Raw genomic sequence first — 112,325 nt, forward strand, 5'->3', positions numbered from 1 at the left:
TGGAGCGGCACCGTCACCCGTCTACCATCGTGTGTAGTAGTGGCCGCGCCGCAGCCGCGCGCTGCTCGTTCCAATGCCGGATGCGAAGCACAGCGTGCGAGGAGAAACAGTGCGGATCGGTAACCAGCCGGGTAGTAGCGGTGCGCACGATTCCTCGACGGCTCTCGCCGATCGTCTGGCGGGCGACAGCGTGTTCGCCCGGGTCGTGCGTAAGCCGCTGGCCTACATCGCGCTCACCAAACCGCGAGTCATCGAGCTCCTGCTCGTCGCGACCATCCCGACCATGCTCCTGGCCGACCGGGGCAATGTCGACATCCGGCTGATCCTGGTCACCCTGTTCGGTGGCTGGATGGGCGCGGCAAGCGCCAACACCCTCAACTGTGTCGCGGACGCCGACATCGACAAGGTGATGAAGCGGACCGCGCGCCGCCCGCTGGCCCGCGACGCGGTGCCCACCTCGCACGCGCTGGTCTTCGGCCTGGCGCTCGGCGCGATCTCCTTCGCCTGGCTGTGGTGGCAGGCCAACCTGCTCAGCGGTGTGCTCGTGGTCGCGACCATCCTGTTCTACGTTTTCGTCTACACCAAGGGCCTCAAGCGTCGGACCTCGCAGAATGTGGTGTGGGGTGGCGCGGCCGGCTGTATGCCCGCGCTGGTCGGCTGGTCGGCGGTCACCGGGAACATCGGCTGGCCTGCGATCGTGCTGTTCGCGGTCATCTTCTTCTGGACGCCGCCGCACACCTGGGCCCTGGCCATGCGCTACAAGGAGGACTACCGCGCGGCGGGCGTGCCGATGCTGCCGGTGGTCGCCACCGAGCAGGTCGTCACCAAGCAGATCGTCATCTACACCTGGCTGACGGTGCTGGCCACCCTCGCCCTCGTCCCCGCGACCGGTGTCATCTACGCGGCCGTCGCGCTGGTCGCCGGTGCCTGGTTCCTGCTCATGGCGCACCAGCTGTACGCGGGTGTGCGCCGGGGTGAATCGGTGAAGCCGCTGCGACTGTTCCTGCAGTCCAACAACTATCTGGCCGTGGTGTTCTGCGGTCTGGCCGTGGACTCGGTGCTCGGCTGGACGACGCTGGGCAGCATCGTCGGTCTGTAACTTTTCGCGCGAACTCGAACCGGCGGCCGGGCAGTGATTGCCCGGCCGCCGGTTTCGCGTCTACGGCAGCAGGACGATCGAACCGGTGGTCTTGCGGGCCGCGAGGTCGCGGTGGGCGTCGGCGGCGTCGGCGAGCGGATAGGTGGCGCCGATGCGCAGGTTCAGCGTGCCCGCCGCGATGGCGTCGAAGATATCGGTTGCGCGCCAGAGGAATTCGGCACGATCGCGGGTGTAGGCGCCCAGCGATGGGCGGGTCAGCCACAGCGAACCGGCCGGGTTGAGGCGCTGCGGGTCCAACGGCGGTACCGGACCGCTGGCCGCGCCGAACAGGGCGAGAGTCCCGCGCACCCGCAACGAGGCGAGGCTCGCCTCGAAGGTGCTCGCGCCGACGCCGTCGTAGACCGCCGCCACGCCGTGGCCGTCGGTGAGTTCGCGGACGCGGGCGGCGAGGTCGTCGTCGTAGCGCAGGACCTCGGCGGCACCGGCTTCGCGGGAGAGCTTCTCCTTGGCATCGGTGGATACCGTGGTGATCACGCGCGCGCCCTTGGCGGCGGCCAGCTGAGTGAGCAGCAGACCCACCCCGCCCGCGCCCGCGTGGACGAGGACCGGGTCGCCGGGTTCGGGGGTGAACACCGATTCGACCAGGTAGTGCGCGGTCATACCCTGCAGCAGGGCCGCCGCGGCGACGGCCGGTTCCACGCCTTCGGGCACCTTCACCGCCACCGCCTCGTCGACGGCCACCTTCTCCGCGTAGCTGCCCGGCGCCGCCGCCCACGCCACCCGGTCGCCGACGGCGAACTCGGTGACCTCGGCGCCGATCTCGGCGACGACACCGGTGCCCTCGGAGCCCGGGATATAGGGTGTGGCCTGCGGATACAGGCCGGTGCGGAAGTAGATGTCGATGTAATTGACACCCACGCCCTGGGTGTCGACCAGCAGTTGTTTCGGGCCGATCCGCGGGTCGTCCACCTCCACCGACCGCAGGACTTCGGGACCGCCGTGCTCGGAAACCTGAATCGCGCGCATGAGTCCCCTTTGTACACCCCGTGTTCGGTGTCACTCGGGGGTGGACGCGAAACTACCGACCGGTAAACTCTCGCCCATGAGTACAACCGCCGCGCCCGAGGCCGTGAAGGTGCCCGCCGAGGTCGAGAAGTCCATCGCGAAGTTCGTCGCCGAGCACGGCGGTTCGGGCACGGCCGTGCTGCAGTACATCGGCGAGCAGGGTGTGCGCATCACGCTCGTCGGCGAGGACGGCGTCCTCGGGGACCGTGTGGTGGCCGATCTGGCGACCGCCAAGGCCGTCGTCGAGCGCGTCGACGGGCTCACCGAGACCGAAGAGTGGGACCGCGAGCTGGTCTCCAAGGTCACCCCCGCCAAGGGGCACTGGGCCAAGATGGCGGGCTGGGTCGCTCGCTCGACCAAGTTCCCCAAGGCCCGCAACGCGAACGTCTTCCCGGGAGCCTGATCCCGGACCGCCGCGATCCAAGCTGTCAGCCGGTCGCCGCAGCACTCACGATGTGAGGGTGCGGCGACCGGGTGCTTTTCGGGAGCCGGTCGTCAGTGCGTCGCCGCTGCGGAGACGGCGGGGGCGTCGACGGTCTCTCTGATGCGCAGGGATGCCCACAGGGCCGCGGTGGCGGCGGTGCAGGCCGCGGCGCCACCGACGTGGATGGCGACAAGGGCGGCGGGGACGTCGGTGAAGTACTGGACGACACCGACCAGAGCCTGGGACAGGACGATCCCGAGCAGCACGAACAGGCGCTTGCGGATCGCGGGGGTGATGCCGACGGCGTAGAGGCCGAAGGCCAGGCCGATGAGCAGGGCCAGGTACCCGATGAGCAACTGCGAGTGCAGGTGCACCAGGGTGACGATCTCCACCTCGAGGCGTGCGACCGGCCGATCGATGCTCTTGTCACCGGCATGCGGTCCGGCGGCGGTGACCAGCGTGCCCGCGATCAGCACACCCGCCAGCGCCACGCCACTGAGCGCGGTGAGCCAGCGCAGGGGAGCGGGCACCTGCACGGTGTCGATGCCGTCGTCGGGCTGACCGATCTTCGCGTACAGCACCACCGCCAGCCACACCATCACCATCGAGGCGAGCAGGTGCACGGCCACGGTCCACCACAGCAGGCCGGTGCGCACGGTGATGCCGCCGATGATCGCCTGCACGACGGTGCCGCCGGGCATCAGCCAGGCGTAGACGAGGACTTCCTTGCGACGGCGGGCCCGGACGACGGCCAGCACGATCAGCGCCGCGCACAGCGTCACCACGAAGGTGAGCAGTCGGTTGCCGAATTCGACGGTCTGATGCAGCACCGGCACTTCCGACACCCCGACGGGGGTGAAGCTGCCGGGGAAGCACTGCGGCCAGGTGGGGCAGCCGAGACCGGACGCGGTGACGCGCACGATCGCGCCGGTCACCGAGATCCCGGCCTGGCTCAGAATCACCGCGAGGGCGATGAGCCGCTGGGTCCGCAGCGAGGGGAGTGGCAGCCGGTCGACGAGGCCGATGAAGGCGCGATACAGCACGTCACGATGGTACTGGCAGGCGTTTCCCGCTCGATACCCGGGCTACTACAGTGCGTCGTTGGTCACGTCAGTGGAAGCGGAACAGCCGGGTGGCCAGTGACCCGCACACCACGCCCCACACCGCGAGTACCGCGACGCCGAACCAGTCGATCGACCCGGCCAGTGCCGCTTCCAGTGCGTAGGCCAGTGCGCCGGAGGGAACCAGGCGCGCGATCACCGTCAGCGCGGCGGGCACGGTGTCGACCAGTACGAGACTGGCGATACCGAGCATGACGAACCACAGAATATTCGCCAGGGCGAGGACGATCTCGGCCTTGAGCGTGCCGCCGAGCAGCAGACCCATCGCCGCGAAGGTCGCCGTGCCGAGTGCGATCACCAGCGCGCCGAGGGCCAGGCCGCCCGCACCGGGACGCCATCCGAGCGCCATCCCGATCGCCCCGAGCAGCACCGCCTGCAACACCACCACGATCAGCACTGCGGCGCATTTGCCCGCGATCACACCCCAGCGTGGCAACGGGGTGGCGCCGAGCCGTTTGAGGGCGCCGTAGCGGCGGTCGAAGCCCACCGCGATGGCCTGACCGGTGAACGCGGTCGACATCACCGCCGTCATCATCACCATCGGCACGACCCGGTTCACGCGGTCCGCGCCCAGATCACCGAACGGCAGCAGGGTGAGCCCGATCAGCAGGGTGATCGGGATGAACATGGTGAGCAGCAGCTGTTCGCCGTTGCGCAGCAACAGTTTCAGCTCGAGCGTGGTCTGCGCGACGAGCATCGCGGCGCGCGAGGCGGGGCGCGGGTCGGGGGTGAAGGTGCCGGGCTGGAACCGGCTCACGGTCTCGGTCATCCGCGCAGGTCCCGTCCGGTGAGTTCGAGGAAGACGTCCTCGAGGCGTCGCTGATCGATGCGGATGTCGGTGGCGAGCACGTCCATCCGTGCGCACCATGCGGTCACCGTCGCCAGTACTTGCGGGGTGATCTCGCCTTCGACCAGGTAGGTGCCAGGCGTGGTCTCGTGCGGCGAGAACCCTTCGGGCAGGGCCGATTTCAGCAGCTCGATATCGAGTTTCGGTGGGGCGCAGAACCTCAGCTGACCGGCGGCGCCGTGCGCGGTGACCTCGGCCGGGGTGCCCTGGGCGACGATCTCACCGTGGTCGATGATGACGAGCTGGTCGGCGAGCTGTTCGGCCTCGTCCATCATGTGCGTGGTGAGCACGACGCTCACCCCGTCGCGGCGCAGGGCGTCGATCAGTTCCCACACGATCAGCCTGGCCTGGGCGTCCAGACCGGCGGTCGGCTCGTCGAGGAACACGATCTCCGGCCTGCCGACCAGGGCGCAGGCGAGGGCGAGGCGTTGTTGCTGACCGCCCGAGAGGCGCCGGTAGGGGGTGCGCCGGTTGTCCTGCAGCCCGAGGGTGCGCAGCAGCCAGTCGGGGTCGATGGGGTCGGCGGAATAGGCGGCGACCAGGTCGAGCATCTCGCCCGCGCGGGCACCGGGGTAGGCGCCACCGCCCTGCAACATCACGCCGATGCGTGGCCGCAGCAGTTCGGAGTCGGCGATCGGGTCGAGGCCGAGCACGCGGACCGTGCCCGCGTCCGGGCGCACGAAGCCCTCGCACATCTCGACGGTGGTGGTCTTGCCCGCGCCGTTGGGGCCTAGCAGCGCGAAAACCTGCGCCTGCTCCACGTCGAAACGCAGGCCGTCGACCGCGGTGGTGTCGCCGTAGCGCTTGACCACGCCGTCGACGCTAACGGCGGGTCCCGGGCTTCTCGTCACGATGTGACACGGTAAGCCGTGGCCTCCTGTGACGGAGCCGACACCCCCGCCTGGGCCCGCCACGGCAGGGTGTGCCGGGTGAGGACGTAGAACAGCGCGAAGCACACCGCGGCCGCCAGGGCGGCGCCGATGATCTGGAAGACCTGGAATTCGGCACCACGCGGCATGACGAGCATCGACACCACCGCCGAGAACGCCACGGCGGGCACGCGGAAAACCGGTTGCGTGGCCCAGGCGGCGAGCGGGACGATCGCCCACAGCAGGTACCAGGGCTGGACCACGGGGAAGAGCAGCACGATCGCGCCGAGGGACACACCGAGCGCACCCACCGGATGCAGGCGGCCGGTGCCGGTCGCCACCAGCATCCGCACCGTCACATAGCCCGCGACCAGTCCCGCGATGGGCCGGGTGATCGACAGCAGTGCCGTGGTGTGGTCGCCGAGCCCGAGCAGCACCCCGCCGAAACCGGTGATGACGCCGATCACCGTCGGCAGCGACATCCAGCTGCGCACCGCGTTGGCGACGCTGAGGGTGAACACCCACCCGAAGCCGAGTCCGCTGGCCCAGCTCACGAAAAGCGTTGTCGCCCCGGCGATCACCCCGAGCAGGGCGGCGGCCTTGACGACGGCGAGCAGGCTGCCGCCCCAGCGCCGTGCCAGCGCCATCCCGACGAAGCCGAGCGCGATGATGGAGGTGAACTTGATCGATGACGACAGCGTGATCACCACCGCGCCGGCGATCAGTAGGGCGTAACCGCGTGCGTCCAGCGGTGGCAGGTGGCCGTTGAGGGTGTCGCGCCTGCCGCCGTCGCCGTAGATGGCGCGCAGCGTGAGCTCCATGCCCGCCAGCATCAGACCGATCATCAGCGCGTCGTTGTGCACACCGCCGACCAGGTGGAACAGCACGAGCGGGTTGGCCGCGCCGAGCCACAGCGCGCTCACCGGCGCCACCCCGCAGCGCACCGAGAGCCGGGGCAGCGCCCACACGATCAAGGCGACGCCCGCGAGTGCGAGCAGCCGGTGCACCCACACGCCTGCGATGATGTTGTCGCCGGTCAGCTCGGCGATACCGCGACCGATCCACAGGAACAGCGGGCCGTAGGGCGCCGGTGTGTCACGCCAGATGGTCGGCACATTGTTGGTGAGGACATTGTCGATCCCGAGCCCGGCGACGGGCCCTTCGGCGTACGGGTCGATGCCGCGCGCGGCGATCTCGCTCTGGGCCAGGTAGGAGTAGACATCGTTGCTGAACATCGGCGGTGCCACCGACAGCGGGATGATCCACAGCAGCAACGTCCGGTCGAGCTGGGACCGGGTGAGCCGGTGCAGTGGCGATCCGGCCAGCCCGCCGATCGCGAAGCGGCCCAACAGCAACCATGCCCCGATCACCAGCACGGTGCCGAACATGCACATCGCCAGCGACCCCGTGTGCGCGCGGGCGAAGATCCCGAGCACCCGCACACCGGAGACCGGATTCTGGTGCACGGGCTGTGCGCCGATGCCGAGCGCGGCGATGGCCATCAGCACGGCGCCGGTGGCACCCATCAACCGGATGCGGTCCAGCTGGGCGCGTTCGCGTTTGTCGAGGCCGGGGACCTCGGTCTCGTCGCGGTGCAGGGCCGCGACGGTGTGATCGGGCGCGGGCACGTCGAACCCGAGGGCTCGCCGCCCGAACGCCAGTGTCTTGCGCGCCGCGCCCTCCAGTACCGCCACGGGGTCGAAGCCTAGTTGCCCCGGCCGCGATCGTTGTGTCACCGGTCGGCGCAACGCCCCGACCAGCGCGAATCAGGCGGGCGTGCTGAGTGCCGCGGGAACGACGAACACCGGTTGCGTGCGCAACCAGAGGGCGGCGGCGACGATGACGGCCAGGCAGAGCACCGTGACGACGCCCATCGCGATCCATCCGATGCGCTGCGCCGACCGCAGATCCCGCGCCGACAGCCAGCCGGGGACGAACAGGATGCCCAGCGCGCTGAGCGTGCCGGCCGCGAGCCCGCCGAGGTGACCCCACAGCGAGATCCCCGGCAGCGAGAAGCTGATCAGCACGTTGACGCCGATCACCACCAGCATCGGGGTCGGGCTCTGCCGCAACCGGATCAGCGTCACCGTCACAGCGCCGAACAGGCCGTACACCGCGCCCGACGCGCCCGCGGTCATGGTGTAGGCATCCGAGAGCGCCATCACCGCCGCCGAACCACCCAGCAACGAGACCAGATACAGGCATGCATAGGTGACCCGGCCGAGCACCTGCTCGAGATCGCGGCCGACGACGTAGAGCGCGAACATGTTGACCAACAGATGGATCGCGCCGTAGTGCAGGAACCCCGAACCGAGCACCCGCCACCATTCACCGTCGGCGACCAGCAGCGGCACCAGCACGAACTCGCCGAACACCGACGAGCCCCGATGGTTCTGCATCGGGTTGCCCGCCTGCGCCGCGGTCACCAGGTAGACCAGGACATTGATCGCGATCAGCCCGTAGGTCACCATCGGCACCGGCGAGGCACCCGCCCGCGCGCCCGCGACGGTGCGCACCGGCCGCACGTCGCGCTGACCCTGCCGGACGCAGTCCACACAGTGCTGGCCGACGGCGGCCGGCCGCAGGCATTCGGGGCAGGCGGGCCGCCCGCAGCGGGTGCAGGCGAGGCCGGTTTGGCGATCGGGGTGGCGGACGCACGTCTGTGCGGGCGGGTGTGACACATGGTCATCGTGCCATGAGTCACCGACACGAGCCGGGCTGTGCGAACGTCGTCGGTCGGCGGCTCACCACGTTCCCCGGCGACGGCAGACGATCTGCACCTCGGCGAGGCGCACGGGTCGGCCGAGTGGTGCGGCGGTCCGGTTGGCGTGTCCGGTTTCGACCGGCCAGGCCGGGCTATGCGCTCCTCATGACGTCTCTGTGGTTGAACAACGCCGAAGTCCCCGCCCGGTTACGGCTGACCCCCGGTTCGCGCTTCGACACCGTCGTCCTCGGCGCGGGGATCGTCGGGTTGACGACCGCGCTGCTGCTGGCCCAGCGTGGCCGCGAGGTGGCGGTGATCGAGGCGAAACGAGTCGGCGCGGGCACCACGGCCGCGTCGACGGCGAAAGTCTCGCTCCTGCAAGGCACCCGGGCCCAGACCATCGCCCGTAGGCACGGCATCGCGACCCTCTCGCGCTACGTCGCCGCCAATCTCGACGGTTTCGACTGGCTGCTGGATTTCTGCGCCGGACGCGACCTCGCCGTCGAGCGCGTGGCCGCCTACACCTATGCCCAGAACGAATCCGAGATGTCCGCTGTCCGGGCGGAATTCGAGGCGACGCGGTCGGCCGGCTTGCCCACCGACCTGGTCGACGACGTCGATGTTCCGTTCCCCCTCCACGGCGCCGTGCGGCTGCGCGAGCAGGCCCAGCTCAACCCGATGGCCTTTCTGGCCGCCCTCGCCGCCGAAGTCGAGACCCAGGGCGGGTCGATCTTCGAATCGACGCGCGCACAACGGCTTCGTCACCACGACGGCCGGGTGGTGATAGACACCGAACACGGCGAGGTGGATGCGAACAACGTCGTCGTCGCGACCGGAACGCCGATTTTCGACCGGGGTGGCTACTTCGCCCGCGTCACCGCCCAGCGCTCCTATCTGGCTGCGTTCAAGGTGCCCGGGCCGGTGCCGGAGGAGATGTACATCAGTGCGGGACAACCGATCCGGTCGCTGCGCCGCTACCCGGCCGACGACGTGCTCCTGGTCGGCGGCAGCGGTCACGAGGTGGGTCGCGAGGATTCCGCGGAGGCCCACGTGCGGGACCTGCTCGACTGGACCGGTCGGTGGTTCCCCGGCGCGGAACTGCTGCACCGCTGGTCGGCGCAGGACTACCACCCCGTCGGCGAACTTCCCTACGTCGGCCCGCTCGTTCCGGGCCGCGAGGAGGTTCTCGTCGCCACCGGGTTCGCCAAGTGGGGTTTCACCAACGGCGCCGCCGCCGCGCTCGCCCTCGCGGGGCGCATCACCGGCGACGCTCCGAAATGGGCCGACACTCTCTCCGCCTGGCGGCTCGGCGAAGTCGCCTCCCTCCCGGCGGGCGCCCGCGCCAACGCGACTGTCGCCCGGTACCTGTCCACCGGCTGGCTGCACCTGCTCGGCGCCGACGAGCACACGATCCCGCCGGAAGGCTGCGGCCGCGTCGAGCGCCACGGGCTGCATCCCACCGCGGTCTCCACCGTCGACGGCGTCACCACCGAGATCTCCGCGATCTGCCCCCACCTGGGCGGCATCCTGCATTGGAACGACGCCGAACGTACCTGGGACTGCCCTCTGCACGGCTCCCGCTTCGAGCCCGACGGCGCCGTTATCGAAGGCCCGGCCACCCACCCTCTCTCTCCCCGCTGAGCTGGAGTCCGTGCTGCTCTCGGGGTTGCTCGCCGGGTCGTGAGGAGATCGGCCCGGGTGTGCGATGAGTCACCCCGTGGTGGGCGAGAGGGTCGGAAGGTGTGGGCTGCACCTGGGGTTTTGCGGAGGCGCAGCGGTGGTGTGATGTCTTCGTCGCAGGTCAGGGTGCCCTTGGCAAGGTGACCCTTATTAGATTTAGGGAAGTAATTCCGCCACACTGGTGTTGTGAAAACCGTGGGTTTGCGGACAGGCGTGGAAGGGACCGGTCGTAAGACGACCGGCACCCGGTCGTCTGCTGTGCCCGCGCACGAAGGGCAGACCCGGGCGGCCATCGTCCAGTTGCTGCTCGAGCAGGGTCCCATCACCGCCACCGCCATCAGTGCCGAACTCGGGCTCGCCCCCGCGGGGGTGCGCAGGCACCTCGACGCGCTGATCGACGCAGGTCAGGCGCGCGCGAGCCGGTCGGCGCCGTGGCAGCAGAAGGGCCGCGGCAGGCCCGCCAAGCAATACCAGCTCACCGCCGCCGGGCGTGGCAACCTCGGCCATGCCTACGACGACCTGGCCGGTGCCGCCATCCGTCAGCTCGGTGAGATCGGTGGCGACGAGGCGATCAGCGAGTTCGCCCGCAAACGGGTGCGCACTATCGTCGACGGCATCGAGCCGGTCGCCGAGCACAGTGCCCCCGTGATCGAGGCCAAGGTCGAGGAGATCGCCGAGGCGTTCGCCGACGCCGGTTTCGCCGCGACCACCCGCCAGGTGGGTGCCGGTGTGCAGATCTGCCAGCATCATTGCCCGGTGGCCCACGTGGCCGAGGAGTTCCCGCAGCTGTGCGCCGCCGAACTGGACGCTTTCCGCGACCTGCTCGGCACCCACGTGCAGCGACTTGCGACGATCGCCAACGGCGATTGCGCCTGCACCACCCATGTGCCGCTGGTCGCGGTGCCGAAAATCCCATCCGCCGCACAGCCCGCGGCGGAACGAAGCAACGACTCCGGAAGGAGTGCCGAATGACGACAACCACCGACCAGGTGCAACCGCTGACCCAGGACGAAACCATTGCCTCGCTGGGCAACTACGGTTACGGCTGGTCCGATTCGGATGTCGCGGGCGCCAGTGCGCAACGCGGCCTGTCGGAGGCTGTCGTTCGCGACATCTCGGCCAAGAAGAGCGAGCCCGAGTGGATGCTCGACATCCGCCTCAAGGCGCTGCGCATCTTCGACCGCAAGCCCATGCCGAACTGGGGCTCCAACCTCGACGGCATCGACTTCGACAACATCAAGTACTTCGTTCGCTCGTCGGAGAAGCAGGCCGAGAGCTGGGAAGACCTGCCCGAGGACATCAAGAACACCTACGACAAGCTGGGCATCCCCGAGGCCGAGAAGCAGCGCCTCGTGTCCGGTGTCGCCGCGCAGTACGAGTCCGAGGTCGTCTACCACTCCATCCGCGAGGACCTGGAGAAGCAGGGCGTCATCTTCCTCGACACCGACACCGCGCTCAAGGAGCACCCGGAGATCTTCCAGGAGTACTTCGGCTCGGTGATCCCCGCCGGTGACAACAAGTTCTCCGCGCTCAACACCGCCGTGTGGTCGGGTGGCTCGTTCATCTACGTGCCGCCGGGCGTGCACGTCGACATCCCGCTGCAGGCCTACTTCCGGATCAACACCGAGAACATGGGCCAGTTCGAGCGGACGCTGATCATCGTCGACGAGGACGCCTACGTCCACTACGTCGAGGGCTGCACCGCGCCGATCTACAAGTCCGACTCGCTGCACTCCGCGGTCGTCGAGATCATCGTGAAGAAGGGCGGCCGCTGCCGCTACACGACCATCCAGAACTGGTCCAACAACGTCTACAACCTGGTCACCAAGCGGGCCAAGGCGGAGGCGGGCGCCACCATGGAGTGGGTCGACGGCAACATCGGCTCCAAGGTCACCATGAAGTACCCGGCGGTCTGGATGACCGGTGAGCACGCGCACGGCGAGGTCCTGTCCGTCGCGTTCGCCGGCCCCGGCCAGCACCAGGACACCGGCGCCAAGATGCTGCACCTGGCCCCGCACACCTCCTCGACCATCGTGTCGAAGTCGGTGGCGCGTGGCGGCGGTCGCGCGTCGTACCGCGGCCTGGTCCAGGTCAACAAGGGCGCCTACGGCTCCAAGTCGACGGTGAAGTGTGACGCGCTGCTGGTCGACACGATCAGTCGCTCCGACACCTACCCCTACGTCGACATCCGCGAGGACGATGTGACCATGGGCCATGAGGCCACGGTCTCCAAGGTGTCCGAGGATCAGCTGTTCTACCTGATGAGCCGCGGTCTCACCGAGGACGAGGCGATGGCCATGGTGGTGCGCGGCTTCGTGGAGCCCATCGCCAAGGAACTGCCGATGGAATACGCACTGGAACTGAACCGGCTCATCGAGCTGCAGATGGAAGGGGCCGTGGGCTGATGTCGACGCTCGAGACGCCGACCCAGAACCCGGGCGCGGGCGCCGCGGTCAACAAGGGCGAGGTCTTCACCTCGTTCGACGTGGACGCATTCGAGATCCCGTCGGGTCGCGACGAGGCGTGGCGGTTCACCCCGCTGCGTCGGCTGCGCGGCCTGCACGACGGTACGGCCGTGCGTGACGGTCAGGCCACCGTCGAGGTGAGCGAGGTCGCCGGTGTCACCGTGGAAACGGTCGACCGCACCGACGCCCGCCTCGGCCAGGCCGGTACCCCCGCCGATCGTGTTGCCGCCCAGGCCTACTCGGGCTTCGAGACGGCCACGGTCATCACCGTCGGCAAGGAGACCGAGGTTTCCGACCCCGTCACCGTGACCATCACCGGTCCGGGCGAGGGCAAAACCGCCTACGGCCACCTGCAGATCCGGCTGGACAACTTCGCCGTCGCCACGATCGTGCTCGATCAGCGCGGCAGCGGAACCTACGCCGAGAACGTCGAATTCGTGCTCGGTGACAGCGCCAAGCTCACCGTCGTCGCCGTCCAGGAATGGGCCGACGACGCCGTGCACGTCACCGCGCATCACCTGAAGCTGGGTCGCGACGCGAACCTGCGGCACGTGTCGGCGACCCTCGGCGGCGACCTGGTCCGCCTGTCGGGCACCGTGCGCTACGCCGGTCCCGGCGGCGAGGCCGAGCTGTTCGGTCTGTACTTCGCCGACGCGGGCCAGCATTTCGAGCAGCGGCTGCTGGTCGATCACGCCGAGCCCAACTGCAAGTCCAACGTGCTGTACAAGGGTGCGCTGCAGGGTGACCCGTCCTCGCCGAAGGGCGACGCCCGCACGGTCTGGATCGGCGACGTGCTGATCCGCGCCGCGGCCGAGGGCACCGACACCTACGAGGCGAACCGCAACCTGGTGCTCACCGACGGCGCCCGCGCCGATTCGGTGCCGAACCTGGAGATCGAGACCGGTGAGATCGCCGGTGCCGGACACGCCAGTGCCACCGGCCGCTTCGACGACGAGCAGCTGTTCTACCTGCGCGCTCGTGGCATCCCCGAGGACGTCGCCCGCCGCCTGGTCGTGCGTGGCTTCTTCTTCGAGATCATCCAGAAGGTCACGGTCCCCGAGGTCCGGGAGCGGCTCGAGGCGGCCATCGAGGCCGAACTCGCCACTGTCGGTATCTGACACCCACTTACTGCAACGAAGGATTCGAATTCGATGACCACCTTGGAAATCAAGGACCTGCACGCGGAGATCACCACCCCCGAGGGTGAGTCCAAGCAGATCCTCAACGGTGTGAACCTCACGGTGAAGTCCGGCGAGACGCACGCCATCATGGGCCCCAACGGCTCGGGCAAGTCCACGCTGTCCTACGTGATCGCCGGACACCCCAAGTACACCGTCACCCAGGGCACCATCACCCTCGACGGCGAGAACGTCCTGGACATGTCGGTCGACGAGCGTGCCCGCGCGGGCCTGTTCCTGGCCATGCAGTACCCGGTCGAGGTCCCCGGTGTCTCGATGTCGAACTTCCTGCGCACCGCCGCCACCGCCGTGCGCGGTGAGGCGCCGAAGCTGCGCACCTGGGTCAAGGAGGTGAAGGAGTCGATGAAGGAGCTCGACATCGACTCGGCCTTCGCCGACCGCTCGGTGAACGAGGGCTTCTCCGGTGGCGAGAAGAAGCGCCACGAGGTGCTGCAGCTCGGCCTGCTCAAGCCGAAGATCGCGATCCTCGACGAGACCGACTCCGGCCTCGACGTCGACGCGCTGCGCATCGTCTCCGACGGCGTGAACCGCTACAAGGATCGCGAGGACGGCGGCGTCCTGCTGATCACGCACTACACCCGCATCCTGCGCTACATCAAGCCCGACTTCGTGCACGTGTTCGTCAACGGCCGCATCGTCGCCGAAGGCGGCTCCGAGCTGGCCGAGGAACTCGACGCGAACGGCTACGTGCGCTTCACGTCCGCGACCACTGGAGCCTGACGACCATGACCGCTGTGTCCGTCTCGGGGTCGGCCCTCGACGTGGCCCGCATCCGGGCCGACTTCCCCATCCTGCACCGCACGGTGCGGGACGGGAAACCGTTGGTGTACCTGGATTCCGGTGCCACCTCGCAGCGTCCGCTGCAGGTGCTCGACGCCGAGCGTGACTTCCTGCTCACCCGCAACTCGGCGGTGCACCGCGGTGCGCATCAGCTCGCCGAGGAGGCCACCGACTCCTATGAGGACGCGCGGGAGGTCATCGCGCGCTTCGTCGGTGCCGACGCGGGCGAGATCGTGTTCACCAAGAACGCGACCGAGTCGCTGAACCTGGTGGCCAACGCCTTCGGTGACGACCGGTTCCCGTACAAGGTCGGACCCGGCGACGAGATCGTCATCACCGAACTCGAACACCACGCGAATCTCGTTCCGTGGCAGGAACTCGCGCGTCGTACCGGTGCCACCCTCAAGTGGTACGGGGTGACCGACGACGGACGCATCGATCTGGATTCGCTCGAACTGTCCTCCGCGACAAAGGTTCTCGCGTTCACCCACCAGTCGAACGTGACGGGTGCGGTGGCGCCGGTGGCCGAATTGGTCCGGCGGGCAAAGGAAGTCGGCGCGCTGGTCGTGCTCGACGCCTGCCAGTCGGTGCCGCACACGGCGGTGAACTTCCGTGAACTCGGTGTCGATTTCGCCGCGTTCTCCGGGCACAAGATGCTCGGCCCGATGGGTGTGGGCGGCCTGTACGGCCGTCGCGCGCTGCTCGAGGAGACCCCGCCGTTCATCACGGGCGGGTCGATGATCGAGACCGTCACGATGGAGAAGACCACCTACGCGCCGCCGCCGCAGCGCTTCGAGGCGGGCACCCCGATGACCTCGCAGGTCGTCGGACTCGCCGCCGCGGTGCGGTATCTCGAGAACCTCGGCATGGACGCGATCGCCGCCCACGAGCACGCGCTCACCGGTGCCGCGCTCGAAGGCCTCGGCGCGATCGATGGCGTGCGGATCATCGGACCCACCGAGAACGTGGATCGCGGTGGCGCGGTGTCGTTCGTCGTCGACGGGGTACACGCCCACGACGTGGGCCAGATCCTCGACGACCAGGGTGTCGCCATCCGGGTCGGGCACCACTGCGCGTGGCCGCTGCACCGCCGCTTCGGGGTCGCCGCGACCGCGCGGGCGTCCTTCGCCGTCTACAACACTCTCGACGAGGTCGACGCACTGGTCGCGGCCGTGCGGAAGGCTCAGACGTTCTTCGGAGTTGCATAAGACATGCGCATGGAGCAGATGTACCAGGAAGTGATCCTGGACCACTACAAGCACCCGCACCACCGCGGGCTGCGGGAACCGTTCGGTGCCCAGGTGCACCACGTGAACCCCACCTGCGGTGACGAGGTGACCCTGCGCGTGCACATCGACGACGCGGGCGAGGTCGCCGATGTCTCCTACGACGGCCAGGGCTGCTCGATCAGCCAGGCGGCCACCTCGATCCTCACCGACCAGGTGATCGGATTGCCGGTGCAGCAGGCGCTGAAGGTGGTCGACTCCTACAGTGAGATGATCTCGAGCCGAGGCACCGTCGAGGGCGACGAGGACATGATCGGCGACGGTATCGCCCTCGCCGGTGTCGCCAAGTACCCCGCGCGCGTGAAGTGCGCACTGCTGGGGTGGATGGCGTTCAAGGACGCCGTCGTGCAGATCGCCTCGGCCGAAGATGCCAAACCTGCCATGGGAAATGGGGATGCGTGATGAGTGAGACCAAGGCTGACGAAGCCACGACCGAAACCGCCGCGCCCACTCCCGAAGCGGAGTTGACGCCCGAACAGATCCAGCACATCGCGGATCTGGAAGAGGCCATGCGTGATGTGGTCGACCCCGAACTCGGGATCAACGTCGTGGACCTCGGCCTCGTCTACGGCATGTCCGTCGACGACGCCAACATCTGCACCCTCGACATGACACTCACCTCGGCGGCCTGCCCGCTGACCGACGTCATCGAGGACCAGTCCCGCAACGCCCTGGTGCGCAGCGGCCTGGTCGAAGACCTGAAGATCAACTGGGTCTGGATGCCGCCGTGGGGCCCCGACAAGATCACCGACGACGGCCGCGAACAGTTGCGCGCCCTCGGCTTCACGGTCTAGACAACACTTTTCGCCGCAGGCCCGGACCCCGCGTGGGTGCCGGGCCTGCGGCGTTTCCGTGGCCGTGTCGAAACGTGAAGTGCGTCACTACGATTGGCGGGCGGTGGTCCGAGGATGGTCCACTTGTCGGTTCCGCGATCGCGGAACTGTTTGTCAGAGGAGAACTTTCGAATGAGTTTCATGGGTAAGGCCGGCTTCGCCGTCGCGGCGCTCGGTCTTGCGGCCGGTTCGGTGTTCGGCGCCGGTGCCGCGAACGCGCAGAGCATGTTCGGCGCGATCGCTTTCAGCACGACCGATTGGACCTACGGGTCGAGCAGCAGCTGGCCGAGCGAGCAAGAGGCGCGCGAGCAGGCGATCGCGAGCTGCGGCACCAACGGCGCCGCCGACTGCAAGGTCATGATCTCGTGGGCGAACGGCTGCGGCACACTGGTCGTCAGCGACGACGGCGTCGCGGCGGCCTCGGGGCGCACCGCGGCCGAGGCCACGCGCGCTGCGTTCGAACGGCTCTCCGAGCTCACCCCGACCGCCCAGCTCGCGAACTTCGGGTCCTCGGACCTGAGTGGCGCCAAGGTCGCCCGCGTGGTCTGCACCGCGAACGCGCGCTGATCGACCGCACGACGCGGGCCCGGATCCTCTCGCAGGATCCGGGCCTGTCGTGTTTTCCGTCGGTGATGTGCCGACGTCGGTGATGTGAGATTTCGCGTTTCGGTTGGCCTTTCGCGCGAATTGCATGATGATCTGGAAAGTTCCGGACTTCCGGAACAGTTTCCAGAGGAGAACATTCGAATGAGTTTCACGAGTAAGGCCGGCTTCGCCGTTGTGGCACTCGGCCTTGCGGCCGGGTCGGTGTTCGGGGCGGGTTCGGCGAGTGCGGCGGGCGACCAGTGGGGCGCCATGGCCGTGGACGCCGACTGGTCGAACTACGGCCGTTCGGTCGACTACCCCACCCGCGCCGAGGCCGAGGCGGCGGCGCTGGAGCAGTGCGGCGCGGACGGCTGCGCTGTCGAGGTGTCGTGGGTGAACGGCTGCCTGGCCCTGGTGGAGAACGAGCAGTACGTGGCCTGGGGCAAGGGCGCCAACCGCGCCGAGGCCGAGCGGGAGGCCTACCTCGCGCTCACCGAGGGCACCCCGCAGAACCTGCTCGTCAACCTCGGCTCGTCGCAGATGGCAGGCGGCACCGTGATCGAAACGGTGTGCACCACCAACGCGAGCTGAACGCGAGAGCAATCGGACCCGGATCTCGAGCGGATCCGGGTTCTTTTGCATCGGTACCTTTACCTCTGGAGTTGGCTATTACCGAACTTTCGATGATGATCTGGAAGGTTCCGGACTTCCGGAACAGTTTCCAGAGGAGAACATTCGAATGAGTTTCATGAGTAAGGCCGGCTTCGCCGTTGTGGCACTCGGCCTTGCGGCCGGGTCGGTGCTGGGTGCCGGTTCGGCGAGCGCGGCGGGTGACCAGTGGGCGTCGGTCGCGCTGAGCGACAACGAGGCCATCTACGGCATCAGCGTGAACGAGGGCAGCGCCGAGGCCGCCATCGCCGCGGCGATCGCCGACTGCCACCTGGCCGACTGCAACGAGGTCATGACCTGGGCCAACGGCTGCGGCGTTCTGGTCCAGAGCAACGACGGCCTCGCGTGGGCGTCCGGTCCGACCCGGGCCGATGCCGAGCGCACGGCTTACGAGAGCCTGACCGAGCTGACCCCGACCGCCATGCTGGCCAACACCGGTTCGGCGAACCTGAGCGGCGCCCACGTCGTCGACGCGATCTGCACCGCCAACGCGCGCTGATCGTCACCACCTGATCGGGCCCGGATCCTTTCGCAGGATCCGGGCCTGCCGCATCACCGGGCCGTTTCGGCCTCGAGCGCCGAGGCGATCCAGGCGCCGATCATGTCGGCGGTCTGGTCGATCACCACATCGCGGTCCAGACCCTCGTCTTCCATTTCCACCGAACGCAGCGCCGTGGCGAAACCGGCGTTGAGCACCACGAACGCCATCGTGTCGATATCGATGGTCTTGGTCGGGCCGAGCAAGTGGATCAGATACAGCTTGATGATCATGCGCAGCCGCGGCTCGAATTCGGGGATACCGCTGCCGTAGAAGTGCAGGTCGGCGACGAGGGCGCGGACCAGGGGCCCGTTGGCGACGAGGATCTGCACGGCGGTGCGGATCACCTCGGCCACCGAATCGCGCGGTGTCTTGTCCGCGGCGACGGTGAGAAACTTGCTGTATCGGTCCTCCACCTGCAGAAACAGGCTGTCGGTCAGCTCTTTGACGATCTCGTCGCGGTCGTTGAAATACCGGTAGAGCGTGCCGATGCTGATGCCCGCCTCGCTCGCGATCCGGTTGGTCGAGGTATTGCCGATGCCGCGGGTGCCGAAAAGGTGAGCGGATACCTCCAGAATGCGTGCCCGCGTCTCCCTCGCCCGATCCTGTTTCGGACGTTTGCGCTGCTTATCGGCTTGTGGGGGCATCGGTGCACCTCGCGGGAAAGAGGAGTAGAAGGTGAGCGGTTACTCACCCTACAGTCATGTCACGAAGAAGGCCTCGGTGTCGGCCATCACGTTGGGACAGGTACCGGGGAAGCAGCACCGAACGGTGTGAACGAGGAGGAGTCGACGATGACGATCCCAGTGGACAGGGGGCTGACATCCACGCTGGTCACCCATTTCGTGAACAACGTGGCGACCTGCCGGACGTTGCCCGGTGACGCGATCTCCGGCGAGGTGACTTCGGTGACCAGGATGTGCCTCGAGATCTGCGCCGGGTTGCTCGACGGGCGTGACGAGGAGGCCAAGCTGCACCGGCTCGCGGTCGCGGCGGCCGGGTGGGCGCGCGAGGGCGTGCCCATCGACACGATCCTGCATGCGCTGCACGAGGGCTTCCGGATCGGTTTCGATGCCGCGTGCGCCGGGATGAGCCTGCCCGACGAGTTCCGTCGGCTGATCGCCATCTCGGATGTCCTGTGCACCACTGTGACTCGCGCCTACATCCGCGAGCACCGCGAGATCGCCGGTGAGCACCACACCGCCGTGCACACGCTCACCTCCGCCCTGCTCGCCGGGCAGCCGACCATCACGATGGCCCGCGAGTGCGGGATCGCGGTGGCCGAATCGTATGCGGTACTGGCCCTTTCGATCGGCGAGCACCCCGACGAGCACGATGCCCGCCTGAACTCCTCGGTGGTCGCGCGACGCAAGTTGCGCCGGGTGCAGGCCGCGCTGGCGCACCGGTGCGGGGAGCAGGCGCTGTCGCTGTTGTCGGTCGACGGTGGGACGCTGCTCATTCCGGCCGACCTGCTCGCCGACGATCAGCTCGACGGCCTCGTCGAAGCCCTGTCGCGGGCCGCCCGCGTGGACGTGACGGCGGCGCTGGTGACCTCGCCTGCGGCCGAGATCCCCGACGCGGCACAGCGCGCTCACGAACTGCTCGACATGGTGGAGCGGCTCGATTGCGAACCCGGCCTGTACCGCTTCGGCGATCTGGCGCTGGAATACCAGCTCACCCGCCCCGGTCCCGGCCGTGCCCGGCTCGGGGAACTGCTCGCCCCGCTGGACAAGCACCCCGAGCTGTACGAGACGCTGCGCGTGCACATCGCCAACAACATGAACCGGCAGCGAACGGCCCGCCTGCTGCACATCCACACCAACACCGTCGACTACCGGCTGCGGCGCGTCGCCCAGCTCACCGGGCTCGACCCGGCGCAGGCCTCGGGGCTGTGGCAGTTGCGGTCGGCGATGATCGCCCGCAGTTTCCACACCGGCCCGCGAGTGCCCGCCGAGCAGGTGGCCTCGACCGGCTTCGGTGGCGCGATGGGTACCAGCGGTCCGCGCCGGGCCCGGGCGGACGCCGAGGTCTGTCCCACACCGGGACTCGGCGGCGTCCGCTCGGCCTAGCTCGGCTCACCGGGTGATTCAGCGGCGCAACACCTTCCGGGCCAGCCAGTTGCCGAGGAACTGGACGGCCTGGACGCCGGCGATGATGATCAGGACGGCGACGAGGGTGACCTCCCATCGGAACTGCTGGTAGCCGTAGACGATGGCGAAGTCGCCCAGACCGCCGCCACCGACGGTGCCCGCCATGGCGGAGATGTCGACGATCGAGATCACCACGAAGGTGTAGCCGAGGATCAGCGGGCCGAGCGCCTCCGGGATCAGCAGCGTGAGGATGATGCGCAGCGGACCCGCGCCCACCGCGCGGGCCGCTTCGATCACCCCGGGGTCGACGGTGACCAGGTTCTGTTCCACGATGCGGGCGATGCCGAACGAGGCGGCGACGATCATCACGAACAGTGCCGCCTCGGAGCCGATGGTCGTGCCGACCACCTCGAGGGTGACCGGGCCGAGCGCGGCCAGCAGGATGATGAACGGAATCGGGCGCACCACGTTCACGATCACATTGAGCACCAGATAGATCGGTGTGCTGGCGAGCAGGCCGCCCTTGCGGGTGGTGTAGAGCGCGGTGCCGAGTACCAGGCCGATCAGGCCCGCGACGACGAATGTCACGCCGACCAGGTAGACGGTCGTCCCGATGGACTCGAACAGGGTGGGGCGCAGTTTCTCCCAGTCGGTGTCCATCTCAGCCCTTCCGTTCCAGATCGGCGACGACGCGGTCCACCGCGTCGTCGGGTCCGTGCAAGGCCAGGGTGATGCTGCCGAAGGTCTTGTCCTGCAGCGTGCTCACACCGCCGTAGACGATCTCGAAGCGCACGTCGGCGGCGGCCACGGCGGCCAGCGCCGCACCGATGCCGCTGTGGTCGTCGACGTCGACGGTGACCAGCCTGCCGCCGTGCAGCTCCCGCAGCCGGTCCAGTTCGCGGGCATCGGGCCGGTTGTGCAGCACGGTGCCGACGAACGATCGGGTCGACTCGGCCCGCGGTGCCGCGAAAACGTCGAAGGTGGGCGCCAATTCGACGATCCGGCCCTCGGCGAGCACCGCGACCCGGTCGGCGACCGCGCGGATCACATCCATCTCGTGGGTGATCACCACGATGGTCACCCCGAGTTCGGCATTGACCTTCTTCAGCAGCCGTAGCACCTCACCGGTGGTTTCCGGGTCGAGCGCGGAGGTCGCCTCGTCGGCGAGCAGCAGCGACGGGGACGTGGCCAGTGCCCTGGCGATTCCCACGCGCTGCTTCTGCCCACCCGAGAGCTGATCGGGATAGGCACGGGCCTTGTCGGTGAGACCGACGAATTCGAGCAGTTCGGCCACCCGCGCCTTGCGTTCGGCGCGCTTCCAGCCCGCCACCTTCAGCGGATACTCCACATTCCCCGCCGCCGTGCGGGATCGGAAAAGGTTGAACTGCTGGAACACCATGCCGATATCACGGCGCAGCGTGCGCACGGCCGACTCCGGCACCCCGGTGATGGGGGTGCCCGAGATCGTGACGGTGCCCGACGTGGGCTTCTCCAGGGCATTGATCAAGCGCACCAGGGTGGACTTGCCTGCCCCGGAATAGCCGATCACCCCGAAGATCTCACCGTGCTCGATGCGCAGATCGATACCGTCGAGCGCGACGTGCTCGTCCGCGCCGCTGCCGAACACCTTGGTGACCGAACGGAATTCGACAGCGGCGGCGGATCTCACTTGTTCGCCCGGATGCCCTGCTGCACCCGGTCGAGGATCTGTTCGAGCTCGGCGCCCGGGCGCGTCACGGCGACCGCGGTGTTCTTGGTGACCTCGGCATGCGCGGCGGCCACGGCCGGGTCCTTCCAGATCTCCACCAGCTTCAGATAGGTCGGGTTGGTCTTGTCCTCGGCGCGGGTGACGATCACGTTGATGTAGGGCTCGGCGGCCGGATTCTTCGGATCGTCCTTGTACAGCGCCGAATGCGGGTCGATGCCGGAACGCTCGAGGAAGGTGTTGTTGATCACCGAACCGTCCACCGAGGCCAGCGAGAGCGCGGTCTGCGCGGCATCGACCGGGGTCACCTTCACCTTGGACGCGCCCTTGTCGATGTCGGCCGGTGTGGGCTGGGCCGAGGTGCCGCTGAGTTTCAGCAACCCGGCGGCCTGCAGTACGAACAGGGCACGGGCCTGGTTGGTGGGATCGTTGGGGATCGCGATCTCGCCGCCGGGCGGGATGTCGGCCACCGCCTTGTGCTTCTTGGAGTACAGGCCGAGCGGCACGATGTAGGTCGAACCGATCGGGGTCAGCGTGTCCGAGCTCGCCACGTTGTACTGGCCGAGGAACTGCAGGTGCTGGAAGAGATTGACGTCGATCTGCTTCTGCGACAGCGCCGCGTTGGGCTGCTGGTAGTCGGAGAAGTTGGTGATCTTCAGCGTGATGCCCTGCTCCTTGGCCTTCTCCTCGAACACATCCCAGGCCTTGTCCTTGTCGGTGGTGCCGATCCGGACAACGGTGCCCGATTCCGCGTCGTCCGAGCCGCACGCCGTGAGGGTCAGGGCAGCGGTTGCCATGAGGACCGGGATCGCCAGTACCCGACGGAATTTCACTTGTACTCCCGAATTGCTCGCCATTGATGAACTCGGTCATCCAAGCCGCGCCCACCCCTGCCCGACAACGGTTCGAATTGCCTCGAGCCAAACCCTCACCAATAGTTGGACGCCCGTCTAACTTGCGGGCCTTGCAAGGCATGGGTCTCCTGCTCGGCGCGCTCGGTGCCGCCACGAAAAGCCCTTGGCGCGTAGCTCGTGCCGCATATATAGTTCATATGACCAAAACTAGAGACCGGGGTGGGCCGTGCGATCGGTCGAAGAACTGTGTGCGGCTGTCGAGCAGGGGGCTGTGCCGAAATACCTGCTGTTCTGGGGGCATCGGCCGCGTGCGGGCGGGACGCTCGGTTCGGGCTGCCTGAGTCAGTGGTGGCCCGCGCCCTTCTCGGTCGACGGGGAGCGGCTCGCCACCGCCCGAGCACTACATGATGTGGCGCAAGGCGCTGCTGTTCGGTGATTCCGAGGCGGCCGGGCGAGTGCTCGAGGTCGCCCATCCCGCCGAGGCGAAAAAGATGGGCAGGCTGGTTCGGGGGTTCGACCAAAGTATTTGGGAGGAAGCGCGATTCGACATCGTCGTGGCGGGCAGTGTGGCGAAATTCGGATCGGATGCGGGGTTGCGGTCGTATTTGGCGGGCACGGCGGGGCGGGTGCTCGTGGAGGCGAGTCCGCTGGATCGGGTGTGGGGGATCGGGCTGTCGGCGACGGACGAGCGGGCGGGTGATCCCGCGCGATGGCGGGGACTGAATCTGCTGGGGTTCGCCTTGATGCGGGCGCGTGCCGAACTCGGTGGGTAGAGCTATTCGGGAAAGGTATTTCTCGGTGGGGCTGTGGGCGTTCATGATTGGGGGTGGTCCCGGTCTGGGACCGAACTTTCGATGGGGAGAATTCTGATGTCTGTTGTGGGCAAGTACGCCCTCGGTGTGGCCGCCGTGTCCGCGGTGGCCGCCTTCACGGTGGTCGCCGCGGGTCCGGCCGCCGCCGGTGCCAGCGGTGTGGCGATCGCCGAAGCACCCGGTTACACCGCCGTGTCACGTGATGGCGGATTCCAGGCCGCCGCCGGTGACCTCTACGGCGCGCTCGCGCTGTCGTCGGACGAGGCCGTGGTCGCGTCCGCGGTGAACTACGGCAGCTGGGCAGATGCCCAGCATGCCGCGCTCGCCGAGTGCGGTGTATGGGACTGCCAGGTGGTCGTCTCGTTCCGCAATGCCTGCGGTGCGGTGGCCCAGGGCGCCGACTACCGGTTCGGCTGGTCGTGGGACCACTCGCTGGCCGCCGCCGAGCGGTCGGCGGTGGATGTGCTCGGTTTGAGCGCCCCGCCGTTCCCCGACCTGGGTTCGGCGTCGCCGCGTCCGGCGCGGGTCATTCTGTCCGCCTGCACGGCGAACGTCTGACGCATTTCTCGACAAGGGGCGCGAACCGAAGGGTTCGTGCCCCTTTTTCATCGTCGCGGGTGGTCGAGCGACAGACGGCCACGCCGGACGAGATCGTGTTTGGCGATCGGCGGCAGCGGGTCGTCGCCCGGCGTCTCGGGGTTGGTACGAACCAGCAGGGTGACGGTCGCGGCTGGCACGAAACCGCTGCGCCGCATCAGTGCCGCCGAGGCACCGTTGCGTTCCTCCACGTCGGTGACGATGTGCTGGGCACCACGCGCGAACAACGCCTCCGAGCAGACGTCGACCAACCGCCGGGCGATGCCGTGCCCCTGCATATCCGGCGCCACCGCGATCCACTCGAGGTAGGCCCAGTCGTCACGGTGCTCGAACTCCATCGAACCGAGCACGAAGCCGACCACCCGATCGGAGTCCAGGGCCACCCAGCAGGCGTTGTCGGGACTGTCCAGATGCTCGGCGACGGCCGTCAGCGACCAGGACGTATACGGCTTGGTCGTCGTGTCGAAAACCTGATGCCCGAGGTCGAGAACCTGACGCAGATGCCCCAGACCCATCGGTACGACGGCGATCGCTTGGTCCATGGGCCCAGTGTGCCCTAGGCCCCCTTGCGGGCCGTGGACTTGCTCGCCGTGGATTTGCTCGCCGACTTGCGCGGTGCCGCCTTCTTGGCCGCGGCCTTCTTCGCCGGCTTCTTCTTCGGGGCGGCCGACTCGCCTTCGCGCCGCCCGCTCGCCTCGAGGCTGCGCTGCAAGGCGGCCACCAGATCGACCACCTCGGCATCGGGCTGTTCGGCCGGTTCGGCGGCGGTCGATTCGACCTTGCCGGTGCCGCTGGCAATCGCCTCGTCCAGCAATTTCTGCAATTCGATCTGGTATTCGTCGGTGTATTCGCCCGGATCGAAATCACCCGACATCGACTCGACCAGCGTTTCGGCCATCTTCAATTCCTGGGGGCGCGGGGTCGGCGCGTCCTCGAGCGACGGGAAGTCGACCGCGCGCACCTCGTCGGGCCACAGCAATGTCTGCAGCACCAGCACGCCCTCACGCACGCGCAGCGCCGCCAACCGGGTCTTCTGCCGCAACGTGAAATGCACGAGTGCCGTCTTGTCGATCCGTTCGAGTGTCGCGGCCAGCAGTTGATACGCCTTCGGTGTCGCCGAATCGGGTTCCAGGTAATAACTCTTGTCGAACAGCACGGGGTCGATCTGATCCGACGGCACGAATTCCAGCACCGGGATCTCGTGCTTCTCCGCGGCGGGCAATTTGGCGAAGTCCTCGTCGGTGAGCACTACCTGCTCGCCGTCCGGCGACACATATGCCTTGTCGATATCGGAGAACTGCACCGATTTGCCGCACACCTGGCAGACCCGGTCGTATTTGATCCGGCCCCCGTCCTTGGCGTGGACCTGATGAAACCGGATGTCATGGTCCTCGGTCGCGGTGTAGACCTTGACCGGGACGTTGACCAGCCCGAAAGCGATCGAGCCCTTCCAGATCGACCTCATAGACCCCATCATGATCGATCCGTGCTCCGGGGGCGAGCGGGCGATGCACAACCGGTGCCCCGTCGTAATGCGCCGGCGCTTGATTCGATGAAGGGTCTGGTCAAATTGTCGGCGTGCGCGTTGAGTTGATCGTTTGTGGGTTGGGGCCCGCGGGCAGGGCCGTGGCCCACCGGGCGGCCGTGCGGGGTTTGTCGGTGGTGGCGATCGATCCTCGTCCGGAGCGGACGTGGACGGCGACCTATGCGGCGTGGGCGGACGAGGTCCCGGAGTGGGTGGGTGACGAGGTCTTCGCCGGAGACGGCGTGGAACCGACGGTGTGGGCGACAGGGGAGCACCGGATCGGGCGGGGGTACCGGGTATTCGATACGCCGCGGTTGCAGAACGCCCTGGCGGTGGACGGAGTGCGGGTGATCGCGGACCGGGTCACCCAGGTGGACGCGCGGGCGGGCTCGGTGCGGACGGCAGGTGGGCACGTGTTCCACGGCCGGGTGATCGATGCGCGGGGAGTCGGACGCGCGGCGCAGCGGGCTGAGCAGACCGCCTACGGGGTGATGATCGAAGCGGACGAGCCCTGCGTGTTCATGGACTGGCGGCTCGACAACGGTGCCGGACCCGACGAACCACGGTCGTTCCTCTACACGGTGCCGGTGGCGAAGGGCCGGATGCTGTTCGAGGAGACATGTCTGGCCGGGCGCCCAGCACTGACCCCCGAGCTGTTGCGCACGCGACTGGAATTCCGGCTCCGGCAGCGCGGCATCGAACTCGACGGCACGGAACCCGTTGAGCGCGTGCGGTTCCCGGTGGAGGGCGGCAAGCCCGGTGACGGCCGGTTCGGAGCCGCGGGCGGCCTGATCCACCCCGCCACCGGATACAGCGTCGCGGCCTCACTCGCCGCCGCCGACACCGTCGTCGAGGGCAACCGGCTGTGGACCGCACGCGCACGCGCGGTCGCGGCCCTGCGCCGGGCCGGACTACGGTCCCTGCTCGCCCTCCCGCCCCGCGATATACCGGTCTTCTTCGAGGCGTTCTTCGAACTCCCAGCGGCCCAGCAGCGCTCGTATCTGTCCGGCCACGACGACCTGACCGGCACTCTCGCCGCGATGACGACCCTGTTCGTCGGCCTCCCGCGCCGGGTGCGCCGGACCGTCGCCACCTCCTCACTCGGACTCGGCTGAGCGGCAGCGGTAACGGGGATATCGGAGCGACGGCGCGAACGTCGCGGGGTTGCTAACATCGCCGGGCGAACGCGCCGACCCGCCAGCAGGATCGGGCCGACGAGGCGGGCCGACCGGGTGACACCGAATACCGCACGTCGAGATGCGTGCCGCAGTGTTGCTCGACGAGACAGGGGTATACCGGTGTTCGAATTCACCAAGCGGCGTGGCTGCTGGGTGCTCGGTGTTTTCGCGGTGCTCGCGCTGGTGCTCGGAGCACTCGGCGCGACGCTGTTCGACCGGGTGGAGGGCGGCGGTTACACCGACAGCGGCAGCGAGTCCAGCCGGGCGCTCGACGTGCTACGCGACGAATTCGGCCAGGGCCCACCGAATCTGGTGCTGCTGGTGGAAACCGAGGACTCGGTCGACGACCCCGAGTCCACCGCCGCCGCGACAGCGCTCGTCGCCAACCTGCAGGAACGCGCCGGTATCACCGACGTGTTGTCCTACTGGACCACCCACCAGCCCGCGCTGCGCAGCCTCGACAACAAACAGGGCCTGATCGTGGCCACGGTCCTCGGCAGCGAACGTGAGATCGACGAACGGGTCGCCGCTGTCGCCGACGACCTCGCGGGCACCCAGGGCGAACTGCGGGTCCGCGTGGGCGGTTTCGCGATGCTCATGCACGAGACCGTCGAACAGAGCAAGACCGACATCGTCAAGGGCGAGGCCATCGCGTTCCCGCTCACGCTGCTTGCGCTGCTGTTCGTGTTCGGTGGGCTGGTCGCGGCGAGCCTGCCGCTGCTGGTCGCCGTGGTCACCGTGCTGATGACGATGGGCACGCTGTGGTTGCTCGCCGTGTTCACCCCGCTCGCGGTCACCGCGACCAACGTGGCGACTCTGCTCGGGCTCGGCCTGGCCATCGACTACAGCCTGCTGATCGTCAACCGCTACCGCGACGAACTCACCGAGGGCCGCACCCCGGCCGATGCCGTGCGCGCCACCCTGCGCACGGCGGGCCGCACCGTCGCGTTCTCCGCGCTCACCGTCGCGGTGGCGCTGGCGGGTCTGGTGTTCTTCCCGCTGCTGGCCATCCGGTCGATGGGGTACGCGGGCGTGATCGTCGCGGGCCTCGCCGCCCTGGTCTCTCTGACCGTGCTGCCCGCGATCCTGCTGCTGCTCGGCACCAACATCGACCGTGGTCAGCTCGGCTGGTGGTTCCTGCGCGCGCCACGGCCCGCACCGGGCGAGGGCGCCTGGCACAAACTGGCCACCGCCGTCATGGGCAAACCGATCCCGATCGGGCTCGCCGTCGCCGCGGTGCTGTTGCTGCTGGGCACCCCCTTCCTCGGGGTGAAACTCGGCTTCCCGGACGAACGGGTGCTGCCCCCGTCGATGAATTCGCGACAGGTCGCCGAGACCGTGCAGCGCGACTTCGGCGACAGCGACCAGGACACCCTCGTCGCGGTCCTGCCCGACAGTGCCTACAGCGCCGAGGGATTGGACGCCATCGCGCGCACGATGTCGGACCTGGACAATGTGCGCCGTGTCGACACCGCCACCGGCAGCTACGCCCAGGGCGGGCGGCTGGCCGAGCCGACCGCGCTCAACGCCCGCTTCCGGGCCGAACGGGCCGCCTACCTGTCGATCGTCCCGTCCACCGGTGACAGCCACGAACTCGGCGCCCTGGTGGAACAGCTTCGCGCCCAGGACGTTCCGAGCGAGATCCTGATCGGCGGGGTCGCGGCGGCCAATGTCGACTCGGTGAACGCCATCGAAGACGCCCTGCCGTGGGCGCTGGGCTTCGTGGTGATCCTGATGCTGATCGTGCTGTTCCTGCTCACCGGCAGCGTGGTGCTCCCGGTGCTCGCGGTGATCCTCAGCGCGCTCAGCCTCACCGCCACCTTCGGAGCGCTGGTCTGGATCTTCCAGGACGGGCATCTGTCGGGAGTGCTCGGCTTCACCGTCACCGGTGACCTCTCGGCCACCGTTCCGGTGATGCTGTTCGCCGCCGCGTTCGGCCTGGCGATGGACTACCAGGTGTTCCTGCTCTCGCGCATCCGCGAAGAGTACGACCGCACCGGCAAGAACGAGGCGGCCGTCGCGCTCGGCCTGGAACGGATCGGGCGCATCGTCACCGCGGCCGCCATCCTGATCTCGCTGGTGTTCCTCGGGTTCCTGGCCTCCGACATCACCTTCATGAAGGCGTTCGGCATCGGTTTGCCGCTGGCGGTGATCGTGGACGCCACGCTGGTGCGCGGGTTCCTGCTGCCCGCCGCGATGAAGGTGCTCGGCGAGGCCAACTGGTACGCACCGGATTTCCTGCGCAGGCTGCACGACCGGTGGGGTCTCGACGAGGGTGGCTCACGCGCGAATCATCCGGTGCCGGTGCGTGATCCGCTCGGCGTCACCGGGAAGCCGACCGTCGAGGTGATCGACCCGCTCGCTCGCGCCGAGGCCGAGCGTGCGGCCGCCGCCAAGGGCGACGACCCGCTCGCGCGCGCCGAGGCGGAGCGTGCGGCCGCCAAGGGTGACGAGGCGCTGGCGGGCGCTCGCGAGGAATGAGCCGAACGGGGCGGGCCGGGCAACGGCCGCCCCGTTCCCGTCTCAGATGCCGCCGGTGGCCAGCAACCCGCCGTCGACGCGAACACAGTCGCCGGTGATCCAGGACGCCTCGTCCGACACCAGGAAGGTGATCAGGCGCGCCACATCCTCGGGGGAGCCGAGGCGCTTCATCGGGTACACGCTGGCGGCCCGTTCCTCGTCGGCGGAGAACAGGGCATCGGCGAACTTGGTCTTCACGACACCGGGCGCCACCGCGTTCACCCGGATGTTCGGGCCGAGCTGCCACGCCAGCTCCTCGGTGAGCCGGATCAACGCCGCCTTGGAGGCGCCGTAGGCCGAGATCACCCCCGAGGAGCGGATACCGGCCACGCTCGCCACGTTCACCACGGCACCGCCGTGCTCAGCCATCCATGCCTTGTATGCCTGCTGGACATAGCCGAGCGCGGCCACGACGTTCACGTCGAAGATCTTGCTCACGGCGTTGAGATCGGCGTCCATCAGCGGACCGAACACCGGGTTGATGCCGGTGTTGTTGATCAGGATGTCGAGGGAACCGAACTCGGTGACCGCCCGCGACACTGCCTCGGCCCGCGCGTCGGCGTCACCGGAGTTGCCCGCGACGGTGCTCACCTGGCCCTTGTGTCCGAGGGCGCGCAACTCCTGCGCGGCAGCTTCGAGCGGTTCGGGTTTGCGGGCGGTGATCAGCACATTCGCACCCGCGCGCAGCAGTTCGGCGGCCGTCGCCAAGCCGATGCCCCGGCTGGCGCCGGTGACGAGAGCGGTACGGCCAACTAGATCGGTAGTCATGCGACGAGAGTAACCACGCTCACATCCGTCGGCGCCAGGTTCGAGGCGCCGACAGCGGGGCGGTAAAATAAGTGGTTCTTGCCGGAACCGTCGGTGCACCATGGAGACGGTTCGGCGACCATCTGCTTTCGACATCGAGGAGAAGCTCTGTGATCACGGCGACCGACCTGGAGGTCCGGGCCGGAGTCCGCACCCTGCTCTCGGCTCCCGGGCCGGCGCTGCGGGTGCAGTCCGGCGACCGGATCGGACTGGTCGGGCGCAACGGCGCGGGCAAGACCACCACCCTGCGCATTCTCGCGGGTGAGGGCGAGCCCTACGCCGGAAAGATCACGCGCTCCAGCGAGATCGGTTACCTGCCGCAGGATCCCAAGGAGGGCGATCTCGACGTGATCGCCCGCGACCGCGTGCTGTCGGCCCGCGGTCTCGACGCGCTGATCCGCGACATGGAAAAGCAGCAGCTGCGCATGGCCGAGGTCGCCGACGACGCCGAACGCGAGAAGGCCATCCGCAAGTACGGGCGCCTGGAAGACCAGTTCTCCTCCCTCGGCGGCTACGTCGCCGAGAGCGAGGCCGCGCGCATCTGCAACAGCCTCGGCTTGCCCGACCGGATCCTCGACCAGCAGCTGCGCACCCTCTCCGGTGGTCAGCGGCGCCGCATCGAGCTGGCCCGCATCCTGTTCTCCGCCTCCGACGGCAGCGGCGGGCGCTCCGACCGCATCCTGCTGCTCGACGAGCCGACCAACCACCTCGACGCCGACTCCATCACCTGGTTGCGCGGGTTCCTGCAGAACCACGACGGCGGCCTCATCGTCATCAGCCACGACGTGGACCTGCTCGACGCCGTGGTGAACAAGGTGTGGTTCCTCGACGCGGTGCGCGGTGAGCCCGACGTGTACAACATGGGCTGGAAGAAGTACCTCGACGCCCGCGCCACCGACGAGCAGCGCCGCGTCCGCGAGCGCGCCAACGCGGAGAAGAAGGCGAGCGCGCTGCGTCAGCAGGCCGCCAAGCTCGGCGCCAAGGCCACCAAAGCCGCTGCGGCACACCAGATGGTGCGTCGCGCCGAACGGTTGATCTCCGAACTCGACGACGTGCGCGTGGCCGACAAGGTGGCCCGCATCCGGTTCCCCGAACCCGCGCCGTGCAGCAAGACTCCGCTCATGGTCAAGGACCTGACCAAGCTCTACGGTTCGCTCGAGATCTTCACCGGCGTGAACTTCGCCGTGGACAAGGGATCTCGCGTCGTGGTGCTCGGCCTCAACGGTGCCGGTAAGACGACCATGCTGAAACTGCTCGCCGGGGTGGAGACACCCACCGCCGGTGGTGTCGAACAGGGCCGTGGCCTCAAGGTCGGCTACTTCGCCCAGGAACACGACACCCTCGACGACCAGGCGACGGTGTGGGAGAACATCCGCCACGCCTCCCCGGACGCGGGCGAGCAGGAACTGCGAAGTCTGCTCGGCGCCTTCATGTTCAGCGGCCCGCAGCTCGAGCAGCCGGCGGGCACCCTGTCCGGTGGTGAGAAGACCCGTCTCGCGCTGGCCGGTCTCGTCTCCTCGGCGGCCAATGTGCTGCTGCTCGACGAACCGACCAACAACCTCGACCCGGTCTCGCGCGAACAGGTCCTCGACGCACTGCGCACCTACGCGGGCGCGGTGGTGCTGGTGACCCACGACCCGGGCGCGGCCGAGGCGCTGAACCCGGAACGGGTGATCCTGCTGCCCGACGGCACCGAGGACCACTGGTCGGCCGAGTACGCCGAACTCATCGATCTCGCCTGAGCGAACTCGCTCTTCAGCACGGAGATCGGTGTGTCGCGAGGGAACTCGCGGGGTTTTCGTGAGGTTCGTCACTGTTTTTCGTTGATCGCCGGGTGCGGAGTGTCTAGCCTGGAATGAGCTGCTCGGCGACTCGGAGGAAGCCATGAGCGACAGTGCGAGACAGGCCGCTCGATCGGCCAAGGCAACATCGACAGGCAAGGCCGCGCTGGGGAAGGGCACCCGGGTCACGGGCAAGTCCCGTGACAGGTTGCAGTCCCAGCTGAAGAAGCAGTACGAGGCGGGTGCCAGCATCCGCTCCCTGGCCAGGGCGACCGGCCGCTCGTACGGCTTCATTCACAATGTGCTGGTCGAATCGCATGTCGAGCTGCGCGGTCGCGGCGGCGCCAACCGCAGGAAGAACCCTGAGACATAGCGGCTGGCGCCGCGGTTCTCGGCCCGGGAGGCCTCGATCTTCCCTCCCTCCGGGCACTCCTTCGTCGCACCCTCCGCTCAGTCCAGATCGAGGCGGCCGAGAACCCTGGACTGATCACCAGCCGGGAACCGCGCCGTCACCCTGCACCAGCAGATTCGCCAGGCTGGTGAACAGGGGCAGACCCGTCTTGATCTCCAGGTAGGCGAACTGGCCCTGCGGATTCACCTCGAGGAAGTAGTACTCGCCGTCGACGCCCAAGCGCAGGTCGACCACACCGAAACTCAAGCCGAGCGCGCCCATCAGGGTGGCCAGCGACTTGCTCACCGAGGCGGGTAGCCGGTCGGGGGCGAACGCCACCGAGGTGTCGAGCCGCGAGTCGACCCGGCCGACACCCGCCTGTGAGTCGATGCGCACCGCCCATTCGACGCCGTCGACCCACACCACCCGCAGATCGCAGGTGGCGTCCACGTAATCCTGGAAGGTCGTCGGCGTCGAACGGATCGATGTGAGCCGGCCCAGCTCGGGCCGGGTGATGATGCGTGTCTCGGAGAACTCACCACGGCCCGTGCCGGTGCGTTTGTAAACCACGGGGACCGAACGGGATTCGACGAAGCTGCGCGCCTCGTCCGGGTCGTTGGTGATGAGCGTTTCCGGGACGGCGAAACCGGCCCGGTGCGCCGTTTCGAGCTGCACGATCTTGCGGCTCGCGGTGCGTTCGGCGGCCGGGTCGTTCACCCAGTACGCCGGAATCGACCACAGCATCCCCTGCAGGAAACCGTCGCATTCGGCCTGGCGGAACTCGTCGTCGGCGGCACGCACGCCGTGCGGGACGCGGCACGGGTGCGGCCTGCGCCACCACACCGCACGCACGTCGTCCAGGCCGTGCACATGCGACAACGCCCGATTCGTTCCCGCCTTGTCGAGACGGAAACTGCCTGTCTCGGAAGGGAAGTCGCGCAGGTCGAGCCGGATGGGATCGAGGCGGTGGTGCTCGCGCAACGTGACGGCCAGTGCGTCGGCGTGCAGGTCGTCGGTTTCGGAGACGATGAGCACCGCGTCGGTCGCGCGTTCCATGACTGTGTCGGCCGTTTCAGTCGAGACTGTCGCAGTTGATGCCGTCGTGGAAGGTGAACGTCGCCCCGGAGGTGCCGCCACGCTCGGCGATCCGCAGTTTCGCCGCCCAGCTGCGGGTGGCTTCGGCGAGTTGCTCGTCGCCGAGGGCTTCCGACGGTGCGGGTGCCAGCGTGATGGGTCGTTCGACGAGTTCCACGCGCATCCGGCGGGTGAAATCGGCGGTGGCGCCGGGCCGGATGTCGACCTGCACCTGTCGCCCCTCCGCCGCGCGCTCCTCGGTGAGCCGCAGGATGTCGCGGCGATCGAAGGTCCAGGTCCCGCCGTCGACGCGGACCGAGACATCGCGCTCGGACTCGGCCACCAGCTGTCCGCGCAAGGCGGGGCCCCGGCTTCGGGACGACGCGGTAGCGGGGAGGTGGATGGCGTCGGTCATGGGCACTCACTCCGATCTTCTCGTCTGCTCGCGATTTGCCAGAACCCCTCTAGGCGCTTCGGATCATAACGTGAGCGAACCTTTCACCGAGGGTGTTCGCGAGATTTACGGAGCGCCGGGCAAACCGCCGAGCGGCGCGTGATCGCCTAGCGGGACGAGAATTTCGGGCAACCGGAGTGTGTGCAGGTATCCGACACGGGCAATCGATCAGCAAACGAAAACAGCAACGGCGCGGCAGGCACCCCGGCGAAGTTGCCGGTCGATACCTGCCGCGCCGTCGGCCATGTCCCGCGGCGTCGGCCGCTATGTCACAACCCGAGGATTTCGGGGTTCTCGGCGAGGGAGCGGAAGTGGCCCGCGGGATCGGCGACGAGTCGGCGGGTGGTCAGGTCCATCGCCCCCGCGGTGACGGTGATCTCGGCGGCGACCGTGCCGTCGAGTTTGATGATCCGGTGGTGGAAGCGGAACACCTTCTCGCCGTCGCGCCAGTCGAAGGCGCAGGTCACGGTGACTTCGTCACCGCCGCGCAGTTCGCGCTTGTACTTGATCGTCGACTCGAGCACCACCGCGCCGATGCCGCTGGCGATGAACTTGTCCTGCGGGATGCCTGCCGCGCGGAGCAGTTCCCAGCGCGCGTGCTCACCGTACTGGTGGTAGACGGCGTGGTTCAGGTGGCCTTGGGTGTCGAGCTCGTAGCCGCGGACGAGGACCGGTACCGAGAACGTCATACAGCGTACAACTGGCGCCTTCGCGCGCAATGTTCCCGATTCCGGTGCAACCTCGGCCACATTCCGGCCGCCCGCGTATAGGTCAGCGGCGCTGGGCGTTCCGTTCGGCTGTCCACGCGGGCGCGTCGATGAAGTAGTTGTCGAATTCCGCTTGGGCGGCGAGGAGTTCGGTGTGATCCGCCGTGCCCTTCGCGAGCCGGTCGAGCAGGCGGAAGTACTCGAATCGCTGCACGCCCGGCATCAGCGCGATGAGGATGCGGGCTCCGCTGTCGGGTGTGGCGCCGAAGGCGTGCGGCATCTGCCGTGGCACGACGAGCGATCCGCCCGCGCCCACGGTGAGGATGCGGCCGCCCGCCATCACCTGCAGCTCGCCGTCGGCGACGTAGAACAGCTCGTCGGAGCGGGTGTGATAGTGCGGCGCGGCCCCGTCGGCGCCCTGGTCGAGGGTCACTTCCACGGTGCTCACCGTGCCGTCGCTTGCCTCGGAATCGGCGAGCAGTCGCACGCGGCCGCGGTCGGTGCCCAGCGTCTCGGCGTCCTCGGGCAGGCAGAGGGCGATATCGCGGGTGTCCATGACAGTTCCGTTCGTCGGTTGATAATTCGCTACCGAACTATATCCCGTCGAATAGAATCCTGTCCATGGATGAATCGACCGCCGACGCCGTAGACGCGATCGCCGCACAGTGGCGCCGCGAACGCCCCGACCTCGACCTGGCGGCGATGGCGGTGTTCGGCCGACTCGGTCGGCTGCTGAATGTCGCCACGGCCCGGATCGAATCCGTGTTCACCGCGCACGGCTTGCAGCGCGGGGAGTTCGATGTGCTTGCCGCGCTTCGCCGTTCGGGTGCGCCGTTCGAACTCAATCCCTCGGTACTCGCGGACACTCTGATGTTGTCGCGCGCGGGCATGACCGGGCGGATCGACCGGCTGGAGGCGGCGGGGCTGGTGCGGCGCATCGCGGATCGGGTGGATCGGCGGGCCGTGCGGGTAGCGCTCACCGAGCAGGGCCGAGAGCTGGTCGACCGGGTCGTCGTCGCGCACACCCAGAACGAGACGGCCATGCTGTCGGTGCTGGACCGCGACGATCAGGTAGCGCTCGACAGGATCGCGCGAAAGTTGTTGGGGGAGTGGGAGAACGGACCCGATCCCGCTGCGGGGGATGGAGGCACGCGGTCTTCCCGCTGAGCGCTCGGGCGGCCATGGAGGCGGGAATCGAACCCGCGGCATCCGTCCTGCGGAAGTCGGCGCTCTACCGACTGAGCTACTCCATGGCCGAGTCGAGCCTAGCTCAGGACTCCTTGCGCCGCACGGACGCTTCGACGAGATCCAGTACAGCGGAAAGGTTTTCGTCGGTGTGGCCGGAGGCGATGCGCGCGATCAGGCCGTCGAGGACCAGGTCGAGGTAGCCGAGCAGGACGTCGGTGGGCACGTCGTCGCGCAGGGCGCCCGCGGCTTTGCGGCGCTCCAGGCGGGCGAGGGTGGCGGCGGTGAGTTCGGCCGAACGCTGGGTCCACCCCGCGCGGAAATCGGGATCGGTGCGCACGCGGCGGGCGATCTCGAGACGGGTGCCCAGCCAGTTGAATTCTTCGGGGCGGGCGAGCATATCGCGCATCACCTGGACGATGCCCTGGTTGGCCGCGACCTCGGCCATGCGTTCGGCGTCGTCCTTGGCCAGGGCGAAGAACAGGGCGTCCTTGTCCCGGAAATGGTGGAAGATGGCGCCACGGGACATGCCGATGGCCTCTTCCAGACGGCGCACCGTGGCGCCCTCGTAGCCGAATTCGGCGAAGCAGCGCCGGGCACCGTCGAGGATCTGGCTGCGGCGGGCGGCGAGGTGATCGTCGCTGACCTTGGGCATGATTCCTCCAGTGACACCATATGCGGACCCCCGCCCCGGAACACCGAGGCGGGGGGCTCACAGCACGAAGAGCATCCGAGCGGATGCCCTTGTGGCGCGGCGTCGTTCGACACCGCGCCACCGATCGGGCAACTAGCCGCGGATCATGTTGCGCAGCACGTACTGCAGGATGCCGCCGTTGCGGTAGTAGTCGGCCTCACCGGGGGTGTCGATGCGGACGACCGCGTCGAAGGTGGTGACCTTGCCGTCTTCGGCGGTGGCGGTGACCTTGACGGTCTTGGGGGTGACACCCTCGTTGAGGGCGGTGATGCCCTCGATGTCGAAGGTCTCGGTGCCGGTCAGGCCGAGCGACTGAGCCGACTCGCCCTGCGGGAACTGCAGCGGCACAACGCCCATACCGATGAGGTTGGAGCGGTGGATGCGCTCGAACGACTCGGTGATGACGGCCTTCACGCCCAGCAGGCTGGTGCCCTTGGCGGCCCAGTCACGCGAGGAGCCCGAACCGTACTCCTTGCCACCCAGCACGACCAGCGGGATGCCCGCGGCCTGGTAGTTCTGCGAGGCGTCGTAGATGAACGCCTGCGGGCCACCTTCCTGGGTGAAGTCGCGGGTGTAACCACCCGAGACGTCGTCGAGCAGCTGGTTGCGCAGCCGGATGTTGGCGAAGGTGCCACGGATCATGACCTCGTGGTTACCGCGCCGCGAGCCGAGCGAGTTGTAGTCCTTGCGGGCCACACCGTGCGAGTCGAGGTACTGCGCGGCCGGGGTGCCCGGCTTGATCGGACCGGCCGGGGAGATGTGGTCGGTGGTGACCGAGTCGCCCAGCAGCGCCAGCACGCGAGCACCCTTGATGTCGGCGACCGGCTCCGGATCCATCTGCATGCCCTCGAAGTACGGCGCCTTGCGGACGTAGGTCGAGTTCTCGTCCCACGCGAAGGTGTCGCCCTCCGGGGTGGCCAGGTTCTGCCAGCGCTCGTCACCGTCGAAGACGGTGGCGTAGGAGTTGCGGAACATGTCCTGGTTGATCGAGGACTTGATGGTGTCGTCGATCTCCTGGGCCGAGGGCCAGATGTCCTTCAGGAAGACATCGTTGCCGTCGGAATCCTTACCGAGGGAGTCGGTCTCGAAGTCGAAGTCCATGGTGCCCGCGAGCGCGTAGGCGATGACCAGCGGCGGGGAGGCCAGGTAGTTCATCTTCACGTCGGGGGAGATGCGACCCTCGAAGTTGCGGTTACCCGACAGCACGGCGGTGACCGAGAGGTCGTTGTCGTTGATCGCGGCCGAGATCTCCTCGGGCAGCGGGCCGGTGTTACCGATGCAGGTGGTGCAGCCGTAGCCACCCACGTAGAAGCCGAGCTTCTCGAGGTAGGGCCACAGGCCGGCCTTCTCGTAGTAGTCGGAGACGACCTGCGAACCCGGCGCCATGTTGGTCTTCACCCACGGCTTGGTCGACAGGCCCTTCTCGACCGCGTTGCGGGCGAGCAGCGCGGCGCCGAGCATGACCGACGGGTTGGAGGTGTTGGTGCAGGAGGTGATGCCCGCGACCACGACAGCGCCGTGGTCGAGCACGAAGTCGCCACGCTCGGCCGAGCGCACCGTCACCGGCTTGGACGGACGGCCCTTGGCGCCGTTGGCCGCCGAGTGCGCCGGGGTGTAGGCGTCACCGGCGTGGTCGGCCGAGACCGAGACCGGATCGGAGGCCGGGAAGGTCTCGTCGACACCCTCGTCGAGCGCGGTGTAGTCGCCCACGTAGTCGACGATGTCGGAGCGGAACGCCGACTTCGACTCGCTGAGCAGGATGCGGTCCTGCGGACGCTTCGGACCGGCGATGGACGGCACGACGGTGCTCAGGTCCAGCTCCAGGTACTCCGAGTACGCCGGCTCCTTGTCGGCGTCGTGCCACATGCCCTGTTCCTTGGCGTAGGCCTCGACGAGCGCGAGCTGCTCGTCGGTGCGGCCGGTCAGGCGCAGGTAGTTGATGGTCTCCTCGTCGATCGGGAAGATCGCCGCGGTGGAACCGAACTCGGGGCTCATGTTGCCGAGGGTGGCGCGGTTGGCCAGGGGGACCTCGGAGACGCCCTTGCCGTAGAACTCGACGAACTTGCCGACCACGCCGTGCTTGCGCAGCATGTCGGTGACGGTGAGCACCACGTCGGTGGCGGTGACGCCCGGCTTGATCTCACCGCTGAGCTTGAAGCCGACGACGCGCGGGATGAGCATGGAGACCGGCTGGCCGAGCATCGCGGCCTCGGCCTCGATGCCGCCGACGCCCCAGCCGAGCACACCCAGGCCGTTGACCATGGTGGTGTGCGAGTCGGTGCCGACACAGGTGTCGGGGTAGGCCTGGCCGTTGCGGACCATGACGGTGGGCGCCAGGTACTCGATGTTGACCTGGTGCACGATGCCCATGCCCGGGGGAACGACCTTGAAGTCGTCGAAGGCACCCTGGCCCCAGCGCAGGAACTGGTAACGCTCGCCGTTGCGCTCGTACTCGAGCTCCACGTTGCGCTCGAGGGCGTCGGCGCGGCCGAAGACGTCGAGGATCACCGAGTGGTCGATGACCATGTCGGCGGGGGAGAGCGGGTTGACCTTGCTCGGGTCGCCACCGAGGGTGGTGACGGCCTCACGCATGGTTGCCAGGTCGACGATGCAGGGCACGCCGGTGAAGTCCTGCATGATCACGCGCGCGGGGGTGAACTGGATTTCCACGCTCGGCTGCGCCGAGGGGTCCCAGTTCGCGATCGCGCGGATGTGATCGGCGGTGATGTTGGCGCCGTCTTCGGTGCGCAGCAGGTTCTCCGCCAGCACCTTCAGGGCGTAGGGCAGCTTCTCGGTGCCGGGAACAGCCGAGAGACGGAAGATCTCGTAGGAGTTGCTTCCGACCTCGAGCGTGCCTTTGGCGCCGAAGGTATCGATACTCTTCGTCACGTCAGCTCCACTCATTGGTGAGGGTGTGCCGCCGGCGGGGCTGTGCCGGCGGCTCGCGTCTTCGGAGGGGGATCCGGCGCCGTGAGATGCCGGTTTCCTCGCCGTACGAGCCTAACAGTACGCTTGTCCTATGAAATAATCGGGGCGCCGCGTCAGCTCATGGTGTGCCGTGGCGACCGGTTCCCGCGCGCCGTCGCGTACTGTGCCTGTCGAGCGAGTCGGGGACAGACGCAGTGACGCTCACCTTGGCAGTGTTGGATGCCCGTCGCATCGCGACCGGGGCTCGACAGACCGGATGGAAAATGACCGTCTTGCACACCTTTGCGCCGATGGCCGTCGAACTGCCGCCGAACACGGATCTGGGCAGTCTCCGCTCCGACCTCGCCGACAATCACGTGGCCGCGCCCAAGGGCAAGGATCAGCAGGAACTGGCCGCGATCGTCGCCGAGGCGCGGGCGGACGGCATTCCGCTCAGTGTTGTCGTCGTTCCCGGTAATCCCGGCCACGATTCGAGCCTACGTGACCTGGCCACCGAGCTGGGCAAGAACACCGAGGGCACGGTCGCGGTGCTCAGTGACGACTGGATCGGCACCTACAGCGACGACATCAGCCGGGTCCGGCTCGAGTGGGCCGAGGACGTGGCCAAGTACCGGGGCAACCACCCCGAGGAGGCCGTGTCGGCGTTCGTGGGTCGCCTCGAGCAGCCCGAGGGCGTGTCGTGGGGCGCCGTCACCGGCGTGATGCTGGCGCTGACCGTCCTGGTGATCGCGGGGCTCTACTTCGTGAAGGCCCGGCGTGGCCCCGACGACGACGCGGTGGTTGTCGCGGGCGACGATGCGGGTTCTCTCCGTTAACTGGTTTCTCTCCAGTCACATTTCCAGACCTTCGGTCTGTTTCTGCGCGTCGAAACATGGCGCACCTCAAGCTAATGCCGGGCAATCGCCGAATTGATGTCCCGTCATGCCGTGGCAGTTGTTTCCTTTGTGAAATATGTGTCGTACGGTAGCGGTGATCGCGATCGGGAAAGCAGTGGTACAGGGGGCATTGGTCGACCCTTGGGGTCGCTGAGTCGGCTGATGCGCCAGTGGCGTATGTCGAGTCGAGTCACTCGGAGGTGCCGTGCGCGGTGCGAGCGGGCAGGATCAACCAGGGCGGTTACGGATAGCGATCGGATTGCTGGCCGTGCTCGCTGTCGTCGTGACCGCGGGCCCGACGACGGCCGTGCCGCCGTCGCCACCACCGAACCCGTCCGACAGCGAGATCGCGGGCGCGGGCGCCGAGGTCGACGCGCGCGTCGGCGAGATCGGCGCCCTCATCAACCGGGTCGCCGCCGCCGATCAGCAATTACGTGCCCTCGACGACGCCCTCGCGGGCAAGCGCGAGGCCGTCAACCAGGCGCTCGTCGACCTGCAGACCGCGCGTGACGCCGCGGGCGCGGCCGCTGCCGCCGTGGCCGACAGCCAGACCCAGCTCGCCGACGTCGGCGCGAAAGTCGTCGCCGCCCGAGGCGATTTCGATCAGCTCGCCACCCAGGCCTATGTGCGTCCGTCGTCCAGTTCGGTGGTCACCTATTTCGCGTCGTCCACGCCGGACGCGGCGATGGATCGCGCGCAGGTGCTGAGTATGGTGTCGAAGAATCAGCGCCAGGTGCTCGACGACCTGCGACGCGCCCAGATCGCCCAGGCCAACCAGAATGCCGCGGCCCGCCAGGCCAAGGCCGACGCCGACGCCGCCGCGAGCGCGGCCGAACAGAAGAAGCACGCCGCCCAGGCCGCCGTCGACGTCGCCAAGGCCGAGTTCGACAACCAGGCGGCGGCCCGCGACACCCTCCAGCGCGACCGCACCGCCGCCCAGATCGCCCTCGACACCGCCCGCTCGACGGTGGCAGGCCTGCAGAGTCAGCGCGAGATCTTCCTCGACTGGGACGATCAGCAGAAGGCCCAGCTCTCCGCACTGCTGGCCGCCGCCAACGCGGCCGCCGCCCGCGCCGCCGCCGATCAGGCCGCCCGCGACCGCGCCGCCCGCCTCGGCGAGGACCAGGGCCCGCACACCGACCTGGAATCGACACCGACCGCACCGCGAAAATCCAAACCGAGATCGACGACCCCGCAGGTCACCGGCTCGGCCGCGATCGAGACCGTGATCGACCGCGCCATGTCCCAGCTCGGCGTGAGCTACGCCTGGGGCGGTGGCGACGAGGAAGGACCGACCCTCGGCATTCGCGACGGCGGCGTCGGCGACTCGCACGGCGACTACAACAAGGTCGGCTTCGACTGCTCGGGCCTGATGCTCTACGCCTTCGCGGGCATCGGTGTCTCGCTGCCGCACTACAGCGGCTATCAGTACAACGCGGGCACCCGGGTCCCCGTCGAGGAACGCGAACGCGGCGACATGCTGTTCTGGGGCCCGGGCGGCAGCGCCCACGTGGCGCTCTACCTCGGCGACGGCACCATGATCGAGGCCCCCGAATCCGGTGACGTGGTGAAGATTTCGCCCGTGCGCGAAGGCGGCATCATGCCGTACGCGGTGCGCATCGTCACCGAGTGAACGCCGCGGTACCGGGGGCTACTCGAGTACGACGGTCGCGCCGGCGTCACGGAGGGTGGAAACGGCCAGCTCCATCCAAGTCATCGGCCCGGCGAGTGTCTCGACCACCGTATCCAGGTGCCGCGCCGAGGCGTCTGAATCGCGCCATCGAACGGTCAGTCCGGGGCGATCCCGCGCGCACTCGCGCAATGCCATGAAGTTGGCGCCGAAATAGCCGCCGGGGCCATTGGCCGCTTCACCGATGGCGCAGTAGAAACCCGCGAGGTCGGTGATGTCGCCGCCGTTCACCGTGATCACAGTGGGCGGGCGCTTCGGCGGAAGGTGGCGTTCGTAGCGCATCGCGACCTCCAGCCAGCCTTCACGCTCCGCCTGCGTCAGCCCGACCCACTGTCCGGCGAGTGTCAGCCGCCCGTGACGAAGTCGATCCCACGCGGCATCAGCGGATCGATGCGCGAGTCGGCTCACCCATCCGGTCATCGAGAACGCGGGGCCGTGATCCTCGGCATGGGTCAGCGCGACCGCGCCGACCCAGTACCGTCCGATGGTGTTTCCGGCCTCGTCGAGTACGTCGAGGTCGAGGTCGCCGAGGTCGGCAGGCCGCCGCGTCGACTCGACGCTCGCGCGGAGCACCGGGCCGACCGACCGGATGCCGTCCGCCCGGAAATGTACCGGTACCAGGCCTTCGGGGGCATAGGCATCGAACTCGTCGCCACTGTTCGCATCACCGACGAAGAAGTCGTCGAGGCGATCGAACGAGGCGAGCAACGGGTGGTCGGCATCTTCCGAGCGGAGCGCGAATCGCGCACTCGGGCGCGGGTTCCCAGTGATTGTCATGCTCCACCATCAGTCGGCATAGACGATAATTCGCCCGTAGTGGTTGTCCGTCCAACCCACATCGCCATAGGCATTGCGAAGAAGCCGGAACTGATTACCGAGGCCGGGGACCTCGTAGATCGATGAATCCGCCCATTTTCGGGCAACAGCCGCTGGTGTGCCGGGTCGGCCTTCGAAGATGTCCGGTGTGCCGTCGGGGTTCAGCCGTTGCGGCAGTTGCCCGGCACGCAGTAGTTCGACAGCATTGCGAATCTCCTTCCTGGCGGACGGCGGCCCGCCCTTCGGTGCAGGGCAATTGTGCACGAGCACGCTCGTGTTCCCCGCGACCACGTAGTACGTGTGCGGGCCGTCGACCTCGAGGTTGTAGACCGGTGCGTGCGACACCTCCCGGCGCGCTTCGACGACACGTGGTCGTTCGTCCGCACGACCGGCGAGCAGGGTGCCCGGCTTCAGATCGCCGGCGTCCACCCACCGCGACAGGGTGGGCACCCAGAACGGGTGGTTGGTCGTCGCGGAGATGATCCCGGTTCGGTCACCGTCGGTGATCGTCAGGGTGACGAGTTCGCGGGATCGTCCGCCGATGCCGTGGACGACAGACCGCACCGACGATGTCGACCGCAGCCCTGCCGACGGCGCCGCCGCGGCGACCGGCGTCCCCTCGGTGATCTGTTGAATCGCACGAACTGTTCCGTCGGCCAACAGGACCGGAGTACCCGCGACGAAACTGTTCGCGGCGTCGCAGTCGGGCTCGCGCAGACCTTCTTCTATCGCGTCGAGCAGACCCTGCACCTGCGCCTGGCCGACGGCCTCGGCGACCACCTCGGTGTCCGCGGCGAAGCGGGTCTCGTAGTTCACGGTGCGGCGTTCGGCCTGTGCCTGACGCTCGGCGGCGGCCTGTTTCTCGGCGCTGACCGCGGCGAAGACCGCACCGGCCTCGGGCGCTGTACACGTGAGCTCGCCGTTGAACCCGTTCGTCTCGAGCGGGAACGAACCACTCGCGCTGCAGCGTCCACCATGGCGGCCTTCGACCGAGATCGTCGCGGTGAGGGTGACCGTCGCCGTTCCGGTGACGCGGGCTCGGTCCGAGCGGGTGATCCGGCCGGTGAACGGTTGCCGGACAGAGCATCCCGCCGTGCTGCAGGTCAACGCGCCCTGGCCGGGACGGAAGGTGAAGTCGCTGTTCACCGCGCCGGCGAGCCGGCCGATCGCGTTCTGCAACGCGGCCCGCACCTGATCGAGCGAGTCCGCGACTTCGGTGAGAACCAGCTCGGCAGCGTCGGTATCGTCGGCCGGCGCCCACCGCAGCACCCGGTACGGTTCCGAGACCGAGATATCGAGCGTGCCCTCCTCGGTTTCCGCGCGCAGCGCGGGTTCGTCACCCACCTGGACGCGGCCGCGGAGGTCCGCGCGGTCCAGCTGGGCTGCCAGCCAGCTCGCCAGCAGCGCGGGGGAGGAGAACACGGCGGCTTCGGTCTCGATGGCCTCGGGCGCGGTCTGCCATTTGTCCCGATTCGCCGCGCTGACCGGTGCCCGCCCCAGGTCGTCGCGCGTGCCCGAGGCAGGCCCGAGGTAGAGCTGCCCGCCCGCGCGCACGATCTCGGAGGACTGCCCGTCGACCGAAACCGTTCCGGTGGTGTCGCCGGTAGCGGTGACGGTCACGTCCCAGGTATGGGCACTGCTGGGCACGGTGGTCCGGTACCGCAGCGCCGGTTTGGACGACAGCGACGACAACGCCTGGTAGAACGGCGCGCTGCTGCCCGCCGGTTCCGGCCACGCCAGCCACACCGCCGCGCCGACGACCAACGCGAACACCGTCACCACCGAACCGACGACCAGCCCGATCACCCGCCCGCGCGGGCGTGGCTTTCGAAAGTCGAAGACCGGCTGCGGTGGGTAATGGATCGGGTGGCCACCATACGGCTGCCCCTGACCGAACTGCGGATTCCCCGGATACATCGCCAATCGTTCCCCCCGGCCCGAGAATTATTCGGGCGCAATGTGTTTCGCGAGGGAGGGTAACAAGCCGGCCGGGTTCGGGCGAGTCGTCGGCGAAATCGTCCGAACGCCCGGGCCGTCCACGCCGTTGCCCGGCCGCGGTTCGAGCAGGCCTGCCGCCACTGTCCGCGCGGGCGAGGAAGCACACGCACACACTTGTCGTGCGACGACAACGACACCGGTCGACGAATTCGGCGATGTCGCCGGACCCGCCGCGCACCTGGCGGATTTCGGCAATGATGCAGGTAGTGTCCCTGCACTCCGCGCTCGCGCCCGTTCGGGCGCTCGCACCGAGAGGGCCGAATTGCCGCCGAGTCATGGCCGGTTGCGGCGCACCGGGCGATTCAATGGAATAGTTGGGGCCGCACGCACAGGACCAAAGCGAAAGCGGGGATGTTGGTGACTTCGACGGAAGGTGTGAGCGGGCCGAAGCTGGCGAAGGACGCCGGTACGGCAACGCCGAGCACCCTGGAGCGTGACGTCCAGACTCTCGAGAAGGCGATCTACGAGGTCAAGCGGGTTATCGTCGGCCAGGATCGGCTCGTCGAGCGGTTGCTCGTCGGTGTGCTCGCCCGTGGCCACGTCCTGCTCGAGGGTGTACCCGGCGTCGCGAAGACCCTTGCCGTGGAAACGTTCGCCAAGGTCGTCGGTGGTTCGTTCTCGCGGGTGCAGTTCACCCCCGACCTCGTGCCGACCGACCTGATCGGTACCCGCATCTACCGGCAGGGCCGCGAGGAGTTCGACACCGAACTCGGCCCGGTGGTCGCCAACTTCGTGCTCGCCGACGAGATCAACCGCGCGCCCGCCAAGGTGCAGTCGGCCCTGCTCGAGGTGATGGCCGAGCGCAAGCTGTCGATCGGCGGCAAGACCTACCCGATGCCCGATCCGTTCCTGGTCATGGCGACCCAGAACCCGATCGAGAGCGAAGGCGTGTACCCGCTGCCCGAGGCGCAGCGCGACCGCTTCCTGTTCAAGGTCGTCGTGGACTACCCCTCCGTGGAGGAGGAGCGCGAGATCATCTACCGGATGGGTGTGAGCGCGCCGGAACCCAAGCAGATCCTCGAGCCCGAGGACATCATCCGCCTGCAGAAGGTGGCCGCCAACGTCTTCGTGCACCACGCGCTCGTCGACTACGTGGTCCGCGTCATCAGCGCCACCCGCACCCCGGCCGAGTTCGGCATGCCCGACGTGGCGAGCTGGATCTCCTACGGCGCCTCCCCGCGTGCCAGCCTCGGCATCATCGCCGCCGCCCGCTCGGTCGCGCTGATCCGTGGCCGCGACTACGTGGTGCCCCAGGACGTGGTCGAGGTGATCCCGGACGTGCTGCGCCACCGCCTGGTGCTGTCCTACGACGCGCTGGCCGACGAGGTTTCGCCCGAGGACGTCATCAAGCGGGTGCTGCAGACCGTGGGTCTGCCGCAGGTCGCGCCGCAGGCCGTCGGCGGCCCGCAGAACTCGCAGCCGCCGGTGCCCCAGCCGCCCGCTCCCCAGTCCCAGCCTGCGCCGCAGCCGGTGAACGGGCAGCAGTCCCAGCCCGCCGGCCACGTCGCACCCCAGTGAGTGCGCCGGAACCCGTTGCCCGCGTGCCCGAGCCGTCTCACGTACCGCCGTCGTTCCGGGCGGGTGAGCTGACCGACCCGAAACTGTCGGCCGCGCTGAAAACGCTCGAGCTGACGGTGCGCCGCCGCCTCGACGGTGTGCTGCACGGCGACCACCAGGGCCTGATCCCCGGCCCGGGTTCGGAGCCGGGGGAGGCGCGGCTGTATCAGCCGGGCGACGATGTGCGCCAGATGGATTGGTCGGTCACCGCCCGCACCACCCATCCGCATGTGCGGCAGATGATCGCCGACCGCGAACTCGAGACCTGGCTCGTGGTCGACCTGTCGTCGAGTCTGGACTTCGGCACCGGGCGCGTGCAGAAGCGCGACCTGGCGATCGCGGCGGCCGCGGCCATCACCCACCTCACCTCCGGCGGCGGCAACCGCATCGGCGCCGTCGTGGCGACCGGTCAGGATCTGGTCCGGATTCCCGCGCGCGCCGGGCGCCTGCACGCCCAGACCATGCTGCGCGGCATCGCGACCACCCCGCACGCGCGCGACGGTGTGCGCGGTGACCTGAAGGCGGGCATCGAATCGTTGCGCCGCCCGCAGCGCAAACGTGGTCTCGCGGTGGTGATCAGCGACTTCCTCGGCGACGTGGACTGGCAGCGTTCGCTGCGCGCCATCTCTGCCCGCCACGACCTGCTCGCGGTCGAGGTGCTCGACCCGCTCGACATCGCACTGCCCGACGGTGGGGATGTCGTGCTGCACGACCCGGAGACCGGGCACACCCGCGAATTCAGCGTGACCCCCACGCTGCGCGCCGATTTCGCCGCCGCGGCCAACGCGCAGCGCGAACAGGTGCACCAGGCGCTGCGCAGTTGCGGCGCGCCGGTGCTGAGCCTGCAGACCGATCGGGACTGGATCGCCGACGTGGTCCGGTTCGTGTCCACCCGGCGCCACAATCTCGGCGCCCCGAGCGGGCGGGTGCCTCGCCAGTGAGTATTTCGCATTTCACCGCCGCCGCCTGGCTGGGTTTCCTCCTCGTCGTCGCGCTGCTTGTCCTCGGTTATGTGCTCGTGCAGCGCGCCCGCCACAAGCGGATGCTGCAGTTCGGCAACATGACCGTGCTCGAGCGGGTCGCGCCGTCGCGGCCGAGCCCGATGCGGCACGTGCCGATCGCGCTGATCCTGGTCGGGCTGATCCTGCTCACCATCGCCGCCGCCGGGCCGACCGCCGTGCAGAAGGTGCCACGCAACCGCGCGACGGTGGTGCTGGTGATGGACGTGTCGCTGTCGATGGAGGCCACCGATGTGCCGCCCAACCGGCTGCAGGTCGCGCAGGAAGCGGGCAAGGACTTCGTCGAGGGACTGACCCCCGGTATCAACCTGGGTTTCGTCACGTTCGCCGGTACCGCGTCGGTGATGGTCTCGCCCACCACCAATCGTGAGGCGGTCAAGCACTCGATCGACAACATCAAGCTGGCCGAGCGCACCGCCACCGGTGAGGGCATCCTGACGGCCCTGCAGTCCATCGACACCCTCGCCGCGGTGCTCGGTGGCGCGGAGACGCCGCCGCCCGCGCGCGTGGTGCTCATGTCCGACGGCAAGCAGACCGTGCCCGACGACAAGGACATCGACAACCCGCGCCACGGTTTCACCGCCGCCCGCCTCGCCAAGAACAAGGGCATCCCGGTGTCGACCATCTCCTTCGGCACCGAGTGGGGCACCGTCGAGATCCCCGATTCCGACGGTGGCGGCTCGCAGCGGGTGAAGGTTCCCGTCGACAACGACTCGCTGCGCGAGATCGCCGAGCTGTCCGGCGGCGACTTCTACACCGCCTCCTCACTCGCCGAGCTCACCGCCGTCTACGACACCCTCGAAGAGCAGATCGGCTACGAGACCACCCGGGGCGATGCCAGCAGGCCGTGGCTGCTCGGCGGCATGTTGTTCGTCGCGGCGGGCGTGCTCGTCAGCTTGCTCTATCGTCAACGCCTGCCCTAGCTTGCCGTACTCGGCGTTGTGAGCAGTCGCAACGGTGCGACCCTGACGCCGGGCCCTGGAACCAGAACAGATAGGTTGGACCCTATGTCGAACGTCACATCCCGGTCGGTGCTGGTCACCGGCGGTAATCGCGGAATCGGTCTCGCGGTGGCCCAGCGCCTGCTCGCCGACGGGCACAAGGTCGCCGTCACCCATCGCGGGTCGGGCGTGCCCGAGGGACTGTTCGGGGTGAAATGCGATGTCACCGACAGCGAGTCGGTCGACCGGGCGTTCACCGAGGTCGAGGAGCACCAGGGTCCGGTGGAGGTGCTGGTCGCCAACGCGGGCATCACCGACGACACGCTGCTCATGCGGATGACCGAGGAGCAGTTCACCAAGGTCATCGACGCGAACCTCACCGGTGCGTTCCGCTGTGCCAAGCGCGCCAATCGCGCCATGCTGCGTGGTCGCTGGGGCCGGATGATCTTCCTGGGTTCGGTTGTGGGTATGAGCGGTCAGGCCGGTCAGATCAACTACGCATCCTCGAAGGCCGGTGTCATCGGCCTCGCGCGTTCGGTGACCCGCGAACTGGGTTCGCGTTCCATCACCGCCAACGTCGTCGCCCCCGGTTTCATCGAGACCGACATGACCGCGGATCTTCCCGAGGACATGAAGGAGATGGCCAAGAAGTTCATCCCCCTGCAGCGCCTCGGTCAGCCCGAAGACATCGCCGCTGTGGTCAGCTTCCTCGCCTCCGAGGACTCCCGTTACGTCTCCGGCGCCGTCATCCCGGTCGACGGCGGCATGGGCATGGGCCACTGACCCGCTGACCGACTTCCCGTGGCGGGCGATCAGCCCGCCGCATCCCCGAATCGCAGGAGAACCGAAAACCCATGGGCGGACTGCTCGAAGGCAAGACCATCCTGATCACCGGCATCATCACCGATTCCTCGATCGCGTTCAGCGCGGCGGCGGTCGCGCAGGAGCAGGGCGCGAAGGTGATCATCACCGGCATCCCCGAGCGGCTGCGCCTCATCGACCGCATCGCCAAGCGGCTGCCGCAGGAAGTGCCCCCGGCCATCCCGTTGGACGTCACCAACGAGGAGAACCTGGGCGCGCTGGCCGACGCCGTGCGTGAGCTGGCACCCGAGGGCATCGACGGCGTGCTGCACTCGATCGCCTTCGCGCCGAAGACCCTGATGGGTCCGGACGCGGTGCCGTTCCTCGAGGGCCCCGGCCCCGATGTGGCCAAGTCCTTCGAGATCTCCGCCTGGAGCTACGCCTCGCTGGCCCGCGCCGTGCTGCCGGTGATGAACGAGGGCGGGTCGATCGTCGGCATGGACTTCGATCCGCGCGTGGCGATGCCGTACTACAACTGGATGGGCGTGTCCAAGGCCGCGCTCGAGTCGGTGAACCGGTACGTGGCCCGGGAAGTGGGTTACGCCAAGAAGATCCGCTCCAACCTGATCGCCGCAGGCCCGGTGAAGACCCTCGCCGCCAAGGCCATCGCCGGTACCGCCACCGACGACGCCAAGCAGCTGCGTCAGCTCGACGAGTACTGGGACGGCGCGTCGCCGATCGGCTGGGACGGTGCCGACGCGCGTGCCGTAGGCAAGTCGATCGTGGCGCTGCTCTCGGATTGGCTGCCCGCCACCACCGGCTCGATCATCTATGTGGACGGCGGCGCGAGCCACAACATGTGGTTCCCGGAGAACTTCACCGCCAACTGATGGCCGACGCGCTGCTGCTGCTGTCGTTCGGCGGCCCCGAGGGTCCCGAGGACGTGCTCCCGTTCCTGGAGAACGTCACCCGGGGCCGCGGGGTGCCGCCGGAACGGCTGGCCGAGGTCGCCGAGCACTACCTGCATTTCGGCGGGGTCTCGCCGATCAACGCCCTCAACCGGCAGATCATCACCGCGCTCGAGGCCGATCTGGCCGACGCCGGACTCGACCTGCCGGTGTATTTCGGCAACCGGAACTGGCATCCGATGGTGGAGGACACCGTCGCCACGATGACGGCCGACGGTGTGCGCTCGGCCCTGGTCTTCCCCACCTCCGCGTGGGGTGGGTATTCCGGCTGTCGCCAGTACGACGAGGACATCGCCCGAGCCCGCGCCGCCGTGGGTGCGGGCGCGCCCGAACTGGTGAAGCTGCGCCAGTATTTCGATCATCCGCTGCTGATCGCCGCTTTCGCCGATGCGATCACCGCTGCGGTACAACAGCTTCCGGCCGACCACCGCGAGGGCGCGCGTCTGGTGTTCACCGCGCACTCCATCCCCGTCGCCGCCGACAATGTCGCGGGACCGCCGGCCGACGGTGGCCGCCTCTACAGCAGGCAGGTGGCCGAAGCCGCCCGATTGTCTGCCGCCGCAGCGGGTTTCGCCGAGTACGACGTGGTGTGGCAGTCGCGGTCCGGGCCGCCACAGGTGCCGTGGCTCGAACCCGACATCGTCGATCACCTGGATGTGTTGCACGCCAAGGGGATCGAGTCCGTGGTCGTGTGCCCGGTGGGATTCGTCTCCGATCATCTCGAGGTGATCTGGGATCTCGACAACGAGGCGGCCACCAGGGCCGGTGAACTCGGGATGGCCTTCGCGCGCGCCGCCACACCCGGTACCGATCCCCGTTTCCCCCGGATGATCGTGGAGCTGATCCAGGAGCGCCTCAGCGCGGGCGACGTGCGTGAGCTGGGCGAAGTCCCCGGTTACGGCTGCACGGTCGACGGCGCGCTGTGCGCTCCCGGCTGCTGCGAATTGCCCCCGCGCCCCGCGCGTGCGTGAGCACAACCGCATAACCATTCACCGCCCGCGCCTATTACGCGGGTAGGCTGGGCGGTTGTTGTGATCGACAGATCGGAGGCATCCGATGCGCTCGACAAAACGCCGTCACGCGGCCGCGCTGCTCCTGCTGCCCGTCGCCGGGACGTTCGCCCTGGCCAGCTGCGGCGGTGACTCCGGGTACGAGACCGGCCCCGAACCGACCGAGCCGACCATTTCCCAACCGACCGTCGACAGCCTGTGCAGCATCCTCGACTCCCAGCAGGGCACCTGGAAGGCGCTCGGCCCGGAGGTCGGCCGGGTGGCGTTCAACGGAGCCATGCGCCTGTGGGCGCAGCGCGACACCATCGCCAATGCCGCCATCTCCTACGACCGCTTCGTGGTCGACGAGGTCACCAACCGCAGCTGCCCCGGGGTTCGCGCCGACACCCTCACCGTCCTGGACTATCCGGATATGAAGACCGCGCTGAACGGATTCTGAAGCGGCGGTTCCCCGTTGGTGAATCAGGTGGGTTAGCATCGCCGGTGTTCTTCGGCCGGGAGGGTCGAGCAGCCGCGACGGGGGAGGCCCGATGAAGACTGTCCACACGGCGGAAACGATCTTTGCCAAGCGGGGTGGCGGTGGCGGGGTGAGCGTCGGGGTCGGCCTGCCCGACTGGGTGTGGCTGATCATCATCGCCGTGATCGTGCTCATCGTGGTGATCGTGCTGATCCGCAAATTCGGTGGCAACTCGAATCAGGGTGCGCCCCAGCACATGCCGCAGCAGTTCGCCCAGCATCAGCAGCCGTACCCGCAGCAGATGCCGCCGAACTACGGCCACCCGCAGGGCGGATACGCGCAGGCTCCCTATCCGCCGCAGTACCCGCAGGCGCAGTACCCGCGCCCGTACCCGCCTCAGCAGCCGATGCCCTACCCGCCGCAGCGGGCGCCGTACCCGAATCAGTACCAGCAGCCGTATCGCTGACCGCCGGCCCGCTCGTCGGATGAGCTGTCGGGCAACCTTTTCCGGTGTCAGGCCGCTGGTCGCGCGGCCGCGTGGATGGCGACCAGCCGGGCCTGTCGGATCGTGTTCCACAGCGGACGTAGCAGTGATTCGTGGGCGCCGATGGCCGTAGCCGAGGTCGGCGACGACGCCGGTTCGTGTTCGGCGACCGTGAGAATCGCCGCGACATGGTCGGCCGTGTCGAGAATCCGCTTGGCGCGCAACGGAATCGAGTCGGGATAGGCGTGCTTGGCGTAGGCGGCGAGTTGGGCTTCGATCTGCTCGCGCGGGTCGGCGTCGGACGGGCCGATCGAGGTGGTGTGCAGTTGCATGAGCGCGTCGGCGGCGTCGCGGACCGCTTCGCGCATCGTGTACTCGGCGGCGCCGAGGGTCATGTCCGGGTCACCGACGGGCGGGACGATCACGCTGTAGACGGTCCACTGCAGGGTGTCGTCGTCGTCCCAGTGCGGGATCAGACCGGTGCCCTCCTGGCCGGGGACGCCGATCAGGATGCCCTCCTCCGCATCGATGGCATCCGCCGCGAAGGCGCTGCCCACCGGCAGGCCGCGCACGTCGCCGGGTGCGGGCAGCACCAGGCGCAGGTGTGCGCCCGAGGGAGCCATCGCCTCACGGATGACCTTGAGCAGCGGCATGGCGCCGGTGCCGGGAAGGTCGCCGCGGGAGGTCCACGGTAAGTCGGTGCGGCCACCGGTGGCCGGGTCGCCTGCGGCGATGGTGTGTCGTGGCGCCCAGGCGTGCAGCGACTCCAGCACGTCGTCGGGCGCGCTGGTACCGGCCAGCCAGGAGCCGGCCCAGACCGTCAGCGTGGCACTGGGAGAGCACATAATCATCGAGCATAAAGGTTCGCCCCGATCCGTGTGCCGGGTCTGACCTGCGGTCGAGCTACTCGGGCTCGGTGACGAAGTCGATGAGCCGTTCCACCGCGCCGATCAGCGGCGCCTCGAGATCACGGAACGAGTCGACCGCGTTGTACACCCGGCGCCACCCCTCCTGCGGGGTACCCCAGCCGAGCCTGCGGCAGATGCCGGTCTTCCAGTCCTCACCGCGCGGCACCGTCGGCCAGGCCTCGATCCCGACGGCGGCCGGACGAACCGCCTGCCACACATCGATGAAGGGGTGCCCGGTGACCAGGACGTGCGGGCCGAGCCCTGTGGTGAGCTGGGACTCCTTGGAACCGGTCACCAGGTGGTCGACGAGCACCCCGACCCGCGCCCCTGGACCGGGCCCGAACTCGGTGAGGCGGGCGCCGAGATTGTCGAGACCCTCGAGATGTTCGACGACCACGCCCTCGACCCGAAGATCGTGGCCCCACACCCGCTCGACGAGTGCGGCGTCGTGCACACCCTCCACCCAGATGCGGCTGCCGCGGGCCACCCGCGCGCGCAACCCCTCCACTCGCGTCGAGCCGGACGCGGAACGGGTCGGTTGCTTCGGTGCGGCGACCTTCGGGCGGACGAGCGTCACCGGTTTACCGTCGATGAGGAACGCCGCCTCGCGCAGCGCGAACAGGCGGACCGCACCGCGCCCGTCCTCGAGTTTCACGAACTCGCCGTCGTAGCTGCGGTCGAAACCGACTACGGCACCGCAGAATCCGCTCGCCGCGTCCTCGACCACCAGGTCCCGTTCGGCCGCCACCTGCGGTACCGGCGTCTTCTTCGTCCGGTTGTGGCCTGCGTAGATATCGCCGCCGTACATGTCACGCGCACTCACCCGCCCGAGCTTAGAGCCGTCGGCGCCGGGGTAGCGGGAGCGGCGCGCGAAAACCGTTGGACCACAAGATCGGCTCCGGGGGCGGGCGACGCCGCCCGCGACGGCCCGATCGGGGCTAGGCTTGGGTGGTGGCCGCAATAGTCTGGCTGATCGCGGGCCTTGTGCTGGCGGCGGCCGAAATGCTCACCGGGGATCTCACGCTGCTCATGCTCGGAGTGGCGGCGTTGGCCACCGCGGGCGTCAGCGCCACCGCGGGGTTGCCGCTGTGGGGTGACGCGCTCGTCTTCGGCGCGATGGCCGGGGTGCTGTTCCTCGGGGTTCGCCCGGTGCTGCGCCGCAGGTTCGGTACCCCGCCGCCCACACCGACGAATGTCGATGCGCTGACCGGGAAGTCGGCGCTCGTTCTCGAGGACGTCGCCGAGTATTCGGGCCGGGTCAAACTCGGTGGCGAAGTGTGGACGGCGCGTCCGCTCGATCCGAGCGAAGTCTACGAAGCCGGTGTGACCGTCTATGTGATGAAGATCGACGGCGCGACCGCCGTCGTCTGGAAGGGTCCTTAGAGTCCATGGTTGCCTTGATCGTGGCCGCCGTCCTCGTCCTGCTGGTCGTGGTGGTGGTTTTCAAATCTATTGCGCTCGTTCCGCAGGCCGAGGCGGCGGTGATCGAACGGCTCGGCCGGTACTCGCGCACGGTGTCGGGACAGCTCACGTTCCTCGTCCCGTTCGCCGACCGGGTGCGCGCCAAAGTCGACTTGCGTGAACGTGTGGTGTCGTTCCCGCCGCAGCCGGTGATCACCCAGGACAACCTCACCCTGCAGATCGACTCGGTGGTGTATTTCCAGGTCACCAGCCCGCAGGCCGCGGTGTACGAGATCAGCAACTACATCGCCGCCGTCGAACAGCTCACCGTCACCACCTTGCGCAACGTGGTCGGTGGCATGACGCTCGAGGAGACGCTGACCTCGCGCGACCAGATCAACAACCAGCTGCGCGGTGTGCTCGACGAAGCCACCGGCCGCTGGGGTCTTCGGGTGGCCCGGGTGGAGCTGAAGTCGATCGATCCGCCGCCGTCGATCCAGGAGTCGATGGAAAAGCAGATGAAGGCCGACCGCGAGAAGCGGGCCATGATCCTCACCGCCGAGGGCACCCGCGAGTCGCAGATCAAGACCGCCGAGGGCGCCAAGCAGGCCCAGATCCTGTCCGCCGAGGGTGCCAAGCAGTCGGCGATCCTGTCGGCCGAGGGTGAGCGGCAGAGCCGCATCCTGCGCGCCCAGGGTGAGCGAGCCGCGTCCTACCTGCAGGCCCAGGGCCAGGCCAAGGCCATCGAGAAGGTGTTCGCCGCCATCAAGAACGGCAAGCCGACACCGGAACTGCTTGCCTACCAGTACATGCAGACGCTGCCGATGGTGGCGAAGGGCGATGCCAACAAGGTGTGGCTGGTCCCCAGCGATTTCGGCAAGGCACTCGAGGGGTTCGCCCAGAACTTCGCCACCAAGGGCGACGACGGGGTGTTCCGGTACGAACCGAACACCGAGGACACGCCCCCGGTGAAGATCGAGGACGACTCCGACGTGGCCGACTGGTTCGAGACCGCCTCGGACCCGAAGATCGAGCAAGCGGTCCGCGCCGCCGAGGCCACCGCCCGCCAGCCGGTCGAGGGCTTCGAACCGACGCTGCCCAAAACCCTTGCGCCCAAACCGGAACGAAACCTCCCCGAACCGCCGCCGGTGGGCCCGGCCCAGTCCCAGCCCGGCGACCCGTACGGTCGCCCCTGGCAGCCGCCGCAGCAGACGTAACCCGGGCCGAGCGCTGGAATCGGTGGCGCGTCGCCTCAGATGATCGTTGGGCTCGGACCGGTGTCGGCAGACGACACCGGTCCGAGCCTTTCGGTCAGCGGGGGAGGGGGAGCAGTTCGACGAGGGTGCCTCGGCCGGTGCCGGGTGGGAGGACCGCCAGGGCTTGGCAGCCGATGAGGCCGGCCAGGTGGGGGGTGTGGGCGGGGCCGGTGCTGCGCCAGACGCCGCCGGTCTGTTGCTGGACGGGGACGATGCGGGTGGCGTCGCCCGCCATCACGCCTGCGTCCGAGAGCCTGCCCCACATGGTCGGGCCGGGGGTGCGCAGGGTGAGGGTGTCGATGACAGCGGGACCGACGGCCAGCAGGGCGGCGACGGCGGCGAGCGGATTGCCGGGGAGGCCGAGCAGGACACGGCCGTCGGGGAGCTGGGCGACGAGGGTCGAGCCGCCGGGGCGGATCGCGACCCGGTCCACGACGATGCGGGCACCGAGGTCGGCGAGCAGGGTGCGCAGGTGGTCGGCGGCACCCCGGCCGGTTGCCCCGACCATCACCACCAGGTCGGCGTTCGATTTCAGGGCGAGCCAGGAACGCAGCAGGTCGCGTTCGTCGGCCAGATGCCACAGCCCGGTGCTCTCGATATCGCAGCAGCGCAGGAACTCCGGCAGTACCGGTCCGAGCGAATCGCGGGTCTCGCCCGGACCGAGCGGGCCGACTGCCCGGATCTCGTCACCGGTCATCACCACATCCGCGCGCAACGGCCCACGCACCGTGACGGTTTCGGCCTCGGCACTGAGCGCGGCCGAGACCAGCGCGGCCGACACCCGTGTGCCCGCGGGCGCCAATTGTGTTCCGGTGGACCAGTTCTCACCTTGCCGCCGGGTGTCGTCGCGTACCGGGGCATCGGGTGCGCGCAATACCACCGGTTTGCCGGACACCACGGTGGTGACGATGTGTTCGTCGCGCAGAGTGGCCGTGGTGCCCAGCGGGGTGGCGGCGCCGGTCGCGATCCGCACCGCCTCGCCCGGAGCGAGCACCACCGAGCAGGGCCGCCCCGCGTACCCGACCTGCTCGTGCACCCGCCACCACGGCCCCGGCCCCGCGACCGCGTAACCGTCCATGGCCGCCGTGTCCACCCGGGGCAGTGGCGTTGCCGCGCGCAACGCCACCGCCAGTGTTCCCCCGACAGCCTCGCCCACCGGTAGCTCACGCACCCCCACCGGCTCCAGACCCGCCGCGATCCGCGCACGCACCTGTTCCAGCCCGCACCGCGTCACCGCGACGATCTCCGCCCGCGCGCTCACCACCACGTCCAACCTTCCGCCCGCCGATACTCCGCCCATCGTCCGCACCCCCCATTGCCTGCGATTTTCTCCCCAGTTGCCGCCCGATAACGTTGTCCTCACCCCCGCCGGTCCCCGCCGGTGCGATGCGGTTCGGCGTGGTCTCGGTGCGCGGATCGGATTCGCGTGGCTGAATGGAGGGGTGGATACGGGACAGCGGGAGCGGGCACAGGCGTTTGTCGAGCTGCATCGATCGGGGTGTTTTCTGTTGCCCAATGCGTGGGATGCGGGGAGTTCGCGGGTGCTGGAGGCCGCCGGGTTTGCGGCGATCGCCACGACAAGTGCGGGGATCGCGTTCTCGTACGGCAGGCCCGACCACGACTTCCACGCCTCGGAAGAGGACGGGCGGGTCGACAAGGGCACGATGATGCGCCGGATCGGGGAGATCACCGGTGCGGTGGGGGTTCCGGTGAGCGCCGATCTCGAGGAGGGGTACGGGCCGGACGCGCAGGCCGTGGCGACCACCATCGCGGAGGCCATCGCCGCCGGGGCGGCGGGCGGCAATATCGAGGACTTCACCGGTGAGCGCGCGGCCCCGCTGTTCGAGGAGGTGCACGCCGTGGACCGGGTGCGTGCCGCCCGCGCGGCGGTGGCGGCCAGCGGTGCGCCGTTCGTGCTCGTCGGCCGTACCGACGTCCTGCTCGTCGGTGGCGGGCTGGACGAGGCGATCCGCCGGGGCAACGCCTATCTCGCGGCGGGTGCGGACTGCGTTTTCGTTCCCGGTGCCGCCGACGCCGAGACCATCGCCACCCTCGTTCGCGAGCTCGACGGCCCCCTCAATGTCGTCATGGGACTCACCGCCACCCTTACCATGGCCGAGCTCGCCGATCTCGGTGTCCGGCGGGTCACCGTCGGCGGCAGTATCGCGCGCATGCTGTACCGCCACCTGTTCGACGCCGCACGCGAACTGGCCGAACGTGGCACCTTCACCTACGCCGAGAACCAGCTCGGTCAGGACGCGTTGAACGACATGTTCACCCGCCGCGACCGATAGTTCACGGTCGTGCGCCGCGCAACTCGAGAAGCACACCGAGCGAGCCCATTTCGCGGCTCTGCGACTGTGCCATCGACCTGGCCGCCTGCTTGACCGGCCCCTCGGTGAGCAGGGCGTCGGCGGCGCGGGCCATGGTGATTCCGCCCGCGTGGTGGTGGTACATCAGCCGCAGAAACAAGATCTCGGCCTCGGAACCTCGTGCCGTGGTGAGAGTGTCGAGCTCGGCTCGGGTCGCCAGCCCGGGCATGGTGGCGGGGCCGGTCGAATGATGGTGTGCCGTCATCCAGCTCATCGGTGTGGTGGCGGTAGGCGCGGCGCCGGCGAGCTGCGTCCAGCCGAGCAGGGTACCGATCTCGACCCGCTGGGTGTCGGCGATCTGTTCGGCGAGCGCACGCACCCCCGCGTCGACGGTCGGGTCGAGCCGTTGCACGAGGATCATGGCCTGCTGGTGATGAGCCGTCATGTCCTGCACGAAACCCAGCTCGGTCGAGTGCAGCACCGTTGCGGGCGCGGATTTTTCGGAAGCGAGCAGCGGGCGCGACGCCGCGCCGAGGACGAAGAAGAACACGGCTGCCGCCAGCGCGGCCGCCACCCCGAGAGCCCTCGGGCGATCGGCGATCACCCTTATGACCCCAGCGTCGAAACCTGGTCGGCCGGCGCCCGATACACCGCCTCGTCCAGATTCAGCACCATGAACCCGTTGTCGGAACAGGTGACGTACAACTGATTTCCCCGCCACTCGGGCGGTGACATGCACCAGTCCGCCGACAGATCACCGAACGCGACCCGCCCCACCCGCGCCGACAACACCTGCGCGGGATCGAACAACCCGTCCGCCATGGCCCGCAGTGCGGCGGGCGCACTCATCGCGGGGATACCGATGATCGAGGCCAGCGCGTGCGGGGAGTTCCAGATCTCGAGGTTGCGTCCGGTGCGGGCGGGCGGGTTGAAATAGGCGATCTCACGGATCGCGGCGGGGTCGCGCACGTCGAACACCCGGATGCCGGAGGATGTCCAGCCACAGGCGAGCGCGGTCGGGTTCGCCGGGCGGTCCGCCGTGCAGTAGTGCGGATCGTAGGAGAACAGCGAATTGCCCATGGCCGAACCGATCTGGGCGTCGACGTGCTCACCGAGATTGATCTCGAGTTTGATCTTGTTCACGATGCGCGGCGCGGTGTCGTCGGAGACATCGATGAGTTTCACCCCGCCGGAACCACCTTCGTCGACGGTGAACAGATGCGGCACACCGTCATAGGTCACCGGCACACTGTGCTGGGTGGCCCAGCCGTCGGTCCAGAAGGTGCGCCCGAGATGGGGGACCTGCGGGTTCGGATCGCGACGTTGCACCGCGCTCACGTCGAGCACGGTGAACCCGCCGAGCGCGGAGATGTAGAGCCGGTTCCCGTCGGGGCTCACCCCGAAACCGTGCGCCTCGATCCCGGTGAGCCCCTGCCAGATCACGTGCGGATTCGCCGGATCGGTCAGATCGATCGCACTGAGCAGGCCGGGCGCGATGCCCGAGGCCCAGTAGGTGCGGCCGTCGGGGGAGAAGCCGCCCTCGTGCGTCGTGATCGGCAGCGGCATGGCCGGGTTCGTGCCCGGCCCCGGATTCAGCAGCCGGGGATGCGCGCAATCGGAGATGTCGTACACCGACAGCAAGCCCGCGCCGATGGCGAGCGGGACGCCGGTGCCGACGAGCAATTCGCGAGTCGTGTTGACCTTCAACGTCTCCCAGGTGCCGGCCAGCATCGCGGGTTCGGCGAGGGTCGCGGTGTGCCGTGGATTCGCCGGATCGGACACGTCGAGCACCTGCACGCCCGGGTGTTCGCCGAGCAGGGTGCCGGGGAAGAACGACCCGATGTAGACGCAGTGTTCGAAACTGGTCGACGTGATTCCGGCTCCGCGCCCGGTGTATCCGCCTGCCATCGACATATTGCAGTGATAGCCCTGCGCGCTGCGACCACTGTCCCGGTCGGCGGCGGGCACATCGCCCTGCAGCCCTGTCTCCGGTGCGGACCCCGGCCCGCACTCCGCGCGTGGCACCGATGTCCGCCCGATGTCGAAGAATTCGTGCACCAGCTGGTCGAAGGGCCGATCGGCGGCCGCGCCCGACGGCAGCCCGATCGCGATCAGCGCGGCCACCACCGCCGGTGCCGTCGCGCGCACGACCCGAGTCCACAGGTGCATCGTTGCCTCCTCGATCCGCCCCGACGGCTACTGACTCAGACAGTCGTCTGTGCGAATCGTAAAGCAACCGAAAGATTGCCGGAGGTGATTCCGGGGAACTAAGCCAAGGCTGGGTCGTGCCTTACCCGAGGTCCGCATCGATGCGCTGTACGGTTGCTGCAACCGGCCGGTTCGTCTGGGCGGGCCGGGGTGCGTGCGGCCGGAAAGGATTACGGACTTCATGTCGAACAACGTTGTTGACAGATCCGGTGACGCCGACGCGACACCGGGAGCGGTACCCCCGGGAGCATCGCGCAAAACGGGACTCGATCGATTCGTCTTCGCCGCCACCGCGATCGGTGCGCTGGCCTTCGTCGCCTGGGGTGCACTCGACGACGAAAGCCTCGCCGCTGCGGCGAGTTCGGCCCAGAAGTGGGTCATCACCAACACCGGCTGGCTGTTCGTGCTGGTCGCCACCGCGTTCGTGGTGTTCGTGATCTGGCTGGCGGTGAGCCGCTACGGGCGTATCCCGCTCGGTGCCGACGACGAGAAGCCCGAATTCCGCACGGTCTCCTGGATCGCCATGATGTTCAGCGCGGGCATGGGCATCGGATTGATGTTCTGGGGCGTGGCCGAACCGTTGTCGCACTTCGTGAATCCGCCGCCGCACACCGCCGAGCCGGGCTCACCGGCCGCCGCCGAGGTCGCGATGGCGACCACGCTGTTCCACTGGACGTTGCACCCGTGGGCGATCTACGCCGTCGCCGGCCTCGCCATCGCCTACGGCACCTTCCGGAAAGGCCGCTCGCAGTTGATCTCCTCGGTGTTCCGGCCGTTGCTCGGCCGCCACGCCGACGGTCTCGGTGGCCGAGCGATCGACATGATGGCGATCTTCGCGACCCTGTTCGGCTCGGCCGCCTCCCTCGGCCTCGGTGCCCTGCAGATCGGTGCGGGCATGGAGTTCAACGGTTGGATCGACGGCGTCGGCAAGATCGGTCTCGTCGCCGTCATCTCGGGCCTCACCGTGGCGTTCGTGTTCTCGGCGGTGTCGGGTATCGAACGCGGTATCCAGTGGCTGTCCAACATCAATATGGTGCTGGCCCTTGCCATCGCGGCGTTCGTGTTCATCGCCGGGCCGACGCTGTTCGTGCTGAACCTGCTGCCGATCGCCCTCGGTGACTACGTCGAGATGCTGCCGACCATGGCCTCGCGCACCGGCGCCGGTGACGAGGCGATGAAGGCCTGGCTGTCGAGCTGGACGATCTTCTACTGGGCGTGGTGGATCTCGTGGACCCCGTTCGTCGGCATGTTCATCGCCCGCATCAGCCGCGGCCGCACCATCCGCCAGTTCGTCACCGGTGTGTTGCTGGTGCCGAGCGTGGTGAGCCTGCTGTGGTTCGCCGTCTTCGGTGGCGCGGGTATCGCCGAGCAGACCAAGGACCGCGCGCTCACCGAACCCGACGGTTCGGTGGACTCGAACTTCGCCCTGTTCCACCTGCTCGACCAGTACCCGCTCACCTCGATCACCACCGTGGTGGTGATGGTCCTCGTGGCGATCTTCTTCGTCTCCGGTGCCGACGCCGCCTCCATCGTGATGGGCACGCTGTCCGAACGCGGCAGCATCGAACCGTCGCGGTGGATCGTCATCTTCTGGGGTGCGGCGACCGGTGCGGTCGCGGCGATCATGCTGGTCATCGCCGATTCCGACAATCTCGGTGGTGCGCTGACCGGCCTGCAGGCGCTGACGACGGTCGTCTCGCTGCCGTTCCTCGTGGTGATGATCGCGATGTGTTTCTCTCTCTACAAGGACCTGCGCGACGACCCGCTGATCCTGCGGGCCGACCGGGGCGCGGAACTCATCGAGATCGCCGTCGACAAGGGCACCGAGTTGCACGAGGGCGACTTCGCTCTGGTCACCGAGCCTGCCACCGAAGAGATCGTCATCGATCTGAAAAAGAAGGACGCCAGCGACTGACCAGTTACTTTAGGTTAGGCTGCCTTTCGTGAAATTGTCTGTGGGTCGGATCGGTCTGGTTTGTGTCACCGCCGCGGTGGCGAGCGCGCTCGTCGCCTGCGGCGAATCCGAGCAGGTCGCGGGTCCCGGCGCGGCGGCAGGCGGCGAAGGCCGCACCAGCTATCCGCTCACGCTGGACAACTGCGGGACCAGCGTCACCCTCGACGCGCCGCCGCAGCGGGTGGTGTCGCTGGATCAGGGATCCACCGAGATCCTGCTGTCGCTCGGGCTCGGTGACCGGGTCGTCGGCACCGCGTCCTGGACCGATCCGGTGCGCGACAATCTGGCCGAGGCGAACAAGTCGGTGCCGCGCCTGGCCGACAACGCCCCCACCTACGAGGTCGTCCTCGACACCGACCCGGACTTCGTCACCGCGTCGTTCGGCAGGCACTTCAAGCAGGGCGGCGTCGCCGATCGTGCCCGCTTCGCCGAAACCGGCATCGACACCTATCTGTCGCCCACCGATTGCGACAACGGGGTGAGCATCAACGGCGGCGGTAAGCGAACCAACCCGCTGACCATGGACTCGCTGTATCAGGAGATCCGCGAACTGGCGACCGTGTTCGACGTGACCGACCGCGGCGACCGGCTCATCGCGGAGCTGCGCACCCGGGCGGACGCGGCCGTAGCGGGGATCACGAAGTCGGACGTCTCGATGGCGTTCTGGTTCGCCGACACCAAGAGCCCTTATGTCGCGGGCGGTCTCGGCTCGGCGAACCTGCTCGCCACCACGGTCGGCGCGACCAATGTCTTCGCCGACCTCACCGACGACTGGCCCGCCGTCGGCTGGGAGACCCTGGTCGACCGCAACCCCGACGTGCTCGTCCTCGGTGACCTGCTGCGCAACCGTTTCCCCGGTGACCGGCTGGCCGACAAGACCGCCTTCCTCGAAGCCGATCCCGTCACCCGCGACCTCGAGGCCGTCCGCGCCAAGCGCTACATCGCGCTGCACGGCGCCGAGATGAATCCGTCCATCCGCGCCGTCGACGGCCTGGAGAAGGTGGCCGCCGGCCTGCGCGAACTGAAGGTGCCCAACTGAGTACCGTGCGCGAGCAGGCACGCACCACCGTCGGTCCGGTCCGGGAGCGTCCCCTGGTGCTCTGGTCGCTGATCGTCGTCGGTGGGTTCGCCGCGCTCGCGGTGTCGATCCTGATCGCCGTCACCCTCGGCCCGGCCGACATCTCGCCGGTGAACGTGCGCGATGTGCTGCTGAACCACCTCGGGCTCACCGATGTCCCCGTGCGGGTGTCGAAGAACGCGATCGTGTGGGAGGAACGCCTGCCGCGTGCCCTGGTCGCCGCCGCGTGCGGTGCCGGGCTCGGCATCTGCGGTGTGATCATGCAGTCGCTGCTGCGCAACCCGCTGGCCGACCCGTTCGTCCTCGGTATCTCCTCCGGTGCGTCGACCGGTGCGGTGATCGTCGGTGTACTCGGGGTGGGTGGGGCGGCGCTCGGGTTGTCGGGCGGGGCGTTCCTCGGTTCGCTCGTCGCCTTCGGGCTGGTGCTGCTGCTGGCCCGCATGTCCGGTGGCAGCAACGACCGGGTGATCCTGGCGGGCGTGGCGAGCACCCAGTTGTTCTCCGCGCTCACCTCGTTCGTCATCTTCGCGTTCGCCGACTCCGACGAGACACGCGGCGTGATGTTCTGGCTGCTCGGCTCGCTGGAAGGGGTGCGCTGGGACGATGTGACGCTGTGCGCGATCGTCGTGCTGGCGGGCGCGGCGGTGTGCCTGTACTTCGCCTACGTGCTCGACGCCTTCTCCTTCGGTGACGATGTGGCCGCCTCGCTGGGCATCGCCGTCGCCAAGGTGCGCATGCTGTTGCTGATCGTGACCGCGCTCATCACCGCGACCCTGGTCAGCGTCGCGGGCGCGATCGGGTTCGTCGGGCTTGTCCTTCCGCACGCGGCGCGGTTCCTGGTGGGTCCGCGCCACAGCCGGTTGGTTCCGGCGACCGCGTTGCTCGGCGCGGTGTTCATGGTGTGGGTGGACGCTATCTCGCGGGTGGCGTTCGCGCCGACCCCGCTGCCGGTCGGGGTGGGGACGGCCCTGGTGGGTGTGCCGGCGTTCATCGTCATTCTGTCGCGGCGAAGGAGTGTGCGATGACGCTGCACGCGCGCAACGTCACCTGGGACCGGGGTGGGTCGCTCGTCGTCGACGGGGTGAGTCTCACACCGTCGCCGGGGGAGACCGTCGGCCTGCTCGGTCCCAACGGGTCCGGGAAGTCCTCGTTGTTGCGGCTTCTCAACGGGGTGGTGCGGCCGACCTCCGGCGTGGTGACCCTCGACGGTGACGACCTCACCACGGTCAAACGCAGGCAGATCGCGCGGGCGGTCGCCGTGGTGAGTCAGCACGCCGACACCGACGTCGACATCACCGTCGCCGACGTGGTCCGCCTCGGCCGCATCCCGCATCGCGGCGCCTTCGGCGGCAACACCGTCGCCGACGAAGCCGCGGTGGCCGCCGCGCTCGAACACACCGGGCTCACGGCGAAGGCGGACCGGTTGTGGCACCGGCTCTCCGGTGGTGAGAAGCAGCGTGTGCAGATCGCGCGGGCACTGGCGCAGGAACCACGTGAGCTGCTGCTCGACGAGCCGACCAATCACCTCGACATCCACCATCAGCTCGAATTGCTCGCCCTGGTCACCCGGCTGCCGGTGACCAGCGTGATCGCCCTGCACGATCTGAACCTGGCCGCCATGTTCTGCGACGCGGTGGTCGTGTTGAAGGAGGGCCGGGTCGTGGCGGGTGGTCCGCCGGTCGACGTCCTGACCGCCGAACTGATCGCCGAGGTGTACAACGTGCGCGCCGAGGTGATCACCGACGCGGCGAAGGGCCGGTTGTCCATCCTGTTCGAACCGGGGCCGGTCCCGGTCCCCGCACCCTGATCCGCGGTGCCGGGTTCGGGTCGGCCCCTGCTCGACCGGTGGTCGCTGTCGCGTGATCTGGTCGCGGCCACTCCGGCGGTGCGGTTGCTCGTCCTCACCCAGCTGGCGTTCAACGTCGGCTTCTTCATGGTGCTGCCGTACCTGTCGGTGTACCTGACCGAGGATCTCGGGCTGCGCGCGGCGTTCGTCGGGGCGGTGCTCGGGTTGCGCACCTTCTCGCAGCAGGGGTTGTTCTTCGTCGGTGGTTCGCTGGCCGACCGGTGGGGTGTGCGACCCGTGGTCGTCGCCGGATGCCTTTGTCGCATAACAGGGTTCGTCGGCCTGGCAGCGGTCACCTCGGTGCCGGGCATCGTGGCGGCGACCGTGCTGATCGGGTTCGCAGGCGCGTTGTTCTCGCCCGCCGTCGAAAGCGCGCTCGCCACCGCGGCCGGGAGCGCGGGGCGGGCACGCACCGAGGCGTTCGCGTTGTTCTCGGCATTCGGGCAGGTGGGGGCATTCACCGGGCCGCTGCTCGGGGCACTGCTGCTCGCCGCCGACTTCGCGGTAGCGTGCCTGGTCGCGGCCGGGGTCTTCGTGGTGATCCTGCTCGCGCATCTGCGGTGGTTGCCCCGGACACCCGGTGCGCACAGCACCTGGCGCGAAGGCTGGCGGGAAGTGCTCGCCAACAAGCGGTTTCTCGTGTTCGCGGTGGCGATGAGCACGCAGTTGGTCGCCTACAACCAGCTGTATCTGCTGCTGCCGCTCGAGGTGGAACGAGCATGGGGTTCGCAGGCGCCGCTCGGCTGGTTCTTCGCGCTCTCGTCGCTGTTCGTGGTGCTCGCGCAGTTGCCGGTGACCCGGCGGGCGCGTTCGGCCACCGCCCTGCCGGTCGGGCTCCTGGTGATGGCGACCGCGTTCCTGGTGATGGCGGTGTGCGCGCCCGCCCGGTGGCACGGGGTGGCGGGGCTGATTCCGGCGGCGGTGTTCGTGTTGCTGCTGGCGCTCGGGCAGATGATCGTGCTCCCGGTGTCGCGGGACACGGTGGGGCGTATCGCCGGTGAGCGGCGGCTCGGGTCGTACTACGGGTTGCTCGCGTCCATCGGCGGGGTGGGTGTGCTGATCGGCTCCGTGGTCACCGGCGCGCTGATCGATCTGGTGCCCGGGGGGAGTGCGCCGTGGGTCGCGGTGGCGGTCGCGCTGTGCGCGAGTGCTGTCGTGCTGCGGCGCGGCGGTTAGGCGGCGAGCTGCTCGAGGGTGGCCGACAGTTCGGTGCAGGCGTCGCGTAATCGTGCGCGCAGCGTGTCGGCGGTTTCGGCGACGGCGGCCTGGGCGCGCACGTATTCCGCACGGCCGTTGGGGGTTTCGATGCGGACTGGTTCGTAGCCGAATTCCCGCAGGTCGTACGGGCTGGCGCGCATGTCGAGTTCTCGTGCGGTGCAGGCGAGTTCGAAACAATCGAGCAGCAGGTCCGAGGGGATCAGCGGGGCCAGCTTGAAACCCCATTTGTAGAGATCCATGTTCGCGTGGAGGCAGCCGGGTTGTTCCCGTCGCACCTGGTCGGCGCGGGTCAGCGGCTCGGCATTGCGCCCCACCGCGTCCGGGGTGAAGAACCGGAACGCGTCGAAGTGCGTGCACCGCAACGACATCGACTCCACCACCGCATCGGTCCCCGCATGCCCCAACCGCAACGGCACCTGCTGATGGCGCACCTCGTCGGTGCGGTACACCATCGCCCACTCGTGCAACCCGAAGCACGACAGCTGCGCGGGACGCGTCGCGGTAGCGGTCAGCAACCGCCCGACGAACTCCACCGTTTCCCGCCGCTTCACCAGATAAGCCGGATCGGCCGTGAACACATCGCCATCCACCCGGTGATACCCGCGAGCCCCCGCGTACTCCCGCGCTCCCCGCAAACCGATCCCGAACCCCGGATGCCACCGCCGCAACTGGGCGGGCTTGTTCCCGTAGTAGGTAAACAGAAAATCGATCACCGGATGCGTGGTCCCCGCCGCCCGCCGCTCCAGATACGGCCCGACCAGCCGATCGAGCCGCTCCCGGTGCGCGGACGCGGCGGCCTGCCACTCGACCTCGGGTAATATCCGCAGGTCGAGAGCGTAGTCCAGGTCAGCTTGATCGCTCACCTGAACATTCTCTCGCACCGATTCTGCGCGGTGGATTCCCCCCGAATCCAGGCTCTGGGCGACTAGCCAGTCTGGACCGAGGAGGTCTGATAATCGACGTCCGACACGCTTTCGACACGAGTTCAGCGCGAGGACCTACTGAGTAGGACGCGGAAGTCCTCGACCTCGTGTGGGGTGTCGATGTAGTGACGCTGAGCTATGGTGCCATCGTCGGCATGGCCGAGTTGGCGTGCCGCACGACTGGGCCCGTATTCGTTTGCGATGAGCGTTGCGACCGACTTCCGGAAGGTTTTCGGAGTGACCCAATTGAACGTTTCGCCTCGGGCTGCGCGCCAGCTCCGGCGGAAGTTGTGTGGGTCGTAGATTGCGCCGCCGCGGCCGGTGAACACCAGGTCCAGCGGGTTGGATATGGCAGTGGTCGCCCGGCGCCGCAGTGTCTCGACGACGAACTGGGGTAGAGCTACCGACCGATATCCGGCTTGGGTCTTGGTCCATTCCTGCCGGACAGCTCTCAGTACGCCATCTTCTTGGGTTACTCGGACGATGGTCCCGCAGATCGTCAGGCGGGGAACCTCTGCATCCAGATCGAGGTCCTGCCACCGAATCGCCAAGGCTTCGCCTATTCGTGCGCCTGTGCCCAGCAGCACATCGGCGACATCGAGAACGATGCGCGATCGGCGGGGACCGCGTTGGTAGGCAGGGGTGCCCGCTATCGCGCTGCCGGTCAACCACGTCTCGAGCTGCTCGCGTAGCGCGTGGAGCGTCGGGAGGTCGGCAGCTCTGGGTCGTTGAGCGTTGCGTGGAATGCGGGCGACGTTCAGCAGCGGGTTGTGAGTGATGACGTCGCGGCGAACAGCGAAGCCCATCATGCCTTTGAGAACTACCTTGTGCGCCCGCGCCTTCGATGGCCATGTGCGGGCGACCTCCCTGAGGTGGGCGTCCAGCCGCGTGGTGGTGGCTTCGCGGATGCGCAGTCCGCCCAGGGAGGTGTTGATCTTGACGGTGTCCTTCCGACCACGCTTGTTGGCCACATAGATGTGGGAGCGGTAGTCGTCGATCGTCTGCGGCGTAGCGCGGTTTTCGAACTCTAGTTCGGCAAGCCACATGTCGGCCAGATCGCAAAGCTTGGTATCCAGCGTTAGTTCCGCACCTGCGCTGGAAGCGCGACGACGCTCTTTCAGGCGGTCCTTCAACGCGGCGACGGCGCGAGCCTTTGTTGGGCCGTACGCCTGCACAGGTCGTGTGGTCCCGTCATCGTCTCGAAAGCGAGCGCTCGCACGCCAGCTGCCGTTGGGCTGTCGTTTGGTGTTGATCGCTCCGTAGGTGCCGATGGCAAGCGGCGGGTTTGGCATCAGTACTCCCAGTAAGCGGGCGATAGCCCGGTTGTTCGGGCATCGTCAGACGTTGGGTGCGCACGCCCTGCACACAAACCGCTGTCGTCTTAGGGGCGTGGGTCTGCAGGTGCGATCACGGCGCGTGGGTCGCGGTTCGGGTCGTGGAATGTGGCCGCATGGGTGGCGGAGAGAGGGCGGGGGAGCCGATCGAACTGGTCTCGCTCTGCCGTAGGTCCGCATTGTCACAGCGGCACAAAAGAGGGCTGCTCATGGAGGTTCAGCCGCAAAGCACATGGGCGACTGTTGTCAGCGACTATCCGCCCGATGGTCGTAGACGCTGAGTTTCCCAGTCGCGGACATCGCCGAGCCTGTACCGGCGGTAGCGGCCCATTCGGGCGAAGCGAGGTCCGGTTCCGGCTGACGCCCAAGCCGCGAGTGTCTTTATCGGGATCATCAGGCGCGCTGCCAGTTCAGCTGTGCTCAACCACGTTTCATCGTCTGGTTGGGGCGGTCGTTGTGGACCGGTCTCGAAGTGTGAACGTGGGGATGCCGAGTGGGATTCATGGGAAGGCATCGGAAACCAGGGCTTTCTCCCCTTGTCAGTGGCTCTTCCAGCTTCGAGTGTAGATGAGAACGCCGCAATGCCGCTGGCGATCGCTGTCGCCTGCGCGCGGGGCGGGCGCTTCATTGGATTGCTCCGCTCGCATCCCACCTTGGCGAGACTGTTGGGACACGGGATCTGCGAGATCTGTTGCCCGTTTGCCGCGTGGATTCGAAGTGAATGAAATCAGGCTGGTTTGCTCGGAGACCTGCGGGTGAAGATGTGTTGGCCCCGCACCCCCGGAAATGGGTTTTGCTCAGTCCCGCAAGGGAGTTCGGGGTCGATTTGGCGATACCGGGGTTGCGGACGTGTCGTGTCGGAAACGACTGCATTAGGTATTAGGTATTGCTCGGCCCGGTCCGTGTCGGTTGTTAGGTCTTGCTGGGGTCGCACAGCGCCCGGCGATCCAGCGAATCGTTGCTGTCCACCACAGTGCTGTCGATGCTGCGGCGAGGTCTGCCTCGGACCGACCGATTCCTATGCCTGCCCGCCACGTATACTGTGAAACGCCAACCATTAGCTTGCATCAAGTCTGTGCGCGGCCGATTACCCAATCACGAACGCCCCGAGCTCGTTACCTTCGAGCTCGGGGCGTTCGGCGTTGCACGGCGGGTGGGCTGGACGAGGGATCGGCGGATCGCGTGCACATGCGGGGGCTGACAGGCGGCCTGGCCGCCGATAAGTAAGTCTTATCGGTAGCCAGGGTCGACGTTGTCTTGGACAGCGGTCGGCATTGAGGTTCCCCCGCTTTCTCGGAGGGCTCTGATTGTGGTCCGATAGGACCGGAAGGAGTCATTCGTGGCAGCACCGAAGAAGTACCCCGACGAGCTGAAGACCCGGGCCGTTCGACTGTATCGGGAGTCAGACCCGAAGCCGACGATCCGGAAGCTGGCCGCCCAGCTCGGGGTGCATCACGAAGCGTTGCGGCTGTGGATCCGCCAGGCGGAGGCCGATGCCGGCGAACGTGACGACAAGCCGACGACCGACATGCTGGCCGAGAACCGGGCCCTGAAGAAGCGGATCGCAGAGTTGGAGCGGGTGAACGCCGTATTGCGTGATGCGAGTGCGTATTTCGCCTCGGAGCTCGGCCAGACCCGGCGGTGATCGTGGCGTTCGTCAGCGAACACCCGCAGCACCCGGTCGAGCTCGTATTACGGGTTCTGGGAATCGCGTCGTCGACGTATTACGGCTGGTTGCGGCAGGCGCGGGAGCCGTCGCAGCGGCGGCTGGCCGACCAGGAGTTGCTGGCCGATATCGTCGACATCCATACCAGCTCGGGCGGAACCTACGGGTCACCGCGGATCCATGCGATGCTGCGCCGACGGGGGATCTCGGTCGGCCGCAAACGAGTCGAGCGCCTGATGCGGGGCGCCGGTTTGCAGGGCGCGTTCCTGCGCAAGAAATGGCGGCTGGGCTCGACCCGGCAGGATCGGCGTGCCACCCCGGCCCCGGACCTGGTCAACCGCGATTTCACGGCCGGTGAGCCGGACCGGCTGTGGGTTGCCGATGCCACCCGCATCGTCTGCGGTGAGGGCGTGTGCTGGCTGGCCGCGGTCCGCGACGCGTTCTCGAACCGGATCGTGGGCTGGAAGTGTTCGGACCGGTGCGACACCGAACTGGTCCTCGGTGCTCTCGAGTACGCGGTCTGGACCCGCGATGTCCGTGACGGGCAGCTGGTCCATCATTCCGACCGCGGGTCGACCTACACGGCGATTCGGTTCGCTAACCGGTTGGCCGACAACGGGATCGCCCAATCCATGGGGTCGGTCGGTGACAGTTACGACAACGCCCTCATGGAGGACTTCTTCTCCACCCTGAAGACCGAGTTGGTGTATCGGAACAGTTGGCGGACAAGGGAAGACGCCGAGAACGCTCTGTTCGCCTACATCGACGGCTGGTACAACACCCAGCGGATCCAAAAACGGCTTGGCTGGCGATCACCCGACGAATACGAAGCCAGCTATCATCACCGGGTTCCCGCTGGAACCAGATAATCCGCTCTCCGGACTAGCGGGGGAACCTCAGGATGATCCCTTGCCTGGCGGCAGCTCGCCAGCCTGGACGTCCGCTACTGCTCTGCTCGCTGGTCGGCTGCCGCAACCCCGCCCCGGCTCCGGGCCGCGACGGTCACACCCGGTCCGTCAGCGGCGGACCTGCAAGCACTCGTCGTCGTCGGGGTCGATCGTCGCCCGGTACCCGGCGGCGATCAGGGCCTCGGCGTAACCGCGCAACTCCGCGGAGGGGTCCAGCTCTTCCGGCGCGCCGGACTCATCGGACTCGTCCGGCTCGTCGGCCTCGGCGAACCACACCTCGACGAAAGGCTCCTCGCTCTCGCGGGTGCACGTGTAGAAGCCGTCGTCCCAGCGGTCCTGCTCCTGATACCGGGCTTGGCGCAGTACCTCACGGATCGTTTCCTCGGGGCTCAGCGGCGTTTCCCTTTTCGCCTGCCGTGGTCCGGACACGCGCAACAACGATCGTCCGGCCTCCATCGCCGACAGGACTTGCCGGCGGTCGAAGTCCCAGAAGTCGGGGTCCAAACCGCGCAGTGCCCTCATCGACCGCGAACCGAGGTTCGGCAAAATCTGGTCCCGCAGGTCGAGGACGTGGCCCGCCCAGCTGCCGACCTGTACCTTCGCCGGGTCCGCGACTTGGAGGAAGTTCCCGGCGACGCCTATTTCAGCATTGAGGCGGCCGTGGAACTCGAACGCGTGCTGCTCAGTCAGCACGACCTCGGCGCGGGTGTCGCCCTTGATGACCGTGCGACCGTGGTTGTAGATACCGGCGAGAGTCTGTGCGACCTCCAGATTTCCCTCGACAAGGACTTCGCTGCCCGAGGTGCCGAAGTTTTTCGCGCGTACATCGCCGCGTACCAGGAGAAACGGGCCGAAATCCATCTCCCAGTTGGTTATCCAATCAGTGACGGTGAGGTCGCCGTCGACGACGAGACCGCTGAAGGACACCGAGTTGGTCGCCGTCAGTCCGGACCAGGTGTCGAGCTCGGTGAAGTCGAGTGGCAGGTTCTCCAGAGTGACGTCGCCCGAGACGACGACGACCTCCTCGTTGTCGTCCGCTCTGTCGAGGCCGAACAGCGACCGCAGCCGGAATCGCTGATCGGCCTCTCGCAACGTGACCGCCGTGATCTCCATGTCAGGCTCTCTCTTTCGCACCCTTGCACAGATCGGAGTCGGCCGACTCCACATCTACGCAGGACCCTAGTCACATTGGACCGCACGTCGCAGGTCTCCCAGCCGACGAACTCGCGCGTTCGGTCCTGTGGCTGCTGCAGCCCGACGCTGCTCGATCTTGCTGCCTGGAGAGCTACCGCACCGACCCGGATCCGGAACGTCGGCACCTCGCGGTTGAGTTGCTGCGTGTCGTCGCCACGCTGATGACCTCCCGCTGGTCGGTGAGTTCCTCGCTGACGCTGATCCAGCCGTCCAGACCCGGGGTATTGGCGTCCTCGATCAGCTTCTGTTCCGCGGCCAGGTCGACGACACGGAGCCCTTTCTGCAGGCCGCGGAGCATCACCCGAATCCCCAGGTCCGCGAAAAGCACACCTTCTTGCTCGAGTGTCTGGCATCCCGTGGGAGTCGCGATTGAACGCTAGCGCGGCCTGGCGAGTTCTCCTGATGATCGGCGGTCTGCCGGTCGAGCCTCGCCGGCAGTTCGTCCACGGGCGGCACGCCCCTCACCGGCCGAGTTGTCAACCCCGAAGGACTTTCGGCGCCGACCACTTAGCTAATGACATCCTCTATGGGTTGCATCGTTTTCGGGTGAGTACTCGGCAGCAGTCCGCCCCCGCCGCTCATCGGTAAGGCCTCCGTCGACCGGATCATCACCGACCTCGGTGTCCTGGATGTCACCGAAGGCGGACTGGTCCTCGTCGAGACGGCGCCGGCGTCACCACCGCCGAGATCACCGGCAGAACGAGCCAACGACATCACATCGAGATGCTTCCCGGACTCCCCGGTCCTGTTCTCGACTTCCCGAAGTACTGTCGCAGAAGACCATTCGTGTTCTCGTTGGTGCCTCGCTGCCACGGACTATGAGGATCGGCGAAGAACACCGGAATCCCTGTCTTGCTGGTGAATGCAACGTGGGCCGACATTTCCTTGCCGCGGTCCCACGTCAGTGACCTCAACAGCTTCACGGGAAATCGCTGCATAGCGGTCGCGAGGGCTCTGTTCATCGACTCAGCTCCGTACCCACTCAACGCGGGACCGTTCTTCACCGGAGCCGCAGCGCCCCAGCCCTTCTCGCGGGGCAGGTGGATGAGCATCGTAAACCGTGTCGACCGATCGACAACAGTGCCGATCGCAGAGCGGTCTGTACCGATGATGAGGTCGCCTTCCCAGTGGCCGGGTACCGCCCGGTCGTCGGCCTCCGGCGGGCGTTCGCTCAGCAGGGCGCCCGCAGTCACGTGCGCCCATGCCACCCGCTTGGACCGTGCTCGGGGCATCCGCAATGACCGCCCGGTACGCAGACACAAGATCAGTTCGCGTTCGAGCGCGCCGCGCCCGTCGATATATAGCGCCTGGTAGATCGCGTCATGGCTGATGCGCATCGATCGGTCATCAGGAAAATCGATCGCGAGGCGTTGAGAGATCTGCTGCGGACTCCACGCCTGCGCCCATCGCCGATCGCCGCGGTGTGGCTTGTTCCGGCCGGTCCACACACCAGGGTCGGGGCCGGCCACCGCGGTGCCGCCAGGACCAGCGATTTGCCCGGCCAAGCGCTGCTGGACGTAGTTGCGCAGGCGGGGGTTCGCCACCAACTTGGCAGCTTTCGGGCGTCGGGCGAATAGTTCGGCTTTCCACTGGGCGACCGAGGCGCGGTAGTCGAGCTTCCCGCCCCGGGTCGCGGCATTGCGCCGCAGTTCGCGCGAAATCGTCGATGGACTACGGCCCAGCGCTGAAGCGATGTGCCGGACACCGCCGCCTCGGGCCCGCAGTAGCGCGATCTCCTCGCGCTCGGCGAACGACAGGAACCGGCCCGACGGCGGGCTCCATGAATATGGCGACATCCCGCCAGCATCACGGAACCACCTGGTTCCCGCGACCGGTGAAACTCCCACCGCGACACCGGCTTCCGTCGGAAGGTCGCCGCGGGCGATCTCGTTCCAGAATGCCCGCTCGACGGCTCGCTGATGTCCGGGATGCCCAGGTGACCGCATCGGAGCTCGACCGGTCACCTCCTTCACCCAGTTCGATGGCCTTCCCACAACACCCTCCTGACCTTGGGTGTTGCTTCCACCGGTTGAACCTGATCAATTTCGAAGCCGGAAGTTCGTGGGCGCCTTGACTCGTCACGGCATGTCCGGATCGATGGGCCGTGTCGGCGCGGCCGGTGACAACGCCGCTATGGAGAGTTTCTTCGCGCTGCTGCAGAAGAACGTCCTCGACCGCCGCTCCTGGTGCAGTCGTGAGGAATTACGCATCGCGATCGTCACCTGGATCGAACGGACCTACCACCGCCGCCGACGGCAAGCCGCCCTCGGCCGTTTGACACCCATCGAATACGAATCCATCATGACCCCACCGGCCAGTCAGGCCGCGTGACCGAACCTGTCACCTGATCTTGCAGCAGTCCCGTTGTCCGAATCGCGCACGGACGCGGTGTGGAGTGCTGTGCGCGCGAGCTACACACGCGCCGCGACACGACCGCGAGCTAGCTGAGCCCGGCTGCCCGCTAGCACATACTGGTCGGATGGCCCAACCCGAGCACAGCGCCGAGGAGCGGCGCGCGAACTGGACCGAGCTGTTCTTCGACCTGGTGGCGGTGGCAGGGATCGGCCAGCTCACCCACCTGTTGCATCGCGGCCCGTCACTGGGCGAGTTCGGCTTGTATGTGGTGTTGTACCTGGCATTTTGGGTGGCGTGGGCGTGCGTGACCGTGTACAGCAATGTCGCGGGAGAGCAGGCACGCACCACGATGGTGTTGGGGTGCATGTTCGGGTTGTGCGTGATGATGGCCGCGGTCGGTGGTGCGCCCGACAAGCACATGGATGTCTTCGCGGCGATCTATGTGGTGGTGCGGGTGGCGTCGTCGGTGGTGTGGAAGCCCGGCCAGATCGTGGTGGATTGGCCGATCGCGCAGATCGGTGCGGGTGCCGTGCCGTGGCTGGTGTCGTTGTGGGTGCCCGCGCCGTGGAAGTTCGTGCTGTGGGCGGTGGGGTTGGGGATCGATCTGTGGACCATGTTCGCGATCGACTCCGAACGGATGATGGTCGGTGCCGAGCAGCAGCTGCGTGCCCGGTTGCGTCGCGGTCGCGGCGGGCCACCGCGTGGTGGTCCGGGTCGGCGGTCCGGCGCACTGCAACCGCCGAAATTGCAGGCGTTGCATGCCGATGCGCCGCATCTGGGGGAACGCCTCGGCCAATACCTGATCATCATGCTCGGTGAAGGGGTGATCTTGGTGATCGCGGCGATTTCCGTGGAGGAATGGACCCTCCCGGTGTGCGTGGTCGGGGCAGGATCGTTCCTGTGTCTGGTCGCAATGTGGGCGTTGAGCTTGCGTTACGGGTTCGTGCCGCGCCTGACGGGTGAGGCGCCGGACGCGGTCGGTCTGCCTTACCAACGGGTGATGGCGGCCCATTGCGGGGTCAGCGGCGCGATCGCCACTGTCGCCAGTGGGTTGGGTTTGGTCGCCGCGCACCCGTCGGGTCATCTACCTGCAGGGCTGGGCTGGGTGCTCGGCGGTGGTGCTGCCGCCTTCTTCGTGGTGTGTGGACTCAGCGGCATGCGCTATGCCGGGGCCAAATGGTTGGTGCGGTGGCCGCTGCCGTGCTCGGTCGTCGCACTCACGCTCGGTTGGGCTGCGCCGCATATCGGCGGGGTGTGGCTGGTGCTCGGAGTGATGGTCACTCTTGTGGGCGCGGTGGTCTCGGAGGCCCTCCGCACGCGGCGCGCATAGTGGTCAGAAGACCAGGTCACGCAGGGCCAGGAACCGGATGCCGCCGACGATTGCGGTGATGGTGAGCACCGCGAGTGCTTGGGCGATGTCGCCGAGGCCGGGCGCCCAGACGCCCAGAGCGGCCAGGGCTGCGGTGGTGATGGCCAGTCCCAGCAGCGCCAAGCCGCCGCCTTCCCATTGTGCGGTGAACCAGCCGACGCGTTCGGCGGCGTGAAAGGTGAGCTGGCGGTGCAATTCGTTGGCAATTATGGTGCTCACCACGGAGCCGACGATATTGGCGATCAGCGGGCCGACACGATGGAGAGCGAAGAACAAGGCCACATAGGCGATATTGCTCGATCCGCCGACCAGCGAGAACCGTATCAGCTGGGGCAATACGCGGTCGCCGCGCAGATAGCCCACGTCCCGCTGGATCCGCAGTGTGGACGATGGCAGGCGAGTGCTGGTACACGACACACGTGGCTTGGGTCGAGAGCACCCTTGTTGGCCGCTGGATTCACGCCGCACCGTCGAAGTTCTCACCGCAAGGATAGAAGTGAGAGAGGGCGTCCAATGTCACCCAGTAGTTTTGCCATGGAACTATTCTATCATGGAAGTGGTTGGTGGCGGGCTAGGTGACAGAGCTGAAGGGTCCTACATGTACGCGGCACAGTCGCTGATAGCGGATTGCTGACTTCTCAGCGCACGTGGCGTTGGCCGGCAATGCGTGAGGTCAAGCGTTCGCGGTCGAGTTCGGCGATCGCTGCAGCCGTCGAGCAGTGCCGACTGTGGGGCGGTTCGGCGGGCCGAGTTGTGATTTCGGAAGCGTGGCAATGAGGGCGAGCCGAGCGGCCTGGTGCGCGTGCGCGTCTGATCCCACAGATACTGCGAATGCAGTACGAGCAATGTCCTCCGTATGCACGATGCTGACTACGGAGCCGCCGAATCAACATGGTCGTATGGCGAAATTACTGTACCGGTTGGGCCGGTTTGCGTTTGAGAAACGGCGACTGGTCGTCGTCTTGTGGGTGGGTATTCTGGCCGCGCTCGTAGTGGGGGCGGCCAGGGCACCGACCCCTCCGCCGGATTCGTTCTCGATCCCCGGGACCGAATCCCAGCAGGCATTCGATCTGCTCGGCGAGCGATTCCCCGGCGCGAAAACCGATGGTGCCGAAGCTCGAATCGTTTTCGTCGCACCTGAGGGTCAGTCGATCGGCTCCGAGTCGAACAAGGCCGCAGTGGGCAAGATCGTCGCCGATGTGGCGAGCGGTGCGCAGGTGAGCAACGTGCTCGATCCGTTCGAGACCGGGGCGGTCAGCGAGAACGGAACGACCGCCTACGCGACCGTGAGCTACAGCGAGACCCCCGAAAACCTCACCGATGCCAGCAAAGCAGCCCTTACCGACGCGGTAGCGGTTGGCAAGGCGGCCGGGGTAACCGTGGAGATCGGCGGGACCGCCGTCGAGCTCCAGCCTGAAATCGGCGGAATCACCGAGCTCATCGGTATTGCCGTCGCGGCCCTCGTCCTGATGATCACCTTCGGGGCGTTGGCAGCGGCTGGTCTGCCGCTGCTCACCGCGTTGATCGGCATCGCCGTGGGCATCGCCTCGATTGTGGCGATCGGGATGTCCACCACGGCAACAACTCTCGCTGTGATGCTCGGTCTCGCAGTCGGCATCGACTACGCACTGTTTATCGTGTCCCGTTATCGATCCGAACGCGCCGACGGATACAGCGCTGAGGAAGCCGCGGGCCGGGCCGTCGGAACCGCCGGATCCGCTGTCGTTTTCGCCGGACTCACCGTCATCATCGCGTTGACCGGACTTTCCGTCGTCGGCATGACAGCCCTGACCCAAATGGGTCTGGCCGCGGCGGGCACCGTCGCCATCGCGGTGACAATCGCCTTGACGCTGCTGCCAGCGATGCTCGGGTTCTTCCAGAACGCGGTCATGCCACGCGCCGCACGCAAAACGGCGTCCGCCGACACTCAGTCACATGTCGGCGGAGATCCGATGCCGTCCGATCCGATTCCGGTGAAGAAGCCCAGCATGGGCGTGCGGTGGGCCGAGTTCGTCGTCCGACGGCCGGTCGCGGTACTGCTGATCGGTTTGCTCGGCATGGGCGCGCTGTCCTTGCCAGTACTGAGCCTCGAGCTGGGTATGCCCGGCGACGAATCACAACCGACGTCGACCTCACAGCGCCGTGCCTACGACGCGTTGGCCGCAGGGTTCGGTCCCGGCTTCAACGGGCCGCTCACCATGGTGGTGGACGCGCGCGGTGTCGCTGATCCCGACGCCGCATTGGATCAGGTTTCCAAGACCCTGGAAGCAACCGACGGTGTCGTCTCGGTGTCGCCCCCGATATTCAATGAGGCCCACGATACGGCCTTGCTGACCGCAGTGTCCGCCACGGGACCGACCTCGACCGAGACCAAAGATCTCGTGCATGCACTGCGCGGTGAGGCGGGCGATCTGAAAACAGCGACCGGTGCCAGCGTGCTGATCACCGGTACGACCGCGGTGAACATCGACGTCTCCCAGAAGATGTCGGACGCGGTGTTGCCCTACCTCGCGATTGTGGTCGGGCTGGCGATCCTGCTGCTTATGATCGTGTTCCGCTCGATCGCGGTACCGATCAAGGCAGCACTGGGATTCCTGCTCTCGGTGGGCGCGGCATTCGGCGTCATCATCGCGGTCTTCCAATGGGGTTGGCTGGCCGGCCTTCTCGGAATCGACCAGACCGGACCGGTCATGAGCATGATGCCGATCTTCCTGATCGGGGTCGTGTTCGGACTCGCGATGGATTACGAAGTCTTTCTCGTCACCCGCATGCGTGAGGCTTTCGCGCACGGCGAAAGCTCCCACGACGCGATCGTTACCGGATTCCGGCACAGCGGACGCGTGGTGGTGGCTGCCGCGGCCATCATGATCGCGGTGTTCGCCGGGTTCATCGGCGGTGACGCGCTGATGATCAAGATGATGGGCCTGGGCCTTGCCTCGGCGGTCTTCTTCGACGCCTTCGTCGTCCGCATGACGCTGGTCCCCGCAGTGCTCGCACTGCTCGGCGACAAGGCATGGTGGATGCCGCAGTGGCTAGCGAAGATTCTGCCGAACGCGGATGTGGAAGGGGAGAGCCTGAACCGGGTCGAAGCCGACGAGCCTGGTCCCCAGCTCGAATCTAGCCGAGTCTGAATCGAATCATGACAGGTAGGCCGTCCTGGAAGGGCGGCCTACCCGTCATTTCGAAACCTGCCGATTAGGCTTCACACAGGCGAGAAGGAGCCCCTATGAGCGACGAATGGTCGCAGTGGTCGCGACGGCACCGCCGCGTCGTCGATCTGGTCGTCGCCATTGTGCTGTGCGTTGTTGCCACGTTTGTGAGCACGCTTGTCGATAGCGATAGTGGGCACACGTTGGCCGACAGTAATAGCGCGCAAGGGATAGAGATCGGCCGACCGGTATCGATCGCGGTGTTGGGCTGGTCCGCGCTGGCGTCAGTGACACTGTTGTGGCGGCGGCGGCTTCCGCGTGCGGTGCTCGCGGCGACGACCCTCAGCGGCATCGCGATCGGCATGCTTGGCTTCCAGGTTTCGATTTTCACGGCGGGTGCGGCCTTCGTCGCAGCGTATTCGATCGGGATCTGGTCGCCGGATCGGCGCACGGCCATGTTCGCGCCCGTCGTGTCCCTCGGTGCGCTGCTGCTCACCTCGCTTCTGCACGACTTCGCGCCGGTGCTGACCGGGGAACGCTTCACGCTGATCGCGGCGTTCCTGGTGGCGGGGGCCTTCGCCGACGCCGGACGCAGTCGGCGCGACTATCTGGCGGCCCTGCACGCGAGAGCCGAGTTGGCCGAACGCACGCGGGAGGAGGAGGCCCGCCACCGCGTCGGGGAGGAACGAGTCCGGATCGCGCGCGAACTGCACGACATCGTCGCCCACCATATGGCCCTGGCGCACGCCCAAGCCTCCACTGCCGCATACCTTTTACAAAGCAACCCAGAACTGGCTCGGGAGATGCTCGATCAACTGGCCGGTAGCACCTCCGCGGCACTGCGCGAGCTCAAAGCCACCGTGGGCCTGCTCCGCGAGGACGACTCCGACGCCCCACTGGAACCGACGCCGGGCTTGGCTCAGTTGCCCCGGCTGATCACGTCTTTCGAGGCGACCGGCCGCACGGTGTCGCTATCCATTACGGGTGTACCTCGATCGCTTTCACCGGGCGTCGACCTGACGGCGTACCGGATCATCCAGGAGGCCCTGACCAATGTCACCAAACACGCGGGCGCCGCGGCGGCGAAGGTGCGGCTCATCTATTCGCGGCAACTGCTGACGATCAGCGTGACCAACGACGGTCCCACCATTGTCGAACACGGTCGCGGAGAACCGGATCCGGACAGTCAGGGCTACGGTTTGATTGGCATGACCGAACGAGCTGTCTCAGTCGGCGGTCACTTGAGCGCGGGCTCTCTCCCGGACGGCGGCTTCGAAGTCACCACCGAATTGCCCCTCGAACTGCCCAAGCCCTGACCCAAGGAACGGACATCATGACTATTCGGGTACTACTGGCCGACGATCAAGCGCTGCTGGCCGGCACCTTCCGGCTTCTGATCGATTCGGCACCGGACATGGAGGTCGTAGGTATCGCCGCAACCGGCCGCGAAGCTATCGAACTCGCTCAGGCGACCAATCCGGACGTTGTCGTGATGGACATCCGCATGCCCGACGTCGACGGCATCGCCGCGACGCAGACGATCTGTGCCGACCCAGCGCTGCGCGAAACCCGAGTGCTGATTCTCACAACGTTCGAACTCGACGAGTATGTTGCACAGGCACTTCGTGCCGGAGCCAGCGGGTTCCTCGGCAAAGACGTGGGCCCCGAAGATCTCCTACGCTCGATTCGTGCCATCGCGGCAGGTGATGCCCTGCTCTCGCCTACCGCGACCCGGACGCTGATCGCCCGCTATCTCGCCCGTCCCGAGAGCCGCCTCGGTGCGGCCGAATCTCTCGAGGTTCTCACTGCCCGCGAACGCGAAGTTGTCACGATGGTCGCGGAAGGTCAATCCAACGACGAGATCGCCGAGACGATGTATGTCAGCCCACTGACTGTACGCACCCATGTCCAGCGGGCGATGACGAAATTGGACGTGCAGAACCGCGCTCAGCTCGTGGTGCTCGCCTACCAGTCGGGGCTGGTACGCGTCGAACCGCCCCGATAGAGAGGCAGGGCCCTGCGCCGCGCGGAAGTCACGCGGCGTTCATAGACCACCATATCGTCGGCCGGCAGGGCGATTCGGACTCGCAGTATGCCCTCCGCGGTCGTTGAATCGACGTCAGTCAGTCCGTTCACCCGTTGCAGGCGGCAATCGATGGTGTTGGGATGCACATGCAGTGACTGGCCGGTGGCTTTGTTATTGAGACCGGTCGAAATCAGGCGCCACAGAGGTCCGCAGCGTCTCCAACAGTTCCGGGTGGGGGCGAGTGGGACTCGATCCAGACCGGCTGCCGACGGAGGTGGTCGGGTTCACTCCGTCGTGGCAGAGTCGGTCGGTCAGTCAGTCACGGCTCGGTGCGAGGTGGCGTGGGGTGGCGCGGCTGGTCGAGTTGGACATGCATCGCGGTGAGAAGTTCGGCGAGGAAGGTATCGAACTGCTCGAGCTGATCGCTGGAATACCGTGCCATGACAGCGCCGACCTTTACGCCGAGCGGGCCGAAGAACTCATCGGCGAGTGTGTGGACCTCGGGGCTGCCGCGCAGTGTGACGACGCGTCGATCATGGTGTTCGCGGGTGCGTACGAGATGTCCGGCGGCTTCGAGGCGGTTCAGTAGGGCGGTGGTGGCCGGGTTGGACAACCCAATGCGTTCACTCAGTCGCGCCGGAGACAGTAGCTTGCCGTGCTCCTCGGCAGACAGGATCTCGATCAGGGCTTCGGCGTCGGTGGAGTGCAGGCCCAGGAACTCGGCAAATCGACGGCTGAACTCGCGAAACGTCGCCCCGTAGGTGCGTAGTCGTTCGGTCACCTGGTCTTGCCTTTTCCGCGTTGCCACGTCGTTCATCGTCGTTGACCTCCCATTTCTGCCCGCCGCAGCGGTGCCGACGACATCAGTTGACAATGTACGTGCCTCCCGGCGCATTTCGCCGTGGAATTATTCTTCCATGGAAGGAGTTGCTGTGGACGAGGCGCAGCCTGAGGCCAAGATTTCCATGCTGCGTTGGTTCGGCTTGCTCGCTATCGCAGTCGGTGTCGCGCTGATCGTGGTCGACACCACGATCGTGAACGTAATCATCCCGTTGATCATCGAGGAACTGAACACCGGTTCGACTGAGGCGCAATGGATTCAGGAGTCCTTCGCGATCGTGTTCGGGGCGCTGCTTCTGGTGATCGGACGCATCGCCGACATCATCGGGGCGCGACGGGTGAAGTGCTGCACCATCAGTGTCAGGTTGCGGGTGCAGGAGGTGTGGATTGTCTCGAACGGAACCTGGTTCTCGTTGCGGTAGGTTTCGAGTTCGTCGACGAAGCGCCGGCCTTGGCGATGATGGTGCTCACCGCCGAGCCGACGACGTTGGCGATCAGCGGGCCGACGCCATGGAGGGCGAAGAAAAACAGCACGTAGGTGATGTTGCTCGACCCGTTACCAGGGAAAGCCGCATGAGCTGGAAAATCACGCGATCGCCGCGTAGATACTCACGCCCTGTTGGGTCACGATGCAGACGATGGTGGGCGCCGCGGTGAGTAGGGCTACGCCGGGCAAGCGGTCGCCGTGATCCTCGAGGATCTCGAAGCGACGACCGGGTGGAACGAGACCGGGGTTGACCGAGCTATTGGCGCGGGCCCGCCGGGCCAGAGCGTGATAGGCCTGAGCAGCGCTGAGTACCGGCTTCTTGTGGATGTCGAGATGTCACGACAAACTTGCCTTCAGCCACGCTGCGGTGAGCTCGATGTTGGCTCGGGTGTCGAATTCATGGCCTTCGTGCCCTGCGTTTCCGAGTACACAGAATGTCGACGGAACTCCTGCCCGAGTCAATGCGTCGTGCAGATATCGCCCTTGCGATTCGGGAACAATTCTGTCGCGGTCGCCGTGTGCGATGAGAAATGGCGGTGTGTGAGGGTGTACTCGGTGCACTGGGCTCGCTGCTCTGACGCGCTCGTCATTGCCGGCGATCGGCCCGTGGCCGAAGAGTGAGTCCTCAACGGCCGGTTCGAGGATGAGCTGTTCGAGCCATGAGCGCCGACTGTTGGCTATCAGGTCCGTCGGTGCGAACCAGGTGGCTACCGCCTGTACCGAACTCCGCTCTTGAGGGTGGTCACCGACATGACCGTCGAGATCTGGGTCGTCGGCGCTGAGCGCAACCATCGCTGCCAAACAGCCGCCCGCCGAGGCTCCCCACAGTCCGATGTTTTGCACGGCCAGTCCGTAGTGGGATCCGTGTGCGCGAAGCCAGCGCACCGCGGCTTTCACATCGTGAACCGGCGCCGGGTAGGTCGCTTCGGGTGCGAGGCGATAGTTCACCGAGGCGACGGCGATTCCTGTCCGAGCCACCGCCGCCAATCTGCCCTCGGAGTTGTCGCGTTTGTCGCCGGCTTTCCAGCCGCCGCCGTGGAGGTAGACAACCACCGGAACATCGGTATCCGACTGCGGTCGATACAGATCCAATGCCAGCGTCGTCTCGTCGACGACGGCGTAGGGAATGTCGTACTCGGTGGTGCTGGGGCGCATAGTTGTCCTGACTGGTTCGTCGATGCCCAGATGCCTCACGCGGAGGTTTCCTCGAGCGAGCGGTTGCGGGTTTCGATGGCGCCGAAAGCGACAGCGGCAAGCGCTATCACGGCGGCGACACCGAGGGCGGTGAATACTGCTGGTGTGCCGCCGTGCCCGGAGAGCATGAATCCGAAGACCGTCGGAGCGATGATCGATGCGAGTTTGTTGAGGCTCGCGGTGGCAGAGGTGGCCCAGCCGCGCATGCGGGTCGGGTAGAGCTCGCTGGTGTAGAGGTAGAGGAAGACCGCGGGCACGGTGGTGCCGACGACCATGGTGCAGCCGCTGACGAACATGATCTGCCAGGAGGTGTGGCCGAGGAGTCCGATCGCGATGAAGCCGTAGAGTGCGCCGATCGCTGCCACGGCTAGACCCGCGATCAGTAGTGGCCTTCGGCCGACGCGGTCGATCAGAGATACAACGATGTAGATGACGACCAGTTGCAATCCGCTGGTCACAATGGCAAGCAGTAGTGACTGTGATTGAGGCAGTCGGCCGACCTGGACGTACATGGTTGGCAACCAGCTGAGACATCCATAATTCACGAAGAAGGTGGCGAACCAGACGACGGCAAGCATTAGCGTGCGAGCGCGGTAAGCAGGGGAGAGCAGTTCGCTGAATCTGAATGTGTCCTCGGTTTGGGTCGACGGTTCCTCCGGCTTCTGGAGTTCGGTGCCGTGCCTGGCAGCGTCGTCTTCCATCGCTCGCACGTAGCTGTCGGCCTCGGCGGCACGACCTTTGACTGCCAGCCAGCGCGCGGACTCGGGCAGTGCGAAGTAGGCCCATGCCGCGATGACCAGGGGGAGCGCGCCGATCGCGAGCAGCACCCGCCAACCGGTTTCCGGTCCGAACGCACTGGTCGCGGCGAGCGCGGTCAGCGGTGCGAAGAAGATACCCCAGGCAAACAGTGACTGGTAGATCCCGAAGGTGCGACCGCGACCGTGTCGCCCGAGATACTCGCTCAGCAGGATCGCAGCGATCGGGATCTCCGCACCGAGGCCGAGTCCCTGTACCAAACGAAAGACCAGCAGGCTTGTCTCGTTCCACGCGAAGGCGCACGCGAGTGACATGCCGCCGAAGAGTACGAGGGAGATGATGAATGGTCGGCGCCTGCCGACTCGGTCGGCGAGGGCGCCGGCCAACAGCATTCCGATCCATTGCCCGACGTAGCCGGCGCTGATGATCAGGCCTGCTTCGGCGAGGCTGATGCCGAAGGACTTCACGATCAGCGGTAGAACGACGGCGATGGTCATCGCGTCGAAACCGTCGAAGAAGGTGCCGGCGCCCAGTTGACTCATCAACCGAGTGTGGAAGCGGCCGAACGGAATTCGGTCGATCCGTGCAGCGATCAATGAGGGACTCGATGGCGGGGTGATAGTGACGGTATCTGTTGTGGAATGTTTCGGGTCGAGCATGGTGGTCCTCCAGAGGGCGTGCGTGTGGCTGGACTCGTGGCGCTACGCGCGTTGCCGAGCTGGCGGCCGGTTGCGGGCGAGGATCTGCTGCTGGGATTGCCGAGCCGAATCCATCAAGGTCGCGGGGTCGATATCCGTGAGGTGGCCGTCGCGTTTGACGACTCGTCCTGCCACGAGGACCGTGTCGACATTGCCCTCGTGCGCGGCGAGCACGACCGAGTAGACCGGGTTGGTCACCGGTCCGAGGTTCAGGTCGTCGGCGCGGAGTAGGACGATGTCGGCTTGCTTGCCTGGGGTGAGGGAACCGATCTTGTCGCTCATCCCGACCGCTCGTGCCCCTTGGACCGTGGCGAACTCGAGGACATCACGCACCCGTAACTCGGGCACAACGTCCACCGAGGAGTGTCCGCCACCCATCCAGGAGCGGTGGTAGGCGTAGAGCATGCGCATCTGGGTGAACATGTCACCGCTGCATTTGGTTTCGGTGTCGCCGCTGAGGCTGGGCCGGATGCCGCGGGCGAGGAGCTTGTCGAGTGGGATATCGCCCATACCTTGGGAATTGAGCTCGCAGTGCACGCCGAGCGATACGGTGGCTCCGGCGTCGGCGATCATGGCGAACTCGTCGTCGTGGCTGCGGCTGCAGTGCACGAAGGTCATGTCGTCGCCGAGCACGCCGAGGCCGGCGTACTGGGCGACGGCGCGGTGGGGAGCGTTGTGGGGGTAGGCGCCGACGTGCACCGTGGTCCGGATGCCGAGTTCGCGTGCGAGCCGCAGATCCGCGACCCAGGTTTCCTCGGCTGCCATCTCGGGGCCGCGAGCGGCCATCGCGAGCGTCAGCAACTGGTCGTCGCTGGCGAAGTATTCGGTGCGCAAGCGGCGAATATCACCAGGATGGCCGAGTTCGCTGCGGTTGGTCCAACGGTCATCGGTCAGCAGTGGCCAGCCGTGGGCGAACACCGCGCGGATACCGGCCTCGCGCAGACCTGTGATGGCGGCGTCGGAGTGCGCCGGGGTGTTCTGGATGTGGGACCAGTCCACCAGGGTGGTGGTTCCGGCGCTCAATGCGGCCGCGGCGCCGAGCTTGTTGCCGATATGGACGTCATCGGGCTCGTAGGATGCGCCGATGCCGACCAGCATCTCGGCGAAGTACCGCGCCGGATCCATATCGGCGTAGCTGTGGCGCACCGCGCTCTGCCAGGTGTGGCGATGGGTGTCGATCATTCCGGGGATGGCGATCATGCCGGTGCCGTCGATCACCTCGGCGTGGGTGACGTCCAGGCGCTCGGCGATGGCCGAGATCTGGGTGCCCTCGATGAGGATGTCGCCGAACAGGTCGCCGAGGTCGTCGTCCATGCTGACGATCTGCGCTCCGCGCAGGAGCAGCCGCGCGGTCATCGCTCGACCTTCAGCCATCGCTCGATCTGCGCCACGGCCCGTTCGGGGGTCGGCGTGGCGGTATCCGCCCACGCTACATAGCTGTCCGGGCGCACCAACAGACTGCGCACATCGTGCAGTCCCGCCGGTGCGGGGGCCGGAACCCCGGATACGACGCGGACCGGTGCCCGGCCGAATTTCAGTTCGTCATAGTGGTTCTCACCCGTGCAATCGATGAGCACGAATTCGTGGCCTCGAAGCAATTCGCCGGTCCTGACGAGGCCGTCGCGGGTCTGCAATACGAGGTCGGGTGCGCGCTCGCCGACGAACGGATGATCGGTGGCCTCGCGCGGATAGGGAAAACTCAGGCCGTTCAGATCGCGAACCAGCGTCTGACCCACATCGGGCAGGGGGAAGAGGCGCTGTTCGAAGAAGCGTCGGTAGGCAAGTCCCTCGGGGCTGAAATCGAACTGCATAGCGCACTGTGCGGCGACGCTTTCCAGCAGCGCTTCGGTCACCGGTCGTCGCTCGGCTTCGTAGGTGTCGAGCAGCGATTCCTCGGCGACACCGTTGATCACCGCGGCCAGCTTCCAGCCCAGATTGAACGCATCTTGCAGGCAGAAGTTCATGCCGACACCGCTCGCCGGGTAGTGTACCCGGGTGCTCTCACCGACCAGCACGATTCTGCGGTCCCGGAAGCGCGAGGCGGTACGGGTTTCGTCGGTGTAGCGCGAACCCCAACGCAGTTCGGTGAAGTCCAGGGATTCCCCGAAGATCTCGCGCACGCACTGGTGAACCTCGGCGACGGTGACCGGCTCGGATTTGTCGGCGTGCCGACGTTGCTCGTGCACGATGTTGAACCGGGTGATGTGACCGGTCTCGTCGAAGGGAAAGGCCGCGGCCCAGCCGTGCTGATTGTGCCCGTTCGCGCGAGGTGCGTCCCACGGGAAGTCGAGGACGACGTCGGCCACCATGCCGGTGAATGTGGCGTCGTGACCGTCGAATTCGATACCCGCCGCCCGCCGGACGATGCTGCGGGCACCGTCGGCCCCGACAACGTATCGGGCGGAGTAGGTCTGTTCGGTGCCGTCGGTCAGCCGTGCTCGAACAGCGACCCCCGCGTCGAACTGCTCGATGGTTTCGACCGCGGCCCCGCGCACGATGCGCGCTCCCTGGGCGGATACGTGTTCGGCGAGCAGTTCCTCAGTGATGTTCTGCGGCAGGATGAGCCGGTAGCCGAACCGTGATTCCAGATGGCCCCAGTCCAGCGGCTGGAGCCCGGCCCAGATATGGAACGGGACCAGCGGGTTGTCCCGGATCGCCCGTGCTCGGTCGATGAAGGTCTGTGCCAGATTCCTGGTGTCGAACAGTTCGAGCACGCGGGGCAAGATGGTGCCTGCCCTCGATCCCACGGGTTCGGTCCGGCGTTCCAGGACAACGACATCGACACCGGCCGCGGCCAGTTCGGCGGCCGTCATCAGTCCGGATGGGCCGCCACCGACGACCACTACGTCCACGTTCATGGTTCTTCCTTAGATTGGCGATTGATGGGGATCGGCTCAGCTGGCGTCGGAGGGCGCTCCGATATCGAACAACCCCATGAGCTGAGCCAGGATGCGGTAGTAGCCGACCAATGCCGTCACCTCGGCGATCGATGTCCGGTCGAGCGGCTGCGCCGTGATGCGGTCGATCCCGGTGAGCGTCGGCTGATCCACCGCCCATGCGGTGAACATCGCGACGGCGGCCTCTCGGGCGTCAGCCGTGACGAATGTTCCGGCATGTAGTCGGGCGAGTTCCGTCTCGTCCAATCCGGCCGCGCGACCGGCAGCTTCGTGCGCGTACCGTTCGAATGAACTTGCGGTACAGCGTGCGACGGTGAGGATCGCGATTTCGCGCTCTCGACCGGTGAGTGTGGTCCGGTAGCGCAGGGCGGCACCGAGCGCCTGCAGCGGTCCGCCGATCTCGGGGAATTCGACCATGAGGCCGAAAGGGCCCTGGAGGTGACCGGCGTTATCGACGAGTGGAAAGTGTTGCGGCCCAGAGCCTCTCGGTCCGTTCACGATCGCGTCGTACACCTCTCGCTGCTGTCGGCTCAGTTCGTCGGTGTCCACGGGTTCAGCCCTGTGCAACGTAGGTGCGATGGAACCAGCCACTGGGTGCCGATCCCTCGACGACAATGGCGCGTTCCCGAATGAGCCAGCTGGTGTCGGCCTGCTTGCGGAAGGTATCCCGCCACACGCCCCAGTGGTCGGGGGCCGCTTCATCGGTGATGGCGAAGAAGAAGGTGTCCACCTGTGCTTCGGTGGGGCCGGTGAAGCAGATGTCGACAGTGGTGATGTGGTGGCGAATGTAGGCGGCCTCGCCGTCGCGGACGACTTTGCCGAGTTCCGACGGTGGGATCGGAGTTCCGTCGGGCAGGACCAGCACAGCATCAGCGGTGAACAGTGCCAGCATGTCGGCGAAGTCCATCTTGTCGCGCGCGGTATGCGCGTAGCGGTGGACCACTGCGTGGATGAGCGCCCGGTCATCAGTGCGTGCGCGGGTGAAGCTGCGTTCGGTCATCGGGGTTGTCCGTTCCAGAGTTCGGTGTGGAGGTGCTGAGCGAGTGTGTGTTTCGAACGTTCAGCCACTGGTCGAGCTGGCTCAGTACGTCGGCCGGGTCGGGCGGTAGTTCGGTCGCCCAGGCGAGGTAGCTGTCAGGGCGGATCAGCAGGCACGTGGCCTGGTCCAGTGCTTTCGGTGGCTTCGAGGGGTGGGCTTGCACCAGGCGGACCGCAAGGGAGTCGAGGTCGTGCAGTACTCCGGTGCCACTGAGGTCGAGCAATACGAATCGTCCGTCGCGCAGCAGTTCGTACAGGCGGACGGTAGATCCATCGCTGCGAAGCAGTTCGAAGTCGGGCACGGGGTGCCCGGCCATGGGGTGGCTGCGCTGCTCCGAGGGATAGGGAGATTCGAGGCCGTTCAGCTCGAGCTGCAGCTGGGAGTTGACTGCCGGTATCGGGAGGAACTTCTCTTGCAGGGCGCCCGAGAGCGTGAGACCCTCGGGGCTGAAATCGAACTGGATCGCGACCTGCGCATCGACGCTGCGCAGTAGATCGAGGCTGATCGGGCGGCGCTCTGTCTCGTAGGTGTCCAGCAGCGCTTCATCGGCGTGGCCTTGCAGTACGGCGCCGAGTTTCCAACCCAGATTGAACGCATCCTGTAGGCAATAGTTCATGCCCATTCCGCTGGCGGGGTAGTGAATTCGGGCGGATTCGCCGACCAGGAATACTCGGTCGCTGCGGAATCGGGCCGCGATCCGCTGCGCGTCGGTGTAGCGGGAGGACGCCCGCAATCCGGGGATGCTCACGGTTTCGCCGAGGATCTGGCTTACGCATTTGGTCAGTCCCGCGAGGGTGACGGGGGCGGACTTGGGTTCTGCGCGGTCGTCACGGTGGACCATCACGAACCGCGTGAGTTCGGGACCGAAGGGAAACGTGGTGAGCCAGCCGTATTCGTTGTGTCCGACACGAAGCCCGCCCCGCCAGGGGAAGGCCATTTCGGCATCGGCGATGACGCCGGTGAACGTGGCATCGCGGCCCTCGAAGGCGATGTTCGCAAGTTTCCGGACCACGCTGTGCCCACCGTCTGCGCCGACAACGTAGCGCGCACTGGACTGAGACGGGTTCCCCCCGGAGTCGCGTGAGGTGACTACGACCCTGTCTGCGTCATACTGCAGGTCGACGACTTCCTGGTGGAACCGGATGTCGACCCCCTTGTCGATCGCCCAGTCGCGCAGGATCAGTTCGGTCTCGTGTTGTGGGAGGAATAGCGTGAACTGGAACCGTGAGTCGCGGGTCGTCCAGTCGATGGGGTGCATGCCGCCCCAGATGTGCCAGCTTTGAAAGGGGTGCGGATTGATCTCGCAGGTCCGGCTGATGAATCGGTCTGCGATGCCGCGGGCGTCGAACAGTTCCAGTGGTCGCGGCAACAGTGTGCCCGCCCGCGACACCGGGTCGCTGCTGCGCTTTTCGAGGACGAGAACCTGCGCGCCGGTGGCCGCGATCTCCGCGGCGACGGTCAGCCCGGAGGGCCCGCCGCCGACCACGATCACGTCGACGTCATTGTCGGTCATGGTGTCTCCCTAGAGACGAGTCGTGCACCCGGACAGCAGTGCTCGACGTCGTTGGATATGTTTCGTTGGATGGGCCTCGGGTCGACGAGGCTGACCCGGCGTGCTGAGTTCAGGCGTCGTAGAGTCGATCCGCGAACCAGTCGGCGACGATGACATGCTTTTCGTGCGAGTGGTTGTAGAGGCAGTGATCGCCGTCGGCCCACTCGTCGAACCGTTTGTCGACACTCGCGGCGCCGTCGTATAGCGCGCGTGCGCTCTCGATCAGGAACACTTGGTCCGGGGTGCTGTGCAGCACAAGCAATGGGCAGGTGAGGTTTTCGAGCAGAGCCGGTGTCAGCCGGAACTCCTCCATTGCCTCGCGGGCCTTCACGGGATCGTCGATCCCGGTGACCGCGGTGATCTTGGTGATGAAGCGGCGGTAGCGATCCAGGATTTCGGCAGGTCGTACGGTGCCACCGTTGACACAGCACGAGGCGACGCGGTCGTCGGTGGCCGCTGTCAGCGCGGCCAGGTAACCGCCCATGCTGTTGCCCCAGACACCTACTGTCCCGGCGAGTCGCCGGTCGTCGAGCAGATGGTCTATCACCGTCGAATAGGCTTGTGCGACATCAGAATCCATGTACAAACCCTGGAACAGACGAGTTTCGCCCTGACCCGGGCCGTCCACGAGGAACACTGCGACGTTGCGATCGAGCAGGTATTGCGCGCCGACGTGGTACTCCTCGCGCCAGCCGTCGAATCCACCGGCAACGATGACGACCGGCGGGGCGGGGACATCCGGTGGTCGCAGCAGCCAGCCACACACCGCGCCGTCGCGGTACGGGATCTCGACATGGTCGACCGCCGGCTCGCTGAGCGCGCCCGCGTGTGCGAAGTGCTCGATCAACAATCGATACATGGCCAACTTGGCCGGGTCATTGTCGGGCAGTGGAACCTGGCCAACCCGATAACAAGCAGAGGAAAACAGGTGCCACTGCCGAGCACTCTTGGTATATCCCCGAGACAGAGCCACCGAGGCGCGCTGACCGTTGATCGCGCCGAGTTCAGCCGCGGCTTCCGCCCACGACTGCCCGGCGTCCACGCGGGCGTACAGATCGACGACATCCGCGTAGTCCATGCCATTGCCGGTGAGTCGCTGCACTGGCATAGCGCGTTTGTGCGCCTCGGCCTCGGCGCGCCACTCAGGCTCGGTCATCGAGCGACCTGCGCCGGAACGACTGCGCCGAGGCTCGTCTCGAGTTGATCGACGAGCGAGGCGATCGCCGCGAGTTCATCGGTGGCCGCGAAGATGTAGAAGTCGGGCCGGTACAGGATGGCGACGACTCGGTGTTCGGCAAAGTAGTCGGCGTAGTAGCCGTCGATATCGACGACCTCTCCACCGGATCCGGGCGCCGACAGCGTCACTACCGTGCCGCCGAGATGTTCCAGCACTGCTGTGCGGTGGGCGTCGATGTCGACGTCACTGCCGGGCGCCAGCAGCAGCACCCAACCCGAACCGAGCACGTCGTCGAATCGCCCGATGGTTTCGCCGATGGCGATGCGGCCTTGCGGGGCAAGGGTTCCCGCGATATCCGTTCCGGCGTCGGTGCCGAGAAGCCCCGCCTCGATGTGCGGGAAGGGCGGCGGCGGCGGTACATCGCCACGGCGGAAGGCTTCGTCACGCGCCGCAGCTGTGTCGGGATCGAAGGTGCAGGAGACTCTTCCTGCCTCGATGGACATCCCGATCAACGTGGCCACGTGTGGTGCGCGCTCGGCGCGGTAGGAGTCCAGCACATTGGTGCCGCCGATGCCACGCAAGGCGAGATCCAGGCGCCACGCGAGTGCCTTGGCGTCGCGTACTCCGGAGCACATGCCCTGCCCCATGAACGGGGGCATGACGTGCGCCGCGTCGCCGACGAGGAAGATCCGGCCCTCGTGCCAGCGATCGGCGAGCTTGGACTGGAAGGTATAGATCGCCTGTCGAACGAGATTCGCGTTCTTCTCGGTGACGCCATAGGGCGCCATCAATTCCCATGCCACTTCGGGGCTTTCCATCTGTGCGGCAGTCTCTCCCGGCAGCAGGGCGAATTCGAAGCGTCGGTGGTTCTTGCCCAGCTGGAACAGGCAATGTGGGCGTGCGGGATCGCAGATCTGGCCGTTGTCGAAGCCGAAATCGAGCGGTTCGAGCAGCTCCAGATCGCATACCAGCCAGGTTTCGCGGAAACCGAAATCTTGTTGCCCCGCACCGATCTGGCCTCGGACGAAGCTGTTGGCGCCGTCCGCCCCGATCAGGTATCGCCCTCGAACGATCCGGACATCGTCACCCAGGACCTTCTCGCCCTCGGCGCCGAGGCGCACCGAACGGAACTCCACCTCGACGTGGTCGGCGTGGCGCACCAGCGCGACGGCTTCCCATCCCTGATGGATGCTGACCGCGGGTAGTGCTCGTACGGCGTCATCGAGAGCGTCCTCGATCAGAGGCTGGTACATGATGTAGTCCGATGGCCACCCGGAGATGCCGTCACGGTCCCAGTCGAAGGTGATCAGTGTTTCGCCCGCGGCGTTGCGGAATACGTACTTAGTCGCGCGGAACATGTCCTCTTCCAAGCGTTCGGCGATGCCGAGCGATTGGAAGATCCGCATGATTTCGTGGTCGATGTGCCCTGCCCTGGCCCGCCCGTACAGCGTGGGCCAGCGCTCGAACACTGCCACCGAGTACCCGGCCTTGCCGAGCAACCCGGCCATGGTCTGGCCGACCGGGCCGTAACCGACCTGTACGAAGTCGTGAATTTCTTGCTGGGACATCATCGTCTCCTGGATGGATGAATCGGGATCAGCCGACGTGGTGTGCGCCGGTCATCAGCGCGGCCAGGTCTTCGGGATGCAGAAACGACGGCGGCGGTGGCGGTCCCCAGTTGAACAAGCCTTTAGCGCCTTCGAATGCTTGCGGCGTCCACAGTTGGTCATCGACGATGCAGTCCATGTCGGAGTAGTACTCGGAGAAGTTGCCCGCCGGATCTTTCAAGTACCAGAAGAAGTTCGATCCCGCGTGGTGGCGACCGAGCCCCCATACGTGCCGTTCGGGGTTGCCTTCCAACATGGCGGTCGCGCCGCGCCCGACGTCGTCGATGTCGTCGACTTGCCAGGAGGTGTGGTGGAGGAAGTTGACCGGTGCCTTCAATACGAGCACGTTGTGGTGATCAGTCGAGCACCGCAGAAACGCCCCGTGGCCCTTGATCTCGTCGGAGAGCTTGAACCCCAGTCCGTCGGTGAAGAATCGGCGGGTGGCATCGAAGTCGATCGTGCCGATCACGACATGGCCGAGTTTGCGCGGACGTACCGGATCTTCCCGCAAGACACCAGGGGCGCGGAGGTTGCTACGTTCGATCCGGCCGGGTCCGTTGTAGGCGGTGGCGGGTTGCACCGACTGCGCCAGCCGGTCGTCGACTCGAATAACGGCTCGGAAGCCGGCGACCGGTTCCAGCGCGGTGACGGACCCACTCGTCAGGTCCACCGGCAGTCCGAGCCCCCGCAACCGGATGGCTGCCGAGGCGATATCGTCGGAATCGTCGGCACCGATCACGATCTCGACCAGGCGGCGACTAGGTGCGGTGACCAGCCGCAACTGGTCGCCGGCGTCTCGGGTCGCCAGCCAGCCGTCGTCGGCGGGGGCGAGGCCGAATTCGGTGTAGTAATCCCGAGTGGTCGTCGGGTCCGGAACCCCGATGGTGACCGAGGACAGTCGATGCAGCGCCATTGCACGCTCCTTCGAAACGTTGTGCGGTCAGTGACCGGCGACCAGGAGGTGCCGCATCTCGCCGACGCCACGGACATAGCTGGTCAATTCGTCGTTCGGTGCGAGAAACCGTTCGGGAGTGCGCCCGAGACCGACGCCGGCGGGAGTGCCGGTAAAGATGACATCGCCCGGCAGCAACGGCGTGATCGCCGACAGGCGTGCGATCAGTTCCGGCACCGGGAAGACCATGTCGGAGGTCTTGCCCTTCTGCATCTGTTCGCCGTTGATCAGGCAGCCCAGTTCGAGGTCGTCGGGGTTGTCGAATTCGTCCGGGGTGACCAGCAGTGGGCCGATCGGGCCGAACCCGGGATGCGATTTGCCCATGCTGAACTGCGGGGCAGGGCCCACGCGCTGGCGGTCACGCTCGGAAAGATCCTGTCCTACCGACACACCCGCTACGTACCGCCAGGCGTTGTCGGCAGGGACACGGTGTGCTTCGCGGCCGATCACGACCACGAGCTCGACTTCCCAGTCGACCTTCCCCTCGGGGAGCTCGATGGTGCCGTACGGGCCGGCGAGTGAGGTCACGAACTTGGTGAAGACCGGTGGTTCCTCGGGCACAGCGAAAGATGACTCGGCTGCGTGATCGGCATAGTTCAGTCCGATCGCGAAGACCTGACGCGGCTGTGGCGCCGGATTGCCGAACGCCGACGAGGGGATATCGGCGAGTGGTCGACCCGAGTCGGTGACGGTGGAGCAGAAGGTGACCAGTTCGTCCCACCGGCCATAAGCTTCCTGCATCGTCGAGCTGAACCGGTCCGAGCTCGCCTGCGCGATATCCACGACGGTGTCGGATGCCGTGACCAGTGATAGTCGGTCGGAGATGTTGGCGAATCGCACGATGCGTGCTCCCTGGTTCAGGGGGAGGGCTATGCCATCCCCGCGCGTTGTTGTGCCTTGAGTCACTTTCGAAAGTAGCAACCTTGTTTCGATAGTTCAAGTGGCTTTCGTAGAACTAGCACGTGTTGCCGCGGGGTTGCGGGTAACCCTGAGCCTCCAGGTTCGCTCGGCGCCGGGGATGTAGACAGGTTACTTTCGAACTATCGATTGAGTTTCGATAGCTCAATCGTGTTTCGTATGGTGCTACCGTGGTCGCATGGTGAAGAGCAGCGGAACGACTCGCACAGACGGCGTCTACCAGGCGCTGCGGGCCGACATTCTCGGTGGGCGGCTGATTCCTGGGGCCCGGCTGAAGTTTCCGGAGCTGTCGGAGCGCTACAAGGCGAGCGTGGGTGCCACGCGCGAGGCACTGACAAAACTGGCGGCCGAGGGATTGGTGACGACGAAGGCCCATCAGGGTTACCTCGTACGGCCGCTGTCGCATCAGGATCTGGCCGATCTGACCACTGCTCGCGTCGAGATCGAATCCCTGGTGCTGAAGCTGTCGGTGCTCGACGGCGACATGCACTGGGAGGCGGATGCCCTTGCCGCACACCACCTTCTGGAACGAGCGCAGTTCCGAGACCCTGCTGACCCGAATCATCCGACCGATGAGTGGTCGACAGCGCACGTCGCATTCCACAATGCCCTCTTGGCCGGCTGTGGCAACCGCCGGTTGCTCGACACCGCGCAAGCGCTGCGTCAAGAGGCCGAGCTCTACCTGCAATGGTCGGTGTCCTTCGGCAACGAACCGGACCGCGACCTGGCGGGCGAGCACCGCGCGCTGCTGGACGCCGCCTTGTCCCGCAAGGCCGACCTCGCGCAGGAACTTTTGCGCGATCACATCGCACACACCGCCCAACTGCTGATCAGTTGTGCACTGGATGAACCGAATTCGGCGGCGGTCGAGCCCCGGTAGGAAGTCCCACACTAAGGGGGCAAGACGGTGGTCGGTGGGGGCTGGCCGTTCACGAGATCGGTTCGGCGTCCAAGAGTACGAACAGCACTCGGCAGGCTCGGTCCGAGCGATTCGCCCATCCGTGATTGGTTCCCCGCTGTATCAAGACGTCGCCGGCGCGCATCAATGTCGAATCGTCATCCATGACAGCGTAGATCTCGCCCTCGATGATGTAGGCGTAGTCCAGCGACGCGGTGCGGTGCATGTCGGGTGCGGATTCAGTTTCCGCCGGCGGGAAGCCGACAATTCGCAAGCCGGTGCCTCTGTCGGGTGGTTCGAGCGGGACAGCCTTGCGCTTCTCGGTCGCAGTGTCATCGTCGAGCGAGTCGTCGATGAACGGCGCACGGTCCACGGCGGACAGGGTCGTGCTCATCGGCCCGCCGTCTGTGTAGAACAGCAGGCCTCCGCAGTCATCGACTGGACACAGTGGCGGGTCAAGTGCTTCGCCTTCACGAAAGATCCTCCAGTCGATCATCTTCCAGCTCCCACGAGCTGCTGCGGACTGTGGTCATTCGATCTCCTCGGTTGGTCATGTCGGTTGGTGCACTTCGGTGGCACCAAACATTCAAGCTATAGCTTCTCATGCGAAAATATGTTGATGTGTCGAATCTATCGTGATACTTTCGAAAGTGATTCGAGACACATCAACCGCCCTCTCCTGGACGCCCGCGGCGACTGTGCACCACGACCGCTCTCGGAAGGTGATGCTCAGCCGCGCCGCAAGTCGTCGCGATGCTGAAGGCGTGCGCTCTGCTCAGTCGAAGCGCTGACGCTGTCCGGGCCCGAATCCTCTGCTCTGTACTGGGAAGGACACCTCTGCGATGACGCAGCCCACCGACCGCCTGGCAGCCTCAACTCCCCGCTGGGCGTTGCCCATCGGCGTGTTGGTCCTTTTCATAGATGGCTACGACATATTCGTCATCGGGGCAGTCGGTCCATCGCTGCTCGACTACTCCGACTGGGACGTCAGTTCGTCCATGCTCGGGCTGCTCGGCAGTGTGACCGCGCTCGGCATGCCGCTAGGAGCGTTCGTCGCGGGCCGTGCGAGCGACACCTGGGGGCGGGGGATTCCGATCACGGTGTTCCTGACGTGGGTTTCGGGCTGCATGATCATCACCGGTCTGGCACCCAACCTCACGGTCTTCGGCGTCGGCCGTTTCCTGACCGGAATCGGGCTGGGAGCTCTGACGCCATTGGTGATGGCGTTCGTAGCCGATTGGGCATCACCGGCAGGTCGTAGCGTTGCATGTCGGTACCGCTCTGACCGGAATCGGCGTCGGCGGGTTGGTGGCCGCGTCCGTTGGCCGGGCGGTGCTGCCCGAACTGCATTTCCAGTGGTTGTTCCTGGTTGGGGTACTGCCATTTCCACTCGTTCCGCTGTGTTGGAAGCTGATCCCGGCGGGATTGCCGACCGACGACCGGGCGAACACGCTGGAACCTTCACTGCCCGAGGCGACACCATTGCGGGAAGTGTTCGCACCCCGAGTGCGTGCCGCCACCTTGCTGTTCGCGACCGCCGGATTCTTCGGCCTGGTGCCGGTATACGGCGCCAGCACGTGGCTACCGACACTGATGATCCGTGCGGGGTACGACCTGCATTCGGCGTTGGAGTTCACCATCGCATTCAATGGTGGTGCGATCGTCGGAACGCTGGCCGCCACGGTCTTGGCGGATCGTGGCGGCCATATCAAGGCCATCACGGTCGTGTCGTTCCTCTGCGCCGCGATCGCCATGTTGGCGTTGAGCACACACCAATCGAGATGGCTGGTGCTGGCGATGTCGGCGGTAGCGGGACTGGGCGCGCTCGGCACGCAGAACTTGATCAACGCCTATGTCAGCCAGTATTACCAAGCCCGGCTGCGTGGCACGGCGCTAGGTGTGAGCCTGGGCCTCGGTCGACTGGGCTCGATCGTCGGGCCGAGCTATCTCACGCTCGTCACCGTCCTCATCGTCACGCCCGGCGCGGGCTTCTACGGGTTCGTCATTACGTATCGAAGCAGTCGCTGCTTCTTCGCCGGCGACGCCGCACACCAGAACCCGCCCTGGGGTGGATTCGGTGCGAACACCGGCATCGGAGATGCCGTCGACCTCGGCTGCTTGACCGCTGCCATCGAGGGCTGGGCAGGTCCACATCTGCTCGATTCCTACGAGATCGAACGCTGACCTATGGCACTGCGTGCGATCGCCGAGGCCGAACGCAACATGCAGGTACTTCACCGGCGAGCTGGTCCGGCCCGGGCTCGACGGTGACAGCGACGATGGCATACAAGCCCGGCTGAAGACTGCGGAGTTGATCCGGCAAACCAAACTGCCGAAATGTACACCCCAACCAAATACTTCGTCCGATGCGCGCGCTGGCTTGGGGCGACGTTCAGGCGCGGCCGAAAGACCGTGCAACACCATTTCAGAGAAAGTAGTCATGATGAGGAAAGTTTTGGCAGCGTCGGCGCTGCTCGCCACCGCCATCTGCGTGAGCGCGGGCACTGCTTCGCCGGTGCCGGGTAACCAGTCGACCGTGAATTACACGCTGAGCGCGACTGATCGGTACACCCTGATCAGTACCGACGCGGGTTCAATCACTGCTGATGACGGGGTTCTTGCGATCAAGGCAGCGAACGGGGCGGTGCTCGGTGGAACCGAGTTGTCGTTCAGGGTCGATGATTTCGTCTTTCCCATTGCCGCGGAGGTCAAGGACCGGACCGCGACTTTGACTCCGCAGTTCGACGTGGCGCACGCTGTTTACAGGCCGGTCGCGTTGCCGTATGAGAACCAGGCGCCGTGGAAGTCCGAGTACGAGCGTGAGCAAGCGGCGTGGTCTCGGTTGACGAGCACTATCGCGTTGGGTGCCTCGGTCGGGACCACGGTCGGTGGTCTTGGTGGTGCGGCGATCGGTTGTGTTCTCGGTGGTATCGCCGGCGCGACTGTTGCTTCGGCCACGATTATCGGTTTGTTCGGTGCGTTCATTCCGGCTGCTGCGGTTGGCTGTATCGGTGGGATTGTGGCGATCGGTGCGCTCGGCACGGTGTTGGGTCAGCTCTTCGTTACTGCTCCGGTCGCGATCATGGCTGCGGTGCAGTACTTTACGACGATCAACGCCCCAGCCCCGGTCCCCACGAAGTGAGAAACAGCCCTGCGGCACGGCTAGGTTAGCCGTGCCGCAGGGCTGTTCAATCGCAGTCGGACGCTTCATCGGGTCGACTGGTCGTTCCTGTCGACCGCTGCGGGACCACCACGCGATGGTCGCCAAGTCCGGTCGGTCGCAGTACGTCACGGCCGGGAGATGCCGCATGCCTCGAAGGCTGCCTTGGCCGACGCGATCTGCTCGTCCGAGGGCTTGCCTTCTGGCCGGTTCTCGCGAGTGAAACCGGCGTCGCTGAGGCACTGCTTCTGCTCAGCGGTGAGCTGGGCATGGTGGCTTTTCCCTTCGCCCGGCGCGGCCGATGCGGATCCGGCACCCAGACCGGGAGACAGAGCCATCCCCATCATGGCGGTGGCCACGAACGAATTGCGGACGATACGCATACCGACGATTCCTTTCCTGGACTCAGTCGCCGCGACCGCGGCGACTGCCTGAGTCTCGACGGCGCGGCTGGCGGGCTCTGGAGGAGTTCCTTGCGGTCTACTGGGCACCGGTTCACAGGAGATCACCAGGAAACTTCGAGCCACCTCACACCGTCGACGGGCATCCTGTCGCTATGCCCGCGACACCGACGCCACTGCCCGCAGGCCAGTCATCGTCGACGCCACCGCGGGTCCTCGTGGCCGACGACGAAGAGAACATCGCCTATCTGGTCGGCACCGGTTTGCGCATGGCCGGGTGCGCGGTGGAGATCGCGTCGACCGGCCGGGAAGCGCTGGCGTTGGCGGACAGCTCTCGTCCGGGCGCGATCGTGCTCGACATCATGCTGCCCGACGACGACGGCTACGTGGTCCTGACCAAACTGCGCGGTCGCGGATGCGACGCACCTGTCCTGTTCCTGACCGCGCGGTCCGATACCGCCGAACGAGTCCGCGGATTGAATAGCGGCGGTGACGATTACATCGTCAATCCGTTCGTCATGGAAGAAGTCGTCGCCCGCGTCCACGTCGCGCTGCGCAGGAGGGGCGCGATCGCCGACAGCTACTCGCGCAATGGTGGGTGGCAGGTCTGGTGCTCGACGACGAAGCACACCGTGTGTGGCGGGGTGACGAGGAAATACATCTGACGGTCACCGAATTCAGTCTGCTTCGATGTCTCATCACCAACGTCGGCCGAGTGGTCACCCGAGCACGGATTCTGGATCATATGTGGCAGTACAACTTCGACGGCGAGTCCGCTGTCATCGAAACCTTCATCAGCAGCTTGCGTAAGAAGATCGACCGCAGCGGCCCGAAGCTCATCCACACTGTGCGCGGGGTGGGTTACTGCATCCGGGACGTCTGATGTCGCTGGCGAGGCGGCTGATCCTGGCGCTCATCGCATTGACCCTGATCATGCTGGCCGCCGGTGGCGCGGTTGTCGTGATCCAGCGCCACTACCTCGTGCAGCAACTCGACACCCGACTGTCGCAATTGGCAGAGAATCCGGTGGTGCCGTTATTGCTGAGCCAGCGGTCGAGACAGGTCAGCAGGTTCCCGGCCGCGTTCGGCGACATCTACCTCGGGATGGGATTCGCAATGTCGACGGCACACTCACCACCATTCAGGCGCCCACTGACGACCCGAGCGTGGTGCCGAATCTACAAAGCATGCAGTCACTTCCCGTGCCGTCAGGTCGCCCGACGACGGCGGGGGTCGCGTCGGATATGCGGGTGATGACGATCGAATCCTTTGGACCGCGGTCATCGGGATCTCGGCCCAGAACGCACGGGATGCCACGTCGCGGTTGATCGTCGCACTGGCGGCGGCTGGTGGCATCATCGGACTGGTTGTCGGTTCGGTTGTCTGGTGGGTGCATCGTCTCGGCTTGGCGCCCATCGCGCGGATGACAGAGGCTGCCGATGCGATCGCCGCCGGAGCCACCGATCGTCGTGTCGAGGCGTACCGGCCGGGGACCGAGGCTGCCCGGTTGAGTCAGGCGTTGAACACCATGATCGACGCCATTCAGGCCACCGAGGACCGGATGCGGCGATTCGTCGCCGACGCATCCCACGAACTCCGCACGCCATTGACAACCTTGCGCGGATACTCCGCCCTGTACTCGTCCGACGGCCCCGTCGATACGGACGGGGTTCAAGACGCGATGCGTCGAATCAACGACGAAGCCCGTCGAATGGCGGGGATCGTAGAAGCATTGCTGGACCTGAACGATCTGGACGAGCACGGCATCGCAGATCGTGGAATAGTCGACGTCGCGGCTGTCGTCGACGATCTGCATGTCATCCAGCCCGAGCGCTGCATTCGTGTCGAAATGCCGAAATCCCTATGCGTCATCGCAGTTTCGGATCGGGTGGTCCAAGCAGTGCTGTCTCTGGCTACGAACACGCTGTGGCACACCCCCAGTGATGCCACGATCACCATCCGCGTCATCGGAATCGATAATTCGGTAAGGATCTCGGTCGATGACGCCGGGCCGGGTATCGCGCCCGAGCGCCTTCCGCACCTGTTCGACAGGTTCTATCGAGCCGACAGCGGCCGCGCGCGCAGTCCGGGCGGCAATGGTCTGGGTTTGGCGATCGTCGCCGCGATCATGCACGCGCACAACGGAACTTTTGGAGTCGACGCCCAGCTGGGTCGCGGTAGCAGCTTCTGGATCGAATTTCCCCGAGGTATCCCGGAGTGCGGCGGTGTCGGTCAGCGTGGTCGTTCAACGCGCACCAGACCCGACGCGATCGCTACCAGTTGAGTACGGTGGCGGACAGCCCAGCTTTCGTCATCGCCAGCTGGACCTGCGTGCGTACGGTCAGCGGGCTCACCGACATCTGTTCGGCTCGGGTCGATTCACCTGCTCGGCGTCCGCGTCGATGGTCTGTTGCACGATACGCATGGCTGAAAGTGCAGCGGGGGCACCGCAATACCCGGCGGTGTGGATGACCGCCTCGACGATCTCTTCGCGCGTGAGACCGTTGGCGAGTGCGCCACGTACATGGCCGGCGAGCTCCTCGTGCGCTCGCAGCGCAGTCAGCATCCCGAGATTGAGCAGACTACGGCTGCGTCGGTCCAGTCCGGGGCGAGTCCACACCGCACCCCAGACATGTTCGGTGACAAACCGTTGCAGTTCGGCCGACTCGGTTCCCTCGGTACGGGCCAGCGCCTGGTCGACGAACGAATCGCCCATCACCTCCCGGCGAACCGACATGCCTGTCTCCGACAGCGCGGATTCGCGTTGGGAGCTATCGGGAAACGGCACTGCTACCTCCTGGTGGCATAGGGCGAGTCCTCAGCCGAGGACTGTACCGATGGTCAGTGGTGTTCCGGTGGCGCGGCGCACCTGCTCGATGCTCACGCCGGGCGCGGTCTCGCGCAGAATCACCTGGCCTTCGGCGATATCGAGCACAGCGAGGTCGGTGATCACCCGCTGCACAACGGCTTGGCCGGTCAGCGGCAGGGTGCAGGTCTCGACGATCTTGGGTGAGCCGTCGCGGGTGGTGTGTTCCATCAGCACGATCACCCGGCGGGCGCCGTGGACGAGGTCCATCGCGCCGCCCATGCCTTTGACCATCGCGCCGGGCACCATCCAGTTCGCCAGATCACCGGTCCGCGAGACCTGCATCCCGCCCAAGACCGCTGTGTCGATGTGACCGCCCCGGATCATGCCGAACGACAGTGCCGAGTCGAAGAACGAGGCGCCAGGTTCGACCGTCACGGTCTCTTTGCCCGCGTTGATCAGATCAGCGTCGACGCCGTCCTCATGCGGGTAGGGCCCGGTACCGAGGATGCCGTTCTCGCTGTGCAGGACGACCGCCACTCCGTCGGGTAGGTGGTTCGGGATCAGGGTGGGAAGACCGATCCCGAGGTTGACGTACTCCCCGGGCGAGAGCTCCTGTGCCGCGCGGGCGGCCATTTCTGTGCGTGTCCAGCTCATCGGGTGGTCTCCTGTCGAACGGTTCGCTTCTCGATTCGTTTGTTCTGGGCGCCGGTGTGCACGATCCGCTGTACGAAGACCCCCGGCAGGTGAACGTGTGCGGGGTCGAGTTCACCGGCCGGGACGAGCCGTTCGACCTGGGCGATGGTGATCCGACCGGCCATCGCGACCAGTGGGTTGAAGTTCAGGGCCGATTTCTCGAAAACCAGGTTTCCCTCGGTGTCGCCGACGGCGGCGTGAACGAGCGCGAAATCGGCGACGATGCTCTGTTCGAGGACGTAGCGGCGGTGTCCGAACTCCCGGACTTCCTTCGGTGGTGAGGCCAGCGCCACTGACCCGTCCGGTGCGTAGCGCCACGGGAGGCCGCCGTCGCTGATCGGGGTCCCGACGCCGGCTGGGGTGTAGAAGGCGGGTATGCCCGCTCCGCCGGCCCGAAGTCGCTCGGCGAGGGTTCCCTGCGGGATCAGTTCCACCTCGAGCTCGCCGCCGAGGTACTGGCGCGCGAACTCCTTGTTCTCACCGACATAGGAGGCGGTCACTCGTGCGATTCGTCCGGCCGACAACAAGATTCCCAGCCCGTAGTCGTCGATGCCGCAGTTGTTGGAGAACACTGTGAGTTCGGTGGCCCCGCTCTCGGTGATCGCCGCGATCAGCGCGTCCGGGACACCGCACAATCCGAACCCGCCGACTGCCAACGTCGCCCCTGAGCCGATGTCGGCGACGGCGGCGAGTGCCGTATCCACCACTTTCGAAGTCATCCGTGGCTTGCCTTTCGTATGACCGTTCATTCATTGGACGCTTGTTTGTGTCGTGATCACAGAACACTCCAGCTGCTCCAACTGGCAAGATGGAATTCCACGGGAGCCAAAATTGCTCGGCGAGTGGACAGGCTGGGGTCATGTCGTCCATTGAGTGGACGTAGGATGCGGGCATGAGTGGAGTGCCGAATCCATCTGTGCTCGGGCGCGCGGCGTCGCTGCTGCGTGCGGTTGCCGCCGGCGGTGATGTGGGAGTGTCGACCAGTGATCTGGCACGTCGGGCCGATCTCGCGCGGCCTACCGCGCATCGGTTGCTCTCGTCGCTGGCCGAGGAGGGCTTTCTCGACCGGGACGCGGGGTCGGGTCTGTGGTTTCTCGGGCCGGAGCTGTTCCTCATGGGTTCGCTCGCGGCCGAGCGGTACGACATCACCGATGTGGCGCGTCCCGTGCTGCTTGAGCTCGCCCGCGAGACCGGGGAGAGTGCGTTCCTGTCCGCCCGCCGTGGTGACGAGACGGTGTGCCTGGTGGGCGAGGAAGGTAGCTTTCCGCTGCGCTCGCATGTGCTGCACGTGGGCATCCGATTCCCGCTCGGTGTCGCCTCAGCAGGCCTGGCGATTCTCGCGCACCTACCCGACCGCGACATCGAGGACTACCTCGGCCGCACCGACCTGAGTGCGCAATGGGGTGCGAGTCATTCTCGTGACCAGCTGGTGCCGCGTGTGGACGCGACGCGAGAAACCGGCTGGTGCGTGAATCCGGGCCTGCTTGTCGAGGGGAGCTGGGGGATGGCGGCGGCGGTGTTCGACCGTCGCGACGAGCCGCGGTGGGCTTTGAGCCTGACCGGAGTCGAGAGTCGGTTCCGTGCCGAGCGTCACGACATGCTGGGTACGCTGTTGCTCCGCCACGCCCACGCACTCTCCGTTGCGCTGAGCCGTCGCAGGTCCGGATCATCTACTCGATGAATCTGCTGATTGCGCTGCGTCCCGAACCGGCACCACTGGGATAGGCGCATCAGCTGTCTCTGAAGGAATCATGTGTGGCTGAGGTCGGGGGAGCGAGCTTGGAAGCGCCCCACAGAAACTCCACACTTTTGACCGGAATCAACGCGAATTCATGCGAATCGTTGAGAAGAACAGTTTCTTGAAAAGCCCTGGTGCTGAGCACTATTGGGTCCTGACGGGTAGCTTCTGGAGAACCGGAACGCGCGCCAGGTGGTCGCAGGTTCAAATCCTGTCAGCCCGACAGTGAAAACCCCCTTCGACCTGGGTCGGAGGGGGTTTTCTCGTCCCCGGAGATTTGACGTGGTTTGGCCAAACTCCACAGAAACTCAACAGTTTCGAATCTGATCAGTCGTCCAGTGGGTCGCCGCCGCTCTCCTGGGGACGGTCGGCCACGGTCGAGATGGAGCGTGAACGAGGGCAGCCGTGAACATCGTGCGGACGCGCCGGAGGGCGGCGGCGCTGGCATGCATCCCGGTGTCCGCGCCCCTAGCGAAGTCGTTCGTCCCGCGACACCCGGTGGCTGCGATCGGTTCTGGGTGTGGCTCCCGCATCCGTGGACTTGCGGTGCATAAGCTGAGTGGCGCCTGCGCTGTGGCGGCGGTGTAGGACGCAGGGGAAGGTCTCGCCTCAGTGAGCAAATTTGCCGAGGCGAGACACCTTGCCCTGGCCGCCAGATCTCAAAGGTAGGGGTACATCGCGTCTGTCGAGGTCTGTCGGCTCGCCCGCATGGCGTACGCCGTGGCCGGCGGTCTACGGGGACACGGCCAGCGGTGTCGATCGAGTACCGCCACGCGATCGGCCAGCTCGGATCGCGATACCTTGCGTCGGACCGCGAGCTGACCTCCTCGATAACCCCGAATCGAGAAGGTCAGGGGTTCAATTCGAGCAGCACCGTGATGTTGAGATCGACGTGGTCGGGCGCACGCCGTGGCGAGCCTGCTGTGGGGTACCCGGTATTGCAACCCGCATGGCACGAACCTGTCGACCACCACAGCCGACAAGCGCATTGCTGCAGAGGAGAACTGTCGGCCGAGGCGGGTGAGAATCAGTCGACCGAAACTTGACGTCCGACACGGGATCGACACGAGTTGAGGGGGAAACGATCGGAATTGTCGGGATAGGTTGGGATGCGAGCGGCGACCATTCCCCCAGGTAGTAGGTAGTTTTGGGATGTGGTGAGGCCAATGATGAGTACTACGAACCCTATTAGGTGAACAAGAAATCGATGACCGGATGCGCGGTCCCCGCCGCCCGCCGCTCCAGATACGGGCCGACCAGCCGATCGAGTCGCTCCCGGTGCGCGGACGCGGCGGCCTGCCACTCGACCTCGGGCAATACCCGCAGGTCGAGAGCGGAGTCCAGGTCGCTGTGCGTGCTCACCTGGTCATTGTCCCGCATCAGCCGGAGGCACCAACGACCCGCCGCAGGTCAGGCTCGGAGGAGCGCCGCCTGCACCTGTTGGAGCCGGTCCACATCCCCGCGGAAACCGGCGACCGCGTCGTTGTACAGGAACGCTTCCCACAGCCGCACCAGGGCGTAGGCCAAGGTGTCGCGGACGATGGGCGGCTGATAGCCCTCGGCCTCGGCGCGTTCGATCAGGCCCGCGACGACCGCGACCGCGGTCTGGTGGACGAGGCCGTCGCTGCGGGTGATCAAACGCAGGGCGCTGGTCGACTCGTTGTCGAAATAGGTGCGCAGTGAATCGTCCTCGACCAGCCAGTGGATGCAGCGGTCCAGGATCTCGTTGAGGCGTTCCGCGCCGGTCGCCCGGCACGTCCGGGCGGTGTGGGCGACCATGCGCTCGAGCTGGTGGGCGATCGCGGCTCCGAGCAGGCCGTCGCGGGAGCCGAACCACCGGTAGATGCTGGTGCGTCCGAGGCCGAGCTGGGCGGCGATGGCGTTGACGTCGACGCGCTTGCCCGCGAGGAACGTGTCGATCGCGACGCGCAGCACATCGTCGCGGGTGGCCGCGGCCGGTCGTCCGGGCGCCCGGGTCCCTTCGGTTCGCGTCACAGGGGACAGCATAGGCCGCCGAGGGTATTTGAAACATATCGCTCTCTGTGTAACATTCCCGAGCATGCAATTGGCACTCACCGAGGACGAGCTCGCCTTCCGCGACGAGCTGCGTGCCTTCTTCCGGCACGAAATTCCCGAAGACATCCGTAATCGCACCCGGCACATGGCCGAGATCAGCAAGGACGACATCGTCACCACCCAGCGCATCCTCAACGCGCACGGGCTCGCGGTGCCGCACTGGCCGGTCGAATGGGGCGGCCGCGACTGGACCCCCGTGCAGCGCCATATCTGGCACGACGAGATGCAGCTCGCCTCGGTCCCCGAACCGCTCACCTTCAACACCAACATGATCGGGCCGGTCATCGCCCAGTTCGGTGCGCCGGAGATGAAGGAGCGCTTCCTGCCCGCGACTGCGAATCTCGACATCTGGTGGTGCCAGGGCTTCTCCGAACCCGAGGCCGGTTCCGACCTCGCCTCCCTGCGTACGGTCGCCGTCCGCGACGGCGACGACTACGTGATCAACGGCCAGAAGACCTGGACCACCGCCGCGCAGAGCGCGGACTGGATGTTCTGCCTGGCCCGCACCGATCCGAACGCGCCCAAGAAGCAAGCGGGCATCTCGATGCTGCTGTTCCCGCTGGACACACCGGGCGTCACCGTCCGCCCGATCGAGTTGATCGACGGCGGCTTCGAGGTGAACGAGGTATTCCTCGAGGACGTGCGGGTGCCCGCCGACCAGCTCGTCGGCCAGGAGAACCAGGGCTGGACCTACGCCAAATTCCTGCTCGGCAACGAACGCACCGGCATCGCCGCCGTCGGCCAGACCAAGGTGCGGCTGTGGCTGGCCAAGGAACACGCCAAGCAGACCCGGCTCGGATCCGGCACCCTGCTCGACGACCCGATGTTCGCCGCCCGCATCGCCGAACTCGAAAATGAGCTCATCGCACTCGAACTCGTGCAGGCGCGGGTCGTCGCCGGTTCCGCCGACGGCGCACCGAACCCGGTGTCCTCGATTCTCAAACTGCGCGGCACCGAACTCCAGCAGGCGGTCACCGAACTGCTCGTCGACATCGCGGGTCCGGACTCGCTCGCCCGCGAGTCCGATGAACCCGACTGGGCGCGACGCAGCACCGCCACCTACCTCAACTACCGCAAAACCTCGATCTACGGAGGATCCAGCGAGGTGCAGCGCAGCATCATCGCCTCGACGATCCTCGGACTGTGAGACAGCGCAATGGATTTCGAATTCACCACCGAACAAAACATGCTGCGCGACTCCGTCCGTAGCGTCCTCACCCGGCACTACACCCACGAACGGCGCGCCACCGTCGTCGCCACCGACCCCGGCTGGGATCCGCAGGTGTGGTCGACCTTCGCCGAGATCGGCCTGCTCGGGCTCACCATCCCCGCCGACGACGGCGGACTCGACGCGGGCCCGATCGAGACCATGCTCGTGCTGGAAGAACTCGGACGCGCGCTCGCACCGGAACCGGTGCTCGACTGCGCGCTGATCCCCGGCGCCGTCATCACCCGGGCAGGCTCCGCGCAACAACGCAAACAGCTGCTGCCCGAGATCGCGGCAGGCGAGCGCAGGCCGGTCTTCGCCCATGTCGAGCCGGGGATGCGGCCACCGTCCGCCGCGGTGTCCACCCGGGCGACCCGCGACGGTGACGGCTGGCGGGTGACCGGGCGCAAGCACCCGGTCGCCGCCGCGGATTCCGCCGACCAGTTCATCGTCAGCGCGGCGCTGCCCGACGGCGGCACCGGACTGTTCCTGATCGAACCGACCGATCCGGGCGTCACCGTCACCGCCTTCCGCACCCACGACGGCCGCCGCGGTGCCGACCTCACCTTCGACAGCGCTACCGCCGAACCCCTCGGCAACCCGGTCGACGCCGCCGATGTGATCGGCGAAATGATCGTCACCGCCCAGGCCGCGCTGGGCGCCGAAGCGGTCGGTGCCATGTCCGAAGCGCTGCGGCTGACCACCGAGTACCTGGGCACCCGCAAACAGTTCGGGGTCGCACTGCGTACTTTTCAGACGCTCACCCACCGCGCCGCCGACATGTACGTCTCGCTGGAGCTCGCCAGGAGCATGAGCCTGTACGCCTCGATGTCTCTGGCCGACGGCATCGCCGACCCGCTGGTCGCCGCCCGCGCGAAACTGCGAATCGGCCGCTCCGGCAGGCACATCGGCCAGGAAGCCATCCAGATGCACGGTGGTATCGGCATGACCGCCGAGTACCCCGTCGGCCACTACACCGCCCGCCTCACCGCCATCGAACACACCCTCGGCGACTCCAGCGATCACCTGCGTTACCTGACCGCCCACGTCACCGACCACCAGCTGGCGGAGATCTGAGCCGAATTCCGGTCCCGGCGGGCGCGAGTGCCGCCCGCCGGGTGGTTCGGCGGGCGGACCGCTCCGGATAGGTGCGGTGGTCGAGGCCGTCACATGATTCACCGATGCCGGGCCTCCGGAGCGGTGGTGAGAAGTCTTCGCTCGCGGCCGGAGCAGTGCGGAGTGTTGTGAACGCGAGAGCGGAATGATCGTGTGTCGGAACAGAAGCCGGTCAGTGTGAGGACTCGAGGTGGTGGAGGCGGTCGAGGGAGGTCAGGGTGATCGTCGGGTCGTGGAGCGTGATCAGATCGTCCCGGTCGAATTCTTTGAGTGCCTTGTTCAGGGTGGGGACAGAGGTGCCGAGCATGGCGGCGAGCGTGCGGTGCGGCAGATCGACCGTGTTGTCGACGGCTTCGTCGAGCAGGAGCTGGGCGAGCTGGGTGGGCAGCGGGCGACCGAGCATATTGATGAGACGGCCCTGACCGGCGGCAAGACGCTTCGCCACGCTCGTGAGCCAGCGGCGGGAGATATCGGGGTGGTCGGCCAGGAGTGCGTCGAAGGCAGCGGCCGGTAGGAACAGGCAGTGCGAATCGGTGCGGGCGCGGGCGGTGTAGGGCGGCGGCGTTTCGAGCAGCAGGGCGAGGTCGCCGTCGAGGTCGCCCGGGCGCAGCACGTCGATGACCGTTTGCTCTTGCGCCGAGCCGACCGACAACTCGACCAGGCCCTGCCGGACGAACCACACCCCCTCCGGCGCCGCCCCGGCGACGAACAGCGACGACCCGGCGACCAGGGGTTTCGGCTCGAAACGGTCGGCGAGTTCGTCGTAGTCCTCGACGCGCAGCGGGCAAGTGCGCAGGCGGCCCACACACCGCGCGACCCAGGCCGCGTGCCGTAACTGATCGTCGCCGAAATTGTCTTCGCCCGTGGCGCGGACCAAATGGGAAAACGCCCGATGACTGTGGATCATTGCTCGCTCCTGGTGGTGGTGCCGCAACTTCGTCCCACTTCGATTATCCTCGCCGAACTGCGCGAATGCCCGCCTGCGCGAAGGCGCATCCGGTGGCTCACCGATCCGTCCCGGCACGGCACGGACCTGGGGCCGGCCACCGTCGAGGCGCGCCGACGGGGAATGCTCATCATGCGGGGGCGCCGGGGCGCATGCCAGACTAGCGGCGTGGGCGCGATGGGGAATGCGAGCGCTACGGCGCGAACGGACGGACAGCAGGGCCGCGACCGAGGCGAGGTGATCGGTGGCGGACTGCTGTGGCTGGCGAAATGGGCACTGTGCATCGTCGCGATCGCGGCGGGTGCGTGGGTGCTCGGCACGATCGTGGCGCGGCTGTGGGTGGTGCTGTTGCCGGTCGCGCTGGCGGTCGTGGTGACCACCATCCTGTGGCCCGCGACCAGGTGGCTCACCGCGCACGGGTTGCGGCCCGCATTGGCCGCGACGATCACGCTGGTGAGTTTCCTCGCGCTGGTGGCGGGCGTCATCGCGCTGATCGTGCCGTCGGTCGCCGATCAGGCACCGGAACTGGCGGACAAGTCGACCGCGGGCGTGAACCAGGTGCGTGACTGGATCCAGGGTCCCCCGCTGAACATTCGCGACGAACAGCTCGACTCCGCCGTCGACGCCATCGTGTCGCGACTGCAGTCCAGTGGCACCCAGATCGCCAACGGCGTCTTCACCGGTGTATCCACCGCCACCTCGGTGCTGATCACGGTGTTCCTGGTGCTGGTTCTGGTGTTCTTCTTCCTGAAGGACGGGCCGCGCCTGCTGCCCTGGATGAACCTCGTGTGCGGCAACCGCAGCGGCCGCCACCTCGAGGCCGTGCTCGAACGGGTCTGGGGGACCCTCGGCGGGTTCATCCGCACCCAGGCCATCGTCAGTTTCGTCGACGCCGTCCTCATCGGCGCTGCCCTGTTCATCCTCGATGTGCCGTTGGCGCTGGTGCTGTCGGTGATCACCTTCGTCGGCGGTTTCATCCCGATGGTCGGCGCGTTCGTGGCGGGCGCGCTCGCCGTGCTCGTCGCGTTGGTCGGCAACGGTTTCACCACGGCGCTGATCGTGCTGGGTGTCGTGATCGCCGTGCAGCAGCTGGAAGGCAATGTGCTGCAACCGGTGTTGCAGAGCCGCAGCATGGAGTTGCACCCGGTGATCGTGCTGCTCGCGGTCACCGCGGGTGGTTCCCTCTACGGCATCACGGGCGCCTTCCTCGCCGTCCCGGTGGTGGCGATGATCGCGGTGGTCCTGCGCTACCTGGGCGAACAGATCGACGCGAAGACCACCCCACCGGAATCGGCGGAATGCGAAACCGCGGCGAAGGCGGCCGTCCCACCCACCGCCCAACCCTCCGGCGATCCCGCCTGACCGGAAGCGTTGCCGCAGGGGAAACTCACCTGCCCGGCGTCGAAGTCGGGTAGTCCTCGGACCGGGTGACCGGCGGACCGGTAGCGTGCCGGTTCATGCTCGGTCGCGAATCCGATCCCGTCATCGTCGGCCTGGCCGCCATCATGCGGTCACGGCTCGACGAGTACGTCGCGGAGTTGGTCACTTTCACCAGGCAGCACATCGCCCTGTATCGAGACGAGACGGTGGTGTCGGACGACCTGCTGTCGCAGAGTTTGCGCCGGAACCTCACCCGTTCGCTCGACCAGCTGCAATACAGCGTGCCGGTCGATCTGTCGGCCGCGCAACGGACCGGGCGGGAACGCGCCGCGATGGGGGTGCCGCTGCCGGAACTGTTGCGCGCCTACACCATCGGCTTCGCGTTCTTCTGGGAGCGGTTGCTGAGCTGCGCGCGCGAGCACGGCCCGAAGGCCGTTGAGGTGGCCACCGACACCGTGTCCGACCTGTGGATGCTCAACGACGAGTTCTCGACCGCGCTCACCGAGGCCTACCGCGAGGAGATGAACGCGCGTCTGGTCGCCGAGGATCGGCGGCGGTCCGCGCTGGTCGCGGCCCTGATCGACGGCTCGGCCGGCG

General features: G+C 67.0%; 109 protein-coding genes, 1 tRNA gene and 3 pseudogenes (1 of these 113 cut by a window edge). 59 read left to right on the forward strand and 54 right to left on the reverse strand.

The genetic code is table 11. The features are described from left to right. Positions 1–109 precede the first annotated feature (109 nt). The gene (locus tag LDL21_RS15940; RefSeq protein ID WP_067493681.1) at positions 110–1,099 is read left to right on the forward strand and encodes a heme o synthase; all 990 of its coding nucleotides are present in this window, start codon (positions 110–112) and stop codon (positions 1,097–1,099) included. 60 nt (positions 1,100–1,159) lie between these two features. On the opposite strand, the gene LDL21_RS15945 is transcribed toward LDL21_RS15940, so the two are convergent. After that, positions 1,160–2,125, reverse strand: coding sequence for a quinone oxidoreductase family protein (locus tag LDL21_RS15945; protein ID WP_225280685.1), 966 nt, complete (start codon positions 2,123–2,125; stop codon positions 1,160–1,162). A gap of 76 nt (positions 2,126–2,201) precedes the next feature. Between LDL21_RS15945 and LDL21_RS15950 the strand changes: the two genes are divergently transcribed. Next, the gene (locus LDL21_RS15950; protein ID WP_225280686.1) at positions 2,202–2,567 is read left to right on the forward strand and encodes a hypothetical protein; all 366 of its coding nucleotides are present in this window, start codon (positions 2,202–2,204) and stop codon (positions 2,565–2,567) included. 92 nt (positions 2,568–2,659) lie between these two features. Here LDL21_RS15950 and LDL21_RS15955 read toward each other — a convergent pair whose 3' ends face one another. The 5 genes from LDL21_RS15955 to LDL21_RS15975 all read right to left on the reverse strand — a co-directional run bounded on the left by LDL21_RS15955 (position 2,660) and on the right by LDL21_RS15975 (position 8,106). Beyond that, complete coding sequence (locus LDL21_RS15955) at positions 2,660–3,631, reverse strand: COX15/CtaA family protein (protein WP_225280687.1); 972 nt, start codon at positions 3,629–3,631, stop codon at positions 2,660–2,662. A 67-nt stretch (positions 3,632–3,698) separates the two neighbouring features. Further along, on the reverse strand, positions 3,699–4,478 hold the full coding sequence (locus LDL21_RS15960; protein ID WP_225280688.1) for an ABC transporter permease: 780 nt from the start codon (positions 4,476–4,478) through the stop codon (positions 3,699–3,701). Then, on the reverse strand, positions 4,475–5,410 hold the full coding sequence (locus LDL21_RS15965; RefSeq protein ID WP_225280835.1) for an ABC transporter ATP-binding protein: 936 nt from the start codon (positions 5,408–5,410) through the stop codon (positions 4,475–4,477). Before LDL21_RS15965 ends, LDL21_RS15960 begins: the two co-directional genes overlap by 4 nt. After that, positions 5,404–7,119 carry a polyprenol phosphomannose-dependent alpha 1,6 mannosyltransferase MptB gene (gene mptB, locus LDL21_RS15970; RefSeq protein WP_181698055.1) on the reverse strand — a complete coding sequence of 572 codons (1,716 nt, stop codon included), beginning with the start codon at positions 7,117–7,119 and terminating at the stop codon, positions 5,404–5,406. The genes LDL21_RS15965 and mptB overlap by 7 nt, the downstream gene beginning before the upstream one ends. Before the next feature lie 72 nt (positions 7,120–7,191). Continuing rightward, positions 7,192–8,106: a rhomboid family intramembrane serine protease gene (locus tag LDL21_RS15975; RefSeq protein WP_225280689.1), complete on the reverse strand. Its 915-nt coding sequence runs from the start codon at positions 8,104–8,106 to the stop codon at positions 7,192–7,194. Positions 8,107–8,294: 188 nt separating this feature from the next. On the opposite strand from LDL21_RS15975, the gene LDL21_RS15980 reads away from it, so the two are divergent. The 11 genes from LDL21_RS15980 to LDL21_RS16030 all read left to right on the forward strand — a co-directional run bounded on the left by LDL21_RS15980 (position 8,295) and on the right by LDL21_RS16030 (position 18,125). After that, on the forward strand, positions 8,295–9,770 hold the full coding sequence (locus LDL21_RS15980; protein ID WP_225280690.1) for an FAD-dependent oxidoreductase: 1,476 nt from the start codon (positions 8,295–8,297) through the stop codon (positions 9,768–9,770). A gap of 234 nt (positions 9,771–10,004) precedes the next feature. Next, positions 10,005–10,781, forward strand: a complete 777-nt coding sequence (locus LDL21_RS15985) for a helix-turn-helix transcriptional regulator (protein WP_370465769.1) — start codon at positions 10,005–10,007, stop codon at positions 10,779–10,781. After that, the gene (sufB, locus tag LDL21_RS15990) at positions 10,778–12,214 is read left to right on the forward strand and encodes a Fe-S cluster assembly protein SufB (protein WP_181698058.1); all 1,437 of its coding nucleotides are present in this window, start codon (positions 10,778–10,780) and stop codon (positions 12,212–12,214) included. Before LDL21_RS15985 ends, sufB begins: the two co-directional genes overlap by 4 nt. Further along, the gene (sufD, locus tag LDL21_RS15995) at positions 12,214–13,392 is read left to right on the forward strand and encodes a Fe-S cluster assembly protein SufD (protein WP_181698059.1); all 1,179 of its coding nucleotides are present in this window, start codon (positions 12,214–12,216) and stop codon (positions 13,390–13,392) included. Before sufB ends, sufD begins: the two co-directional genes overlap by 1 nt. Before the next feature lie 33 nt (positions 13,393–13,425). Then, positions 13,426–14,193, forward strand: a complete 768-nt coding sequence (gene sufC, locus LDL21_RS16000) for a Fe-S cluster assembly ATPase SufC (RefSeq protein ID WP_067493704.1) — start codon at positions 13,426–13,428, stop codon at positions 14,191–14,193. Positions 14,194–14,198: 5 nt separating this feature from the next. Continuing rightward, complete coding sequence (locus LDL21_RS16005) at positions 14,199–15,461, forward strand: cysteine desulfurase (RefSeq protein WP_225280691.1); 1,263 nt, start codon at positions 14,199–14,201, stop codon at positions 15,459–15,461. 3 nt (positions 15,462–15,464) lie between these two features. Further along, positions 15,465–15,941, forward strand: coding sequence for a Fe-S cluster assembly sulfur transfer protein SufU (sufU, locus tag LDL21_RS16010; RefSeq protein WP_067636000.1), 477 nt, complete (start codon positions 15,465–15,467; stop codon positions 15,939–15,941). Continuing rightward, positions 15,941–16,333 (forward strand): metal-sulfur cluster assembly factor, encoded by a 393-nt coding sequence (locus tag LDL21_RS16015; RefSeq protein WP_067493905.1) that lies wholly within the window; start codon positions 15,941–15,943, stop codon positions 16,331–16,333. The genes sufU and LDL21_RS16015 overlap by 1 nt, the downstream gene beginning before the upstream one ends. 171 nt (positions 16,334–16,504) lie before the next feature. Then, entirely contained in the window at positions 16,505–16,939 is a 435-nt protein-coding gene (locus LDL21_RS16020) for a DUF4189 domain-containing protein (protein ID WP_181698061.1), read from the forward strand. Between the two features lie 180 nt (positions 16,940–17,119). Next, positions 17,120–17,548: a DUF4189 domain-containing protein gene (locus LDL21_RS16025; RefSeq protein WP_225280692.1), complete on the forward strand. Its 429-nt coding sequence runs from the start codon at positions 17,120–17,122 to the stop codon at positions 17,546–17,548. A 148-nt stretch (positions 17,549–17,696) separates the two neighbouring features. Beyond that, complete coding sequence (locus LDL21_RS16030; protein ID WP_067635991.1) at positions 17,697–18,125, forward strand: DUF4189 domain-containing protein; 429 nt, start codon at positions 17,697–17,699, stop codon at positions 18,123–18,125. Positions 18,126–18,178: 53 nt separating this feature from the next. On the opposite strand, the gene LDL21_RS16035 is transcribed toward LDL21_RS16030, so the two are convergent. Then, the gene (locus LDL21_RS16035) at positions 18,179–18,811 is read right to left on the reverse strand and encodes a TetR/AcrR family transcriptional regulator (RefSeq protein ID WP_181698063.1); all 633 of its coding nucleotides are present in this window, start codon (positions 18,809–18,811) and stop codon (positions 18,179–18,181) included. Between the two features lie 147 nt (positions 18,812–18,958). Between LDL21_RS16035 and LDL21_RS16040 the strand changes: the two genes are divergently transcribed. Further along, entirely contained in the window at positions 18,959–20,233 is a 1,275-nt protein-coding gene (locus LDL21_RS16040) for a PucR family transcriptional regulator (RefSeq protein WP_181698064.1), read from the forward strand. A gap of 18 nt (positions 20,234–20,251) precedes the next feature. Here the strand turns inward: LDL21_RS16040 and LDL21_RS16045 are convergent, their stop codons facing one another. The 3 genes from LDL21_RS16045 to LDL21_RS16055 are packed head-to-tail and all read right to left on the reverse strand — an operon-like array spanning position 20,252 to position 22,756. Beyond that, positions 20,252–20,914, reverse strand: coding sequence for a methionine ABC transporter permease (locus LDL21_RS16045; protein WP_225280693.1), 663 nt, complete (start codon positions 20,912–20,914; stop codon positions 20,252–20,254). A gap of 1 nt (position 20,915) precedes the next feature. Continuing rightward, a complete protein-coding gene (locus tag LDL21_RS16050; protein WP_225280694.1) occupies positions 20,916–21,923 on the reverse strand; it encodes a methionine ABC transporter ATP-binding protein in 1,008 nt (335 codons plus the stop codon). After that, the gene (locus tag LDL21_RS16055; protein ID WP_225280836.1) at positions 21,920–22,756 is read right to left on the reverse strand and encodes a MetQ/NlpA family ABC transporter substrate-binding protein; all 837 of its coding nucleotides are present in this window, start codon (positions 22,754–22,756) and stop codon (positions 21,920–21,922) included. Before LDL21_RS16055 ends, LDL21_RS16050 begins: the two co-directional genes overlap by 4 nt. Positions 22,757–23,217: 461 nt before the next feature. Between LDL21_RS16055 and ybiA the strand changes: the two genes are divergently transcribed. Next, entirely contained in the window at positions 23,218–23,586 is a 369-nt protein-coding gene (ybiA, locus tag LDL21_RS16060) for a riboflavin biosynthesis intermediates N-glycosidase (RefSeq protein ID WP_255675060.1), read from the forward strand. Between the two features lie 96 nt (positions 23,587–23,682). Then, a complete protein-coding gene (locus tag LDL21_RS16065) occupies positions 23,683–24,183 on the forward strand; it encodes a DUF4189 domain-containing protein (protein ID WP_084456394.1) in 501 nt (166 codons plus the stop codon). 47 nt (positions 24,184–24,230) lie between these two features. Here the strand turns inward: LDL21_RS16065 and LDL21_RS16070 are convergent, their stop codons facing one another. Both LDL21_RS16070 and ku read right to left on the reverse strand, forming a co-directional pair. After that, on the reverse strand, positions 24,231–24,764 hold the full coding sequence (locus LDL21_RS16070; protein ID WP_181698069.1) for a GNAT family N-acetyltransferase: 534 nt from the start codon (positions 24,762–24,764) through the stop codon (positions 24,231–24,233). A gap of 14 nt (positions 24,765–24,778) precedes the next feature. Then, positions 24,779–25,687 (reverse strand): non-homologous end joining protein Ku, encoded by a 909-nt coding sequence (gene ku / locus LDL21_RS16075; protein WP_225280695.1) that lies wholly within the window; start codon positions 25,685–25,687, stop codon positions 24,779–24,781. A gap of 113 nt (positions 25,688–25,800) precedes the next feature. Between ku and LDL21_RS16080 the strand changes: the two genes are divergently transcribed. Both LDL21_RS16080 and LDL21_RS16085 read left to right on the forward strand, forming a co-directional pair. Further along, entirely contained in the window at positions 25,801–26,862 is a 1,062-nt protein-coding gene (locus tag LDL21_RS16080) for a lycopene cyclase family protein (protein WP_225280696.1), read from the forward strand. Between the two features lie 183 nt (positions 26,863–27,045). Next, positions 27,046–29,406: an MMPL family transporter gene (locus LDL21_RS16085; RefSeq protein ID WP_225280697.1), complete on the forward strand. Its 2,361-nt coding sequence runs from the start codon at positions 27,046–27,048 to the stop codon at positions 29,404–29,406. Positions 29,407–29,448: 42 nt separating this feature from the next. On the opposite strand, the gene LDL21_RS16090 is transcribed toward LDL21_RS16085, so the two are convergent. Continuing rightward, on the reverse strand, positions 29,449–30,213 hold the full coding sequence (locus LDL21_RS16090) for an SDR family oxidoreductase (protein ID WP_181698072.1): 765 nt from the start codon (positions 30,211–30,213) through the stop codon (positions 29,449–29,451). 149 nt (positions 30,214–30,362) lie between these two features. Between LDL21_RS16090 and LDL21_RS16095 the strand changes: the two genes are divergently transcribed. Next, positions 30,363–31,994 carry an ABC-F family ATP-binding cassette domain-containing protein gene (locus LDL21_RS16095; protein ID WP_067493732.1) on the forward strand — a complete coding sequence of 544 codons (1,632 nt, stop codon included), beginning with the start codon at positions 30,363–30,365 and terminating at the stop codon, positions 31,992–31,994. Positions 31,995–32,136: 142 nt separating this feature from the next. Continuing rightward, positions 32,137–32,406, forward strand: coding sequence for a helix-turn-helix domain-containing protein (locus LDL21_RS16100; protein ID WP_181698073.1), 270 nt, complete (start codon positions 32,137–32,139; stop codon positions 32,404–32,406). A gap of 114 nt (positions 32,407–32,520) precedes the next feature. Here LDL21_RS16100 and LDL21_RS16105 read toward each other — a convergent pair whose 3' ends face one another. The 4 genes from LDL21_RS16105 to LDL21_RS16120 form a co-directional block, all read right to left on the reverse strand. Beyond that, on the reverse strand, positions 32,521–33,480 hold the full coding sequence (locus LDL21_RS16105) for an MvdC/MvdD family ATP grasp protein (RefSeq protein WP_181698074.1): 960 nt from the start codon (positions 33,478–33,480) through the stop codon (positions 32,521–32,523). 16 nt (positions 33,481–33,496) lie between these two features. Beyond that, positions 33,497–33,913, reverse strand: coding sequence for a hypothetical protein (locus tag LDL21_RS16110; RefSeq protein ID WP_067635980.1), 417 nt, complete (start codon positions 33,911–33,913; stop codon positions 33,497–33,499). 308 nt (positions 33,914–34,221) lie between these two features. Next, positions 34,222–34,641: an acyl-CoA thioesterase gene (locus LDL21_RS16115; RefSeq protein ID WP_181698076.1), complete on the reverse strand. Its 420-nt coding sequence runs from the start codon at positions 34,639–34,641 to the stop codon at positions 34,222–34,224. 82 nt (positions 34,642–34,723) lie between these two features. Next, complete coding sequence (locus LDL21_RS16120) at positions 34,724–35,215, reverse strand: cupin domain-containing protein (RefSeq protein WP_225280698.1); 492 nt, start codon at positions 35,213–35,215, stop codon at positions 34,724–34,726. Positions 35,216–35,280: 65 nt separating this feature from the next. Here LDL21_RS16120 and LDL21_RS16125 point away from each other — a divergent pair, with 65 nt between their 5' ends. Next, positions 35,281–35,826 carry a MarR family winged helix-turn-helix transcriptional regulator gene (locus LDL21_RS16125; RefSeq protein ID WP_225280699.1) on the forward strand — a complete coding sequence of 182 codons (546 nt, stop codon included), beginning with the start codon at positions 35,281–35,283 and terminating at the stop codon, positions 35,824–35,826. Between the two features lie 12 nt (positions 35,827–35,838). On the opposite strand, the gene LDL21_RS16130 is transcribed toward LDL21_RS16125, so the two are convergent. From LDL21_RS16130 to acnA, 3 genes are all read right to left on the reverse strand, one after another. Next, positions 35,839–35,912 (reverse strand) — tRNA-OTHER (locus tag LDL21_RS16130). Positions 35,913–35,929: 17 nt separating this feature from the next. Then, on the reverse strand, positions 35,930–36,499 hold the full coding sequence (locus LDL21_RS16135) for a TetR/AcrR family transcriptional regulator (protein WP_067493744.1): 570 nt from the start codon (positions 36,497–36,499) through the stop codon (positions 35,930–35,932). 132 nt (positions 36,500–36,631) lie between these two features. After that, entirely contained in the window at positions 36,632–39,427 is a 2,796-nt protein-coding gene (gene acnA, locus LDL21_RS16140; RefSeq protein ID WP_225280700.1) for an aconitate hydratase AcnA, read from the reverse strand. 302 nt (positions 39,428–39,729) lie between these two features. On the opposite strand from acnA, the gene LDL21_RS16145 reads away from it, so the two are divergent. Together LDL21_RS16145 and LDL21_RS16150 are read left to right on the forward strand one after the other, a co-directional pair. Then, the gene (locus tag LDL21_RS16145) at positions 39,730–40,281 is read left to right on the forward strand and encodes an Rv1476 family membrane protein (RefSeq protein ID WP_181698081.1); all 552 of its coding nucleotides are present in this window, start codon (positions 39,730–39,732) and stop codon (positions 40,279–40,281) included. A gap of 265 nt (positions 40,282–40,546) precedes the next feature. Further along, complete coding sequence (locus LDL21_RS16150; protein ID WP_225280701.1) at positions 40,547–41,974, forward strand: NlpC/P60 family protein; 1,428 nt, start codon at positions 40,547–40,549, stop codon at positions 41,972–41,974. 18 nt (positions 41,975–41,992) lie between these two features. Here the strand turns inward: LDL21_RS16150 and LDL21_RS16155 are convergent, their stop codons facing one another. Continuing rightward, on the reverse strand, positions 41,993–42,739 hold the full coding sequence (locus LDL21_RS16155; RefSeq protein WP_225280702.1) for a barstar family protein: 747 nt from the start codon (positions 42,737–42,739) through the stop codon (positions 41,993–41,995). Positions 42,740–42,817: 78 nt separating this feature from the next. After that, entirely contained in the window at positions 42,818–44,764 is a 1,947-nt protein-coding gene (locus LDL21_RS16160) for a Hint domain-containing protein (protein ID WP_225280703.1), read from the reverse strand. 432 nt (positions 44,765–45,196) lie between these two features. Between LDL21_RS16160 and moxR1 the strand changes: the two genes are divergently transcribed. From moxR1 to LDL21_RS16200, 8 genes are all read left to right on the forward strand, one after another. Beyond that, positions 45,197–46,363, forward strand: coding sequence for a chaperone MoxR1 (gene moxR1 / locus LDL21_RS16165; RefSeq protein WP_067635964.1), 1,167 nt, complete (start codon positions 45,197–45,199; stop codon positions 46,361–46,363). 23 nt (positions 46,364–46,386) lie between these two features. Beyond that, positions 46,387–47,343, forward strand: coding sequence for a DUF58 domain-containing protein (locus LDL21_RS16170; RefSeq protein WP_181698086.1), 957 nt, complete (start codon positions 46,387–46,389; stop codon positions 47,341–47,343). Further along, a complete protein-coding gene (locus LDL21_RS16175) occupies positions 47,340–48,344 on the forward strand; it encodes a VWA domain-containing protein (protein ID WP_067635960.1) in 1,005 nt (334 codons plus the stop codon). Before LDL21_RS16170 ends, LDL21_RS16175 begins: the two co-directional genes overlap by 4 nt. A gap of 84 nt (positions 48,345–48,428) precedes the next feature. Beyond that, complete coding sequence (fabG1, locus tag LDL21_RS16180; RefSeq protein WP_067493761.1) at positions 48,429–49,145, forward strand: 3-oxoacyl-ACP reductase FabG1; 717 nt, start codon at positions 48,429–48,431, stop codon at positions 49,143–49,145. A 71-nt stretch (positions 49,146–49,216) separates the two neighbouring features. After that, positions 49,217–50,053, forward strand: a complete 837-nt coding sequence (gene inhA / locus LDL21_RS16185; protein WP_225280704.1) for an NADH-dependent enoyl-ACP reductase InhA — start codon at positions 49,217–49,219, stop codon at positions 50,051–50,053. Beyond that, the gene (locus LDL21_RS16190) at positions 50,053–51,102 is read left to right on the forward strand and encodes a ferrochelatase (RefSeq protein WP_225280705.1); all 1,050 of its coding nucleotides are present in this window, start codon (positions 50,053–50,055) and stop codon (positions 51,100–51,102) included. The genes inhA and LDL21_RS16190 overlap by 1 nt, the downstream gene beginning before the upstream one ends. An 85-nt stretch (positions 51,103–51,187) precedes the next feature. Next, positions 51,188–51,580, forward strand: a complete 393-nt coding sequence (locus LDL21_RS16195; protein ID WP_225280706.1) for a hypothetical protein — start codon at positions 51,188–51,190, stop codon at positions 51,578–51,580. 91 nt (positions 51,581–51,671) lie between these two features. Then, on the forward strand, positions 51,672–52,064 hold the full coding sequence (locus LDL21_RS16200; protein ID WP_225280707.1) for a hypothetical protein: 393 nt from the start codon (positions 51,672–51,674) through the stop codon (positions 52,062–52,064). 47 nt (positions 52,065–52,111) lie between these two features. Here LDL21_RS16200 and LDL21_RS16205 read toward each other — a convergent pair whose 3' ends face one another. Beyond that, positions 52,112–52,927: an Rv1486c family protein gene (locus tag LDL21_RS16205; RefSeq protein WP_181698092.1), complete on the reverse strand. Its 816-nt coding sequence runs from the start codon at positions 52,925–52,927 to the stop codon at positions 52,112–52,114. Positions 52,928–52,985: 58 nt separating this feature from the next. Further along, positions 52,986–53,798, reverse strand: coding sequence for a DUF3097 domain-containing protein (locus LDL21_RS16210; protein ID WP_225280839.1), 813 nt, complete (start codon positions 53,796–53,798; stop codon positions 52,986–52,988). 143 nt (positions 53,799–53,941) lie between these two features. On the opposite strand from LDL21_RS16210, the gene LDL21_RS16215 reads away from it, so the two are divergent. Together LDL21_RS16215 and LDL21_RS16220 are read left to right on the forward strand one after the other, a co-directional pair. Next, positions 53,942–54,373: an NfeD family protein gene (locus tag LDL21_RS16215; RefSeq protein ID WP_181698093.1), complete on the forward strand. Its 432-nt coding sequence runs from the start codon at positions 53,942–53,944 to the stop codon at positions 54,371–54,373. A gap of 5 nt (positions 54,374–54,378) precedes the next feature. Continuing rightward, the gene (locus tag LDL21_RS16220; RefSeq protein ID WP_225280708.1) at positions 54,379–55,608 is read left to right on the forward strand and encodes an SPFH domain-containing protein; all 1,230 of its coding nucleotides are present in this window, start codon (positions 54,379–54,381) and stop codon (positions 55,606–55,608) included. A 94-nt stretch (positions 55,609–55,702) separates the two neighbouring features. Here the strand turns inward: LDL21_RS16220 and LDL21_RS16225 are convergent, their stop codons facing one another. Then, entirely contained in the window at positions 55,703–56,947 is a 1,245-nt protein-coding gene (locus LDL21_RS16225; RefSeq protein WP_225280709.1) for a molybdopterin-binding protein, read from the reverse strand. Between the two features lie 142 nt (positions 56,948–57,089). Here LDL21_RS16225 and LDL21_RS16230 point away from each other — a divergent pair, with 142 nt between their 5' ends. After that, positions 57,090–57,941, forward strand: a complete 852-nt coding sequence (locus tag LDL21_RS16230; protein ID WP_225280710.1) for an isocitrate lyase/PEP mutase family protein — start codon at positions 57,090–57,092, stop codon at positions 57,939–57,941. A 1-nt stretch (position 57,942) separates the two neighbouring features. Here LDL21_RS16230 and LDL21_RS16235 read toward each other — a convergent pair whose 3' ends face one another. Then, entirely contained in the window at positions 57,943–58,563 is a 621-nt protein-coding gene (locus LDL21_RS16235; RefSeq protein WP_225280711.1) for a DUF305 domain-containing protein, read from the reverse strand. A gap of 2 nt (positions 58,564–58,565) precedes the next feature. Beyond that, positions 58,566–60,128: an LVIVD repeat-containing protein gene (locus LDL21_RS16240; protein WP_225280712.1), complete on the reverse strand. Its 1,563-nt coding sequence runs from the start codon at positions 60,126–60,128 to the stop codon at positions 58,566–58,568. Positions 60,129–60,348: 220 nt separating this feature from the next. On the opposite strand from LDL21_RS16240, the gene LDL21_RS16245 reads away from it, so the two are divergent. The 5 genes from LDL21_RS16245 to LDL21_RS16265 are packed head-to-tail and all read left to right on the forward strand — an operon-like array spanning position 60,349 to position 66,221. Next, positions 60,349–62,082: a BCCT family transporter gene (locus tag LDL21_RS16245; protein WP_225280713.1), complete on the forward strand. Its 1,734-nt coding sequence runs from the start codon at positions 60,349–60,351 to the stop codon at positions 62,080–62,082. Positions 62,083–62,110: 28 nt separating this feature from the next. Beyond that, positions 62,111–63,160 carry an ABC transporter substrate-binding protein gene (locus LDL21_RS16250; protein ID WP_225280714.1) on the forward strand — a complete coding sequence of 350 codons (1,050 nt, stop codon included), beginning with the start codon at positions 62,111–62,113 and terminating at the stop codon, positions 63,158–63,160. A 5-nt stretch (positions 63,161–63,165) separates the two neighbouring features. Further along, positions 63,166–64,224: a FecCD family ABC transporter permease gene (locus LDL21_RS16255; RefSeq protein ID WP_504805108.1), complete on the forward strand. Its 1,059-nt coding sequence runs from the start codon at positions 63,166–63,168 to the stop codon at positions 64,222–64,224. Next, positions 64,221–65,006 (forward strand): ABC transporter ATP-binding protein, encoded by a 786-nt coding sequence (locus tag LDL21_RS16260; protein ID WP_181698101.1) that lies wholly within the window; start codon positions 64,221–64,223, stop codon positions 65,004–65,006. The genes LDL21_RS16255 and LDL21_RS16260 overlap by 4 nt, the downstream gene beginning before the upstream one ends. A gap of 6 nt (positions 65,007–65,012) precedes the next feature. Then, positions 65,013–66,221, forward strand: coding sequence for an MFS transporter (locus LDL21_RS16265; protein ID WP_225280715.1), 1,209 nt, complete (start codon positions 65,013–65,015; stop codon positions 66,219–66,221). Here the strand turns inward: LDL21_RS16265 and LDL21_RS16270 are convergent. Both LDL21_RS16270 and LDL21_RS16275 read right to left on the reverse strand, forming a co-directional pair. Beyond that, positions 66,218–67,090, reverse strand: a complete 873-nt coding sequence (locus LDL21_RS16270) for a 3-methyladenine DNA glycosylase (RefSeq protein WP_225280841.1) — start codon at positions 67,088–67,090, stop codon at positions 66,218–66,220. The genes LDL21_RS16265 and LDL21_RS16270 overlap by 4 nt on opposite strands. Before the next feature lie 158 nt (positions 67,091–67,248). Continuing rightward, positions 67,249–68,478 (reverse strand): tyrosine-type recombinase/integrase, encoded by a 1,230-nt coding sequence (locus tag LDL21_RS16275; protein ID WP_225280718.1) that lies wholly within the window; start codon positions 68,476–68,478, stop codon positions 67,249–67,251. Between the two features lie 1,381 nt (positions 68,479–69,859). Here LDL21_RS16275 and LDL21_RS16280 point away from each other — a divergent pair. Both LDL21_RS16280 and LDL21_RS16285 read left to right on the forward strand, forming a co-directional pair. After that, the gene (locus tag LDL21_RS16280; protein WP_225280719.1) at positions 69,860–70,165 is read left to right on the forward strand and encodes a transposase; all 306 of its coding nucleotides are present in this window, start codon (positions 69,860–69,862) and stop codon (positions 70,163–70,165) included. A 2-nt stretch (positions 70,166–70,167) separates the two neighbouring features. Beyond that, positions 70,168–71,055, forward strand: coding sequence for an IS3 family transposase (locus tag LDL21_RS16285; RefSeq protein ID WP_225280720.1), 888 nt, complete (start codon positions 70,168–70,170; stop codon positions 71,053–71,055). A gap of 147 nt (positions 71,056–71,202) precedes the next feature. Here LDL21_RS16285 and LDL21_RS16290 read toward each other — a convergent pair whose 3' ends face one another. The 3 genes and pseudogenes from LDL21_RS16290 to LDL21_RS16305 all read right to left on the reverse strand — a co-directional run. Continuing rightward, positions 71,203–72,207 carry a hypothetical protein gene (locus LDL21_RS16290; protein ID WP_225280722.1) on the reverse strand — a complete coding sequence of 335 codons (1,005 nt, stop codon included), beginning with the start codon at positions 72,205–72,207 and terminating at the stop codon, positions 71,203–71,205. A 172-nt stretch (positions 72,208–72,379) separates the two neighbouring features. Beyond that, on the reverse strand, positions 72,380–72,616 hold the full coding sequence (locus LDL21_RS16295) for a hypothetical protein (RefSeq protein WP_225280724.1): 237 nt from the start codon (positions 72,614–72,616) through the stop codon (positions 72,380–72,382). 427 nt (positions 72,617–73,043) lie between these two features. Then, positions 73,044–74,234, reverse strand: a pseudogene (locus tag LDL21_RS16305) (IS30 family transposase); the annotation flags it as partial. A 94-nt stretch (positions 74,235–74,328) separates the two neighbouring features. Here LDL21_RS16305 and LDL21_RS16310 point away from each other — a divergent pair. Then, positions 74,329–74,619, forward strand: a pseudogene (locus LDL21_RS16310) (integrase core domain-containing protein); the annotation flags it as partial. A gap of 148 nt (positions 74,620–74,767) precedes the next feature. Continuing rightward, positions 74,768–75,973: a low temperature requirement protein A gene (locus LDL21_RS16315; protein ID WP_225280725.1), complete on the forward strand. Its 1,206-nt coding sequence runs from the start codon at positions 74,768–74,770 to the stop codon at positions 75,971–75,973. Between the two features lie 3 nt (positions 75,974–75,976). Here the strand turns inward: LDL21_RS16315 and LDL21_RS16320 are convergent, their stop codons facing one another. Then, positions 75,977–76,408 (reverse strand): GtrA family protein, encoded by a 432-nt coding sequence (locus LDL21_RS16320; protein ID WP_255675140.1) that lies wholly within the window; start codon positions 76,406–76,408, stop codon positions 75,977–75,979. A 503-nt stretch (positions 76,409–76,911) separates the two neighbouring features. On the opposite strand from LDL21_RS16320, the gene LDL21_RS16325 reads away from it, so the two are divergent. The 3 genes from LDL21_RS16325 to LDL21_RS16335 all read left to right on the forward strand — a co-directional run bounded on the left by LDL21_RS16325 (position 76,912) and on the right by LDL21_RS16335 (position 81,166). Next, positions 76,912–79,143, forward strand: coding sequence for an MMPL family transporter (locus LDL21_RS16325; protein WP_225280842.1), 2,232 nt, complete (start codon positions 76,912–76,914; stop codon positions 79,141–79,143). A gap of 95 nt (positions 79,144–79,238) precedes the next feature. Continuing rightward, positions 79,239–80,477 (forward strand): sensor histidine kinase, encoded by a 1,239-nt coding sequence (locus LDL21_RS16330; RefSeq protein WP_225280728.1) that lies wholly within the window; start codon positions 79,239–79,241, stop codon positions 80,475–80,477. A 17-nt stretch (positions 80,478–80,494) separates the two neighbouring features. After that, positions 80,495–81,166 (forward strand): response regulator transcription factor, encoded by a 672-nt coding sequence (locus tag LDL21_RS16335; RefSeq protein WP_225280730.1) that lies wholly within the window; start codon positions 80,495–80,497, stop codon positions 81,164–81,166. Here the strand turns inward: LDL21_RS16335 and LDL21_RS30195 are convergent. Both LDL21_RS30195 and LDL21_RS16345 read right to left on the reverse strand, forming a co-directional pair. Beyond that, the gene (locus tag LDL21_RS30195; protein ID WP_372462194.1) at positions 81,127–81,444 is read right to left on the reverse strand and encodes a helix-turn-helix domain-containing protein; all 318 of its coding nucleotides are present in this window, start codon (positions 81,442–81,444) and stop codon (positions 81,127–81,129) included. The two genes, LDL21_RS16335 and LDL21_RS30195, sit on opposite strands and share 40 nt — an antisense overlap. Before the next feature lie 62 nt (positions 81,445–81,506). After that, entirely contained in the window at positions 81,507–82,004 is a 498-nt protein-coding gene (locus LDL21_RS16345; protein ID WP_225280731.1) for a MarR family winged helix-turn-helix transcriptional regulator, read from the reverse strand. A gap of 115 nt (positions 82,005–82,119) precedes the next feature. On the opposite strand from LDL21_RS16345, the gene LDL21_RS16350 reads away from it, so the two are divergent. Continuing rightward, positions 82,120–82,449 (forward strand): MFS transporter, encoded by a 330-nt coding sequence (locus LDL21_RS16350; RefSeq protein WP_225280733.1) that lies wholly within the window; start codon positions 82,120–82,122, stop codon positions 82,447–82,449. Positions 82,450–82,850: 401 nt separating this feature from the next. On the opposite strand, the gene LDL21_RS16355 is transcribed toward LDL21_RS16350, so the two are convergent. The 11 genes from LDL21_RS16355 to LDL21_RS16405 form a co-directional block, all read right to left on the reverse strand. Then, on the reverse strand, positions 82,851–83,669 hold the full coding sequence (locus LDL21_RS16355; RefSeq protein ID WP_225280734.1) for an alpha/beta hydrolase: 819 nt from the start codon (positions 83,667–83,669) through the stop codon (positions 82,851–82,853). Between the two features lie 35 nt (positions 83,670–83,704). Next, positions 83,705–85,006 carry an MFS transporter gene (locus tag LDL21_RS16360; protein ID WP_225280735.1) on the reverse strand — a complete coding sequence of 434 codons (1,302 nt, stop codon included), beginning with the start codon at positions 85,004–85,006 and terminating at the stop codon, positions 83,705–83,707. 159 nt (positions 85,007–85,165) lie between these two features. Further along, positions 85,166–86,518: an amidohydrolase family protein gene (locus LDL21_RS16365; RefSeq protein ID WP_225280736.1), complete on the reverse strand. Its 1,353-nt coding sequence runs from the start codon at positions 86,516–86,518 to the stop codon at positions 85,166–85,168. Beyond that, positions 86,515–88,020, reverse strand: coding sequence for an FAD-dependent oxidoreductase (locus LDL21_RS16370; RefSeq protein ID WP_225280737.1), 1,506 nt, complete (start codon positions 88,018–88,020; stop codon positions 86,515–86,517). Before LDL21_RS16370 ends, LDL21_RS16365 begins: the two co-directional genes overlap by 4 nt. Before the next feature lie 36 nt (positions 88,021–88,056). Then, complete coding sequence (locus tag LDL21_RS16375; protein WP_225280738.1) at positions 88,057–88,476, reverse strand: carboxymuconolactone decarboxylase family protein; 420 nt, start codon at positions 88,474–88,476, stop codon at positions 88,057–88,059. Positions 88,477–88,612: 136 nt separating this feature from the next. Continuing rightward, the gene (locus LDL21_RS16380) at positions 88,613–89,059 is read right to left on the reverse strand and encodes a nuclear transport factor 2 family protein (RefSeq protein WP_225280739.1); all 447 of its coding nucleotides are present in this window, start codon (positions 89,057–89,059) and stop codon (positions 88,613–88,615) included. After that, the gene (locus tag LDL21_RS16385) at positions 89,025–90,611 is read right to left on the reverse strand and encodes an FAD-dependent monooxygenase (RefSeq protein WP_225280740.1); all 1,587 of its coding nucleotides are present in this window, start codon (positions 90,609–90,611) and stop codon (positions 89,025–89,027) included. Before LDL21_RS16385 ends, LDL21_RS16380 begins: the two co-directional genes overlap by 35 nt. 109 nt (positions 90,612–90,720) lie before the next feature. Then, a complete protein-coding gene (locus LDL21_RS16390; RefSeq protein ID WP_225280741.1) occupies positions 90,721–91,806 on the reverse strand; it encodes an alpha/beta hydrolase family protein in 1,086 nt (361 codons plus the stop codon). After that, positions 91,803–93,395 (reverse strand): bifunctional 3-(3-hydroxy-phenyl)propionate/3-hydroxycinnamic acid hydroxylase MhpA, encoded by a 1,593-nt coding sequence (gene mhpA, locus LDL21_RS16395; RefSeq protein WP_225280742.1) that lies wholly within the window; start codon positions 93,393–93,395, stop codon positions 91,803–91,805. Before mhpA ends, LDL21_RS16390 begins: the two co-directional genes overlap by 4 nt. Positions 93,396–93,423: 28 nt before the next feature. After that, on the reverse strand, positions 93,424–94,347 hold the full coding sequence (locus LDL21_RS16400) for a VOC family protein (RefSeq protein WP_225280743.1): 924 nt from the start codon (positions 94,345–94,347) through the stop codon (positions 93,424–93,426). Positions 94,348–94,374: 27 nt separating this feature from the next. Continuing rightward, on the reverse strand, positions 94,375–95,226 hold the full coding sequence (locus LDL21_RS16405; protein ID WP_225280744.1) for a fumarylacetoacetate hydrolase family protein: 852 nt from the start codon (positions 95,224–95,226) through the stop codon (positions 94,375–94,377). A gap of 256 nt (positions 95,227–95,482) precedes the next feature. Between LDL21_RS16405 and LDL21_RS16410 the strand changes: the two genes are divergently transcribed. Beyond that, positions 95,483–96,184, forward strand: a complete 702-nt coding sequence (locus LDL21_RS16410; RefSeq protein ID WP_225280746.1) for a GntR family transcriptional regulator — start codon at positions 95,483–95,485, stop codon at positions 96,182–96,184. A gap of 49 nt (positions 96,185–96,233) precedes the next feature. Here LDL21_RS16410 and LDL21_RS16415 read toward each other — a convergent pair whose 3' ends face one another. Beyond that, positions 96,234–96,698: a cupin domain-containing protein gene (locus LDL21_RS16415; protein WP_225280747.1), complete on the reverse strand. Its 465-nt coding sequence runs from the start codon at positions 96,696–96,698 to the stop codon at positions 96,234–96,236. Positions 96,699–97,044: 346 nt separating this feature from the next. Here LDL21_RS16415 and LDL21_RS30200 point away from each other — a divergent pair. The 3 genes and pseudogenes from LDL21_RS30200 to LDL21_RS16430 form a co-directional block, all read left to right on the forward strand. Continuing rightward, positions 97,045–97,452, forward strand: a pseudogene (locus LDL21_RS30200) (MFS transporter); the annotation flags it as partial. A 13-nt stretch (positions 97,453–97,465) separates the two neighbouring features. After that, positions 97,466–98,386: an MFS transporter gene (locus LDL21_RS29820; RefSeq protein ID WP_255675062.1), complete on the forward strand. Its 921-nt coding sequence runs from the start codon at positions 97,466–97,468 to the stop codon at positions 98,384–98,386. Between the two features lie 259 nt (positions 98,387–98,645). Further along, positions 98,646–99,344 carry a DUF8020 domain-containing protein gene (locus LDL21_RS16430; protein WP_225280748.1) on the forward strand — a complete coding sequence of 233 codons (699 nt, stop codon included), beginning with the start codon at positions 98,646–98,648 and terminating at the stop codon, positions 99,342–99,344. 146 nt (positions 99,345–99,490) lie between these two features. On the opposite strand, the gene LDL21_RS16435 is transcribed toward LDL21_RS16430, so the two are convergent. Further along, positions 99,491–99,745, reverse strand: a complete 255-nt coding sequence (locus LDL21_RS16435) for a hypothetical protein (protein WP_225280749.1) — start codon at positions 99,743–99,745, stop codon at positions 99,491–99,493. A gap of 173 nt (positions 99,746–99,918) precedes the next feature. Here LDL21_RS16435 and LDL21_RS16440 point away from each other — a divergent pair, with 173 nt between their 5' ends. The 3 genes from LDL21_RS16440 (at position 99,919) to LDL21_RS16450 (ending at position 102,047) form a co-directional block, all read left to right on the forward strand. Beyond that, positions 99,919–100,428 (forward strand): response regulator transcription factor, encoded by a 510-nt coding sequence (locus tag LDL21_RS16440; RefSeq protein WP_225280750.1) that lies wholly within the window; start codon positions 99,919–99,921, stop codon positions 100,426–100,428. Further along, positions 100,398–100,646, forward strand: coding sequence for a winged helix-turn-helix domain-containing protein (locus LDL21_RS16445; RefSeq protein ID WP_225280846.1), 249 nt, complete (start codon positions 100,398–100,400; stop codon positions 100,644–100,646). Before LDL21_RS16440 ends, LDL21_RS16445 begins: the two co-directional genes overlap by 31 nt. Positions 100,647–101,087: 441 nt before the next feature. Beyond that, positions 101,088–102,047: a sensor histidine kinase gene (locus tag LDL21_RS16450; RefSeq protein ID WP_225280751.1), complete on the forward strand. Its 960-nt coding sequence runs from the start codon at positions 101,088–101,090 to the stop codon at positions 102,045–102,047. A 66-nt stretch (positions 102,048–102,113) separates the two neighbouring features. Here LDL21_RS16450 and LDL21_RS16455 read toward each other — a convergent pair whose 3' ends face one another. The 3 genes from LDL21_RS16455 to LDL21_RS16465 all read right to left on the reverse strand — a co-directional run bounded on the left by LDL21_RS16455 (position 102,114) and on the right by LDL21_RS16465 (position 103,984). Then, positions 102,114–102,479: a carboxymuconolactone decarboxylase family protein gene (locus LDL21_RS16455; RefSeq protein WP_308017137.1), complete on the reverse strand. Its 366-nt coding sequence runs from the start codon at positions 102,477–102,479 to the stop codon at positions 102,114–102,116. Between the two features lie 102 nt (positions 102,480–102,581). Beyond that, a complete protein-coding gene (locus LDL21_RS16460; RefSeq protein ID WP_225280752.1) occupies positions 102,582–103,226 on the reverse strand; it encodes a CoA transferase subunit B in 645 nt (214 codons plus the stop codon). Then, on the reverse strand, positions 103,223–103,984 hold the full coding sequence (locus LDL21_RS16465) for a CoA transferase subunit A (protein WP_225280753.1): 762 nt from the start codon (positions 103,982–103,984) through the stop codon (positions 103,223–103,225). The genes LDL21_RS16460 and LDL21_RS16465 overlap by 4 nt, the downstream gene beginning before the upstream one ends. Positions 103,985–104,157: 173 nt before the next feature. Here LDL21_RS16465 and LDL21_RS16470 point away from each other — a divergent pair, with 173 nt between their 5' ends. Continuing rightward, positions 104,158–104,946 carry an IclR family transcriptional regulator gene (locus LDL21_RS16470; protein WP_225280754.1) on the forward strand — a complete coding sequence of 263 codons (789 nt, stop codon included), beginning with the start codon at positions 104,158–104,160 and terminating at the stop codon, positions 104,944–104,946. 1,245 nt (positions 104,947–106,191) lie between these two features. Here LDL21_RS16470 and LDL21_RS16475 read toward each other — a convergent pair. Both LDL21_RS16475 and LDL21_RS16480 read right to left on the reverse strand, forming a co-directional pair. Then, positions 106,192–106,365 (reverse strand): hypothetical protein, encoded by a 174-nt coding sequence (locus LDL21_RS16475; protein ID WP_372462188.1) that lies wholly within the window; start codon positions 106,363–106,365, stop codon positions 106,192–106,194. 48 nt (positions 106,366–106,413) lie between these two features. Then, positions 106,414–106,998 carry a QsdR family transcriptional regulator gene (locus tag LDL21_RS16480; RefSeq protein WP_225280755.1) on the reverse strand — a complete coding sequence of 195 codons (585 nt, stop codon included), beginning with the start codon at positions 106,996–106,998 and terminating at the stop codon, positions 106,414–106,416. Between the two features lie 64 nt (positions 106,999–107,062). Between LDL21_RS16480 and LDL21_RS16485 the strand changes: the two genes are divergently transcribed. Further along, complete coding sequence (locus tag LDL21_RS16485) at positions 107,063–108,226, forward strand: acyl-CoA dehydrogenase family protein (protein WP_225280756.1); 1,164 nt, start codon at positions 107,063–107,065, stop codon at positions 108,224–108,226. Positions 108,227–108,235: 9 nt separating this feature from the next. Next, positions 108,236–109,363, forward strand: a complete 1,128-nt coding sequence (locus LDL21_RS16490; protein WP_225280758.1) for an acyl-CoA dehydrogenase family protein — start codon at positions 108,236–108,238, stop codon at positions 109,361–109,363. 211 nt (positions 109,364–109,574) lie between these two features. Here LDL21_RS16490 and LDL21_RS16495 read toward each other — a convergent pair whose 3' ends face one another. Continuing rightward, entirely contained in the window at positions 109,575–110,309 is a 735-nt protein-coding gene (locus tag LDL21_RS16495; protein WP_225280759.1) for a Crp/Fnr family transcriptional regulator, read from the reverse strand. 216 nt (positions 110,310–110,525) lie between these two features. On the opposite strand from LDL21_RS16495, the gene LDL21_RS16500 reads away from it, so the two are divergent. Then, positions 110,526–111,710, forward strand: coding sequence for an AI-2E family transporter (locus tag LDL21_RS16500; protein ID WP_225280850.1), 1,185 nt, complete (start codon positions 110,526–110,528; stop codon positions 111,708–111,710). 95 nt (positions 111,711–111,805) lie between these two features. Further along, positions 111,806–112,325: the 5' end (the start) of a PucR family transcriptional regulator gene (locus LDL21_RS16505; protein WP_225280761.1), read on the forward strand. 728 nt of this gene lie beyond the right edge of the window; 520 of the gene's 1,248 nt are visible here — the first part of the coding sequence; its start codon is at positions 111,806–111,808; its stop codon lies off the right edge, out of view.

This window comes from Nocardia rosealba (genome assembly GCF_020216065.1).
Taxonomy (GTDB): domain Bacteria; phylum Actinomycetota; class Actinomycetes; order Mycobacteriales; family Mycobacteriaceae; genus Nocardia; species Nocardia rosealba.

What these genes read in the sequence shown, in the direction of transcription:
- LDL21_RS15945 (WP_225280685.1), bottom strand. Translation starts at nt 2,125, where the DNA reads ATGCGCGCGATTCAGGTTTCCGAGCACGGCGGTCCCGAAGTCCTGCGG.
- LDL21_RS15950 (WP_225280686.1), top strand. Translation starts at nt 2,202, where the DNA reads ATGAGTACAACCGCCGCGCCCGAGGCCGTGAAGGTGCCCGCCGAGGTC.
- LDL21_RS15960 (WP_225280688.1), bottom strand. Translation starts at nt 4,478, where the DNA reads ATGACCGAGACCGTGAGCCGGTTCCAGCCCGGCACCTTCACCCCCGAC.
- LDL21_RS15980 (WP_225280690.1), top strand. Translation starts at nt 8,295, where the DNA reads ATGACGTCTCTGTGGTTGAACAACGCCGAAGTCCCCGCCCGGTTACGG.
- sufB (WP_181698058.1), top strand. Translation starts at nt 10,778, where the DNA reads ATGACGACAACCACCGACCAGGTGCAACCGCTGACCCAGGACGAAACC.
- sufD (WP_181698059.1), top strand. Translation starts at nt 12,214, where the DNA reads ATGTCGACGCTCGAGACGCCGACCCAGAACCCGGGCGCGGGCGCCGCG.
- sufC (WP_067493704.1), top strand. Translation starts at nt 13,426, where the DNA reads ATGACCACCTTGGAAATCAAGGACCTGCACGCGGAGATCACCACCCCC.
- LDL21_RS16005 (WP_225280691.1), top strand. Translation starts at nt 14,199, where the DNA reads ATGACCGCTGTGTCCGTCTCGGGGTCGGCCCTCGACGTGGCCCGCATC.
- sufU (WP_067636000.1), top strand. Translation starts at nt 15,465, where the DNA reads ATGCGCATGGAGCAGATGTACCAGGAAGTGATCCTGGACCACTACAAG.
- LDL21_RS16015 (WP_067493905.1), top strand. Translation starts at nt 15,941, where the DNA reads ATGAGTGAGACCAAGGCTGACGAAGCCACGACCGAAACCGCCGCGCCC.
- LDL21_RS16020 (WP_181698061.1), top strand. Translation starts at nt 16,505, where the DNA reads ATGAGTTTCATGGGTAAGGCCGGCTTCGCCGTCGCGGCGCTCGGTCTT.
- LDL21_RS16025 (WP_225280692.1), top strand. Translation starts at nt 17,120, where the DNA reads ATGAGTTTCACGAGTAAGGCCGGCTTCGCCGTTGTGGCACTCGGCCTT.
- LDL21_RS16030 (WP_067635991.1), top strand. Translation starts at nt 17,697, where the DNA reads ATGAGTTTCATGAGTAAGGCCGGCTTCGCCGTTGTGGCACTCGGCCTT.
- LDL21_RS16035 (WP_181698063.1), bottom strand. Translation starts at nt 18,811, where the DNA reads ATGCCCCCACAAGCCGATAAGCAGCGCAAACGTCCGAAACAGGATCGG.
- LDL21_RS16040 (WP_181698064.1), top strand. Translation starts at nt 18,959, where the DNA reads ATGACGATCCCAGTGGACAGGGGGCTGACATCCACGCTGGTCACCCAT.
- LDL21_RS16045 (WP_225280693.1), bottom strand. Translation starts at nt 20,914, where the DNA reads ATGGACACCGACTGGGAGAAACTGCGCCCCACCCTGTTCGAGTCCATC.
- LDL21_RS16055 (WP_225280836.1), bottom strand. Translation starts at nt 22,756, where the DNA reads ATGGCAACCGCTGCCCTGACCCTCACGGCGTGCGGCTCGGACGACGCG.
- ybiA (WP_255675060.1), top strand. Translation starts at nt 23,218, where the DNA reads ATGATGTGGCGCAAGGCGCTGCTGTTCGGTGATTCCGAGGCGGCCGGG.
- LDL21_RS16065 (WP_084456394.1), top strand. Translation starts at nt 23,683, where the DNA reads ATGTCTGTTGTGGGCAAGTACGCCCTCGGTGTGGCCGCCGTGTCCGCG.
- LDL21_RS16070 (WP_181698069.1), bottom strand. Translation starts at nt 24,764, where the DNA reads ATGGACCAAGCGATCGCCGTCGTACCGATGGGTCTGGGGCATCTGCGT.
- ku (WP_225280695.1), bottom strand. Translation starts at nt 25,687, where the DNA reads ATGAGGTCGATCTGGAAGGGCTCGATCGCTTTCGGGCTGGTCAACGTC.
- LDL21_RS16090 (WP_181698072.1), bottom strand. Translation starts at nt 30,213, where the DNA reads ATGACTACCGATCTAGTTGGCCGTACCGCTCTCGTCACCGGCGCCAGC.
- LDL21_RS16100 (WP_181698073.1), top strand. Translation starts at nt 32,137, where the DNA reads ATGAGCGACAGTGCGAGACAGGCCGCTCGATCGGCCAAGGCAACATCG.
- LDL21_RS16105 (WP_181698074.1), bottom strand. Translation starts at nt 33,480, where the DNA reads ATGGAACGCGCGACCGACGCGGTGCTCATCGTCTCCGAAACCGACGAC.
- LDL21_RS16110 (WP_067635980.1), bottom strand. Translation starts at nt 33,913, where the DNA reads ATGACCGACGCCATCCACCTCCCCGCTACCGCGTCGTCCCGAAGCCGG.
- LDL21_RS16115 (WP_181698076.1), bottom strand. Translation starts at nt 34,641, where the DNA reads ATGACGTTCTCGGTACCGGTCCTCGTCCGCGGCTACGAGCTCGACACC.
- LDL21_RS16120 (WP_225280698.1), bottom strand. Translation starts at nt 35,215, where the DNA reads ATGGACACCCGCGATATCGCCCTCTGCCTGCCCGAGGACGCCGAGACG.
- LDL21_RS16125 (WP_225280699.1), top strand. Translation starts at nt 35,281, where the DNA reads ATGGATGAATCGACCGCCGACGCCGTAGACGCGATCGCCGCACAGTGG.
- LDL21_RS16135 (WP_067493744.1), bottom strand. Translation starts at nt 36,499, where the DNA reads ATGCCCAAGGTCAGCGACGATCACCTCGCCGCCCGCCGCAGCCAGATC.
- LDL21_RS16145 (WP_181698081.1), top strand. Translation starts at nt 39,730, where the DNA reads ATGACCGTCTTGCACACCTTTGCGCCGATGGCCGTCGAACTGCCGCCG.
- LDL21_RS16160 (WP_225280703.1), bottom strand. Translation starts at nt 44,764, where the DNA reads ATGTATCCGGGGAATCCGCAGTTCGGTCAGGGGCAGCCGTATGGTGGC.
- moxR1 (WP_067635964.1), top strand. Translation starts at nt 45,197, where the DNA reads ATGTTGGTGACTTCGACGGAAGGTGTGAGCGGGCCGAAGCTGGCGAAG.
- fabG1 (WP_067493761.1), top strand. Translation starts at nt 48,429, where the DNA reads ATGTCGAACGTCACATCCCGGTCGGTGCTGGTCACCGGCGGTAATCGC.
- inhA (WP_225280704.1), top strand. Translation starts at nt 49,217, where the DNA reads ATGGGCGGACTGCTCGAAGGCAAGACCATCCTGATCACCGGCATCATC.
- LDL21_RS16190 (WP_225280705.1), top strand. Translation starts at nt 50,053, where the DNA reads ATGGCCGACGCGCTGCTGCTGCTGTCGTTCGGCGGCCCCGAGGGTCCC.
- LDL21_RS16195 (WP_225280706.1), top strand. Translation starts at nt 51,188, where the DNA reads ATGCGCTCGACAAAACGCCGTCACGCGGCCGCGCTGCTCCTGCTGCCC.
- LDL21_RS16200 (WP_225280707.1), top strand. Translation starts at nt 51,672, where the DNA reads ATGAAGACTGTCCACACGGCGGAAACGATCTTTGCCAAGCGGGGTGGC.
- LDL21_RS16205 (WP_181698092.1), bottom strand. Translation starts at nt 52,927, where the DNA reads ATGTGCTCTCCCAGTGCCACGCTGACGGTCTGGGCCGGCTCCTGGCTG.
- LDL21_RS16210 (WP_225280839.1), bottom strand. Translation starts at nt 53,798, where the DNA reads ATGTACGGCGGCGATATCTACGCAGGCCACAACCGGACGAAGAAGACG.
- LDL21_RS16220 (WP_225280708.1), top strand. Translation starts at nt 54,379, where the DNA reads ATGGTTGCCTTGATCGTGGCCGCCGTCCTCGTCCTGCTGGTCGTGGTG.
- LDL21_RS16225 (WP_225280709.1), bottom strand. Translation starts at nt 56,947, where the DNA reads ATGGGCGGAGTATCGGCGGGCGGAAGGTTGGACGTGGTGGTGAGCGCG.
- LDL21_RS16240 (WP_225280712.1), bottom strand. Translation starts at nt 60,128, where the DNA reads ATGCACCTGTGGACTCGGGTCGTGCGCGCGACGGCACCGGCGGTGGTG.
- LDL21_RS16245 (WP_225280713.1), top strand. Translation starts at nt 60,349, where the DNA reads ATGTCGAACAACGTTGTTGACAGATCCGGTGACGCCGACGCGACACCG.
- LDL21_RS16260 (WP_181698101.1), top strand. Translation starts at nt 64,221, where the DNA reads ATGACGCTGCACGCGCGCAACGTCACCTGGGACCGGGGTGGGTCGCTC.
- LDL21_RS16275 (WP_225280718.1), bottom strand. Translation starts at nt 68,478, where the DNA reads ATGCCAAACCCGCCGCTTGCCATCGGCACCTACGGAGCGATCAACACC.
- LDL21_RS16290 (WP_225280722.1), bottom strand. Translation starts at nt 72,207, where the DNA reads ATGGAGATCACGGCGGTCACGTTGCGAGAGGCCGATCAGCGATTCCGG.
- LDL21_RS16315 (WP_225280725.1), top strand. Translation starts at nt 74,768, where the DNA reads ATGGCCCAACCCGAGCACAGCGCCGAGGAGCGGCGCGCGAACTGGACC.
- LDL21_RS16325 (WP_225280842.1), top strand. Translation starts at nt 76,912, where the DNA reads ATGGCGAAATTACTGTACCGGTTGGGCCGGTTTGCGTTTGAGAAACGG.
- LDL21_RS16330 (WP_225280728.1), top strand. Translation starts at nt 79,239, where the DNA reads ATGAGCGACGAATGGTCGCAGTGGTCGCGACGGCACCGCCGCGTCGTC.
- LDL21_RS16335 (WP_225280730.1), top strand. Translation starts at nt 80,495, where the DNA reads ATGACTATTCGGGTACTACTGGCCGACGATCAAGCGCTGCTGGCCGGC.
- LDL21_RS16345 (WP_225280731.1), bottom strand. Translation starts at nt 82,004, where the DNA reads ATGAACGACGTGGCAACGCGGAAAAGGCAAGACCAGGTGACCGAACGA.
- LDL21_RS16355 (WP_225280734.1), bottom strand. Translation starts at nt 83,669, where the DNA reads ATGCGCCCCAGCACCACCGAGTACGACATTCCCTACGCCGTCGTCGAC.
- LDL21_RS16360 (WP_225280735.1), bottom strand. Translation starts at nt 85,006, where the DNA reads ATGAGTCAACTGGGCGCCGGCACCTTCTTCGACGGTTTCGACGCGATG.
- LDL21_RS16365 (WP_225280736.1), bottom strand. Translation starts at nt 86,518, where the DNA reads ATGACCGCGCGGCTGCTCCTGCGCGGAGCGCAGATCGTCAGCATGGAC.
- LDL21_RS16370 (WP_225280737.1), bottom strand. Translation starts at nt 88,020, where the DNA reads ATGAACGTGGACGTAGTGGTCGTCGGTGGCGGCCCATCCGGACTGATG.
- LDL21_RS16375 (WP_225280738.1), bottom strand. Translation starts at nt 88,476, where the DNA reads ATGGTCGAATTCCCCGAGATCGGCGGACCGCTGCAGGCGCTCGGTGCC.
- LDL21_RS16380 (WP_225280739.1), bottom strand. Translation starts at nt 89,059, where the DNA reads ATGACCGAACGCAGCTTCACCCGCGCACGCACTGATGACCGGGCGCTC.
- LDL21_RS16385 (WP_225280740.1), bottom strand. Translation starts at nt 90,611, where the DNA reads ATGACCGACAATGACGTCGACGTGATCGTGGTCGGCGGCGGGCCCTCC.
- LDL21_RS16390 (WP_225280741.1), bottom strand. Translation starts at nt 91,806, where the DNA reads ATGACCGAGCCTGAGTGGCGCGCCGAGGCCGAGGCGCACAAACGCGCT.
- mhpA (WP_225280742.1), bottom strand. Translation starts at nt 93,395, where the DNA reads ATGTCCCAGCAAGAAATTCACGACTTCGTACAGGTCGGTTACGGCCCG.
- LDL21_RS16400 (WP_225280743.1), bottom strand. Translation starts at nt 94,347, where the DNA reads ATGGCGCTGCATCGACTGTCCTCGGTCACCATCGGGGTTCCGGACCCG.
- LDL21_RS16410 (WP_225280746.1), top strand. Translation starts at nt 95,483, where the DNA reads ATGGTGAAGAGCAGCGGAACGACTCGCACAGACGGCGTCTACCAGGCG.
- LDL21_RS16415 (WP_225280747.1), bottom strand. Translation starts at nt 96,698, where the DNA reads ATGATCGACTGGAGGATCTTTCGTGAAGGCGAAGCACTTGACCCGCCA.
- LDL21_RS16430 (WP_225280748.1), top strand. Translation starts at nt 98,646, where the DNA reads ATGAGGAAAGTTTTGGCAGCGTCGGCGCTGCTCGCCACCGCCATCTGC.
- LDL21_RS16435 (WP_225280749.1), bottom strand. Translation starts at nt 99,745, where the DNA reads ATGCGTATCGTCCGCAATTCGTTCGTGGCCACCGCCATGATGGGGATG.
- LDL21_RS16440 (WP_225280750.1), top strand. Translation starts at nt 99,919, where the DNA reads ATGCCCGCGACACCGACGCCACTGCCCGCAGGCCAGTCATCGTCGACG.
- LDL21_RS16455 (WP_308017137.1), bottom strand. Translation starts at nt 102,479, where the DNA reads ATGGGCGATTCGTTCGTCGACCAGGCGCTGGCCCGTACCGAGGGAACC.
- LDL21_RS16460 (WP_225280752.1), bottom strand. Translation starts at nt 103,226, where the DNA reads ATGAGCTGGACACGCACAGAAATGGCCGCCCGCGCGGCACAGGAGCTC.
- LDL21_RS16465 (WP_225280753.1), bottom strand. Translation starts at nt 103,984, where the DNA reads ATGACTTCGAAAGTGGTGGATACGGCACTCGCCGCCGTCGCCGACATC.
- LDL21_RS16470 (WP_225280754.1), top strand. Translation starts at nt 104,158, where the DNA reads ATGAGTGGAGTGCCGAATCCATCTGTGCTCGGGCGCGCGGCGTCGCTG.
- LDL21_RS16485 (WP_225280756.1), top strand. Translation starts at nt 107,063, where the DNA reads ATGCAATTGGCACTCACCGAGGACGAGCTCGCCTTCCGCGACGAGCTG.
- LDL21_RS16490 (WP_225280758.1), top strand. Translation starts at nt 108,236, where the DNA reads ATGGATTTCGAATTCACCACCGAACAAAACATGCTGCGCGACTCCGTC.
- LDL21_RS16495 (WP_225280759.1), bottom strand. Translation starts at nt 110,309, where the DNA reads ATGATCCACAGTCATCGGGCGTTTTCCCATTTGGTCCGCGCCACGGGC.
- LDL21_RS16500 (WP_225280850.1), top strand. Translation starts at nt 110,526, where the DNA reads ATGGGGAATGCGAGCGCTACGGCGCGAACGGACGGACAGCAGGGCCGC.